Origin of the sequence: Streptomyces sp. NPDC052079 (assembly GCF_040680275.1) — a bacterium.
GTDB lineage: Bacteria > Actinomycetota > Actinomycetes > Streptomycetales > Streptomycetaceae > Streptomyces.
Genome location: NZ_JBFAWL010000004.1, coordinates 1 through 113,892, shown reverse-complemented (window position 1 = coordinate 113,892; position 113,892 = coordinate 1). Strand labels below are relative to the sequence as shown.

Sequence of the window (113,892 nt, the reverse complement as noted above, 5' to 3'; positions counted from 1 at the left end):
AGGTCGCGCAGCGCCTTCAGCTTCTCGATGTGCGCCTCGGCAGGGCCGAGCAGGCAGAAGCGGTCGACGATCTCGTCGGGCACGAAGTCGGTGGACGGGTTGCCGGCCCGTCCGTGGTGGCTGTAGTCGTAGCCGTGCCGTTCCTTGATGTACGCGGTCAGCGCCTCGGGGACCATGTCGGAGTGCTCGCCGTAGCGGGCGACCAGGTCGGCGACGTGGTTGCCCACCATCCCGCCGAACCATCGGCACTGCTCACGGGCGTGCGCCAGGTCGTCGCCGACGTACGCGGGGGCGGCGACGCAGATGGTGACGGCCGCCGGATCACGCCCGGCCTCCACGGCGGCGGCGCGCACCGCCTTCACCATCCACTCGGTGAGAAACGGGTCGGCGAGCTGCAGGATGAACCCGTCGGCCTTCCGCCCGGCGAGGGCGAGCGCCTTGGGCCCGTACGCCGCCATCCAGACGGGCAGCTTCCCCTCCCGCACCCACGGCAGCCGCAGCGGCTGTCCGTCGACCTCGGTCTCCCGCCCCTCGGCGAGATCGCGGATCACGCCCATGGCCTCGCTCAGACGCGCCAGGGTGTTGGGTTGGCGTCCCGCGACGCGCATCGCGGAGTCGCCGCGTCCGATGCCGCAGACGGTGCGGTTGCCGAACATGTCGTTGAGAGTGGCGAAGGTGGAGGCGGTGACCTCCCAGGTCCGGGTGCCCGGGTTGGTGACCATCGGGCCGACCTTGAGTTTCGTGGTGTTGGCCAGGATCTGGCTGTAGACGACGAAGGGTTCCTGCCACAGCACGGCGGAGTCGAAGGTCCAGCCGTGGGTGAAGCCGTTGCGCTCGGCGCGCTTCATCAGCCCGACCACCCGCGAGGCCGGCGGGTCGGTCTGCAGTACGAGTCCGAAGTCCATGGGCAGGGCTCCTAGTTGAGGTACTGACAGGTGGAACGCGGGGTGTACACGCCGTGCCCGGCGCGCCCGGTGTACTCCCGCTCGGTGATGACGGGGACTCCGCGCGAGAGGACGGTCTCGACGCGGCCGGTGATCCGCTTGCCCTCGTAGGCGGAGTAGTCGACGTTCATGTGGTGGGTCTCGGCGGAGATGACCTGCTCTGCGCCGGGGTCGTAGATCACGACGTCGGCGTCGGCGCCCGGCGCGATGGTGCCCTTCTTCGGGTACAGGCCGAACATGCGGGCCGGGGTGGCGCAGGCGATCTCGATCCAGCGCCGGCGGGAGATGTGTCCGTCGACGACGGCCTGGTGGAGCAGGTCCATGCGGTGCTCCACGCCCGGCAGACCGTTGGGGATCTTGGAGAAGTCGCCGCGGCCCAGTTCCTTCTGGCCGGTGAAGCAGAAGGGGCAGTGGTCGGTGGAGACCACCTGGAGGTCGTTGGTGCGCAGGCCCCGCCACAGCGCCGCCTGGTGCTCCTTGGGCCGCAGCGGGGTGCTGCACACGTACTTGGCGCCCTCGAAGTCCGGCTCGGCGAGGTTGTCGGTGGACAGGAACAGATACTGCGGGCAGGTCTCCCCGAAGACGTTCAGACCCTCGTCGCGGGCCCGGGCCAGCTCGGCCACCGCCTCGGTGGCGGAGACATGGACGACGTACAGCGGGGCGCCGGCGACCTGGGCGAGCCGGATGGCGCGGTGGGTGGCCTCGGCCTCGAGCAGGGCCTTGCGGACCTCCCCGTGGAAGCGGGGGTCGGTCTCGCCGCGGGCCAGGGCCTGCTCGACCAGGACGTCGATCGCGATGCCGTTCTCGGCGTGCATCATGATCAGCCCGCCGTTCTCGGCGGAGCGCTGCATGGCGCGCAGGATCTGGCCGTCGTCGGAGTAGAAGACCCCCGGGTACGCCATGAACTGCTTGAAGCTGGTCACGCCCTCCTCGACCAGCAGGTCCATCTCCTTCAGCGTCTCCTGGTTCACATCGGAGACGATCATGTGGAAGCCGTAGTCGATCGCGCAGTTTCCCTCCGCCTTGGCGTGCCAGGCGTCCAGCCCTTCCCGCAGGGGGCGTCCGACGCTCTGCACGGCGAAGTCGACGATCGTGGTGGTACCGCCCCAGGCGGCGGCGCGGGTGCCGGTCTCGAAGGTGTCGGAGGCGAAGGTGCCGCCGAACGGCAGCTCCATGTGGGTATGGGCGTCGACGCCGCCCGGAATGACGTACTTGCCGGTGGCGTCTATGGTGCGGTCGGCGGTCAGGACGCCCGCGGCACCTACGGCGGCGATGCGGCCGTCCTCGATCAGGACGTCGGCGTGGATCTCGTCGGAGGCGGTGATGACGAGGCCGCCGTGGATCAATGTGCGGCTCATTGGTCGCTCCTCGCGGTGGGTGGATGCCGGTGGTGCGGGTCCTTCAGGGGGCTGTCAGAGGGCCGTCAGGGAGCTGTCAGGGGGCCGTACGTTCCCGGGGCGCGGTCCCGGTAGAACTGCCAGCGGTCGCGGACCTCCCTGAGCTTGGCCATGTCCAGGTCGCGGACGACGAGTTCGGTCTCCTTGTCGCTCGCCGGCTCGCCGACGAACCGGGCCTCCGGGTCCACGAAGTAGCTGGTGCCGTAGAAGTCGTTGTCCCCGTACTCCTCGACGCCCACCCGGTTGATGGCGCCGACGAAGTACTCGTTGGCGACGGCCGCCGCCGGCTGTTCCAGCTGCCAGAGGTAGCCGGAGAGGCCGCGTGAGGTGGCCGAGGGGTTGAAGACGATCTCGGCGCCCGCGAGGCCCAGCGCGCGCCAGCCCTCGGGGAAGTGGCGGTCGTAGCAGATGTAGACGCCGACCTTGCCCACGGCGGTGTCGAAGACGGGCCAGCCGCTGTTGCCGGGACGGAAGTAGAACTTCTCCCAGAACCCCTTGACCTGGGGGATGTGCGTCTTGCGGTACTTGCCGAGGTAGGTGCCGTCCGCGTCGATCACGGCGGCCGTGTTGTAGAGGACTCCGGGCTGTTCCTCCTCGTACATCGGCAGGACCAGGACGATCCCCAACTCCCGGGCCAGGGACTGGAAGCGCTGAACGATCGGCCCGTCCGGGATGCGTTCGGCGTACTCGTAGAACGCCGGGTCCTGCACCTGGCAGAAATACGGCCCGTAGAACAGCTCCTGGAAGCAGAGCACTTGGGCGCCCTGGGCGGCGGCGTCGCGGGCGGCCTGCTCGTGGACCTGGATCATCGACTCCTTGTCGCCGGTCCAGGCGGTCTGGAAGACGGCGGCACGGATCATCGGACTCATCGAAACCTCCGGTCGCTCGGTGTGCGGCGAGCCTAGGGAGGGGACGAGCCTGCTTTGAGTTGCATCGTGTCACGTCTGCCGGGGTGTGGCGTGTCACCGTGTCACCCGTCGACGTCCCATGTGTCACCGCCGTTGTCGCAGGTGGGTCGCGTGTTTCAGCGCTGTTGCGCGTCGTGTGCGAGGAGCGCGATGTGGACCGAGGCGGCCTGTTCGAAGTCGTCGAGGTCCACGCCCAGGCGGGTCTGTATCGCCTCCAGCCGGCGGTAGAGCGCGGGCCGGGAGACATGGTGGAGCTGCGCGGTGCGGGATTTATTGCGGCCGGTGGCGAGGTAGGTGCGCAGCACGGACAGCAGGTCCTCGGCGGGGTCGCACAGCAGTCCGTCCAGCTCCCGCTCCGCGAAGGACTGCACCTGCGGATCGTCCCGCAACAGCCGGATCAGGCCCCGGAGATGGACGTCCCGGAGCCGGACCACGGGCGGCAGGTCCAGTGCGGCGGCGGAGTCCGCCACGGCGTCGGCCACATGCCGGGCCTCGCGCAGCCCGGCGGGCACGTCGTCGAAGTCGGTGCGGGCGCCGGCCGCCGCCACCACCGCTGGACCGGCCCCCGGCTCGGCGCGCAGCCGGGCGGCGAAGTGGCCGGTGAGGGCGTCGGCGTCCTGGTCGCGGGCGAGGCTCAGCAGCACGGCGGTCGCCGTGTCGGCGAGTTCGGCGGCGATGCCGGGCAGCCCCAGCAGACGCAGTACGCGGTCAAGCCGGGCGGCGTCCCGGCCCCGCACGACGAGCGGCACGAAGGTGCGCCGGTTCACCGGCAGCCCGGCCGCGCGCGCCCGGGGCAGCAGTTGCCTCGCCGGTACGACGCCGCTGACCAGGTCGGTCAGCAGGCTCTGCGCGGACTGTTCCTCCCAGGAGCAGGCGTTAGTGCCGCCGAGCATGCGGTGCAGCACCAGGGCCTCGGCGGCGCGGTCGGCGAGCAGCCGTCCGGTGGCGGTGTCGCCCCGGTAGCCGCACAGCACGATGCGGCCCCACCGCTCGCCCCGCCCGCCGAGTTCGGCGCGGATCCAGCCGTCGCCCTCGCCGCGGCCGGCCTGCCGGGCGATGCGTTCCCAGTCGCGCAGGACGTCGTCCACGGCGGGCCGCTCCCCCGCCGTGCCGAGGACGCGGTGGGCGAGGTTGGTGACGACGACGGGGCAGCCGCTGTGCCGGGCCACCTCGTCGAGCAGACGCTGCAGCGGGGCGCCGGTGGTGATCAGCGCGGTGAGTTCGGTGCGTACGGCCTCGGAGAGACTGACGGCGGCGAACTTGCGCCGTACCAGCCGGGACTGCACCTCCTCGGTCAACTGGGCGAAGGGGAAGGGCCGGTGGAGGACGACGAGGGGCATGCCGCACCGCTCCGCCACCCGCCGCATGGCCTCCGGCGGGGACGGGAAGGCGCGGCCGAGCCCGAGGACCACGGCGGACGCCTCGGCGCGGTGCATGGAGCGGACGTACTCGGCCTGCTTGTCCTCGTCACCGGCGAGCAGCACCCCGGTGGTGAGCACCATCTCGCCGCCGCTGAGCATCACCCCGACGTCCGCCGCCTCGGCGACGTGCACCCAGCGCACCGGCCGGTCCAGCCGCCCCGCGCCCGCCACCACCTCGGGCTCCCCGGCGAGCACCCGCTCCAGGGCGAGGACCTGCCGGACCGACAGGGCCGGTGCGGATGCCTCCCAGGTCGTCATGGCAGCGTCCTTCTGCTCGGTGTACCGCTCCTACTGGATGCTCCGCAGGGCGCGTTCGAGGATGTCCGCGCCCTCCTCGGCCTCCGCGACGTTGAGGGACAGCGGCGGGGCGATGCGCAGCGCGCTGGTGTTGTGTCCGCCGCCCTTGCCGATGAGCAGCCCGCCCTCGCGGGCCGCCTCCAGGACGGCGGACGCCGCCTCGGGGTCGGCCTCGTCGGTGCCGGGCCGGCTCAGCTCGATCCCGATCATCAGCCCGCGTCCGCGCACCTCCCGTACGGCGGGCACCTGGGCGGCGGGGGCCCGCAGCCGCTCGATGAGCAGACCGCCGACCCGGCGGGCGTTGCCCTGGAGGTCGTGCTCCAGGAGGTAGTTGAGGTTGGCCAGGCCCGCCGCCATGGTGATCTGGGTGCCGCCGAACGTCGAAATGCTGTTGGCGTCCAGGCAGTTCATGATCTCGGAGCGGGCGACGACCCCGCCGATGGACATGCCGTTGCCGATGCCCTTGGCGAAGGTGAGCATGTCGGGCGGCCCGCTGCGGCTGTGTGCCTGCCAGCCCCAGAAGTGCTCGCCGGTGCGGCCCCAGCCGGTCTGCACCTCGTCGGCGATCCACAGGATGCCCCGCTCGTGGAGCACCTCGCGGAAGGCCGCGTACAGCCCGTCGGGCGGGGAGGTGAAGCCGCCGACGCCCTGGATGGGTTCGGCGATCAGCGCGGCGGGCGGGCGGGTCTGGCCGAGGAGGTCCTTGAGGTCGTCGACGCAGGCCGCGACGAAGTCGTCGTCGTCGAGTGCGGCGAACGGGCCCCGGGTGCGCACGCCGCCGTGCACGTACAGCGTCTGGAGCGGGGAGAGCGAGGTCGGGGACCAGCCGCGGTTGCCGGTGATGCCGACCGAGCTGAAGGAGCGGCCGTGGTAGCTGTTGCGCATGGCCAGGACCGTGTTGCTGCGCCGGTAGGTGGTGGCGAGCAGCAGGGCGGTGTCGTTGGCCTCGGTGCCGGAGGTGGTGAAGAAGACCCGGGCGTCCGGGATTCCGCTCAGTTTGGCGATGCGCTCGGCGAGTTCCACCATCGGCCGGTTGAGGTAGAGGGTGGAGGAGTGGACGATCCGCCCGGCCTGTTCGCTCACCGCCTTGGTGATCTCGGGCAACGCGTGGGCGGTCATGGTGGTGAGGATGCCGCCGAAGAAGTCGAGGTAGCGGTTGCCCTCGGAGTCCCAGACGTGGCGTCCCTCGCCGTGGGTGATCTCGAGGGGCTTGTCGTAGTAGAGGGCGAGCCAGTCGGGGAGCACCGAGCGGTGGCGGCCCAGCAGGTTGTCCGTCACGGCCGCACCAGCCCCTCGTAGGCGTCGGGGCGGCGGTCGCGGTAGAAGGCCCACTGCTGCCGCACCTCTTCGATCAGGTCGAAGTCCAGGTCGCGTACCACGAGTTCCTCCTTGCTGTCGCTGGCGACGTCGCCGACGAACTGTCCGCGCGGGTCGACGAAGTACGAGGTTCCGTAGAAGTCGTTGTCCCCGTATTCCTCCACGCCCACGCGGTTGATCGCGGCCACGAAGTACTCGTTGGCGACGGCCGCGGCCGGCTGTTCCAGCCGCCAGAGGTAGGAGGACAGGCCCCGGTGGGTGGCGGACGGGTTGTAGACCAGCTGGGCGCCGTTGAGGCCGAGCTGCCGCCAGCCCTCGGGGAAGTGGCGGTCGTAGCAGATGTAGACGCCGACCTTGCCCACGGCGGTGTCGAAGACGGGCCAGCCGAGGTTGCCCGGCCGGAAGTAGAACTTCTCCCAGAAGCCCTTCACCTGCGGGATGTGGTGCTTGCGGTACTTGCCGAGGACGGTGCCGTCGGCGTCGATCACCGCCGCGGTGTTGTAGTAGTGGCCCGACTGCTCGATCTCGAACACCGGCACGACGACCACCATGCCGGTCTCCCGGGCCAGCGCCTGCATCCGGAGTGTGGTCGGGCCGTCCGGGACGGGTTCGGCCCAGCGGTAGTGCTCGGGGTCCTGGACCTGACAGAAGTAGGGCGCGTTGAACACCTCCTGGAACCCGATGACCTTCACGCCCCGCCGCGCCGCCTCGCGGGCGTGCTCCTCGTGTTTCGCCAGCATGGACTCGGTGTCGCCGGTCCAGGTCGCCTGGACCAGAGCGGCACGTACGACGTTGGTCATGAGCTGCTCCTTCGACGCGACGTCAGCGCCTCTACGCCCGTAGAAGCGGTCGTAGAGGGACGAACGTAAGCCGCTCGGACGGCCTTGCCAAGACCATCGTCGTCAAGCCCATGGAGTCGATCGCGTTTGACACCCCTGTGGGTGAGCCATCCCGGCCGCGTGCCGCGGCGCCCGGTTCGGGGCGCGGGTCACGCTCGGGGGGCGCCGCAGCGGCCACCCACCAGCGACAGCCCGGTCAGACGGCCAATCCCGCCACGCGGAGCGCGTGCAGCAGATCCTGGTGCCGCTCATCGGAAACGCCCTGTGCGGCGGTCAGCAGCAGCGGGACGAGACAGTCTGGGTCAGGGGCGGCCGTGCGGGCGGCGTCCTCCGGGGTGCGCGTCCGGACGCAGACGTCGAGCAGCGCCCGCGCCTCGCGGTGCCGCGTCTCGGCGGTCAGGGTGAGCACCGCCCGCCCGATCTCGTCGGCGGGCCGGACGACGCCCTGCCGCAGGATCTGCTCGGCGTCCTGCGCGCGGCCGGCCGCGGAGAGGGCACCGGCGACGGCGACCAGCCGCTCGATGGGCAGCGAGGCGCCGGCCTCCCACAGCAGCGCCGCCCACTCGGCGCCGACCCCCGCCCGCCGCATCTCGTCGGCGGGCCGGACGACGCCATGCCGCAGGATCTGCTCGGCATCCTGCGCGCGGCCGGCCGCGGAGAGGGCACCGGCGACGGCGACCAGCCGTTCGGTCGGCAGCGAGGCGGCGGCCTCCCACAGCAGCGTCGCCCAGTCGGCGCCGAGCCCGGCCCGCCGCATCTCGTCGGCGGACAGCGGGAAGCGCACGGCGGGCGCGTACGCGGTCTCGGTCAGCAGCGCGTGCGCCTCCCCGCCGCGCGCCTCGCGCAGGCGGGCGAGGGCCGCCACGACCCGGCCGACCTCCTGCCGGTCCACCGCGCCGGGGCACGGCTCGGGCCGGGGCGCTTCCACCCTCGGCGGCTCCGGGACCGTACGACGCGGCGAGGTCCTGGAGCAGGGACTCCAGCACGTCCCAGGGAGGCGGCTCACGCCCTTCGAGGCACGCCCGCATGCCGTCGGGGTCCCGCTGCCAGAACACCTGGCACCAGCCGCCGTACCGGTCGAGGCGTGCCGGCAGATCCCGCAGGTAGTCCGTGAACTCCCGGACCGCGTCCGGGAGTCGCTCCGCCGTCATAGTCAACTCCCGCCGGGTCCGGAGTACTCGGCTCCGTAGGCAACACCCGTCGTGTTACAGCGGCGCTACGGAGAGTTTTCCGGCGGGATGCGGGGTTCAGGCGGCGATCGGTGTGTCGGGCGCGCAGCGCTCCGCCAGCGCGTCCATCGAGAGCCCGAGCGCGCCGGCCAGCGCGGCCACGGTGAAGAACGCCGGGGTCGGCGCCCTCCCGGTCTCGATCTTCCGCAGGGTCTCCGGGGAGATCCCGGCGCGCGCCGCGACCTCCGCCATGCTGCGGTCGCCGCGCGTCTCGCGCAGCAGCCGGCCGAGCCGCTCGCCGCGTTCGCGCTCTTCGGGGGTCAAGGGGGTGCGCACCATGGGGACCATTCTAATACCGGTATAGTAATTGGCATGGTGGAACTCAAGACCGACACATCGATCGATGCCATGTATGAGGCGGGCCAGGTCGTCGCGAGCGCGCTGACGGCCGCACGAAAGGCCGCCGACGTGGGCGTCTCCCTGCTCGAGCTCGACGAGGTGGCGCGGGACGTGCTGCGCGCGGCGGGTGCGGCCTCGCCCTTCCTGGGCTACCGGCCGTCCTTCGCCCCGACCCCGTTCCCCGCGGTGATCTGCGCGTCCGTGAACGACGCGATCGTGCACGGCATCCCGGACGGGTACCGGCTGCGCGACGGAGATCTGGTCTCCATCGACTGCGGCGCCCAGCTGGACGGCTGGGCCGGGGACTCGGCCATCAGCTTCACCGTGGGCACCCCGCGCCCCGCCGACCTGCGCCTGATCGAGACCACGGAGCAGGCGCTCGCGGCAGGCATCGAGGCCGCCGTCGTCGGCAACCGCATCGGCGACATCGCCCACGCCATCGGCACGGTGTGCCGCGGCGCGGGCTACGGGATCATGGAGGACTACGGCGGCCACGGCATCGGACGCCGTATGCACGAGGACCCACCGGTGCCGAACGAGGGACGCCCGGGCAGGGGCATGCCCCTGCGGCACGGCATGTGCCTCGCGATCGAACCCATGCTGATCGGCGGCGGCACGGACACGTACCGCGCCGCGCCGGACGGCTGGACCCTGCGCACCGACGACGGCTCCCGCGCGGCGCACGCGGAACACACGGTGGCGATCACGGAGGCGGGCCCCCGCATCCTGACGGCCCGCGCGTAGCCGGAATCACCCGCGGATCCGTCCGCCCCCCCGAACTGGACATGCCTGCCCAAAAGGATCGTGTCATCGTGGGCATGAGCGAGCCCCGGCCGGGTTACCCGGCCCCGGCACGTCGACCCAGCGAAGGAACGGATGACGATGACGAATGGTTCCGTCGGCCCGGAGGGTGACCCGTTCGCAGAATTCCTCGCCCGCTTCTTCAGCGGACAGCGCCCCCGCCAGATAGACATCGGCAGGCTCCTCAGCGAGCCCGCCCGGGACATGGTGCGGGGCGCCGCCCAGTACGCCGCCGAGCACGGCAGCCGCGACCTGGACACCCAGCACCTCCTGCGCGCCGCCCTCGCCGCAGAGCCGACCCGGAGCCTGCTCAGCCGGGCGGGCGCGGATCCCGACTCGCTGGCGTCCCAGATCGACAACCGGGCGGGCCCGGCGCAGCACGGCCCGGGCGAAGCCCCGCCGCCGACCTCGATGTCCCTCACCCCCGCCGTGAAACGCGCCCTGCTGGACGCCCATGAGATGGCCCGGGCGAGCGGCGCCGGCTACATCGGCCCCGAACACGTGCTCGGCGCACTCGCCGCCAACCCCGACTCGGCCGCCGGGCACATCCTCAACGCCGCCCGGTACGCCCCCTCCGGCCCGCCGGAGGGATCCGAGGCCAAGCAGCCCCTCGCGGAACGCCCGCCGCGCCCCGCGACGAGCACCCCGACTCTGGACAAGTACAGCCGTGACCTCACCTCGCTGGCCCGGGAAGGCCGTATCGACCCGGTGATCGGGCGGGAGCAGGAGATCGAGCAGACGGTGGAGGTGCTCTCCCGGCGCGGCAAGAACAACCCGGTGCTGATCGGCGAGGCGGGTGTCGGCAAGACCGCCGTCGTGGAGGGGCTGGCCCAGCGGATCGCCGAGGGGGACGTGCCCGACATCCTCCTCGGACGGCGCGTGGTCGCCCTGGAACTGACGGCGGTCGTCGCCGGGACCCGCTACCGGGGCGACTTCGAGGAGCGGATGAACAAGATCGTGGACGAGATCCGCTCCCACTCGGACCAGCTGATCATCTTCATCGACGAGCTGCACACGGTCGTCGGCGCCGGCGGTGGGGGCGAGAGCGGCTCGATGGACGCGGGCAACATCCTCAAGCCGGCCCTGGCCCGCGGCGAGCTGCACATCGTCGGGGCGACCACCCTGGAGGAGTACCGCCGGATCGAGAAGGACGCCGCGCTGGCCCGCCGCTTCCAGCCGATCATGGTGCCGGAGCCCACCCCCGCGGACGCCATCGAGATCCTGCGCGGTCTGCGGGACCGGTACGAGGCCCACCACCAGGTCCGCTACACCGACGAGGCGCTGGTGGCCGCCGTGGAGCTGTCCGACCGGTATCTGACCGACCGCCGGCTGCCGGACAAGGCCATCGACCTCATCGACCAGGCGGGCGCCCGGGTGCGGCTGCGGTCGAGGACCAAGGGCACGGACCTACGGGCGATGGAGCGCGAGACCGAGCAGCTGACCCGCGACAAGGACCAGGCGGTCGCCGACGAGCAGTACGAGCGGGCCACCCAGCTGCGGGACCGGATCGTCGAGCTGAAGCAGCAGATCGCGCAGACCGGCGGCGGCGACGAGGTCGACGAGGGCCAGGGCCTGTCGGTGGACGCCGAGGCGATCGCCGAGGTCGTGGCCCGGCAGACGGGCATCCCGGTCAGCCGCCTCACCGAAGAGGAGAAGGACCGGCTGCTGGGCCTGGAGCAGCATCTGCACCAGCGGGTCGTCGGCCAGGAGGAGGCGGTGCGCGTCGTCTCGGACGCCGTGCTGCGCTCCCGCGCGGGGCTGGCCAGTCCCAACCGGCCGATCGGCAGCTTCCTCTTCCTCGGACCGACGGGCGTCGGCAAGACGGAACTGGCGCGGGCGCTGGCCGAGGCCCTGTTCGGCAGCGAGGACCGGATGGTCCGGCTCGACATGAGCGAGTACCAGGAGCGGCACACGGTCAGCCGTCTTGTGGGTGCCCCGCCCGGCTATGTCGGACACGAGGAGGCCGGGCAGCTGACCGAGGTGGTGCGCCGGAACCCGTATTCGCTGCTGCTGCTCGACGAGGTGGAGAAGGCCCATCCGGACGTCTTCAACATCCTGCTCCAGGTCCTGGACGACGGCCGGCTGACCGACTCGCAGGGCCGCACGGTGAACTTCAGCAACACGGTCATCGTGATGACCAGCAATCTCGGATCCGAGGTGATCACCCGGCGCGGCGCGACCCTGGGATTCGCGACCGGCGGCGCGGAGGCGGACGAGCAGGCACGGCGCGAGCAGATCCTGCGTCCGCTGCGGGAGCACTTCCGGCCCGAGTTCCTCAACCGGATCGACGAGATCGTGGTGTTCCGCCATCTGGTCGACGAGGAACTGCGGCAGATCACCAACCTGCTGCTGGAGGGCACGCGGCGCAAGCTCAAGGGCCAGGGCATCTCGGTCGACTTCACCGAAGCGGCGGTGGACTGGCTGGCCGAGCACGGCTACCAGCCCGAGTACGGCGCCCGGCCGCTGCGCCGCACCATCCAGCGCGAGGTGGACAACGAGCTCTCCCGGCTGCTCCTCGACGGCCGGGTCCGGGAGGGCGACCGGGTGACGGTGGACGTGCAGGACGGGCACCTGACGTTCCGTACGGAGGAGAAGCCGGCGCCCGAGCTGTGAGACGGGCGGACGGGCGCCCCTAACGAGCGGGACGGACCACCATCGCGGAGCCGCCGCCCCTGCGGACCTTCTCGGCCGCCGCCAGCCACGTGCCGCCGGGCAGCCGCTGGACGGCGGTGGCGGCCCCGATCTCCGGGTTCTCCCGGAAGGAGTGCCCGATGGCCTCCAGACGCGGGCGCACCTCACTGTCGTACAGGCCGGGTTCGAGGTCCGTCTGCGCCGTGTTGCGCTGGCTGGCGCGCGGCGCGGCGATCGCGTCGACCAGGGGCAGCCCGCGGTCCAGGAAGCCGGTGAGGGTCCCCAGCACGGTGGTGATGATGGTCGAGCCGCCGGGCGAGCCGAGCGCCACCACCGGCCGGTCATGGCCGTCCAGCACGATCGTCGGCGAGATCGACGACCGGGGCCGCTTGCCGGGGCCGGGCAGGTTCGGGTCGTGGACGGCCGGGTTCGCCGGCGCGAAGGAGAAGTCCGTCAGCTCGTTGTTGAGCAGGAACCCGCGCCCGGGGACGGTGATGCCGCTGCCGCCGGTCTGCTCGATGGTGAGGGTGTAGGCGACGACGTTGCCCCACCGGTCCGCGGTGGTCAGATGCGTGGTGTTCTCGCCCTCGTACGTGGCCGGCGCGGCCTCGCCGCCCGTCGCGCAGGGCCGCGGGTCGCGGGGGTCGCCGGGGGCGAGGGGGCTGGTGAGGACGGCGTCGTCCCTGATGAGGCACGCGCGGGAGTCGGCGAACCGCTGGGAGAGCAGTTCCTTCGTCGGTACGTCCTCGAAGGCGGGGTCGCCGACCCAGCGCCCCCGGTCCGCGAACGCGATGCGGCTCGCCTCGATGAGACGGTGCAGGTACTGGACGTCGCTCGCGTCGGAGAGGTCGGTGCGCTCCAGGATGTTGAGGGCCTCACCGACCGTGGTGCCGCCGGAGGAGGAGGGCGCGATGGAGTAGACGTCCAGGCCGCGGTACGAGCTCTTGGTGGGCGGCTGGAACTTGGCGCGGTAGGCGGCGAGATCGCGGGCGGACAGGTCGCCGGGGCGGGCGTTCCAGCCGGACTCCGGGTCCACGGGCGGCTTGTTGACCGTGCTCACGATGTCCCGGCCGATGTCGCCGCGGTACAGGGCGTCGACGCCCTTGCGGCGCAACTCCTGGTAGGTGCGGGCCAGATCGCGGTTCTTGAAGGTGGAGCCGACGACCGGGAGTTCCCCGCCGGGGAGGAACAACTCGGCCGTGTCGGGGAAGTGACGGAAGCGGGTCTCGTTGGCGGCGGTCTGCGAGCGGAAGGTGCCGTCGACGGTGAAGCCCTCGCGGGCGAGGCGTTCGGCGGGCTTGAGGACCGTGTCCAGGCCGCGTCTGCCCCAGGCGTCGAGCGCCCGCTGCCAGGTGGCGGGCGTGCCGGGGGTGCCGACCCCGAGTCCGCTGCTGACGGCCTCGGCGAACGGGACCGGCTGCCCGTTCTCCAGGAACAGTCCGGCGTCGGCGGTGAGCGGGGCGGTCTCGCGGCCGTCGAGGGTGTGGACCGTGCGGGAGCGGGCGTCGTAGTGGACGAAGTAGCCGCCTCCGCCGATGCCCGCCGAGTAGGGCTCGGTGACGCCGAGGGCGGCGGCCGTGGCGACGGCCGCGTCGACGGCGTTGCCGCCCTTCCTCAGGACCTCGATCCCGGCGGCGGAGGCGTCGGCGTCGACGCTGGCGACCGCACCGCCGTGGCCGACGGCCACCGGGACCTTGGGGGCGTGCGGGGTGTGCCCGTCGGGCGGCGCGGCCGCCACCACCGACACGACGGCGGCACCGACCGCCAGGACTGCGAGACTCCGTGCGACAGGGCGACGCATCCGCACCTCCGGTAAAGGGCCGTCCGGCGCAGCTTAGTTCGTCGCCATGCCCTCGTCAGCTCGCCGGGCGTGCCGCACCGGCGGTCTCGGCCCCTTGGCGTGGACCGTGACCACGATGGGCGGCCCATCGGTGGCCTGCCGCTCGGTCGCGGTGGGACGCGCCGGGACCGCCGCGCTGCCGCCGGTGCCGTTGCCCGAGGTGCAGCCCGCCGCCGCCAGCAGGGCGAGGATCCAGGCCCCTGTCCCCCGAAGGTGACGGTCGTCGAACACGGGTTTGCGTCGGCCCGCTAGCATGCGCGCCCATGACTGACGACGTACGCAATATCGTTCTGGGTGTGGTGGCCGCGGGCATCAGTGCCGCGCTGGGCTGGATCGCCCGTACCTATCTGTGGAAGCGGAAGCTCCGGCGCAAGCAGAACTTCTTCGGCCTGCCGGCGAACTCCGAGTCGCTGCTCGTCGTCAACCGCGATTCGGCGACGGCGGAACCGGCCGTGCACCGCTTCGACGTGTTCGCGCTATTGGAACTTTCCGCGCTGATCAAGGACTGCGGGGCGCACGCGCAGGTGGTCACCCAGGACGCGGCGCAGCAGGGCTTCGGGGAGCGGACCGAGTTCTGCGTCGGCGGTCCGGGGTCGAACCGCAGAATGGTCGCTCACATGGCGGCCATGCTGCCGGGGGTGCGGGTCAACGTCGATCCGGAGCCGGGACCGGACCGGGGGGCCTTCCAGATCGGCTCCGAGCGCTACCGCATGGACCCGGGCGTCACCGAGTACGTCCTGCTGGCCCGGCTGACCGCGGGTGAACGGCGCGAGACGCGGCCGGTGTTCCTTTTTTGCGGCCAGCGCGCGATCACCAACCAGGCCGCCACCCGCTATCTCGCCCGCAACCACGAGCGGCTGGCCCGCAAGCACGGGTCCCACTCCTTCGTCCTGCTGCTGAAGGTGATCAACTCGCAGGCCTACGGCCCCGATGTGGTCGAACTCGTGGCGGATGTGACCAAGGCGGCCCAGACCCCGCTGCCGGCCCCGGCTCCGGCGTCGCACAAGGCGAACCGGGCGGACTGACCGGCCCGGCACCACCCGTCCGGCGCGCAGCTGACCTTCTCCTCACCGGCGGACGACCCGTCGTACGGGTCGGTTCGCCGTGCGAGCAGTGATCTCCGGCTGCCGCCGGACGGGACTGGCCTCTGGGACCGACTCCGCCGCGGGCGGGTCCCCGGCGGATCCCTCCCGGCGGCGGTGTCCGCTCTCCTGGCGCGAAGTCCCCTCCCCCACCGGGATGGAGGGAACATCGTAGTCGAGGTCCGGACGGACGGGTCCGTGAATGTCACCCGCTCAGTGCTTGAGGATCTTCGAGAGGAATTCCCTGGCCCGGTCGCTGCTCGGGCTGCTGAAGAACACGTCGGGTGCGCGGTCCTCGAGGATCCGGCCGTCGGCCATGAAGACCACCCGGTTGGCGGCCGACCGGGCGAAGCCCATCTCGTGCGTGACCACGATCATGGTCATGCCGTCGTCGGCCAGTTGGCGCATGACCTCCAGGACCTCGCTGATCATCTCCGGGTCCAGCGCGGAGGTCGGCTCGTCGAAGAGCATCGCCTTGGGGTCCATGGCCAGCGCCCGCGCGATCGCCACGCGCTGCTGCTGGCCTCCCGAGAGCTGCGCGGGGTACTTGTCGGCCTGGTCGGCGACGCCGACACGGTCCAGGAGCGCCCGCGAGCGCCGGTCGGCGTCCTCCTTCTTGCGTCCGCGGACCTTGACCTGGCCCAGCGAGACGTTCTGCAGCACCGTCTTGTGGGCGAAGAGGTTGAACGACTGGAAGACCATGCCCACGTCGGCACGCACCCGCGCCAGCGCCTTGCCCTCGTGCGGCAGCGGCTGCCCGTCGACCAGGATCGTGCCGGACTGGACGGTCTCGAGCCGGTTGATGACCCGGCACAGGGTCGACTTCCCCGACCCCGAGGGGCCGATGACGACCACCACCTCCCCTCGGCCCACGGTGAGGTCGATGTCCCGCAGGACATGCAGGTCCCCGAAGTACTTGTTGACGCTGTGCAGTTCGATCAGCGGATCGACGGCCATACCCACCCCTGCTCGTTCTCCGTCGTGCGGTGGCCGCCGCAACGTATCCAGGCAAGATCGCCGGGAGCGTGCGACACGCACTTTCCGCTCATTAGCCGTATTTACGGCGGACGGTGGGGCGGGCCGGGGACGGACGGCCGGCCAGCCGGGGACGGACCGCGGGCCGGGCGTCAGGCCTCCGCGACCTCCCCGTACAGCTGCGACAGCTCGGGCACTCCGTTGGCCGCCCACTCGTGCCCCGAGTCCACGACGTCGAACTCCCGGCCGGAGGTGAGCCGTACGACCGGCTGCCCGTCGGAACGGATCTCCCAGGCGGCCCCCGGCACGGTGCGCACGATGACGGTGCCGAGATACAGCCCCGCGTCGTTGCCCAGCCAGTCCGACGTCTCCTCGTCGTCCCGCCAGCGCGGGACCAGCTGGTCCAGCGCCGCCAACGAGGCCGGGGAGTCGTCCAGTCGGACCCCCGCCCGGTATGCCTGGGAGCGCAACAGCTCACATTCGGCGAGCAGTTCGCCGATGCCCTCGGAGTCGGGGAACCCGATCTTCCGGCGCCGATTGCCCAGGAATGGGATGTTCATACGTCCAGCCTGTCATCCATACCACCCCGCGCACCACAGGGCGCGCGGGACGGTACGGCGGCCGGCTACACGTCCAGGTCCACCACGACCGGTGCATGGTCCGAGGCGCCCTTGCCCTTGCGCTCCTCGCGGTCGACGTAGGAGTCCGTGACCGCCTTCGCGAACGGCGCGTTGCCGTACACCAGGTCGATGCGCATCCCGCGGTTCTTGGGGAAGCAGAGCTGGCGGTAGTCCCAGTACGTGAAGGGCTGCTCGTACTTGAGGGGGCGCGGCACCACGTCGGTCAGGCCGGCCTGGCGCAGGGAGGCGAGGGCGGCGCGCTCGGCGGGGGTGACATGCGTGGAGCCCTCGAAGGCGGACCGGTCGTAGACGTCGTCGTCGGTCGGTGCCACGTTGTAGTCGCCCATGACCGCGAACGGGCGGCTGCCCGCCGCGTCGCCGGCCACGGCGGCCTTCAGGGCCTCGAACCACTGGAGCTTGTAGACGTAGTGGGGGTGCTCCACCTCGCGTCCGTTCGGCACGTACACCGACCAGACGCGGACCGGGCCGCAGGTCGCGGAGATGGCGCGAGGTTCGACGATGCCGTCGAAACCGGGGTCGCCCGGCAGCCCCTTGACGACGTCCTCCAGGCCCACCTTGGAGAGCACCGCCACGCCGTTCCACCGGCCGTTGACGTGCACCGCCGACTCGTAGCCCAGTTCGCGCAGCTGCTCCGCCGGGAACTGCTCCTCGGAGACCTTGGCCTCCTGGAGGCAGAGCACGTCCGTGCCGCTGCTCTCCAGCCAGGCCAGGAGCCTCGGCAGGCGGGCGGTGATCGAGTTCACGTTCCAGGTCGCGATGCGCATGCTCCACAACCTACCCGGCGGGTCTGACAACGCCCGCCGGCCGCCCGTCCGCCTACAGCTCGGCGGAGCCGCCCGGGGCGAGCCGCAGGTGCTCGGCGCCGCCGAGGGCGCCGATCTGGCGGTCGTAGATCGGGCGGGCGAGGTCGGTGAGCAAGGCGTCGTGGATGTCGTAGGCACGCGCCGGACGTACCTCGCGGACGTAGTCGATGACCTCCGAGATCTTGTTCCAGGGGGCCATGACGGGCAGCATCAGCGTCTCAACCGGGGTGTCGGGGACGGTGAACGCGTCACCGGGGTGGAAGATCTTCCCGCCGTCGACGAGGTAGCCGACGTTGGTGATGCGCGGGATGTCCGGGTGGATCACCGCGTGGAGTTCGCCGTGCACCCGGATGTCGAAACCGGCGGTGGTGAAGGTGTCGCCGTGGCCGACGGTGTGCACGCGTCCCGGGAACGCCGCCGAGATCTGGTCCGCGACGGATTTCAGGGTCCAGATCTCGGCTGCCGGATTCGCCTCCAGGGCGGCCCGCAGCCGCCCCTCGTCGAAGTGGTCGGCGTGCTCGTGCGTGACCAGGACGGCTTCCGCGCCGAGGGCGGCGTCCTCCTCGCTGAACCCTCCCGGGTCGATGACGAGCACCCGTCCGTCCTTCTCCAGCCGGACGCAGGCGTGCGACTTCTTCGTGAGCTTCATACGTCCATCCTGCCTCCGCTGCCGCCGCCGCGCGGCACGACCGGGCCGCTCACTCCTGGGGCGTGGTCTCCTCGCGGACGACCTGCTGCGCCACCCGGAAGGCGTTGTTCGCCGCCGGGACGCCGCAGTAGACGGCCGCCTGGAGCAGCACCTCCTTGATCTCGGCGGGGGTGAGCCCGTTGCGCAGGGCGGCCCGGGTATGGAGGGCGAGCTCCTCCAGATGACCGCCGGCGACGAGGGCGGTGAGGGTGACACAGCTGCGGGTGCGCCGGTCGAGTCCGGGGCGGTCCCAGACCTCGCCCCAGGCGTAGCGGGTCACGAGTTCCTGGAAGTCGCCGGAGAAGTCGTCGGTCGCCGCCAGCACCCGGTCGACGTGCGCGTCGCCGAGGACCTCGCGGCGCACCTTGATCCCGGCGTCGAGGGGGTCCGGTCTGCCCTGCGGCTCCTGCGGCACGGCCGCCGGGGCGATCTCGGCGACCGGGGCGCTCCGGGCGGGGACAACGACGGCCGGCCCCGGCTGTACCGGCGCCGCGGGCAGGGCGACCTGGCCGGTGGCGGACTCGAAGGCGGGCTGCCACGCGGTGGAGAAGTGCCGCACCAGCAGATCGGTGACGGCGGCCGGCTGCTCCACCGGCACCAGGTGGGAAGCACCGGGTACGACGGCGAGGCGGGCGTCCGGGACGCCTGCGACGAGGGTGCGGGCCTCGGCGGGGCCGGTGACCTGGTCCTCGGAGCCGACCAGCACCAGGGTCGGCACGCCGACGCTGCCGAGCTCCGCGCGCACGTCGAACGAGGCGAGTGCCTCGCAGGCGGCGATGTAGCAGCCGGGGTCGGTGGTGCGCACCATCTGCACGGCCCACTCGGTGATCGCGGGCTGCGCGGCGGCGAAACCGCCGGTGAACCAGCGTTCGGGCGCGGAGCGGGCCATGGGATCGAGCCCGTTCGTCCGCACGATCACCCCCCGCCGGCGGAACTCGTCCGCCGTGCCGAAGCGGGGCGAGGCGGCGATCAGCGCGAGGGACGCCAGGCGCTCGGGATGGCGCAGGGCCAGTTCGATCCCGACGGCGCCGCCGAGCGCACAGCCCGCGTATCCGAAGCGCTGCACGCCGAGGCCCTCGAGGGTGGTGAGCAGCCGCGCGGTGAGCTCGGCGACGGAGCCCGCGGGGTGCGCGGGGGCGCCTCCGTGTCCCGGCAGATCGAACCGGAACACACGCCACTGCTTCATCAGCTCGGGCACCTGCCGGTCCCACATGTGCCATGTGGTACCCAGTGAGGGACCCAAGATCAGGACCGGAGCGTCTTCTGGCCCGTCAAAGCGGTATTGCAGGGTGTTCGGTGGTGTCTCACTCACGCCCCCAGACCCTCTCACGTCTCACGAAATCTCACACAGCCCGGGGAAGCCGGGCGGCTCGATGCACTCGAGGATCGACTCGTCGGGCACTGCCGACGGCCTCGTCGATCGAGTCTGAGCCTTTCAGCGTGTACACGCGTCCCTGACGCAGCGTCACCTCCCGGCCGCACTCTCTCTCCTGGTCCTCGCGTCGACGCGCTGCCTCCTCCATCAGTACAGCTGCCAGCTGTTCCGAGTTTGCGGCAAAGCATGTGGTGCCGTCCCGAAGGACGGGACGACGTAGCGGGAGACCTTTCGGACCGCTCCGATCTCCACCTGAAAACCGCCCTTGGGAAACGCCGCCGAACTCACGCACGACCCTCCGCCTCACCGTGCAGGCCATCCCATGTGGTGGCGGCTTCGCGGAGGTCTTCCACGTCTGGCTTCACGTACCACTTCTTCGTGGTCTTCACGTTCGTGTGCCCGGCCCACCCGGCGAAGAAGTGATCCGGCACGCCGTGTTGGCAAGGAAAGTGAGGCAGGAGGCACGAGCATCGTAGAGACGTACTCTGCACAAGCCAAGGCCCTCCACACGCTGCTGCGCCGGATCCGGCGCTTTGGCTCCTCGATGGGCAGCCCCTTGTTCCCCGGACACTGTCCTCTGACACCACCTGATCGTATGCCAGGAAAGTTGGATAGCCACACGATGCCGGCCATTTTGATCTTGCGCCTGTACGGTTTGGGGGCAGGCTGAGAGATCTGGCCCTTGCGTCCGCGATGTTGCATCGTCGGCCTTTGAGCCTGCCTTCTTCGAGTCCAGGCAGCGACGGCTTCGGCCCTTGCATCATGCGTCGTCCGCGCTTATCACCGCCGCAAAGAGTCACCGGGCCAGGCCACGCCAGCCGATCGCACCATCGGCCGTGGGCACGCCCGGCAGCATTTCCTGTGCAGCGCTCAGCCTTCGATGTGGTAACGGCTCTGGGACACGACGGCTTGGCGGATCTTGGTGGTGAAGTCGGGGGTACGGGCGATCCGGTCTACGCCGCCGGCCTTGTTGCGGCGCAGAACGCTTTTGAAGCTCTGCTCCAGAGTGCCTGTCATGCGGAACATCAAGTCATCGTTGAGGTGCCCAGGGTCGATGTTGAGCAGGTCTCGCGGCGAAGGCTGCCGCAGCCGAGTGAGTGTGTAGGCGGACATGGCTGCCAGCGGGTAGAGCCAGTTCTCCAGCGAATCGCCCAGCAAGGGCCGGTCTTCGGCATAGCGGGCGAGGAACGCGCGCAGCCTGGTGTGCACATCGAGGCACAAGGGGTAGATGTCCAGGTCGTGCCGAGGGGAGAAGATCTGCGCGTAGTGCTGGTCGTCGAGCAGTAGCGCGTCAGAGTGCCGCAGCGCGGTATGTGGTTCGCGCAGAACGAAGGCGGTGAACTCCCGGGCAAGTCTGGCCATGCTGACGACCCGATCGAGGGGGAACCCAAGGTTGCGGTAGTAGCTGGCTCGGCGCTCGTAGTAGTAGCCGCCCGCCTGCCCGAGGCTCTCTTCGATGTCCTTCTGAATGGACTCGGTGGCTCTCAATGCGCCGGCGGGCAGCTGGGTCTGGCTGTTGGTCGCTCGGATGATGCGGTCGCGAGCCGTGCCGGATTCAGGCGCGACGACGATCTTGACGAGGAGGGACCGGTCGCGGTGCTGACCACCGTTTTGAATGTAGCTGTAGATCTCGTGGCTGGTCTGGAGCCCGTTGACGATCTGAGGCTCTTTGACCACGATCCTCTTGCCGGCGATCTGGGCAGCGTCCGCGACGACGGTGACACCGTTGTTGAACCACCAGAAGTCCTCGCCGGTCCCGGACTTCAGGGTTTCGCCGATGGCATTGTTCACGGCCGTAGACCCGGCGTAGTCGCGCACGTTGGACTCGAACAGCTCCAAGCGCAACGCCTCGTTATCGGACGTGATGAAGCGGTAATACTCGTCCAGCCGCGCCAGACAAACATATCCCTCGCCGAGCGATGTACTCATCGGCGTTTCGGTGAACACTAGCTGTGCGACAGCTTTGGCTCCGCGGGCAGTCCGCTCGCGCAGGTCAGCGGCGCTGAGATATTCAAGGTCGGCCCGCGTGTCGGAAGTGATCTTCGCCAGTTGGCGTCTGAGCCTGTCGCCCTTGGCCTTGACGTTGGGGTGCGGCGTCTCTGCCGACTTGTTGGCATAGATGACCTTGATGCGAACTTGCGGGAAGGACGATGCCAGTTCTTCGAGGATACGCAGAAAGCGACGCGTGCGTTCGAGCAGCTTGGCGTTGGTGTGGGCGACCAGGTCTTCCTCGTCCCGGCCCATGTCCAGCAGAGCAGGCAGATGAAAGTGTAGTTTTTCGATCACCGACTCCTGGTATCCCGAGGAGTTCTTCGCCTGCAAGATGACCAGCTCGATCTTGCCGGCACGCGACGGGAGAAACTGATGTGCATCAGCGGTGATGTAGCGCTCGTCCACGAACGTCCAAATGCCGTCGATGCCGCAATCATGCGCGCCGTCGACGATGCCGTCCGTGATCTCGTCGTTGTCCAGGTCCCAGTCCTGCAGAGCCTTGTCCGCGGCGAAGAACGTGAAGAAGTCGTCCCGGTTCTTGTCCGGCGCCAGCTTGCGATGCTGGTCCTCCAGGATGCGTTCCAACAACCGCTGATCATTGCTTTGCACCGACACCACGCAAGGCCCCCCAACGTCACCTGCCAGTGAGATATTGACAGGTCCGACCGGCTATGAACAGGTCGCGCACGGATTTCCGAGCACCCCTCCCCGAACCAGCCATGGACCAGGCTGCTCCGCGAGCCACCGGCGACTCTCACCCTCCCAGGTCCGATGTGGCTGGATGGTCGCGTGCACGCTCAGCCATCCGCGCGCCCTTGAAAGGACAGCCAGAGCCGGGACACCGAGGCTGAACTTTGCAGTAGCGGACAGTGTGCGCCGCAGTCGATCGCGCACAGTTCCCAGACCGCACGCTGCGGCTCAACCCTGGAGGCTTGTTGTCACAGCGTCCCCGCCTCCGTACTCGAAGAGGAAGAGTCCGAAGTGAAAGGACGCCCAAGACAGACGCAGAAAACCCACCCACTCAAGAGCCCTGCCGGACCACCTACGGAGCTTCTCGTCGAACGCCGCGATCACACGCGGGTCACCAAGTGCGTCGACGCCCCCAGATCAAAACGCTATGAGCTGGCCTTACACGGTCGCCCTGGACTGACGTGGACGCCGCGGGGCGCGGCACGCCCGGTATTGCCGAGACCCTCGTGGGTCCACGTACGAGTTCTTCGATGTGCACGCCTGACTGTGGGAACAGTGCGTCCTCCCGGCTCGCGCACCCTCCCAATCCCTGCGCCCCACAGCTTCCCACCCTCGGCACGGCTTCCAGAGGGTCTGGTGCGCAGCAAAGCGTGTAGTCCCGTCTCCAAGGATCGGCATGACGCACCTGAAACTTCCGGGATTCACCAGCGAACAGCCCGAACGCCAGACGGCGGGCAAGCTCTTCCTTCCCCCGCAGGAAGGGAGACGTTGGCCGTAGCCTGGCCGCCCCTCCGCCGTTGCCGTCCCTGGCACGCTTGCCCCTCCGTCGCAGCACCGTGCAGGGCATCCCTCCGGTGGCGCGGTCAGGACGCCGCAGCTTGCCGAACACGGTCCGGTCACTGACGCGGAGCCCATGGCGCCGATTTCCCGTCCCAACCGATCCGGCGGAATTGTCGTATTCGGTACGACATGCCGGCGCTCCTCTGGCAGCCTGTCGACGACGGCATGACGAGGAGAGCGGGGGGCAGGGATGGATGAGGTGGTCCTTGACGTGGCCCGGGCCATCCGGCCGTATCTTCCGGGCTTGGTAGGAGAGGACGCGCCGCGATGGGACCTGCGGATCGTCACGCTGCTCAACCAGGCACGGGACGGCGTGGACGTCGACGAGGCCGTCCTGGAACTGCTCGGCGAATCGCCGGCGACGCTGGCATGGGCGGCGTCCGTGCTGGAGGACGAGCGGCATCTGCCTCCGGACCTCCAGCCCATAGCCGTGCGCTCGGCGGACAAGACGGGATACTCCCCGCTGGCCAATCCGCACGGCGGCGATCCCGTGGACGCCCAGCGGTACCTCTGTCCCGAGGACGGCGCCTACGCGTGGTGGCGCACGTCGGTCGGGCAAGAGATACCCGAGTGTCCCGATCACCCGGATGTCAGGTTGGTCGCGAGTTGAAGGCGTACTGAGCATGGGGGCGTTCTGGTCGGGGGTGGGCGGCAAGCTCGCCGAGCGCTGGGCCGCGGTCGCGTTGCCCGCCCTGATGTTCTGGCTGGGTGGGCTGCTCGCCTGGACACTCGCCCGAGGCGGGCCCCACGCGTGGGAGGCACCCGCACACTGGCTCGGACGGCAACCCGCCGGTGGGCAGGCGGTCATACTGCTCGCGGTGCTCTGCGCCGTCGGCGCCAGCGGAGTCGTCGTCGACCGGTTGACCGGACCCGTCCTCACACTGCTGGAGGGCTATTGGCCCGCGCCGCTGCGGCCGGTCCGCCGACGGCTGGTCCGGCGGGCGTCGCGCAGGGCGCGCGCTGCCGAGGAGGAGTTCCAGGCACTCGCCGAGGCGATACACGATGGCAGCGCCACTCCCGAACAGCGCGAACGCTACACGTCCGTCGACCAACGCCTGCGGCGCCTGCCCACCCGGCCGCGCATGCTGCCCACGCAGGTCGGCAACGTTCTGCGGGCCGCGGAGACCCGCCCCATCGACAAGTACGGCCTGGACGCCGTGGTGGTCTGGCCCTGTCTGTGGCTGCTGCTCCCGGACACCGTACGGGCCGAACTGACCGGCGCTCGCCGGTCCTTGGACACCTCGGTCGGCGCCTGCGTGTGGGGACTGCTCTTCCTCGGCTTCACCCCCTGGACACCGTGGGCCCTGCCCGCCGGGCTCGCCGTCGCCCTCTCCGCGGCGTTCGTCTGGGTTCCGGCCAGGGCCGAGGTCTTCGCCGACCTGCTGGAAGCCTCCTTCGACCTGCACCGGAGCGCGCTGTACGCCCAGTTGCGCTGGCCGCTGCCGGCCAATCCCGCCGAGGAACGCGTCACGGGGCGCAGGATCACGACGTACCTCCTACGCGGACTCGATGGGACGAGTCCCACATTCACCAGTGCCGAGCCCCCGAATTCGCCGACGACACCTTAGAGGTCAGGAGGACCCACGAGGATGACGGAGAACGGCCCGGCCGACCTGCTCGCCGCGCTCATCGGCGCCGGCACTCTAGACGAGGCGGAGCAACTGGTACGGCTCCACGGCGAGTTGACCGACGACGCGAGCATGGACCTGCTGCGGGAATGGGAGGAGCGGGCGGTCGACGCCCAGGACCGGGAGACCGCTGATGTCCTCTCCTTCCACGCGCGGCTGCTGTACCGCTGCCGTGTCGTCGGCGTGGCCGAGACCTTCGGGGAAATCCGGGGACACCCTGTGGGAGTCACCGACACCTGGGAGACCGCCCTCGCCGCCACTGCCGCCGTTGAGGACGGGGACGGCGGTGGCGGGACCGAACAGGCCCTTGCCGAGGAGGCATGGCGGCGCGTCCTGGAGCTGGTGCCGTATGAAACCGACCGCGTCTCCCCGCAGGCGCGCACGGCTGCCCTGGACGGACTGGCCCGTCTGCTGTTCACCCGTCCGATGACGGACACCGAGCCGGACGGACCCACGCTCGACGAGGTGGTGGCGCTGTGGCGCCAGGCCGTCCGTGAGGCCGCCGATCCCGTGGAGGCCGCCGGTTACCGCACCAACCTGGGCGCGGCCCTGGCACGCCGCTACGAGCTGAACGGCGACCTCCAGGGCCTGGCGGAGGCGGTCGAGGCCTTCACCGCCGCCTCGCGGACCCCCTCTGCCGAGGCCCTCACCCGGGCCGGCGCGTTCACCGGGCTGGGAAACGTGCTGATCGCCCTGTTCGAGGCCAAGCAGACCGCTGCCGACGCGGACGCCGCGGTTCATGCCCTGCAACAGGCCGTGGACCTCGTTCCCGAGGGCGATCCGGCGCGGGCCGAGTTCGTCAACAACCTTGGCCTCGGCCTGCTCAACCGTTACGAGGCAGCCGGCGCGTTCGAGGACCTCGACCGCGCGGTGGCGGCCCTGGAGAGCGTGGTGGACGCCTTCGACGAGGACGCCCCGCAACGGCCCGGCGCCCTGGCCAACCTCGCCAACGCCCGCCTCCAGGGGTACGAGAGCGGCGCCGACGCGGCCGACCTGGAGCGCGCCGTCGACGCCGTGGAGCAGGCACTGGCCCACCGGGAACTCACCCCCGCCGAACGGCCGGGGTGTCTCAACACCTACGCGGGCTGCCTGTTGGCCCGGCACACCCGCAGCGGCGACCTCGACGACCTCGACCTGGCGATCGACGCCGGCGAACAGGCGGTCGAGGCCACCCCTGCCACCGCACCCGAGCGGGCCATCTACCTGGACACTCTGGCCTCGGCCCGACGGGAGCGTTTCCTGCGCACCGGCGACCCCACGGAACTGCGCCGTGCCATCGGGCACGCCGAGCAGGCGGTGGGAATGACCGGCGCCGACGCCACCGAACGAGCCCGCCGCCTGGCAACGCTCGCCGGCTGCCTGGCGACCACATACGACGGGGAACGCGTCCGACCGGAACTGCTGGACACCATCGTGGCCCGCTCCCAGGAGGCGTTCGACCTCACCCCGGACCACTCCCCGCAGTGGTGGCTCCACGCAAGCAACCTGGCCGCCGGTCTGCTCGACCGCTACGAGACGCGCAGGGACCCGGCGGATCTTGACCGCGCATGTCAGCACTACGAACGGGCGATCGCCGCGGTCCGGCCGCGCAGCCCCGAGCTGGCCGCCCTCTCGTACAACCTGGCGGTCGGCCTCCGGTTGCGCCACGACCGCGGCTCCCACATCCGGGACCTGCGCCGGGCCATGGAGGCGCTGCGCCGCGCCGCTAGGATCGGACTCGTCCACAGCCCCCAGGTCGCGCTGCTCGCCGCCCGTACCCTGGGGGACTGGACCGCCGAACGGCAGGCGTGGGACGAGTCCGCCTGCGCGTACGCCATCGGGCTGAAGGCCATGCACCAGCTGGTGCGCGCGCAGACCACCCGCGCCCAGCGCGAGACCTGGCTGCGCGAGGCACGGCGGCTTCCGGCCCGAGCGGCCTTCGCCATGGTCCGTGCCGGGCGGGTGCCCCAGGCCGCTGCCGGCTTCGAACACGGCCGGGCGCTGGTCCTCTCCGAAGTCCTGGAACGCGAACGCGTCGACCTGTCCCGTCTGCGCGCCCAGGGACACCAAGACCTCGCCGACCGCTACCAGTTGGCCGCGCAACGCGTCACCGCCCTGGAACGAGCCGCTCCCGGCGACTCGCGCCACCCGTTCACCGGGCCGGCAGCACCTCGCAGACGGGACGCCCATGACGCTGCGCGGAAGGAACTGGACCAGGCGATCACCGCGATCCGTGCGACCGGCGGCTTCTTCGGTTTTCTGCGGAATACGGACTCCCAGGACTCCCACCGTCCGGCCCGGCCCGCGGGCGGTCCGGCCGTGGTGTACCTGGTGACCGCACCGGCCGGCGGTCAGGCCGTCATCGTCGACGACGATCTCCGCACGGTCCCACTGCCGGAGCTCACGGAGGCCGCCGTCGCGTCCAGGGCCGGCGACTTCCTCGCCGCGCAGGCCACGCGCTCGGCGTCGGCCGCCGTGTGGGAGACCTGCCTGGACGACGTCACACGATGGCTCTGGGACGCGGCCATGGCACCCGTACTGACAGCGCTCGACGGGCACGAGCACGCCGTTCTCGTGGCCGCCGGCGAACTGAACCTGCTGCCGCTGCACGCCGCCTGGCGGCCCGCGTCCACGGCGAGCGGCCGCTGGTACGCCCTGGACCAGATGCTCCTCACCTACGCGCCCAACGCGCGAGCCCTCGACGTGGCCCGCCGACTCGCCGCCGAGGCCGATCCGACGAGCTTGCTGATGGTCGACGCCGTCGGGTCCCGGCCGACCGCGGATCTGCCCACGATCAGCCACGAGGTGAACGCGGCCCTAGGCTCCTTCGACCACCACCGGCGACTGACCGGCCCCGACTGCTCCGTGCCCGACGTCCTGGCCGCGATGAGGGAGCATCACGTCCTGCACTTCGCCTGCCACGGCCTCGCCCACCTCGATCATCCGCTCGACAGTGCCCTGCTCCTGGCACAGGGCGAACTGACCCTGCGTGACGTGCTGGAACAGCGCCTCACCTCAGTGAGGGTCGCCGTGCTGTCCGCCTGCGAGAGCGCGCTGTCGGGCACCGTCCTGCCTGACGAGGCCGTCGGACTGCCGACCGGCCTGAGCGAGGCCGGCGCAGCGGGGGTGGTCGGCAGCCTGTGGCGTGTACGCGATACCACCACCACCCTCCTCATCTCCTGCTTCTACCAGAGCTGGCGGCAGGAGGGACTGGAGCCCGCCCAGGCACTGCGCCGGGCCCAGATCTGGGTGCGCGACAGCACGAACGGCGAAAAGGCGCACCGCTTCCGGGATATTCCGGAGGTGACCAGGCCGGACATGCCCCCACTACACCGCCGCTTCTGGCAAAAGGCCCGCCCCCACACCGGCCCCGCCCACTGGGCCGCGTTCACCTACACCGGCATGTGAACGGCGCGCGCCTGGCGGCAGGGCTCACTCGCCTACGTACGCGAACGTGGCCAGCAGGACGGCGAACGGTGCGCCTGCGCCCACAGGGCTTGGCTCCGGCGGGGCCGGCACGGTCGCCGCTCAGTTCCCCGATGCCGGGGCACATGTCGCGCTTCGCGCCGTTCGGCGTGTCGGGGACCCATTACTGCGCCCGTCGCAACGCTTCCGGCGGATCCAGCCCGTCGGAGCGCCGCAAGGCGTAGAAGCGGGCCATCAGCACCATCGCGCTCAGGTGGGGAGACTGCCCACAGCGGCGTGTTCAGTCGTCGCTGCGGAAGAGCCTGCGGCCGCCGTGCTTCTTGTGCACGGCCTGCCTGCTCACGCCGAGGACCTCGGCGATCTGGGCCCAGCTCCGGCCCTGGGTGCGTGCCCGCCGAACCAGCACCGCCTCCTGGCGTTCCAGCACCTTCCGCAGTTCGGCGATCGCGGCAAGGGCCTCGATCGGGTCGCCGTCTCCGGTGCGCTGTGCTAGCCGGGTGAGCTGGGGGAGCTCGTCGCTGTCCATGGACGCAATTTTAGTTGACATACCCTGTCGGGCGTCAAACGTGGTTGACACCGGAGGGGAGGCGGCCATGTGACGAGGCCAGGGACTCCAACAGGTGGCCGTTGACCTGCCCGGACTGCTCCATGCAGCCGAGATGCCCGCAGCCGGCGTCCCGAGCCTGACCGAAGAGACGCAACCTTATCGAGCTCAGCTGGCTTGACGCCCCGATAAGCCGTCACGGCCACCTTCAGCGGATGTCAGCCGAACGGCAGCACTCAACGTAACCATCACGCTACGCTCAACTGGGGACACTTGAGCACGGGGGTGGGAGCATGACCGGCGCAACTCCAGGTGACCAGCCACGTGCTGGTGCAGGTACGCCCGCGCCGCCAAGTCCAGCTTCCGCCACGGGACAGAGCGGCCCGGCTGCGCGGGTCGCCATCGCGGCGGCATTCATCAACTCCGTTGGCGGTGGTGACCTCTGGTCGCCGACACAAAGCGACCGGGCCTCACCTAGCCCGACACCGTCGGACTCGCCCGATCTTGTAACCGGCTGTCGCCAAGGTGTGTTGGAGCAGGCCGGTGACGCTGCCCTTTGATCTGAACGTTGCCTCTTCGCCGCGACCGAAGGTGGCTTGGGAGCCTTCTCTATCGAGTCGGCCGGTGCCGACCCAGTGCTCCACCAAGTGGGTCACTTTTGATCCCCCGTCAGAGGGTCAGGGGCCAACCGTCGTCGAGAGTCCCGCCCGACAAGAAGGGACGTGCGCTGGCCGTGCTGCTGTCAGGCACGACGGTGGCCACGATCGCCGGTGGCCCTGGTGGGGCGGTACTCGGCACGTTGCTCGGCTGGCGGGCCACCTTCTGGGCCGTCGCCGCTCTCTGCCTGCCCGCAGCTCTCGGCATCCTGAAGGGGATCCCCATGGGACGGGTGAAGGCAGAGGCGACTGGCGGGCCGGCCCTGCGAGCAGAGCTCATCCGGCCGCGGTTGATCCTGGTGATGCTGCTCGGCGCGCTGGTGAACGCGGCGACGTTCGCAAGCTTCAGAGAGGCCTTCCCCACAGCCCACAGGAAGGACCGTCCCCATGAGCCACTCCCCCGCAGGCTGCATCAGACCCCACCTGGCCGTGCGCGGAAGTGATGGTCCGCCTGCCGCTCGGCGAGTGCCAACCAGCGCCTGAGCACGTTCCTGCCCTACGGTCACGCGGTGCAGTAACGGGAGAGCCGGGCCTCTCCCGCAGCGATGTGTCCCACCGCTTGGCATGACGGACTGCACCTTCCAGCAGGAGGCCCGCCTGGAGGCGGCTTCCACGAAACTGGAGTGGTTCGAGACTTCCGGCCTGCTGATGCGCGAGCACACGGTGATGAACTCCCCCGCCTTACGGGGTACCAGAGCTACCAGCCCGTCCGGCTCACCGGAGCGCACCGCGCGTCGGCACCTACGCCAAGGTGGTCCTTGCCGCGGACGGCCCACGTCCCCGGACGAGCTGCTGGCCGGAGTAGCAGGCGGGGCTGGGCTCGGCGGCTGAATGGGGGAAGGGAGCGGGCAGGGGGTGTCGGTACCTGGGCGGTGGAAGGGCACACCCCGACAACGGGACACCACCCTCGGGGTGGATCAGGTTCCATGGCTGCCGCGGAGGAGGCCGGATGTGCCCTGCCGCCTCCGCGGAGCATTGAAGTGAAGCGCGGGGTGGTGAGCGGGGGACCCTCAGCAGTTGTTCGACCAGCGGTGGCTGGAGATGTTGTTGTTCATCGTCTGTCCCTGGCCCGACTTGCCATCCCACAGGAAGTAGATTCCCGTGAGGTTGTCGAGGTAGCGGCCGTTCGGCAGGCAGTTCTTGGAGCCGCCGTAGCCCGTGGTCCAGAACAGGTCGACGTCTTCGTACGCACCGGCATAGCCGCGGTTCTCCAGCGAGCTCGCCCTGTTGCGCATGCTGATGCCGGAGCAGGTCGACCAGTCGGTGTCGTCGTTCAGCCAGCGGCACTGGGCTCCGCTGCGTCCGAAGCCGTCCCACGCATACAGGTATCCGTCGGCGGCTGCGACCGCCGGGGCGGAGGCCGTCGGAGTCGATGAGGACCGGGTGGGCTCTGCGGAGGCGGACGGGGTGGCCGCAGCCATGGCGGTGAGGGTGAGAGCGGTCAGGGCGATGCCGATCTTCTTCATGATGTCCTTTTCCGTGGTGGTCGGGTGTTCCGGTGGATGGTCACTGCGAGCGGACGATGGTGCGGGCGCGAGCAAGGGCTTCGTTCTCCAACGTGAGCCTGGTACGCACCTCCTCCTCGTACCGTTGGCGGAGCTGCTTGCCGTACCGCTCGCCGAGGCGGTGAGCTGTTCGGGACAGACCGGTACTTGCCGCGCAGCGTGCCTCGGTGACCGCTGTGCGGATCTCCCTTTCCCGGCTGATCCCGCGATCCGCGTTGAATGCGGCGCGGGTTTCCTGCGGGGTCGCGTAAGGGAATCCGCGGGCTCGCATGCATGTCGACCAGTCTTCGACCGACTTCGTGAACTCTGCGTCGCCGGCGGTCATGCGGCTTCGCAGTGCGGCGAGAGCATCGGTGACCGTAGTGACACGAAACCATGTCTCGAGGTCTCCGTAGAGCTCCCTCTGGGCTTGCGCCCTGCAGCCGTCGTCCACGCGGCCGACGGTCATTCCGGCGGGATCACGAGCCGTGATGTGCCTGGCTGATTTCCTGCCGTGAAGAGCATCCAGCGCGCGCTTTTGTTCCGACGACGTCAATCCGGCGAAATACCGCCGATTCGGGTCGGACGTGCGCAACTTTTCGCGTTGTGCGGAGAGGTCGCTACCGTATCCGTGTCTCGATGCCCACCGGAGATCGTCGACAACGTAGGGAAAGTCACGATCGTCGGGAAGAGGTCGCCGGGGCACCACCCACGTTTTGAAGCCGTGGCTCGCCATACAGGCACGGGTCAGTACCTCTTCGGCTTCGTGGAGCGTGTCCTTCTGCGCTTCGCCGAGAGCATGCGGCCGTGGAGTCGATGGTTCGGGCCTTGCATTCGCGAGGCCCACGGCTCCCACCACCGTCACGATGGCCGCCGCCGCGATGACGGCTCTGCGGTGACGTCGCACCGTTCCTCCCTGTGAAGCTCGTCTCCAGCTTGCTGTCAGGCACGTCGTGATCGAGCAGAAGCGGTGCGCTTCGACTCATCGGAGCTCCTCGTGTCGCCGCCGACCGAGCGTGTGCGGCCGGCCGGACGAGCAGAACGTAAGGGCGAAGTGATCGGGTGCGTCATCCGGAAGTTCGCGGAGTGACGTCCTGTGCCGCTGTGAGGTAGGGCCGAAGTAGCCGCTGTCACCGTGCGCGGGCTCCCATGTCCCGGACACCACACGCGCGCCGGAGCGCGACTACGCGATGAACCGGGACAGTGGACGCGCTCGGGACGGCCGTCTTTTCCCTCACCGGCGTCATCCAGCCGATGTGCGCAAGCGAGCCCGCACAGGCCAACTCCGCTGGCTATCATCCCTGGCGGCTGGGCACCGGCCGTGACGAGAGGGGAAACCGCCGATGAGCGGCATAGTGATTCATGTGCCGCCGGCGCATGGCGCGGAGCCCACAACCTTGCACCTGGGCCCGGGGGAGGCCGCGCGCTTCGGCCGGGGCACGACGGCGCATCCGGTCGAACTGCTGCTGCCCGACCCGGCCGTCTCCCGGTTCGCCGGCGAGATCCGGGTGACCGAGGACCACTGGCGGCTCAGCAACTACTCCACCACCCACAGCTATCTGGTCGAAAACCCGGAAGGGGCCGGAGAGTACCTTCGGATCGCACCGCGCCGGTCCGGGGCGCCCATCCCGTTCGAGTTCGCCCGGGTGGTGCTGCCCACCCAGGGCTCCACGGTGAGCTTCCAGGTCTTTGCGCCCGACCACGTCTACCTCGACCCGGACGTTCACGCCGGAGCCCGGGGCACCCGAACGCTCCCCGCCTACTCCCTGGACGAGACCGCCACGTACTTCCTCGTCCTGGTGGCGCTCTGCGAACCGCGGCTGCGCGACGCGTCGGCCGTGTCCGTGCCGACCACCCCGCAGGTTGTGGAACGCCTCCGCACCCACCCGGCGCTGACGCGGCTGACCGCGCGGGGGGTCAGCGCCCACATCGACTATCTGGCGGAGCAGAAGCTGCGGGTGCGCGGGCTGCGGGACAACGCCACCCCCAGCGGTGCGCGGCGCACCGGCAAGCGCGACGCGGTGGTCGGCGTCGCGCTGCGCTTCGGCCTGGTCCGTGAGGAACACCTGCCGCTCCTGCCGTCCCGCGTGCCTGGCCCCTCGCCGGCGAAACCGGTGCTGTCCGGGGACCACGCATGAGTCAGGCCACGGCAGGTCGTCGCCGGTAGTGCCGGCCCGTCGCACAAGGCGCCGTCCGCGAAGTCGATGCCGACCGAGTCGACGAGCGGCGGGCCGAACGTGTCCACCTCGCGCTCCACCAACAAGCGAGGGGATCCGCCTGCGGGTCACCATGGGCGCTGTCGTGAGCTGGAACCTGCGGTGCCCCCGGCCGACGCGCTCTATCCTCTTGTCCGTCTGTCACGCATGCCGTACGTTGCCGAAGCCTCAGTTTCCTGGCAGGAGCATGACTTTGCGCTTACACGAGGTCACCCCCATGACCGTGATTGCCGTCGCTGCCATGGATCGGGATGCCCCAGGTGCCGGTACGACGAGCTCCGGGCCGCGGGGCGACCTCAACCGCAACGGGCACAGCGAGCCGACCAGCGGCACGCCGGACCGTTCGGATGCCGTCGGGCTGGGTGAGAGGCGCGAGACGCCGGTGTCCACCGCGCCGCTCTTCGGGCTGGTCGCGCAGGATCGTCTGCAGTCGCTGCCCCGACGGAGCGATGCGGCGACGGCGCGGCAGGCAGGAGCGGGCGGGGGCGCGGCGACGAAGGCCGCCGCGTGACCGAGGGGCCGAGAGTCGAGGTGGGCGAAGACTGGGCGGTTCCGGTGCCAGCCGGATACAGGCTGGGACGTTGGGAAGTGGTCTCCCCTCTCGCGTCCGGCAATTGGGGCAGCGTCTACGCCGCACGCCGGGCCGCCGACGAGAATCCCGGCGGCGGGACTGCCGGTTCACCGCCGGAAGAGGTGGCTCTGAAATTCGTGATGACGAATGCCTTCGGGCCGCGCCGCTCCCGCGAATGGCGGGAACTGGCCGAGCGTGAGGTCCAATTCAGTCGGACCGCTGCCCACGACCGGCTCATCCAGGTCCTGGAGACCTTCGTGGCGACCGACGAGGAGCGGCCGGACCTGGACGGCGCCGTCGTCCTCGTCATGGAGCGCGCCTCCAGCAGTCTGCAGGACCGGTTCGACACGGCAACGGACGGTGAGCCGCTCGCGGACGCCGGTCGGGTGATCACCCAGATCTGCGAAGGGCTCGCCCACCTTCACGCGGAAGGCTGGGTCCACGGCGATCTCAAGCCCGCCAACGTGCTGATCATGCCGGACGGCTCGGTCCGGCTGGCCGACTTCGGCCTGGTCTCGCGGGTTGACGGCACCCACGGTTACGCGCCGCCCCTCGGATCGCCGGACTACCTGCCGCCGGAACGCTGGCGGGCGGAGATCAGTGAGCGCGGGGTCCCGGTACGCCCCACGGCCGATATCTGGGCCCTGGGCGTCACCGTGCACCAGATCCTCACTGGCGGATCCCTCCCGTTTCCCGGCGCCACCGCTGGAGCGCGGGCGGCAGCGGTCCAGGAGTACGCGTGCGGCAGAGCCCCGCTGCGCCTGCATCCCGCTCTCGACCCCACCGGACGGGACTTCGTCACCCGTTGCCTTGCCCGTGACCACGCGAGCCGCGCCCCGGCCACCGCCGACCGCATGCTGGCTTTGGCCCGTGAATCCTCCCACACGCTCACACGGCGTCGGCGCACCGCGGTCGGGCGTCTGGGCATCTCCGCGGCGACGGGAGCCGCTGTCCTGGCTGTCGCCGCAACCACCGGAGGCTGGTGGTGGTTGACGGGACAGGCCACAGATGACGGAGCGAAGGCAGGACCCACGGCGCGGATCATCGTGTACAACGTCGAGACGCCGTGCCGGAATCAGACCGAGCGGCTGCGCGGCTGCAGCATGGGCCTGGCCTTGAACCCGTACAAGAAGTACAAGTCGGGCAATGTCTCCGAGCATCGGATCTGGCACGGAGACGTGCTGGAAGCAGACTGCGTGCTATTCGAAGGAGACCGGGTGGCTGACGAGACCGGCGTCGGCACCACACGCTGGTACCGGGTGAAGGTCCCCGAGGAGCCATCCGGGCACGCCTGGTTCCCGGCCGTCCGTACCCGGCAAGAGCCCACCGCGTTGCCCACCTGCGGAAGCGACGGCAGGCCGGGTAGCTAGAGTCGGATGTCTGCGGCCCGCGCTGCCAGGGATTCCTTCGGATCCGCCGGGTCGCGCGTGAAGACGTCCACAACCGCCCGCTGGGCCTCCACCCAGGCGGCCGCGCCTGCGGGGGTAGCTCCAAAGGCAACTTCGGTTTCTGGAACAAGGTTGCGTCGTCCCCGCCACGGGGGAGCTCGGGGCCGCGTTGCAGTTCCAGGACGACCTTGCGTCGTCCCCCTACCTGTAGGGGGTAGCTCCCTACAGGTATGGGCCCCCTGCCACCAGGACAGCTCGTCTCCGCGCCTGCGGGGGTCGCCCGCCGGGTGGATCGCCTCGGCCGTGACCGAGCTTTCGCCGCGCCGGCGGGAGTTTGCGACCAGGTCGGAATCCTGGAGTGGCGTGGCGTAAGCCGCGGTCTCAGCGGCCCGTTTCCGCGGGAGCCGGGGAGGCGGGGGCGCGCTCGGTGGCGCAGACTGTGCCGCGGTCCTGGACGATGGCGCAGGCCTTGGCGTCCTCGGGAGCGTCGACGGCGAGCATGGAGGTGTGGGCGTCGCGCCCGTACTGCTGGCGGTATTCCTCGGAGGGGCCGTCTCGATGAGAGACGATGACCCGGTCACCGGCGAACGTCTTGCTCATTTTGGCCCAGACGGTTCCGCAGGCCTGGCTGTGACGCAGTTCGATCTTCGCCCCGTACTTCTCGGCGGTATAGACGGTGACGGCGTCGTCGGCGCAGTGGGTGTGGGCGGGATCCAGCGAGGCGCAGGTGTCGCCGTGGCAGGAGATGGTGGGTGAGGCCCGGACCGTCGGCGGTGCCGCCATCGTGGCGGGCGGCGCGGCGCGGCCGCCGGGCGCGTCACCGGCGTTCGCGGTGAGCGTCCACACCGTAATGCCCGCGCCGACGACAAGCACTCCGGCGGCCCCCAGCAGAACCGCCCCAAGGCGTGGACGACGGCCAGCCGGGATCAGGGAGTCAGCCGGAGCGGCCTCAGGAGAGGGTGGGGATGCCTCCGCAGGCGCCGACGCCGCCTCCTGCGCTGCCCGGGCGGCCTCCCACAGTTCCAGGAGTCGGTGCCGTCCGACGACTTCGGGGGCGGCCTTGGCGAAGCTGACCAAGGCATCACGACGTGGCAGCCGGGTCTGGGTGCACCAGCGGTTCCATGTGCTGGAGGAGGCGTCGGTTCGGCGACCCATGACGTTGTAGGACCAGCTGAGTTCCGTCATGCACCGGCGGATCGCTGAGATCAGCTCAACGAGCTCCGCCGACGGCTCGGCGGTGTCGCTGTCCGCGACCTCGTTCGCGTTCCCGTTCTCGTGCCGGGCTCCATCCCGGGCCGTCCCGCCCCGTTCCTCCGGTGTCCCGAACCGTCCCACAGCGCCCCCATCACGTCTGAAACTCGCTGGTCAGGGACTTGCATGTCCCAATATGACCCATCGTCAGGAGAACTGTAGCGCTGGGCCGACGGGACGGTCATCTTTCTCACTCGAGTCGCACAAAACCGTGCGACTCCAAGGTTCCGCCACCCGAGAGGAAGAGAACAGTGAACTGGAGGACCAGGAAGAAGGCCGCCGGCTGGACGGGGGCGATGCTCGCGAGCGGGGGAATGATCTTCGCGGGCATCACCGTGCTCCCCGCCGACGCGGCATCACCCTCCACGTACGCGGTCAAGGGCGTCGACACCAGCCACCACAACCACCGCGGCGGCAACCCCATCGACTGGAACGCGGTCCGCTCCTCCGGGCAGGACTTCGCCTTCGTCAAGGCAACCGAAGGCGCGGACTGGCAGGACCCGTGGTTCTCCCGCGATCTGCGCGGCGCACGGCAGGCAGCTCTGCCACACGGCCCCTACCACTTCTACGGCCGCACGCCCGCCGCGGACCAGGCCCGCAACTTCGTCGCCACTGTGAAGGCGGCCGGTTACACAGGCAAGGCTGCGGGCGAACTGCCGCCCGTGCTTGACCTGGAGCAGCACAAGGGCAGGTGCCCCGCCAACTTCAGCACCGCCGGCGTCCGCGCCTTCCTCACGTCCGTCACGTCCCAGCTGGGTGTGAAGCCGATCGTCTACACCACGAAGTCGTTCGTCGACGCCTGTATGGGCGGCGACGGCTCGGTGCTCGCCGGACATGTGATGTGGCAGCCCAGGTACGAGAGCGGGTCCAACGAGCCCGCGCCGGTGCCGGGCGCGGGGCAGGGCTGGAAGATCTGGCAGTACACGGAGACCGGGAGTGTGCCGGGCATTCCGTCCGCCGGCCGCGTCGACCTGAACGTCTTCCGCGGAACGCTCCCCGAACTACGCCGACTGGCGCACCTGGACGGGGCCGGAGGCCGGGACACCACCTCGCCGACCCCTCGACCGCCGGCCGAGCACTCCCACGCGCCGGTCACCGGAGCGCCGGTGCTGAGCGCGCAAAGCCGCGGCACCGATGTCGTCACCGCGCAGCACCTCCTGAACGCGGCCGGGGCTCGCCTGGACGCCGACGGCATCTATGGCCGCGACACGACTGCGGCGGTCAAGTCGTTCCAGACCGCCCGCAAGCTCGAGGCTGACGGGGTGGTCGGTCCGAAGACCTGGGGAGCCCTGATCGTGAGCCTCAAGGAGGGGGCGAAGGGATCGGCGGTGGTGGCCCTCCAGCACCAACTCAACGCCTCCGGCGCGCGCCTGCGTACCGACGGCGCCTTCGGGCCGGCCACCGCGGCCGCTGTCAAGTCTCTCCAGAGCGCGAAGGGCCTGCAGCCCGACGGCGTCGCCGGTCCCAGGACGTGGAGCGCCCTGCTCACCGACCGCAGTGGCGGTGGCTCCGACGCCCCGCCCACTACGGGTAGCGCCGTCGCCCTGGCCAAGCAGCTGGTGAAGACCCCGGGTATCACGTTCGCCCGCGTGCACTCTCAGACCCGGCACAGCGGCTCCACCGCCTACGCCAACATCACCGACATGGCTGCCGGCAAGGGCGCGCTCACCAGCCCGCAGAGCCACGTCGGCGCCAAGCGGGTCCAGCTCGACGCCCGTATGCTCCGCGGCCTCCTCAGCCTGCGCAACTCGCACGGGTTCCGCATGAACATCACCGAGTTCGTGGGCGGCGTCCACAGCAGCACCTCCCGCCACTACCGCGGTCTCAGCTTCGACGTCAACGAGATCAACGGAGTCCACGTCGGCAGCGGCGCCCAGCACCGCGCCTTCATGGCGGCCTGCCGCAGGCTCGGCGCGACCGAGGTGCTCGGCCCCGGTCACAAGGGCCACAGCACCCACGTCCACTGCGCCTGGAAGTGACCGGTCCCCCCTACTGACCGGGAGCGGGTGGGGCGCCACGAACACGGTGCCCCACCCCTGCCCCCTTACGGCGCCCACCTCACGGAGAATCCCGATGACCGGCAGCCCTCCCCCGACCGCACGACGTCCCGGCCCGACACGGCGTCTCGCCGACTGGCTCTGCAGCCGCCCTCTGGTACTGGCCGTCTTCGTTATCGCCGCCCTGACCATGGCCGCGTCCGCGTACCAGAACGCGCAAGGCCGCGCCGACAGCGCCCCGGCCCCGGCCCCGGCGGCCACTGCGCCCCTCGACGATTGCCTGACGCACGACGGGTGCGTGGCGGAGGCGCAGGATGGCCTTGGGGTCCCGGAGCCGGCCGAGAACACCGCGGCGAACTCACCAGCCACCCTCTCGCCTGACTCCTCCTCAGCTCCCAGCTCACCTGACGCAGCCACCCCACACGCGACGGGGTCTCCAAGGACCCCGGGCACCAGCTCCCGCACCTGGCCGCACGTCAAGTCCGGCGACCAGGGTGAGACCGTCGCCGCGATCCAGCTCCTCCTGACCTCCCACGGCTACCGCACCGCACCCGACGCGGTCTACGGCCCGGCGACCACCAGCCAGGTCACCGTCTACCAGCGCGACCGTTCCCTCGCCGACGACGGCATCACCGGCCCCGACACCTGGCACGCCCTGATTGTCACCGTCCGCGCCGGCGACCGGGGGCCGGCCGTAACAGCCGTCCAGCGCCTGCTCGCCGCCCACGGCCACCCCGTGTCGGCGAACGGCGTCTTCGACGAGGAGACCGCCGAGGCGGTCACTGCCTTCCAGACCGTCCGCTCTCTCGCACCCGATGGCGTCGTCGGCCCGGACACCTGGTCGGCGCTGGTGACCCTCGAGCAGTCATGAGCGGCAGTCACCGCTCACAGCACGAACATGACACGAAAGGACCACACGCCATGAACCGCACCTCCCGCTCCCTCTGGGCCGCCGTCACCACCGCCCTCACCGTCACGTCCCTCACCGCACTCGCCATGACGCAGGTACCCGCCGTCGCCAACGACGACCCGGCCGTCGGCGCCCGCCAGGCCGCCCCGCTCCGCCCCACCACGAACGACGTGGAGCGGCCCACTCTGCGCAACGGCAGCCGCGGTCCTGCCGTCACCGAACTCCAGCGCCGCCTCATCGCCCACGGCCACACTCTCACCGCCGACGGCATCTTCGGCCCGCGCACGGAAACCGCCGTAAAGACATTCCAGCAGGAGCACCGTCTGCAGGCCGACGGCATCGCGGGCCCCCGGACGTGGAACACCCTCCTCACGCCTCCGTCCACGCCCAACGCGCCGCGCCCCGCCTCGTACAGCCTGAAGTTCACCAAGAACTGGAACGACCCGCAGAACTCGAGGCTGGCTCTCCTCCGGGACGGCAAGGTGGTCGTCAGCTACCGCGCGGGCTCCGGCAAGGACTTCAGCAGAAACGAGTGCGCCAGCGGCTCGGGGTGGCTGCCCAGCGGGTCGTACCGGATCGCGGGGCACATGACCAACCGCGGCGCCGATGCCCTGCCATGGAACCGGCCTGCGGTGCAGGGCTACGTCATCGAGCTCGCCGACAAGGTATGCAAGCCCGTGGCCGGCCAGAAGGCAGTCAACCGCACCGACCTGTTCATCCACAGCGAGATGAAGGCCGACGGCACACAGGGCTTCAGCATCTTCGAGGAGGACAGCCTTCGGCGTTGGGAGGGTGACGCCGACTACAGGTCCTCTGGCTGCATCAAGCTCCGCCCGGACGACATCAAGGGGCTGTTCCGTCAGCTCGACCGGGTCGGCTGGCCGAAGAACCTGACTCTCCAGGTCAGCTGACATCTGAGTCCACGTCCCCTGACGCGGCGAGGGCCCGCGGCCACCTGGCTGCGGGCCCTTAGGGTCGCCGGTTGTGACGCATACTTCTGCAGGGATGCCGCCGCTGTGGCAGGACCGTCAGTTTGTCCTGCTCGCATCGGCGCGGATCATCTCGGTTCTGGGCAACGGTTTTGCGCGGGTGGCACTCGGGTTCGCCGTGCTCGGTCTACCTGGGGCTGGTCCGGGTCGGCTGTCGTTGGTGCTGGCCTGCCAGGCGTTGCCTCAACTGGTGTTCATCCTGGTGGGCGGGGTGATCGCAGACCGTATGTCCCGGGTCCGGCTGATGGCCCTTGCCGACTGGGTCGGGATGGCGGCCTATGGAGGTCTCGCGGCCATGGTCCTGACGGGTCGTGCTCCGCTGGTGGCGATGTGCGCGCTGGCTGTCGTCGCGGGCACGGCGACCGCCTTGTTCTCCCCCGCGATGGACGGTGTGCTGCCGCTGCTGGTGTCCAGCGAGCGGCTCCAGCAGGGCAATGCGCTGTTGCGGGTGGGCACCAACATGTCCCTGCTCCTCGGCCTCGCGTTGTCGGGTGTGACCGTGGCGCTGGTCGGAGCGGGCTGGGCGCTGGCGCTGAACGCGGTCTCCTTCGCGGTCAGCGCGGTCCTGGTACTGCGGCTGCGCGTGCCGGGGCGACCGCCGAAGACGTCGTCCGGCTGGACGGATCTGCGGGAGGGATGGCAGGAGTTCTCCTCCCGGCAGTGGCTGTGGTCCGTGGTCGCGCAGTACGCGATCGTGGTCGCCGCGTTGAACGCCAACGTCGGTGTCCTGGGCCCGCTGGTGGCCGAGGAGCACCTGGGCGGCGCACGTGCGTGGTCGGTCATCGTGACGGCCCAGGCTCTCGGCACCGTCGCGGGCGCGGGGCTGGCCGCACGGATCCGGGTGCGACGTCCGGTACTGGTGGCCGTCCTCTCCACGTTCCCGGCCGCCGTACCGATCGCCCTGCTGTCCGCACAGGCGCCGGTGTGGCTGATCGCCGCGGCCATGTTCTGCTCCGGCATCGCCTCGGACATCTTCGCCGTGCTCTGGACGACCACCATCCAGCGGGAGATCCCCGAGGAGGCCCTGTCCAGGGTCAGCTCCTACGAATGGTTCGGCTCGCTGGCCTTCGCGCCCCTTGGTCTCCTCGTCGCCGGTCCCGTTGCCGGCGCCGTCGGTGCCGAGAACGCCCTGGTCGGCTGCGCGCTCATGATCGTGCTGGCCACTGCCGCCGCACTGCTTTCCCCTTCGGTACGCCGTCTCCGGGCACCCGACAGCACCGAAGTCCGGACCGCGGACGGGTCACCGGCGGCTGTGGAGCAGGCCGGGTAGCGGACCAGCACGCTGATCAGCGCTCGCCGTCCCTCGACGGAACATCTGCGGTGGTCAGCGGGTGTACTCGCCGCCGCAGGGTGTGGGCCCCGGAACGGCGTTTCCAGTACGCGACGGTCAGCACGCCCAGCAGTGGCCCCCACAGGGTCAGGGGCGCGTAGCAGACGTAGAACCAGGCAGCTTCCCAGCCGTCGGCTTGACTGGGGTAGTCGGCCGGGAGGTCGCCACCTCGGATCGTCGTACCCCTGACCTGGGAGGCGATGAACAGAAGGGTGAACAGGAGGGTGAGGCTCGCGGCCCCGATGGTTGCCGGGAGGACGGCTGCCCTTCTCGGAACCCGGCGACCGCGAAGGAATGGGATCCAGCGCGGGAACACCTCACCCCAGCGGGCGATCAGACCGATCGCAGCGAACGCGAAGGCCTCGGACAGAACCGACAGGAAGACGATGTACATCCGTTCGGCGAGTCCGCGGCCGTCGCCGAACGCGGCCGGGAGCCGCCAGATACTGGAAGGAAGCACGACCAAGGGCACGGAGTAAGCCAGGAGTCGAATCCGTCGTGACACTCCGGCAACGGGTTCGTGGGCCGCTCGCCATGCGACGCGTAATCGTCCGGGGTGGACGGTAGTGGGTTCTTTGGTGTGCTGGACGAACTGCTGCATGGGCGGTCCTCGGCTTGGATGAACTGCGTTCGGTCCGTTCAGTAATGAAGGTCCCAGTCACCGGGGCTCCGAGCGTCACTCTGAGAGGTGATTCGGCTCCGTCTGACGGCCGACCAAGTGGTGCGACCGGAGGATGACCGCAGTGTGCGGCGGCGCGTCTGACGGCACGGACGGGTACGTGACCGTGGGCGCGGCGGCCGGACGGGGAGCCGCTCAGAAGGCGTCCGGTGAGTCCAGGCCGGTCAGGGCGCCGACGGGGTCGGGGTCGGGGGTGCCGCGGGGCCACCAGTCGTCGTGGCCGGGTTCGGACTCGTAGGCGTACCAGAGGTGGTCGCGCCCGAGGCGGAGCTGGACATGGCCCCGGGGGTGGGTGAGGTGGTTGCGCCAGGGGCGGAAGGCGGGGAGGTCGGCGGCGAGGAGGAGCGGGCGGGCGCGGTCGAAGCGGCCCGCCGGCGGGTCCCAGGGCTCCTCGAGGACGGCGAGGCCGGCCGGGCCGCCCTGGCGCCAGGCGGCTACCGCGCGGGCGAGTTCGGCGGGGGTGCGGCCGGCTGCCCGGGCGAGGGAGGAGTAGAGGGCGCGCGTCGCGGCGGTCAGGCCGGAGCCGGGGCGGGCGGCAGCGAGACGCACGGCGTCGTGCCACAGGGTGAGCCCGCCCACCGGGTCACGGCCGGTGGTGAGCAGGGCGTGCGCGCGGGCGGCGGCGTCGGTGGCCAACTGGTCCAGCGCGAACGGGTCCGGACCGCCGGGGGACGCGGGGTAGACGGGCGGCTGCTCCGGGTGCGGCGGTGGGGGCAACGGGGCTGGGAGCGGCGGGAGTTGGCCGCGTCGGGCGAAGGCGTCGGACGCCCGTACGCCGGGCAGGGGCTCCGGTTCCCTCTCCTGGGCGGCGCGGGCCGCGCGGGCCGCGCTCAGGCGGGACAGCGCGTCGATCACCTCGCGCTCACCGCGTCCGCGCAGCAGGAGCAGCACGAACGGGTCGGCGTCGAGCAGCCGCGCGGTCTGGTAGCAGAGGGCCGCCGCGTGCTTGCAGGGGTGGCCGGAGTCGGGGCAGCTGCATCGCGGGGCGAGGTCGCCGGGGGCGGGTAGCAGCGGGACTCCGCAGTCGGCGAGGGACCGGGGCATCTCCCCGTCGAGCAGGGCCGCGATGTGTCCGGGGCGGTCGGCGGCGGCGTCCAGGAACCGCTCCCAGTCGGCGTCCTCGAACGTCCGCAGCCGCACCTGCACGCGGTAGGGGCGTGGGCGGCTGCCCCGCACGTACGCCAGGACCAGTCCGGGCGTCACCGTGATGGCGTCGACATGTCCTTGCTCGGCGTATCCGCGTCCGCGTGCGAGCCGCGCGGGGTCCAGTGCGCCGCCTTCCAGCGCGGTGACCCACGCCCTCCCCCACCATGTCCCGGCAAAGTCCTCGCCCTCCGAGGCGCGGGGCGGGAACGCGGGGAAGGTGCGACGCAGGTCGCCGTCCCGGGCGGGGGCGGCCATGGACCGGGGTGCGGCGTGTGGGGTGTGCGACGCCGACGGCGGTACCCAACCGGCTGCGGTGCCCCGACCCCGCGCCGGGGCGCCGGACGGTGCGGCGGGGGCGTCTTGGCGGGGGCCCTCATCGGCGGGCAGCTCCCCATGGGGTCCGTCCGCGTCGGCGGGCGGCTCGCGACGGGGATCGTCCGCGTCGGCGGGCAGCTTGCGACGGGGATCGTCCGTACCGGCCGACGGCACCCGGCGAGGATCGACCGCGTGGGCGGGCGGCTCGCGATGGGGATCGTCTGTGTCGGCCGGCATCTGGAAGGCTTCGGTGAGCGCCGCGCGTACCTGGCGGGCCCGCTCGGCGGCGGCGCGGTCGCCGCGCGTGGTGCGGGGGACGCGGGGCGCGCCGCGGCGTCGCTCGGACCCGGTCTGCCCGTGCCGGTCGTCCTCGGCAGTGGTGCGGGCCCGTTCCGCTTCCGCACGGGCCGAGCGCAGAGCCTCCCGGGCTACGTCCCCGGGGCGGCGGGCCGTACCCGTGTCGTCGTCCGGGGCGGTGTCCGCCACGGGGGCAAGCCCGGCGGGGGGTTCGGTGCCCGGTGCCCCGCCGTGCGGCTCGTGCTGCTCTTCCTGGTGCGCCGACCCGGAAGGGGACTCTTCGTCGGTCCCCGCCACCTGCGGCACCGGTCGGTGGTCGGAGGGGCCGCTCAGGCCGTTCCGTGCGGCTGATGTGGGCTCCTCGCCGGGCGCCGCCGACGCTGCGCGGCGGGCGCGGACTGCGCGGCGGAGGGCCTCGCGGGCGGCGTCGCCCGGGCGGTGCGGATGATCGGCCGACTGCCGGTCGGCGGGGGCCGGGTGGTGCGGCTGATCGGCCGACTGCCGGTCGGCGGGGGCCGGGTGGTCCCGTGCCTCGCTGGTCGCCCGAGCGCGGGCGGCGCGCAGGGCCTCGCGTGCCTCGTCGGACGGGCGGGGTGTCATGCCGGCCTCCGCAGGGACACCAGGGCGGACAGGTCGCGGTCGGAGAGTTCGGTCAGGGCCGACTCGCCGGAGCCGAGGATGGCGTCGGCGAGGGCCCGCTTGGACTGCAGCATCTCGGCGATCCGGTCCTCGACCGTGCCCTCGGTGACGAGGCGGTGGACCTGGACGGGCTGGGTCTGGCCGATGCGGTAGGCGCGGTCGGTCGCCTGCTCCTCGACCGCCGGGTTCCACCAGCGGTCGAAGTGCACGACGTGGCCCGCGCGGGTGAGGTTCAGGCCGGTGCCGGCCGCCTTGAGGGAGAGCACCAGGACGGGGGTCGCGCCGCTCTGGAAGCGGTCCACCATGCGCTCCCGCTCCGGCACCGGCGTACCGCCGTGGAGGAGGTCGACCGGGACCGCGCGCCCGGCCAGGTGGGCGGTGATCAGGCGGGCCATCCCGACGTACTGCGTGAACACCAGGGCCGAGCCGTCCTCGGCGAGCAGGGTGTCGAGCAGTTCGTCCAGCAGGGCCAGCTTGCCCGAGCGGGCGGCGAGCCGGTCGCCTCCGGCCGGGGTGTGCTCCTCCTTCAGATACAGCGCCGGGTGGTCGCAGATCTGCTTGAGCGAGGTCAGCAGCTTCAGCACCAGTCCGCGGCGGCCCATGCCCTGCGCGGTCTCGATGGCGGTCATCGACTCGCGCACCACCGCCTCGTACAGCGCCGCCTGTTCGCGGGTGAGGGGAACGGGGTGGTCGGTCTCGGTCTTGGGCGGCAGTTCGGGGACGATGCCGGGGTCGGACTTCTTGCGCCGCAGGAGGAAGGGGCGGACCAGGCGGGCGAGGCGCTCGGCCGCCTCCTCGTCCTCGCCGGTCTCCACCGCGCGCGCGTGCCGGGCGCGGAAGGACTTCAGGGGGCCGAGGAGTCCCGGGGTCGTCCAGTCGAGCAGGGCCCACAGTTCGGAGAGGTTGTTCTCCACGGGTGTACCGGTGAGGGCCACGCGGGCGGGGGCCGGGATGGTACGCAGTGCCTTGGCCGTCGCGGAGTGGGGGTTCTTGACGTGCTGGGCCTCGTCGGCCACGACCATGCCCCACCGGTGTCCGGCGAGGTCCGGCGTGGCGGAGCGCATGGTGCCGTAGGTGGTGAGGACGAAGCCGCCGTCCAGGCCGTCCAGGGTGCGGTCGGGACCGTGGAAGCGGCGGACGGGGACGCCGGGTGCGAACCGGGTGATCTCGCGCTGCCAGTTGCCGAGCAGCGAGGCCGGGCAGACCACCAGGGTCGGTTCGCGGCGGGCCCGTTTCAGGTGCAGGGCGATGAGGGTGATCGTCTTGCCGAGGCCCATGTCGTCGGCGAGGCAGCCGCCGAGGCCCAGGGACGTCATGAGGTCGAGCCAGGCCAGGCCGCGGAGCTGGTAGTCGCGCAGGGTGGCGTCCAGGCCGGGTGGTGGTGCGGCAGGCCGCACGCCGGCGGTCAGGCGGTCGCGGAGGGCGGCCAGGGCTCCGGCTGGGACCGCCTCGACGGTCTCTCCGTCGACCTCCGCATGGCCGGTGAGGGCGACGGACAGCGCGTCGACCGGGTCGAGCAGTCCCAGGTCGCGCTTGCGGGCCTTGCGGACGAGGGCCGGGTCGACCAGCACCCACTGGTCGCGCAGGCGGACGACGGGGCGGTGGGCCTCGGCCAGGGCGTCCATCTCCGCCTCGGTGAGCGGATCGCCGCCGAGGGCGAGCTGCCAGCCGAACCGCAACAGGTCCTCGGTCTCGAAGAAGCCCGTGCCGTCGGTGGCCGAGCCGGGGGCCGGGCGGACCACCGCGGTGGCGGTCAGGTCCTGGGCGAGGTCCCGGGGCCAGTGCACGGCGACGCCGGCCGCGGCGAGCCGGGTGGCCGCCACGCCGAGCAGATCGCCCAGTTCGTCCTCGGACAGGGCCAGCACATCGGGTACGTCCTGGTCGGAGAGCCGGTCGAGCGGCGCCCAGACGCGCGCCGCGCGGCGTACGGCGAGGGCGGCGTCCACCCGCGCGCGGGGGCCGAAGGCGCTGTCCGCCTCGCCTGCCCACAGGGCGGCCGCGTCGGCCACCAGGGTCGGGTCGGCGAGGCTGTGCACCTGCACGATCGCCGCGCCCGCGCTCCGCGCACCGCCCCCGTCCCGGCCACCGTCCGCGCCTGAGCCCGCGCCCGGGTCGAAGAGATCGTAGGCGGACAGGTCCAGGCGGAGGGAGATCCGTACCCCGGCGTCCATGCCGGCGGCGACCTCGGCGGCCCAGTCGTGGGCGTCGGGCAGCCGCTGGGCCCGGCGGGCGGCGAACGGCGGTCCCGCGGCGTACGGCGCGGCCGGTGTTCGGGGCAGGGTGTCGGCGACCGCGTCGAGGAAGGCGCGCACGAGGGCCTCGGGCCGGGGCAGCCGGAGCGGGCCGGTGCCGGAGAGGGGCACGGCGTGGCCTTCGGGGGGCAGGGCGGCGGCCACCGCGCGCAGATGCGCCACGTCGTCCGGTTCGAGCGGGCCGGCGCGCCAGGCGTCGTGGCCGGCCGCGGTCAGTCCGGGGAGCAGCCGGCCGCGGGCGGTGAGTCGCAGCGCGTGCAGGGCGGCGGCGCCCCAGCAGGCGGTGGCGGGGTGGGCGGCGGGGTCGTGCCGGGCGCGGACCAGCAGCGGCAGGGCTTCGTCGACGGGGAGGGTGAGGGCGGGGACCGTCCGCCGCCGTACCCCGGTGCCGTGCGGGCGGACGACGGTGAGGTCGGTACGTCGCGCGGGTTCGGGGGCGTCGGGCCTCTCGTCGGGGTCAGGGGCGTCGGGCCCGTCGGGGCCGCCCTCGGGGTCGTAGAAGGCGATGCGTCCGTCGCGCGGGAGGGGTGCGGGCAGGAAGACGGCCGCGAACCGCGCGGGGAGGTCGGCGGGCGCCCGGCCGGGCTCGGGCGTGTCCCGCCCGGCCGTCATGGCGTGCTCACTCATACGCCTTGTCACCTCCTCCCCCGCGTGCCGGATCAGTCGTCTCCGACTCTACGGGCGGGGTCCGACAATCGGCCCTGGGCCGCCGGGCGTGAGGGCCGGGGCCCGGAGGTCAGGGCACGGTGCGGGAGACGACGTACACCCTCGGGTATCCCGGCTTGTCGTGGTTGACGACGACCTCGCGCGTGGGCGCCGGGTCCTTCTGCACGTGGACCAGGCCCGACCAGGTGCCGGGTCCGTCGAAGGTCCAGCCGGTGATCTCCCGGTCGCGGTCGTTGATGGGGAGGTCGTCCCGCTTCAGCTCGCTCTCCTGTACGCCCATGCCGGCGAGGAAGGCGCTCAGTCCCGCGTCGGTGGTCTCGAACTCGACGTACAAACGGCTGGTCTTCCAGTTGTTGGTCTCGTACGAGGCCACCCACCAGGCCGGGTGCGGGAGGGGCACCTGGTAGAGGCGGCGCTGGAGCCTCGACGGCCAGCCCTCGGTGAGGCCGGTCGCGGAGTACCTGGCCTCCTTGTCCTTGCCGCTGGCCCGGCTCTGCGCCGCCGAGATCATCAGGTAGCCGGCGGGGACGCCGATGAGCAGCACGATGATCAGCAGGGTGAGTGCCCTGCGGCGGACCATGTGGCGCCGGTCCTCGGCCGGGTGGGGCTCGCCCGGGACGTTCGACTGCTGGGGCAACTCCGCGGTCACAGGGACTCCCGGGTGGTACGGAGGCTCTCCGCGTACCGCTCGTAGCGCTCGTACCGCTCGACCCGGCGGCGCTTGGCCCGGCGGAAGCGGCGGGCGACGAGACGGGCGAGGTCGGCGGCACCGACCATGCCGGCCTCGGGGCCGAGCTGGGCGCGGACGATCCGGGCCTCGGGGCGGTAGCCGCGGCCGGTGAGGTGGCGCTTGAACGCGTCCCGCGCGGGGCCGATCAGCAGATCGTCGGCGGCGGAGACGCCCCCGCCTACGACGAAGCAGGAGGGGTCGAGGGCGGCGGCGAGGTTGGCGATTCCCACGCCGAGCCACTGGCCGATGTCCTGGAGCAGCTCGATGCACATGGCGTCGCCGTCACGGGCCAGCTCGGTGATCATCGGGCCGCTGATGTCCGCGATGTTGCCCTTGACGTGCTCGATGATGCCGTAGGCGACCGGCGAGTCGGCGGCGGCCAGCTCGCGCGCCTCGCGGACCAGCGCGTTGCCGGAGCTGTACTGCTCCCAGCAGCCGCGGTTGCCGCAGGGGCAGCGGTGGCCGCCCGGGACGACCTGCATATGGCCGAACTCGCCGGCCACTCCGTACTTGCCGCGCTTGACCTGCCCGTCCTCCAGGATCGCGCCGCCGATGCCGGTGCCCAGGGTGATCATCACCAGGTGGTCCTCGCCGCGTCCGGCGCCGAAGCGCCACTCGGCCCAGGCGGCGGAGTTGGCGTCGTTGTCGACGAGGACCGGGACGGCGAGGCGGTCGGCGAGGCGGTCCCGCAGCGGCTCGTTGCGCCAGGACAGGTGGGGGGCGAACAGCACGCGGTTGCGGTCGGCGTCGACCCAGCCGGCGGCGCCGATGCCGACGGCGTGCACGTCGTGCCGGTCGGAGAGGTCCAGCACCAGCTCGACGATCGTGTCCTCGACGACTTTCGGGCTCTTGGACTTGTCCGGGGTCTCCGTGCGGAGCCGCTCCAGGATGTTGCCGTCGGCGTCCACGACGCCCGCCATGACCTTGGTGCCGCCGATGTCGATGCCCACCGTGGGGACGCGGGGCGCCGTCAGGAGGGAGCGGCGCTCCCGGGTGCCGACGGTTCTCAGGACCGGGGCGCGGCGGGAGCCGATGGGGGCGGTGAAGTCGCGGTAGGTGCTCATCGTGTGCGATTCTGCCGCACCGGTGCGCCGATTGCGGTATGGGGCAGGTGGGGGACGGGGAGCGGCCGCTCCACCTCCGGTCACCGGTCGCATTGTCCGGACATTGCGACGTGCGTGGGGCTACGGCCGTACGAGCAGCTGGAACTCGAAGGAGTAGCGCGAGGGCCGGTAGGTGTGGGTGCCGAACTCCACCGCGCGGCCCGTGTCGTCGAACGTGACGCGCTGCATGGTGAGCAGCGGGGCGCCGGTCTGCTCCCCCAGCCGCTCGGCCTCGGCGGCGGTGGCGGCCCGGGCGCCGATGGTCTGCCGGGCGCTGTGCAGGGTGATCCCGGCGGCCCGCATCAGCCGGTACAGGCCGGTGGCCTCGAGCTGTGCGGTGTCCAGGTCGAGCAGTCCGGTCGGCAGGTAGTTGCACAGGTACGCCATCGGCTCCCCGTGGGCGAGCCGCAGCCGTTCGATGCGGTGCGCCTCACTGTCCTCGGGCACGCCGAGCGCCGCCGCCACCTCGGCGGACGCGGCGACGACGGTGTTGACCAGCACCTTGGTGGTGGGGCGCTGGCCGGCCGACTCCAGGTCGTCGTAGAGGCTGCTGAGTTCCAGCGGGCGCTTGACCTGGCTGTGCACCACCTGGGTACCGACCCCTCGCCGCCGCACCAGCAGGCCCTTGTCGACGAGCGACTGAATGGCCTGGCGGACGGTGGGCCGGGACAGACCGAGCCGCGCGGCGAGCTCGATCTCGTTGCCCAGCAGGGTGCCGGGGGTCAGCGCGCCGTGCTCGATCGCGGACTCCAGCTGCTGGGACAGCTGGAAGTACAACGGCACGGGGGAGCCGCGGTCGACGCTCAACTCCAGTTGTACGGTCGGGTCCACTTCTGGTTTCGGCACGGCCCGAGCGTAGTCCCGTGGGCTGTTGACGGGAAGTTGTGTAGTTCGGTTGTCCGGACATGCGCATTGACAGGGAGCGATGCGGGGCCCACTTTGTTTCCATGCGCATCGGGGTCATCGGTACGGGCCGTCTCGGCACCATTCACGCTCACACACTCAGCAAGCACCGGGACGTCGGTTCCCTGATCCTCACGGACGTGGATCCGGCGCGGGCGCAGGCCCTCGCCCACCGGCTCGGGGAGACGGCGGCACCGGGGGTGGACGAGATCTACACCTGGGGAGTCGACGCCGTGGTGATCACGGCGGCCACGTCCGCCCACGCCGATCTGATCGGCCGGGCGGCACGCGCGGGGCTGCCGGTGTTCTGCGAGAAGCCCATCGCCCTGGACCTGGCCGGCACGTTACAGGCGATCACGGAGGTCGAGACCGCCGGGACCGTGCTGCAGATGGGCTTCCAGCGCCGCTTCGACGCCGGTTACACGGGTGCGCGGGAGGCGGTGCGCTCGGGCCGGCTGGGGCGGCTGCACACCGTACGGACGATGGCCGGCGACGCGGAGCCGCCGCCCGCCGGGTATCTGCCGCAGTCCGGCGGTCTGTACCGGGACACCCTGATCCACGACTTCGACATCCTGCGCTGGGTGACCGGCCGGGAGATCACGGAGGTCTACGCGGCCGGGTCCGACGCCGGCCCCGCCATGTTCCGCGAGGCGGGCGACGTCGACACCGGTGCGGCGCTGCTCACCCTCGACGACGGCACGCTCGCCGCGGTCACCGCGACCCGGCTGAACGGCGCCGGCTACGACGTGCGCATGGAGCTCGCCGGGGAGCGGGACCAGATCGTCGTCGGCCTGGACGACCGCACGCCGATCGCGTCCACCGAGCCGACCGGGCCACCGGCCGCCGACAAGCCGTGGACGGGGTTCCTGGAGCGGTTCGGGCCCGCGTACGAGGCGGAGCTGATCGCGTTCGTCGAGGTGGTCCTGGGCGAACGGGCCAATCCATGTGACGGGCGGGAGGCGCTCCAGGCGCTGCTGGTCGCGGAGGCGTGCGAGCTGTCGCGGCGGGAGCACAGACCGGTCCGCCCGAGCGAACTGCTGAGCGGGTCGGCGGCGGCGTTGGCCTGACGAGGCGGGCGGGCGGGGCGACGCCTGACGTGCGGGCCGGGCGGGGCGGCCGGGTCAGGGCGACGGGACCGGCGCGACCGTGCCCTGCGCGACCGCGCACAGCATCGCCACGCGGACCACGGCATCGCGCCGGCCGGCGTGCGCGACCTCCGCGCGGGCGCGCAGGGTGCGGCCGTCCCTCACCTTCGCCGCCGGCGCCGTTCTCGGCACGGACGTGCTGACCGGAGGCTTCTCCGTCCAGTACCTGCGCCACGGAGGTGTGGCGCAGTGAGCAGCGCTTCCTTCTGAGAGCGACGCTCGCTTCCTAGAGTCGTGCTTCTCTTCGCGAGCGGTGCTCTTCTCTGAGGTTGGCGCTCTTCTTTGGGATTGGCGCTCACCTTCGAGAGCGGTGCTCCCTTCGAGAGCGGCGCTTTCGCCCGCTGCGGCCCCAGGAGTCTGCTGAGAGCTGGCTCTCCACGGCCTACCTGCCGGTGTCGAGTGCGGGGGCCGGGGGCGGGGACGGGGACATGGAACGTGGCTCCTCAGGGGCGGACGGGTGACCGGTCGGGGGTTAGGGCCGGTCGGTCTCCTCCAGCACGCCGGCGCCGTGGGCGACCGGTCGGAGATCAGGGCCCGTCGGTCACCTCCAACAGGCCCGCGTCGTAGGCGACCGGTCGCGGATCAAGGCCCCTCGGACTCCCCAGCAGGCCCGCGTCCTGGGCGACCGGTCGCGGATCAAGCCCCCTCGGACTCCCCAGCAGGCCCGCGTCGTAGGCGACCGGTCGCGGATCAAGCCCCCTCGGACTCCCCAGCAGGCCCGCGTCGTAGGCGACCGGTCACGGATCAGGGCCCCTCGGACTCCTCCAGCAAGCCTGCGTCGTGGGCGAGGAGGGCGATCTGTACGCGGTTGTTCAGGGCGAGCTTGGCCAGGATTCGGGAGACGTGGCTCTTCACCGTGGCCACGCTCATGTAGAGCTCCGCGGCGATCTCGGCGTTGGCCAGGCCCCGGCCGACGGCGACGGCGACCTCGCGTTCGCGGTCGTTGAGGTCCTCGATGCGCGCACGCGCGCGGGTGCGCCGCAGGTCGGTTCCGGTGCCGGCGGCGTGGGCCATCAGCTGCCGGGTGACCGTGGGCGACAGCACCGGGTCACCGGCCGCGACCCGGCGCACCGCGGCGAGGATCTCGGCGGGCGGGGTGTCCTTGAGCACGAAGCCGGCGGCGCCCGCGCGGAGCGCCCGCAGCACCTGCTCGTCCGCGTGGAAGGTGGTGAGCAGCACGACCTGCGGGGCGTCCTCGCGCCGGCGCAGCGCCTCCGTCGCGGTGAGACCGTCCACTGTCGGCATCCGGATGTCCATGAGGACGACGTCCGGGCGGGTCCGGTCGACGAGTGTCTCGACCTCGCCGCCGTCGGCCGCCTCGCCGACGATCTCGATGTCGTCGGCGCCGCCCATCATGAAGGACAGCCCGGCCCGTACCAGCGGGTCGTCGTCGACGAGGAGCAGTCTGATGGCAGTCATGTGCGGTACGTAATCACGGCCGGGCGGGGCGGCGACACACGGACGGTGCGATCCACCGGGACCTGTTCACGCCCACGGCAGCCTCGCCCGTACCTCGAACCCGCCGTCGGGGGTGGGTCCGTGCCGCAGGGTACCGCCGGCCAGGGTGGCGCGCTCGGTGAGCCCGATCAGGCCCTGCCCGGCGCCGGGAACGTGCGGTACGCCGCCCTCCGGGGCGGGATTGCGGACGGTCACGGCGAGGCCGCCCCCCGGCCCGCCGGTGACCGTCACGGTGACCTCCGTGCCGGGTGCGTGCTTACGGGCGTTGGTCAGGCACTCCTGGGCGATCCGGTAGGCGGTGCGGCCTACGGAGGCCGGGACGGCGGCCGGTTCGGTGACCCGCTGGTCGAGGATGACCTTCATGCCGGCCCCCCGGGACTCGGCGACCAGGGTGTCGAGGGCCGCGAGCGTCGGCTGCGGCCGGCCCGCGTCGTCGGAGTCGCCGGCCCGCAGCACCCCGATGATCTCCCGCAGGTCCTGCAGCACCTCGTGCGCGCTCTCCCGGATCACCCCCGCCGCCCGTGCGATCTGCTCACGCGGTGCGTCGGGCCGGAACTCCAGCGCGCCCGCGTGCACGCTCAGCAGCGTCAGCCGGTGCGCGAGCACGTCGTGCATCTCCCGCGCGATGGCCTCCCGCGCCAGCCGCTGCGCCTGTTCGGCACGCAGCCGTGCCTCCGTCTCGGCCCGCCGGGCCCGGTCCCTGAGGCTCAGCATGAGCTGCCGTTTGGACCGGACGAACATGCCCCAGCCGACGACGGCGGCCGTCAGCACCACGAACAGAATGAGCGCGGCGAGGTACGGCAGGTCCGGGTCGGGACGCCACCAGAGGTAGAGCGGCACCAGCACCATGTGGGCACCGGCCACCCAGGCCACGTACCGGAAGGGCCGGTGCACGGCGAGCGTGAACAGGGCGATCATGGCGACTCCGCCGGAGGTCTCCGAGACGAAGCTGACCGGAACCATGCCCGCGGCCAGACCGAACGGCCACCGCCGGCGCAGCCAGACCGCGGCGCAGGCGAGCGCCCCGATCACCTGGTCGGTCAGGGCCAGCGGCTCCGGGACGGAGGCGTTGCCGGCGAGGGTTTCGGCACCCGCCAGACCCACCAGGGCGGCCAGCACGAAGCAGGCGAAGTCGACGACCCAGTCGCGCGCGGTACGGCGGGGACGCCGGCCGGAGCGGTGCGCGTCGGGGTCGAGTTGGTGGATGACGGCGGACGGGAAGAACCATCGGGGCCCCGTGAACACCGGGGCGGTCTGCGCCGCCTTGTCACCAGTCACGGTCGACAAATCTACGCAGGGGTCGGCTGGCGCAGCGCGTCGCGGGACGGATGGGATACCTAAGTCGCGGCACCGCAGACTTTTGGCGCTTCGGCCGGCCGGGATTACGGTCCTCCGTCGGGCCGGGCTGCGCCCCTCGGCCGATGCGGGCGAACGGTGTGCGGGGCGAGAGTCGGTGGCATGAAGCAGACGCTGGAAGTGCTGGGGTTCCTCGCCGGGGTGCAGGGTGTGGCGGGTCTGGTGAGTGAGTTCGCCGGCTGGGACTGGGGGCTCGTCCACCGGTTCGGGTTCCTCGACGGTTACGAGCTTTTCGCGAGCATCGCCCTGCTGGTGCTGTGCGGCGCCCTGTTCGCGGCGGCGGAGAGCCGGAACGCCGGCTGACGACCCGGGGTCGCCGGGGGTGTGCGGGCGTGTGCGGGCGATGAGGGCCGTACGACGCCCCCCGTCCCGCTCCCCTCAGTACCGCTCCCCGGCTCCCCGCACCACCGCGACCGGGCAGTGCGCGTGGTGCAGCAGGGCCTGACTGACCGAGCCCAGGAGGAGCCCGGCGAAGCCGCCCCGTCCCCGGGCGCCGACGACGACGAGCTGGGCGGACCGGCTCGCCTCGATCAGTACCTCGCGCGCGCCGCCTCGCACCGTCCGCTGCTCGACCACCACGTCCGGGTGGCGGTCCCGGTGGCCGGCCAGGGCCTCGGAGAGCAGACGCTGCTCCTCCTCGGCGAGGGCTCCCGGCTCGTACGCGTACGGCTCCGACGGGTCCTGCGGCGGGGGCAGCGGCGCGTTCCACGGGGTCCAGGTGTGCAGTGCCACCAGCGGCGCCTTGCGCAGGGCGGCCTCGGCGAAGGCGAACTCCACGGCCTTGCGTCCGGCGGCCGAGCCGTCGACGCCCAGCACGATCGGGCCCTCGGTCGCCGGCTGCTCGCGCACCACCAGGACGGGACAGCGGCCGTGGGCCACCAGATGCACCGCCGTCGACCCCACCAGCAGGCCGACGAACCCGCCCATGCCCCGGGAGCCGACCACCACCAGGTCGGCGCCGCGCGACTGCGCCTCCAGAACGGTCAGCGGCTCACCGGTCAGCACGACCTGGTCGATCTTCACCTCGGGGGCCGCCGCTCGGGCCCGCTCGACCGCCTCGCTCATGAAGCGGTCGACGAGGTTGCGCAGCCCGCTTTCCGGCGGGCCGATCGTCGACGGGGCCATGGGCACGTGCATGGCGGGCCAGAGGAATGCGTGCACCACGCGCAGGCCCGCTCCCCGCAATGCCGCCTCCCGCGCGGCGGCCTCCGCTGCGGTGAGCCCTGACGCCGAACCGTCTACGCCCACGACCACGAGACCGTTCACCATACCTCCTCATGCGCTGGGGTCCGGTTTCTTACGTTCAGGATCCCCCGGACGCGCTTGCCTGTCCTGGGCCCGTCGGGCCGTGGTGAGGGGCCGAACGGGCCGGTCCGCGAGGCGGGATGGGTGACAGGTGCCCCCCGTGTACCGCGGCTGGCGTTGTGGCCGCCGTACGAGGTTGCTCTGCCGGCGTTGCCGGGTGCCGCTGCGCCCACCCGTGCCGCCCCAGCGGCACGACTGCCCGCAGCTGCGGCGGCGTGGGCTGCTCGCATCTGCGGCGGCACGAACTGCTCACAGCTGCGGTGGCAGGGGCTGCACGCAGCTGCGGCGGCACGACTGCACGCAGCTGCGGCGGCACGGCGGCACGGCGGCGCGATCGCTCGCGTTTACTGCTCGTCCGTCAGGGAGCCGTGGAGTCTTAGGCGGGAGATGCCGCCGTCTGGGTAGATGTCGATGCGGGCGTGGGTGGCGAGGGCGGGGGTGGGGAGGATGAAGCGGTGGTTGGTGTCGGGTTGGAGGGGGGTGCGGGGGAGGATTTCGCGCCAGTCGGCGTTGTCTCCGTCCTTCACCGACACCGATGCCCAGCCGGCGCTGTTGCCCTTCAGGTATGCCGTGTCGATCTCCACGGCGCGGATCCGCGCCCGCCCCACCAGCCGGTAGCGGATCCAGTCGTGGCCGCGGTCGCGGCGGCGCCGGGTCTCCCAGCCGTCGTCCATCTTGCGGGAGCGGCCCGGCGCGATGGTGTTGGTGGCCGGTGAGTAGAAGCGGTCGGAGGCGTCCTCCACCCGGCCACCGTTCTCCAGGGCGACGACGTCGAAGGTGCCGAGCGCGGCCAGCCACGCCGGGTCCGGGACGACCTCGCCGTACACGCGCAGCCGGGCGATACCGCCGTCGGGGTGCTGCTTGAGGCGCAGATGGGTGAAGCGCTCGTCGGACGTCACGGCGAAACCGTTGGCCGCGTGGCCGCCGACCGGGGTGCGCGGCACCAGCGTCGTCCACTTCACGTCGTCCGCGAGCAGCTCCTCCGGTGACGGGGCGCCCTCCACACAGGTGCCCTCGACGGACACGGCCTGCGGGTAGTTGCCGCGGAAGTGGGCGGTGTCGACGACGATGCCGCGGACGATGCCGGGCGCGCCGAGCCGGATCAGCGCCCAGTCGTGGTCCTCGGCCGTCGGCCAGGGGTCCCCGGCGGAGGCGCCGCGGCGCCGCCGGGTCTCCCAGCCGTCCATGATCTTGCCCTTGTGCCCGAAGTGCTCGGGGTCGAACTCGGCGCGCCCGGGCAGCAGGAGGTTCTCACGCTGGGCGAAGAACTCGTCGTTGGCGGCGATGACACCGGCACCGAGCCGGCGGTCGGCGAGGTCGGCGTGGTGGGTGAAGGGGAAGTCGGCGGTGCGGTAGTCCGCGTACGGGTCGCCTCCGCTGTAGGGGTGTGCGTCGCCGGTGAAGCGCTCGATCGCCGTCACGGTGATCCGGTCCTGCCTTTCGGGTGTCAGTGGGTACGGGTGAGCAGTCGGCCCTTCGGTTCGGTGAACTCGCCGTCGGCCATGATGCGCCGGCCGCGCAGCCAGGTGGACCGGACGACGCCGTGAAGGGTGCGGCCCGCGTACGCCGTCACGCGGTTGCGGTGCTGGAGCGCCGCCGGGTCGACGGTGAAGGTCTCGTCGGGGGCGAGGACGGCGAAGTCGGCGTCGCGGCCGGGCGCGATGGCGCCCTTGCGCGCGTCGAGACCGGCCAGCCGGGCCGTTCGCGTCGACATCCAGCGCACCACGTCGTCCAGGCCGTGGCCGCGTCTGCGGGCCTCGGTCCAGACGGCCGGGAGGCTGAGCTGGAGGCCGGAGATGCCGCCCCAGGCGGTGGAGAAGTCGTCCGTCTTGAGGTCGGCGGTGGACGGGGAGTGGTCGGTGACGACGCAGTCGATGGTGCCGTCCGCCAGGGCCTGCCAGAGCAGGTCCTGGTTGGCGGCCTCGCGGATGGGCGGGCAGCACTTGAACTCGCTGGCGCCGTCCGGGACTTCTTCCGCGGTGAGGGTGAGGTAGTGGGGGCAGGTCTCGACCGTGACCCGGACGCCGTCGGCCTTGGCCGCGGCGATCACGGGCAGCGCGTCGCTGGAGGAGAGGTGCAGGACGTGCACCCGCGCGCCCAGTCGTTTCGCCTGGTCGACGAGGTGGGCGATCGCGGTGTCCTCGGCGTCGCGGGGCCTGGAGGCGAGGAAGTCGGCGTATCGGGGGCCGCCGTGCTGCGGGGCGGCGGCGAGGTGGTGCGGGTCCTCGGCGTGCACGATCAGCAGGCCGTCGAAGGCGGCGATCTCCGCGAGGGAGCGGGCCAGTTGTTCCTGGCCGAGGTGCGGGAACTCGTCCACGCCGGAGGGCGACAGGAAGGCCTTGAAGCCGAAGACACCGGCCTCGTGCAGCGGACGCAGGTCCTTGACGTTGTCCGGCAGGGCACCGCCCCAGAAGCCGACGTCGATATGGGCCTGGTCGGCGGCGACGCGCTGTTTGGTGCGCAGGTGGCCGACGGTGGTGGTCGGCGGGAGGGAGTTGAGCGGCATGTCGATCAGGGTGGTGATGCCGCCGGCCGCCGCCGCGCGGGTGGCGGTCCAGAAGCCCTCCCACTCGGTGCGCCCGGGGTCGTTGACATGCACGTGGGTGTCGACGAGGCCGGGCAGCAGGACGTCGTCGCCGAGGTCTTCGAGGCGGGCGCCGCCGGGGACGGGTGCCTCGTACGGCTGTACGGCCGTGATGGTGCCGTCGGTGACCGCGACGGACGCGGCGCGCGTTCCCTCGGGAGTGATGACGCGCGTCGAGCGCAGCACCAGTTCGGCGTCGGACACCCGGGGTCCTCCTGACTTCCACCTGACGGAATTCAACGTTCTGTTGAAGGAGTCTTCCCTTCGGTCTCCGCCCCGTCAAGGGCACATATCGAGGGCACACTTCCCGCACGGCAGGGTCGACGGCCCACCCTGGACGATTCCACTAAGCGGAATTAGACTTTCGGTAAGCAGAACGTAGTTACGCACAAGCGGGGAGTCAACCGGCCGCCGGGTAGGCTGCTCCCCTTGCCGCCCGCCTCAATCTGCCTTTCCTGCCGCCTCGAAAGGAACGCGCTCGTGCCGACGTCCAGCGCCAGCACCACCGACTCCGCCCGGCCCGCCGCCAGTGGCGGTGTGCAGTCCCTCGAGCGCGCCTTCGACCTGCTCGAACGGATGGCGGACGCGGGCGGCGAGGTCGGCCTGAGCGAGCTGTCCGCGAGCAGCGGTCTGCCGCTGCCGACGATCCACCGCCTGATGCGCACGCTGGTCGCGTGCGGCTATGTGCGCCAGCAGCCCAACCGCCGGTACGCGCTCGGCCCCCGGCTGATCCGGCTCGGCGAGTCCGCCTCCCGGCTGCTGGGCACCTGGGCCCGGCCCTATCTGGCGCGCCTGGTGGAGGAGACCGGCGAGACGGCGAACATGGCGCTGCTCGACGGGGACGAGATCGTGTACGTGGCACAGGTGCCCTCGAAGCACTCCATGCGGATGTTCACCGAGGTCGGGCGGCGCGTCCTGCCGCACTCCACCGGCGTGGGCAAGGCCCTGCTGTCCGGCTTCCCGCCGGAGGAGGTACGGGCGCTGCTGGGCCGCACGGGCATGCCGGCCGCGACGGACAAGACCATCACCACCCCGGAGGGCTTCCTCGCGGCGCTGGAGGACGTGCGCCGCCAGGGCTACGCGGTCGACGACAACGAGCAGGAGATCGGCGTCCGCTGTCTCGCGGTCCCGGTGCCGGACTCCCCCACGGCGGCGGCGATCTCGATCTCGGGCCCCGCGGGCCGGGTCACGGAGTCGGCGACGGAGAGGATCGTCCCGGTCCTCCAGCAGATCGCGGTGGAACTCTCCCAGGCGCTCACCACCCCCGGAACCGCCCCCGGAACCACCCCCGGCGCCTGACCGCCCGGCGCCTCGTCCGTACGGACGTGCGTCAACCGCGTGGTGACGGGCCGAGCAGGTCCACCGCCTCGCGGAGTTCGCGTACGCCCGGCCCCAGCGCGCTGACCGAGCCGATGGCACCCGCGACCAGCAGCAGGGAGCGGCGCAGCCGGGGGATCTCGGGATCGTCGGCCGCGGCCAGTGCGGCCAGCGCGGCGAGTTCCTCCTCCGCGATGCTCCGGTCCCGGAACTCCGCGGGATGGGCGGCCAGTTGGCGGCGTAACCGGGACACGGCGGAGCGCAGCTCCGCCACCCGCGGGTCCACCTGACCGCCCGGCACCCGCCTCTGCTCCACGCTCCGCAACACAGTCCTCCCCCTGGCACGTCGATGTGCGCCGCCACGGCCGGCCCTCAGTACCCCGCCGGCCGGTGCGCGCCAGTAAACGCCACCCCGGGGCCTTTGCGCCAGTCCGCTGCGTCATCGACTTGTTTCGCAGCGTGACATGGTGGCCCGGGGCACCCATTCCGGCCACCGTCCCCGCACCGCGCGGCGGGTGCGATATGCAGGACGCATGACGGACGACGAAGCTCAGGTCGCGGGAGTGCTGCTGGCGGCAGGCGGCGGGCGGCGCCTCGGCGGGCGGCCGAAGGCCCTGCTCACCCACCGGGGGCGCCCCCTTGTGGAGCACGCGGCGGCGATGCTCCGCGCGGGCGGCTGCGCGCGTGTGCACGTGGTGCTCGGCGCGCGGGCGGACGAGGTGCGCGCCCGCGCCGCCCTGCCGGACTGCGTGCTCGTCGACAATCCGGCGTGGGAGCAGGGCATGGGCGCCTCGCTGCGGGCGGGTCTGGACTCCCTGACCGGCACGGGGGCGCGGGCGGCGCTGGTCTGCCTGGTCGACCAGCCGGGAATCGGTCCGGAGGCGGTCGCCCGGGTGCTCGGCGCGTACGAGTCCCCCCGGTCCCTGATCTCGGCCGCCTACGACGGCGTGCGCGGTCATCCCGTGCTGTTCGGCGCCGACCACTGGCCGGGGATCGCCGCTAGTGCGACCGGCGACCGAGGGGCACGCGCCTATCTCAAGGAGCACGCGGACCGGGTGACCCTGGTCGAGTGCGGTGACGTGGCGGAGGCGTACGACATCGACACCGAAGCCGATCTGGCGCACCTTGAATGAGCCGGGATGGCACCGGGCGCCAGGTTCGTTCGACCCGGAGAATCTCGACATCAACAAAACATTGAACTTCCACTATGAGGAAACTAGTCTCCACTGATCAGAAGCGCCCGACGTCCGTACGGGCGTCCGCAGCCCTATCCGGGCCGACCGGCACCCGGTGCCATGCACGCCGAAGGAAGTGACAGCTGATGTCCGCACCAGCGCCGTCCCCGCTGGCCATCGTCGACGCCGAGCCCCTGCCCCGGCAGGAGGAGGTCCTGACCGAGCCGGCGCTCGCCTTCGTCGCCGCGCTGCACCGGCGGTTCACGCCCCGGCGCGACGAGCTCCTCGCCCGCCGCGCGGAGCGCCGTGCCGAGATCGCCCGCACCTCGACGCTCGACTTCCTCCCGGAGACGGCCGCGGTGCGCGCGGACGACTCCTGGAGGGTGGCGCCCGCGCCCGCGGCCCTCGAAGACCGGCGGGTCGAGATCACCGGCCCCACCGACCGCAAGATGACCATCAACGCCCTCAACTCCGGCGCCCGGGTCTGGCTCGCGGACTTCGAGGACGCCTCGGCGCCCACCTGGGAGAACGTGGTCACCGGCCAGCTCAACCTCATCGACGCCTACACGCGGAACATCGACTTCACCGACCCGCGGTCCGGCAAGTCCTACGCCCTGCGCCCGAACGAGGAGCTGGCGACGGTCGTCATGCGCCCGCGCGGCTGGCATCTGAACGAGCGTCACCTCACCGACGCCGACGGCACGCCGGTCCCCGGCGCGCTCGTCGACTTCGGTCTGTACTTCTTCCACAACGCCAAGCGGCTGATCGACCTCGGCAAGGGGCCGTACTTCTACCTCCCGAAGACCGAGTCCCACCTGGAGGCCCGGCTGTGGAACGAGGTGTTCGTCTTCGCGCAGGACTACCTGGGCGTGCCCCAGGGCACCGTGCGCGCCACCGTCCTGATCGAGACGATCACCGCCGCGTACGAGATGGAGGAGATCCTCTACGAACTGCGCGACCACGCCTCCGGTCTGAACGCCGGCCGCTGGGACTACCTCTTCTCCATCGTCAAGAACTTCCGTGACGGCGGGCCGAAGTTCGTGCTGCCGGACCGCAACGCGGTCACCATGACCGCCCCGTTCATGCGCGCCTACACCGAACTCCTCGTGCGCACCTGTCACAAGCGTGGCGCGCACGCGATCGGCGGCATGGCGGCGTTCATCCCGTCCCGCCGGGACGCGGAGGTCAACAAGGTGGCCTTCGAGAAGGTCCGCGCCGACAAGGACCGGGAGGCGAACGACGGCTTCGACGGCTCCTGGGTCGCCCACCCCGACCTGGTCCCGATCGCCATGGAGTCCTTCGACCGGGTGCTCGGCGACCGGCCCCACCAGAAGGACCGCCTCCGCGAGGACGTCGACGTCAAGGCCGAGGACCTCATCGCCGTCGACTCCCTGGACGCCAAGCCGACCTACGCGGGCCTGGTCAACGCGGTGCAGGTCGGGATCCGCTACATCGAGGCCTGGCTGCGCGGACTCGGCGCGGTCGCCATCTTCAACCTGATGGAGGACGCGGCCACCGCCGAGATCTCCCGCTCCCAGATCTGGCAGTGGATCAACGCCGAGGTCGTCCTCGACAACGGCGAGCAGGTCACCGCCGAGCTGGCCCGCAAGGTCGCCGCCGACGAACTGGCGGCCATCCGCGCGGAGCTCGGCGAGGAGGCGTTCGCGGCGGGCAACTGGCAGCAGGCCCACGACCTGTTGCTGAAGGTCTCCCTCGACGAGGACTACGCCGACTTCCTCACGCTGCCGGCGTACGAGCAGCTCAAGGGGTGAGCGGGAGGTGCACGGCCGTGCGGCCCTTAAGGGTGCCGCCCGGCCGTCACCCTGGAAACGCCGACCAGTCCCTTTCCGCCGCCGGTTTGCCGTGCAGGTCGGGAACGTGCTTCAGCCAGTCCGGACGCCCGCGCCGCGTCCGGGCCGCCCGCCGGGCGTTCTCCTCGGCGAGTGCCTCCGCGGAGGGGAAGTCGGTGGGCAGCCAGGTCCCCGACGACCGCACGCGCGCGTACAGGTACGCCACATAGGCCTCCCGGACCTCGTCGGGCGTGGCGAACCCGGAGTCGACCGCCAGCCAATCGTCCGGAACCTCCGCGGCGATGGACCGCAACAGCTCCTCGGTCACCTTCGGCGCCAGTTCGGCGTCCGCGGCCCGCACGTCGGGCCCGTAGTGCCCGAGGGCGTGGTGGCGGAAGTCGTAGGCCTTGGCCGGGTCGGAGCCCTCCCAGCGGTGGTGGAAGACGAGCGCCGCCCCGTGGTCGATGAGCCACAGACGCGGCGGTGCGACGCCGCGCGTCGGCCAGATCACCAGATTGGAACTGTGGACCGTCCGGTCCACGTTCACCGTCAGCGCGTCGAGCCAGACGATCCGCCCGGCCTCCAGCGGATCGACGTGGAAGTCCTGGGCGACCTCCGGGGTGAAGTCCCGGGCGCCCGGCAGATGGTCCATGCCGAGATTGACCCCGGCGCTGGCGGCGTACTGCTCCCGCACCTCCTGGTGCGGCTCGTCGGCCGCCACCGCCGGATCGAAGTGGACCAGCGCCAGCTCCGGGAACCGCAGCCCCAGCGCCCGCGCCAGCTCCCCCACGATCACCTCGGCGACCAGCGCTTTGCGCCCCTGCGCGGACCCGGTGAACTTGACGACATAGGTCCCGAGGTCGTCGGCCTCGACGACGGCCGGGACGGAGCCGCCCGACGTCAGGGGTGCGACATAACGGGCCGCGGTGACCTCTTTCAGCATCCTGCGTGCGCCCCCTGCTTCCGGCCGTCGGCATGAAACCCGAAAGGGGCATCGTAACCCGGGGCAACAACCGGAAAGAGTGCCGGCCAGCCCCGCGGAAATGCAGGGCGGGCGCATTCTCCAAAATTCGGTGACGGCCGGGAGGGTTCCGGCCGGTCCACTACTCGATCGAGCAAACAACTCCGCCGACAACGTATTTTCCAACAACTATTTGCAGCACAGAAAACACAGCAGCACACGGCACGCGAGGACGATGCCGCCGCGTCCGAGGGCCCGGCCCCCGCCCGGGTGCCGATCGCCTCACTGCTTTCCGCCGATTCCCCCCGGCTCACGGGGAGAACCCCGAGCATGTGGAATTGCCGGCCGTGCGTGCGGGGATCTGCCGCCGATTCTCGTCCAGCGCGGCACGATGCTGCGTACGCGGTGGGGGCCCGAACGCGCGCTTTGCCGTAGCCGGTCACGGGCGGACGTGTATACGACGCCGCCCGCGCCGGCAGTATGATCGCGGGCATGAGCGCAGCAGACCCGTCCTCGCGCGACCGTGGCCCGATCAAGGTTCTGCTCGCCGACGACGAGCGTCTGGTGCGGTCCGGATTCAAGGTCCTGATCGATGTCGAGGACGACATCGAGGTGGTCGGGGAGGCCACCAACGGTGCCGAGGCCGTCGAACAGGCCCGTGCGACCCGTCCGGACGTCGTGCTCATGGACATCCGGATGCCGAAGCTGGACGGGATCCAGGCCACCGAACAGATCATCAAGACGCATGGGCTTCAGCATGTGCGGGTCCTGATCCTCACCACGTACGAGACCGACGCGTATGTCTTCGAGGCGCTGCAGGCCGGCGCCAGCGGCTTCATGCTCAAGGACGCCGGACCGGCCGAACTGCTCCATGCCATCCGGGTCGTGGCCGCCGGGGACGCGCTGCTCGCGCCCCGGATCACCCGGCGTCTGATCGGCCAGTTCACCTCGCAGCGGATCGCTGCGCAGGCCGCCGAGGACCGGCTGTCGGTGCTGACCCAGCGCGAACGCGAGGTGCTCGCTCTGGTGGGCCAGGGGCTGAGCAACGACGAGATCGGCTCCGATCTGTGCCTGAGCCCGGCCACCGCGCGCACCCACGTGAGCCACGCGATGGCGAAACTGGGTGCCCGGGACCGCGCCCAACTGGTCGTCATCGCCTATCGCACGGGGCTGGTCACCCCCTAAGGCCCGGCCCCCCGTGGGGAGTCCGGCGGCGAACCGCCGGACTTTCCATGGTGGCTCATATCTCGACCGGGCTCCCGCGGTCCTGCCCACCCGCGCCGCCGGTGGTGGTGACCGGGGACTGTCGGGCCGACGAGGTCCTGCCGGTAGAAGCCCGGCGCGAAGGCGGCGAGCAGGATGACGAGGAACCACCACCCGTAGAAGATGCCGCTCACCCATGCGGTGAAGGTTTGCGATTGACGCCGCAGCTCCCTGAATTCAGGACTGTTTGTGCAGCGAGACGTAGCGGTCAGCGTCCGCTGTCTGGTCGAACGTGCCCATGACACCTCCGCGATCGAGAACGCCGTAGTGACGACGACGTCTTGTGTGCGCGGTAGAGATGCTCGGGCCTCGGCGGCCGGGGGCGCATGGCCCATTCACGGGATTCCCGCGTGCCGCGACCGAATGGCGCGCCGCCGCACGGGGTGGGCGGGGCCTATGCTCTGGCCGTCAAGGTGCCCGCGGCGGGCGGGTGTTCCCGCCGGCCGCGCACTCCGCCGACAGCCGCCGCAAGGAGATGGCGCATGACCCGTAACGAGAGCGAGGGCGCCCTGGCGAGCGTCCGCTACATCGTCGACGACGTCCAGGCGGCGATCGATTTCTACACCACTCATCTCGGCTTCACGGTGCTCACCGCGTTCCCGCCCGCGTTCGCCGACGTCGTACGCGGCCCGCTGCGGCTGCTGCTGTCCGGCCCGACCAGCTCGGGAGCGCGCGCCACGCCCGCGGACGCGGCCGGCTGCGGGCGCAATCGCATCCACCTGGTCGTCGACGACGTCGAGGCCGAGCGGGAACGGCTGCGGCAGGCGGGCGTAGGGTTCCGCAGCGACATCGTCTCCGGACCCGGCGGACGCCAGGTACTGGTGGCCGACCCCGCGGGCAACCTCGTCGAGCTGTTCACTCCGGCGGACCGCCGCTGAGCGGTCCGAGGGATCCGGCCGTACGACGCCGCCCCGGCCGCCATATGGGTGGCGACCGGGGCGGGACGAGAGGACCGGGCTCCGGCCGGTCAGGCGGTGCGGCGTGAACGGGCCAGCGCCAGCCCGCCGATGGCCATGCCGACCACCGCGAGCACCACGGCGACCATGGCCCCGCCCTGTCCGTTGCCGGTGCCGACGTCCGCGTCGGAGCCGGCCAGCGCGACGCCCGCGACGACGGCGCCGACCAGGCCGAGACCCAGGGCGGCGAAGGCCGTGCCCGGCCCCTTCCGGCCGTCGGCACGACCGGCCGGGCGCAGCGCCAGCACGCCGGCGACCACGCCGGCCAGGGCCAGCAGCAGGGCCACGATGGACACGCCCCGGCCGCCGCCGCTCTCGTCCTGGGCGAGGGAGACCTGCGCGGCCGCTGCCGGTGCGGCGAGTGCCGGCAGGGCGAGCAGGGCTGCCGGTGCGGCGATGAACAAGCGACGGAGGGACATCGGACTTCCTTTCGACGTGCTGGGGTGGTGCCGGCGACTGCGCGGCGCGTGCGCGGTGCCGGTCCGGATCCAACGGGGTGAGGGATCCGGACCGGCGGGGATCACACCTTGACCCCCTCGTCGACCTCGGCGGGGGATTCCGAGGCCGTCTTCGGTGCCCGGCGTCCGGGCATCCACCAGTTGGCCTTGCCGCACAGCTCCATCACCGCCGGGACGAACACCATCCGGACGATGGTGGCGTCGATGAGCACGGCGACCGCCATGCCCAGGCCTCCTTGCTTGACGGCGACGTCGTGACCGAGCAACGAGGTGGTGAAGACGGCGATCATGATGGCGGCGGCGGCCGTGATCACCTTGGCGGTCCGTGCCAGCCCGCGGGCGACGGCCTCACGGGTGTCACCGGTCTGCTCGTACTCCTCACGGACCCGCGAGATCAGGAACACCTGGTAGTCCATGGACAGGCCGAACAGCACCGGGAACATCATCATGGGAACCCAGGTCGTGACCGGCATGGCGGTGGGGAACCCGAGGGCCGGCCCGAGCCAGCCCCACTGCACCACCGCGACCACGACGCCGTAGGCGGCACCGATCGACAGCAGGTTCATCAGGGCGGCCTGCAGGGCGATGGTGACCGACCGCACCAGCGCGATGAGCAGCACCATGGACAGAGCGATGACGACGGCGATCATCAAGGGCAGCCGCGAGGCGGCGTCGTCGGCGACGTCGATCGTGCCGGCGTTCGGTCCGCCGACGAGGACCTGTTCGCCCCCCGGTGTCCTGGGCAGCACGTCGTCGCGCAGCTCGTGCACCAGGTTCGCGGTGGCCTCGTCCTGATACCCGGTCGTGGGGAAAGCCGTGAAGGTGGCGGCCTTCCCGTCCTCACTGACCCGGGGCGGCGTGGCGTAGGCGATGCCCTCCGTCTCGCCGACCGCGCGGACGACGGGACCCAGATCGGCGTTCTGCGAGTCGACCTCGGTGGCGAAGACGAGGGGGGCACCATAGCCCGGACCGAAGCCGTCGGCCAGGATCTCGTACGAGATGTAGCTGCTCCGGTCGTGGGGCTGCACGCTGGCGTCGGGCTGGCTCAGCCGCATCGACAGCATGGGGATGGCCAGCACCAGCAGGCTCGCGCCGGCCAGGAGCGCGGCGATCAGCGGCCTGCGCTGCACCACACCGGCCCAGCGCTCGGCGAACGTGGCGCGCGCTTCGGACGCCGCACCGGCCTCCTGCTGGCGCCGGGAGGCGCGACGGGGCAGGCGCAGGGAGTTGATCTTGTAGCCGGTGAAGCCCAGCAGCGCGGGCAGCAGCGTCACGGCGCCGATCATCGTGATCAGCACCGCGATCGAGGTGGCGACGGCCACGCCGGTCATCAGCCGTTGTCCCATGACGACCAGGCCCATCAGCGCGATGACGACGGTCGTACCGGCGAACAGCACCGCGTGACCGGCGGTAGTGATGGCCTTGACCGTGGCCTCCTCGGGGTCGTCGCCGTCCCGGAGGGCGTCCTTGTAGCGGGTCACGATGAACAGGGCGTAGTCGATGCCGACACCGAGCCCGATCATCGCGCCGAAGGCCAGGGTGAAGTCCGGCGCGGGGACCAGGTGCCCCACCAGCTTGATCAGCGCGAGTCCGCCCAGGATGGCGAGCAGCGCGGTCGCGATCGGCAGCCCCATGGCCACCAGCGATCCGAACGCGATGAACAGGATCACCGCCGCCGCCAGGATGCCCACGCTTTCGGCGGGGCCCTGCGGAGGTGTTTCGGCCTTCTCCGCCATGTAGCCGCCCAGCGCGAGCGTGACGCTGTCGTCAGAGGCGTCCTTGACCAGGTCGACCAAGGGCTTGACCTCGGACTTCTCCACCTCCTTGTCGCTCAGCGGGATGATCGTGCGGGCGATGCGGCGATCCTCCGTCACCAGCTTGTCGTCCTGGTACGGCGAGGTCACCGGCCCCGTGACGGGTGAGTCGGCGAGCTCGGCGATGGTCTTCTCGATCTTCTGCCGGGCGGCGGGGTCATCGATGCCCTTGTCGGTCCTGATCGCGAGGGTCAGCCGGTCGCCCTGCTCCTGCGGGAAGTGCTGCGCCATCAGCTTCTGCGCCCTGGCCGACTGCGAGTCCCCGCCGGAGAAGTCGTTGTCGGGGGCGGCGCCGTAGCCGAAGCCGACGAACGCCACGGCGATCACACCGACGATCCACGTCAGGAGGACCAGGCGGCGGCGACGGAAGCAGAAACGCCCCAGTCCCGCCAGGGCTCCGTCCGTGCGTGGGGACCCGGTTGTCGTCATCATCTGCTCCTCAGTCGTCGAGCCTCGGAGTAGGGCTCGCCTCTCGGCATGGGTCGAAGGGGTTGGTCACAACCGTGATCGTGCCCTGCGCGGGCCTGCCCCGGCCTCTGACGACGGATGGTGGCGTCTACGCAATCGGGCGTAAGCGGCCGCGCGGCGCCGCGCCTTTCGACGTAGCAGGTCGCGCGTCCGAGCGGTGCGGCCCGCGGGGACCCGGACAGTACGATCGCGATATGCATCTCCGCCCCGGGTCGTTCTCCCTGCGGGTGCCGGCCCAGGACCTGCTGCTCGCACTCTTCGTCACCGTGATGCAGGTGCAGGGCACGGCAGCCCTGGCCGCCGCTCGGGGGACCGAACAGCGTCCGCTCTCCGACCTCGGTCACCTCGGCTTCGCGCTGCTGGTGCTGGGGGGCCTGGTCGTGGCCGTCCGGCGGCTGTGGCCGGTCGCGGCCTTCCTGACCGCCGCGGTCGCCAGCCTGGTGTACTACGGCCTCGAGTTCCCGGACGGGTACGGCTGGCTCGGTCTCCTGGTCAGCCTGTACAGCCTCGCCACCTACGGTGACGGGCGCCGGTCACTGGCCGTCGCCGGCGTGGGCACCGCGGTCCTGGCGGTCGGGTGGCTGTACGCGGCGTCCGACGTGGAGCCGCGCGAGGCCATCGGCTGGGTGTTCTTCCGCATCGGTGTGTCGGTCATGAGCATCGCTCTCGGCGAGTCCGTGCGGTCCCGGCGGGTCATCGCGGCCGACGCGCAACTGCGCGCGGAACTGGCGGAGCGGACCCGCGAGGAGGAGGCACGCGCGCGGGTCGACGCCGAGCGGCTGCGGATCGCACGCGAGGTCCACGACACCGTCGCCCACGCCATCGCGATCATCAATGTGCAGTCCGGGGTCACCGCGCATGTGCTCGACAAGCGTCCGGAACAGGCACGCGAGGCGCTGCGGACCATCGAGGAGACGAGTTCCCGGACGCTGCGGGAGATGCGCGCCATCCTCGGCGTGCTCCGGGGCGACGACAACGACCCCGTGCCGCACGCGGGTCTGGAACAGATCGACGACCTCACCACCGAGGCGCGCGCCGCCGGCCTGGATCTCACGCTGGAAGTGGACCCGCCCGAGGAGCCGTTGCCGAGCGCGGTGGACAGCGCTGCCTACCGCATCCTCCAGGAGTCGATCACCAACATCATCCGGCACACCGGTCCCACCCGGGTGACGGTCGCGGTGAACCCGGGGATCGACCATCTGGAGATCCGCGTCACCGACCAGGGCCGCCCGGCTCTGCAGGGCGCCGCCCTCTCCCGGCCCTCCCCCAACGGCGGAAGCAAACAGGCCCGGAGCGGCCGCGGGATCCTGGGCATGCGCGAGCGCTGTCAGCTGCTCGGCGGGGACTTCAACGCCGAGCCGACACCCGGCGGAGGGTTCGAGGTGACCGCACGGCTGCCCCTCGCACCGACCGAGTCGCGCCTTTGACCTCACCCTTCCGCGCCGTTTGGCAGGCCATTTCGCGGACGGAATTTCTCCCTGCGTCATTTCCGCCGAAGAGTACCCCGATGTGCCGCACCCGTCCCCGCTCCCACGTGGGTAGTGTCAACTACCAGGACGGGCAGTGGTCATGCCGAAACGTAGCAAGTAAGGACCGGAGAACCTGTGGTTTGCAAAGCCCACTCCATTACTTTTTCGGCGATGCCGCACGGGGTATGACGTGTCATAAAGAGACCCAATTGCGGTGACCTGCCGCAGTGGTGGGGCAACCGTGGCCGGAGCTCACCCTCCGGACACCAGCGGGCTGCGCAGGGGGAGATAGCGGGCGTCGGCGCCGTTCGCCGCCGTCCAGCGCAGGAGGAGGTTGGTCTTGGCCGGGAGGGTCGGGGCCGTGAGGAGGGCGGGGATCTCGGGGAGGTCGTGGCGGGCCAGTTCCCGGCGCACGGCGGGCCAGGGGTCGAGGCCGGGGTGGTGGTCGGCCAGGGCGGCGGCGATCTCCATGAGGTGGTTGACGACCAGGCAGTACACCAGACGTTCCCAGCCCGCCTCCCGGGACACCGTGGGCACGGATGCCGCGCCCACCGCGTCCCGGAGGAGTTTGACGCCCTCGGCGTCCCGGAACAGGGCCTGCACGGGCATGCCGTCGGGGCCCACCGCGATCAGCGTGTTCTGCAGATGCGCCTCCAGGACGACCCCGTGCCCGGCGAACGCCATCAGTACCGGGGGCACCACGCGGGACAGATACGCCTCCCACCAGGCGTCCGGCCGTGCGGTGCCGGCGAGCGGGTCCCCGGCGAAGCCCTCGGCCAGCGCGGCCGCCAGATAGCACGTCGCACCGGGCGCCAGATGCCCGCGCAGGCCGTCGCGCACGACGACGGCGAGCTGTTCGAAGGCGAAGTCCGCGGTGCGGTGGCCCCGGTCGCTCAGCCAGGCCGGGGCCGCGGGACCGTCGTGCCGGGCGAAGGCGGAGCGCACGGCCCGGTCCCTCGCGCGCAGCCTCAGCAGATCGTGGCGCCACAGCCGGCGGATGTCGTTGGTGATGCGGACATCCAGGCTGAACTTCAGGAACAGGTCGTCCCCGGGGGCGTACACGGTACGGACCGCCGCGGTGGGCCACACCGGGAAGCCGGTCGCGCCCAGCCTGATGAGCCGGCCGTCGGCGAAGGCCGGGGCGAGGTCACGGGCGACCAGGTCCAGTTGCCACGGGTGCGCGGGCAGCAGCCGGTAGCCGGGCGGGGCGGCGCCCAGGCGGTCGAGCGCCGCGGTGTCGCCCTCCTCCACCACCGCGTCCTCGCGCACGGCCAGCAGGGTCAGCGGGAAGCGGGCGTACGCCTCCGGGGCGTACGGCAGCCAGCCGGCCGCGGGGCCGCCGCCCCTCGCCTTGGGGGCGGGGTGGTGGGTGTGGCCGGTGATCAGTGACTGCTCGGAGCGCAGATAGGCGTCGTCCGGCGGGGCGGCCCGGGCGCGGGCGTCGAGCAGGGCGGCCACGGCGTCCCGGCTGTCGAGCATCTCTGCGGGCAGTTCGTGATTGGACAGGCCGGTGTGCCGGCGCAGCTCCTCGGCGGCGAGTTTCACCAGCTCCGTATGGCCGACGCGGTGCCAGGCGCCCGCCGTGCGCACCTCGGGATCGGCGGGGCGGCGGGTGCCGCGCACCCGCAGCAGCCGGTCCACACCGGGGAGGCGGTAGATCCGGTAACCGTCGGGGGCCGGCCCGTGGTCCGCATCGGGCAGCGGCCGGGCCACCTCGCGCAGCAAGCAGTTCAGCAGCGGTACCGCAGCGTAGGCGTCGGCGCGCCCGGCGAGGGAGGCGCGGCTCGCCGCCGCGTCGTCGTCTGCGGGCGAGGGGGTGAGGTCCACGCGTTCTGGTTCCCTACGGTCTGTCCGGCGGAGACGATCAGTATGTCTGTCATCGTCCCCCCATACGTTCATCGTCCCCTCATACGTCTCATTCCCTGGGTACCCCGAGGAGTCCGCCCGTGCACCGTTCCGCCACCGCAGAGGCCGAGATCGCCGCCGAGCTGACCGACGTACGGCCCGGCCTCGTGCCCGGGTACACGCGGGAGCTGCCCGGCGCCCGCGCGGCCGTGCTGACCCGGCTGTGGCGCGGTCTGGCGTGTGAGCCGCTGCCGTGGATCGGGCGTCGTGAACCGGTGGACGGCGGGCTCACGCTGCGGCTGGCGGACGGGCGGCGGCTGCGGGGGCCGCGGGCGGACCCGTATGAGACCGGCGCGTATGTCACTCAGGTGCGGCTGGGCGGGACAGCGTACGACGATCCGGTGCGGCTGATGACGGATCTCGCCGTGCCGCACTCGGCGGGCTTCGCGGCCGAACTGGGGCACAGTGTCGCGTCGTTGGCGCTGTCGCGGGCGGCGCGACGCGTTCACCCTGAGGAGTGGCCGCGGCGGGACTGGGAGTGGGAGCAGCGGGTGGTGGACGGGCATCCGTTCCACCCCAACTGCCGGGCGCGGCCGGGCTTTTCGGTGGCCGAGCAGCTTGCCTACGGACCCGAGCACGCCTCCCTCGTGGAGCTGGGGCTGGTGCCGGTGCCGGCCGGGGAGTGCCTGGTGACGGGGGTGTGGCCGCAGTGGCTGCGGGAGGCGGGACGGGTGCTGGTCCCGGTGCATCCCTGGCAGGCGGCGCATGTGCTGAAGCGGACGGGTGAGCAACGGGTCGCGGCGCATCCGCTGATGGCGCTGCGCACGCTCGCGCTGCCGGACGGACCGCACGTCAAGACGGCACTGAGCGCCCGGCTGACGTCCTCGGTGCGGGACATCTCGCGCGGGTCGGTCGCCGCGTCCGCCGTACTGTCGGACTTGGGCGAGGCGGTGGCGGCGCGGACGGACGGGCTGCTGCACATCACCCGCGCGGTGGGGGCGGTGTACGCCGGGTTGCCCGATCTCGCGGCGGTGCTGCGTGAGTCACCGGAGGAGTACGCCCGCAGCGGGGAGCGGGTGGTGCCGGTGGCGGCGCTGGCGACGACGGAACTTCCGCGCTCCCCGGGCTGGTTGAACCGGTTCACCCGGCTCGCGCTGACCGTCGGGCTGCGGCTGCTGGAGCTGGGGGTGGCGCTGGAGGCGCACGGCCAGAATCTGCTCGTGGTGCTGTCGCCGGACGGGGATCCGGTGCGGCTGGTGTACCGCGATCTGGCCGATCTGCGGATCGGGCCGGCTCGGCTGGCCCGGCACGGCCTGCCGCTGCCCGAGCTGCCCGCGCGCATGGTCACGGACGACGAACGCACCCTGCGGCGCAAGCTGTTCGGCTCGCTCGTCGCGGGGGCGCTGGCGGGTACGGCGGGTTCGGGGCCGGTGCTGCGCTCGGCTCTGGAAAGCGCCGTACCGGATCTGGTCCGTACCCCTGACATGCTCGCGTTGCGCGACGAGCCGTTGCCGGCGAAGGCGCTGACGCTGATGCGGCTGTCGCCCCGGACGGCCGGGGACCAATGGACGGAACTGCCCAATCCGCTGCACGACACCCTGCTTTGACACCCTGTCTTGACACCCCGTTTTGAAGCGCGGCACTCCTCATCAATAGGATCCGCCGATGATCAGAAGAAAATGGCCGGTGGCAGGCGTGTGCGCCCTGCTCGCCGCACTGACGGCCGGGCTCGCCCTCCCGGCCGGGGCGGCCGCCGACGAACCCACGGGCCAGGACGCGCCCAAGGTGAACCTCGTCCTCGATGTGAGCGGCTCGATGCGGGCCAAGGACATCGACGGACAGTCCCGGATGGCGGCGGCGAAGCAGGCCTTCAACGAGGTGCTGGATGCCACGCCGGAGGAGGTCGAACTGGGCATCCGGACGCTCGGCGCCGACTACGCCGGCGACGACCGCAAGGAGGGCTGCAAGGACACCGCGCAGCTCTACCCGGTCGGCCCGCTGGACCGGACGGAGGCCAAGACGGCGGTGGCCACGCTGGTGCCGACCGGCTGGACCCCGATCGGCCCGGCCCTGCTGAAGGCGGCGGACGACCTCGAGGGCGGCGACGGCTCGAAGCGCATCGTCCTGATCAGCGACGGCGAGGACACCTGCGCCCCGCTCGACCCGTGCGAGGTGGCCCGGGAGATAGCGGCCAAGGGCATCGGCCTGACCATCGACACCCTGGGCCTGGTGCCGAACGCCAAGCTCAGCCGGCAGCTCAGCTGCATCGCCGAGGCGACCGGCGGTACGTACACCTCGGTCGAGCACCAGGACGAGCTCACCGACCGGGTGAACGAGTTGGTGGACCGCGCGGCCGAGCCGGTGGTGACACCGGTGGCGACGCAGGGCGCGGACTCCTGCGCCAAGGCCCCGACGCTGACGTCCGGTCTCTACACGGACCGTGAGGAGTTCAGCCAACAGCGCTGGTACCGCGTGGAGGTGCCGTCGGGGCAGGAACTGCGTGCCTCGGTGAGCGTGGCGGCGGACCGGGCCGTGCGGCCCGATCACGGCGTGTTGCTGCGGGCGGTGACGGTGAAGGGCCGCGAGATCGTGCGCGGCGAGGCGGCGGGCAACGGCCGTACGGACATGCTCTCCACCGGCCTGCGTTACCCGAAGCCCGAACAGGACGACGACAGTGACAAGCCGGCGGCCGAGGTCGTCTGCCTGGCGGTCACCCACTCCTTCTCGGCGGACTCCGGGGTGCAGACCACGCCGGGCCTCCCGCTGGAGCTGACCGTCGACGTCGTGGACGGTCCGGACGGCGCGGACGACGTGGCCTCCTTCGGTCTGGGCCGGAGCTGGTGGCTGCTCGGCGTGCTGATCCTCGCCGGTTTCGCCGCCGGTCTGCTCTGGGGCTGGCTGTCCCGCTGGCGGTTCGCTGTCTGGAGGACCAACTGATGCGTGCCGTACGAGTATTGAGTGCCGCCCTGCTCACCCTCGGACTGGCCGCGGCCCCCGCCGCGGCCGACTCCCCCTCCCCGGCCGCGTCGAAGGACGACGGGGCGCCCACCCGCGCGGGCACCTCGTTCCGTACCGCGACGGAGGTCGAGCAGGGGCAGATCGCCACCGCGCGTGCCTCCACGGGCGACTACCTGTACTGGTCGTTCCCGGCGGACGCCGGGCAGCGCCCTACGGTGCGGGCTACGGTGATGCTGCCGGACCGCCACGCGGCCGAGACCTGGCAGATCGACGTGTACGACGGTCTGCGTCGCCGCCAGGCCTGCCAGTACGGCGCGCAGACCCGCACGGCAGGGACGGACGCGCCCTCGGTGGAGCTGGAGTGCGTGCTGCGCACGGTCCGTGCCTGGTCGGAGCCGTGGGCCGACGATCCGCTGCCGGGCACGTACTACGTCCGTCTCACGGCACTGCGGCTGTCCACGGCCGACCTGGGCCAGCCGGTGCGGGCCGAACTGCGGGTCGATTCGAAGAACATGGGCGGCGCCGCGGCAGTGGACGGCGCGTTGTCCGAGCCGCTGGTGCCGGGCATCGCCTCACGGCCGGAAGCGGAGGCCGACGACGACTCGGCCGTGCTGGCCGGCCTGGAGCCGGAGGACGGCTGGACGTCGGGCTGGTGGTCCGACCGCTGGATCTGGACCGCCGCGGGCGGCACCCTGGCCGCCCTCGCGGGCGTAGGCGGCTACCGCCTGACCCGCGGCTCCGGACGCCCGCCCGGACTACCGCCGACCGCGTGACGCACGCCAGGAAGGCCCGCCCAGTGCGGGCCTTCCCCCGTTTACGGGTCAGGCCTCCCGGAGTGCCTTGGCAAGCGGGCCCTCGCCCGTCACCTCGACGTCCCCCGCCCGGATCGCGGCGGTGAGGGTGAGCGCGCCACGGCTGACGGCCGTGCAGGTGGCGGTGTCGAGGGTGAGTACGGCGTCCGGGTCGCGGGGGGCCGGGCCGTCACCGTAGACGGGGCCGTCGTCCGCACCGGCGCGAAGGTGGAAGCGGCCCTCGTCCAGCCGTACGTCGACGAGCCCGTCGCCCTACGTCGGATCGGGCGCTTCCTGAGCGGCTATCGCCATTGACATCCTCCCCCTCCTGAAGGAGGGGGATTCCTAGCTCAGGCTGCCTCCGGGAGCAGCGCTCCCGGAGGTCTTACGCCCTCAACACTAGCCGGGATGAGACCAGCCCGGACCAGCATCACGCGGGCGGAGTTCTTGTCCCTGGGGGATACGACTCCGCACGCGGTGCAGGTGTATATACGTTCTGAAAGAGGCAGTGCATGCTTGGCTCTCGTCATGCAGTGCGCGCAATCCATCGTGGTGTGCGCGGGATGCACCAGGCGGATGTCCCGCCCATGCTTGCGGCCCATCTCGATCAAGGCTGTCTTGGTGGCGCCGATCGCGGCGTCTGCGGCCTTGCGGGCCATGGTGGTCTTCGCGAGAAACTTCGGCCGGAAGTCCTCGACGGCGAGCGCGTCATGGTCGCGGACCACGCGCTTGGCCCACTTGCGGGCGGTGTCCTGCCGCTGCCGGGTCACCTTCTTGTGCAGCTTCGCGGCCTGCGCCTGCGCCTGCCGGTACCCCTTCGACGCAGCCTGCCCGCGCGCAGGCTTACGGCGCGCCATCATCCGCTGGTAGCGGGCGAGTTTCTGCGCCGCAGTCTTCCCGTACTGGGCGTGCGGCAGGTCATGCGCGTCGCTTGTGGTGGTGGCGGTTTCTTTGACACCCCAGTCCACGCCGAGCACACGACCGGTGGCCGGGAGCGGCTGCACTTCGGTGGCGACGACGAACGACGCGTACCAGTGGCCGAGGCTGTCTCGGTAGACGCGCACCGAGGACGGCGCGGCAAGCAGGTCTCGCGACCACACCACCGTCAGCACGATGCCGCCCGCGAGGTGCAGACGGCCGTCCTTCAAGCGGAAGCCTCGGGTGGTGTAGTTCAGCGTGGGCAGAGCCTCGCGCTTCTTCTTCACCCTGGGCATACCCGCGCGTTGCCGGATCGGCAGCCGCTTCTCGATGTCCTTCAGTGCCCTGGAACGGGCCGTGCCGAAGTCCCGGATGGTCTGCTGCTGCGGAACCGACGCACCGTCGCGGAGCCACGGCAGCTTGGCGCGGGCCTCGGTCAGCATCTTGTCGAGCTGCGCCGGGCCGCACGTCAGCTTGTCGTCCGGGTGCGCGCGGTTGTGGGCGTGTATCTGCCGGGACTTGGCGACGCATTCGTTCCAGATCCATCGGCAGCGGTCCCACTCGGCGATCAGTGCGGTGCGGGCCGTGGACGACACCCGAAGCCGGTAGGCGTACCGGGCGTGCCCCGTAGCCTCCGCCGCCTTCTGTCGTGTCGTCATGACACTACTGTACCACTACACTTGGGGTATGAATCATGAGGAAGTACGCATCACGCTCCGCTTGCCCGCCGACCTTCACGCGCGGCTGGTCGCCGAGGCAAAGCGCGCCCGTAGGTCCCTCAACTCCGAGATCCTTCACCGGCTTGAGGTCGGGCCCGGCGACGTCTCCGCAGACGACCAATCGCCCTGACGGCGATTGCTCTTTCCTTGCCCTGCTCCGCGGGAGTCCGATTCCTCCCCGGCCTGAAGGCCGGGGCATCCTCGGAGGTATCAGGTGAGGACCGGGAACCGCCGGACGGACACCCGCGTCGATCACGGCATGCGAGAAGAGAGACTGGGCTGCGCGGGCATCCTCCTGGCGGCCGCGGGCGCCGTGGTGGCGGTGCTCGCCTGGGCGCCGAAGGCGCGCGTCAACGTCCACGGCGGTTTCGAGGGCATGCACCGCGACCTGAGCGTCCTCTACATCGACCTCCCCCTCATCGCCGCCGGCGGCGCACTCATCCCACTCGCCGCCTGGCTGCTCGCCCTGCGTGTACTGCGCCGCCCCTGGCTCGCGGCGATGATCGCGTCGGGCGCCCTCGCGCTGGGCGTCTGGGGCCTGCTCGCCTGGTGGACGCCCTATCAGCGGCCGGAGGTCATGTACTAGCGCCGGCACGGCCGTGGCGGGGCCGTCGGCTCCTCAGGACTTCAGGGTGTAGAAGCGCATCGGGGAGTTCGGCCGGAAGCCGATGCGGGGGTACACCGGTGCCCCGGCGGCGGTCGCGTGCAGGGTGGCCCGGGTCGCCCCCGTGGCCCGGGCGCCCTCGTGCAGTGCCTTGCGTGTCACCGCCTCTCCGTAGCCGCGATGCTGCCACGCCGGGTCGGTGGCGACGAGCAGGACGAAGAGGCGGCCCCGCGCCTCCACCGTGGCGGCGCAGGCCACCGGGGTCCCGTCCCGTAAGCCCAGGTAGGCGTGCACCCCGTCCTTCCACAGGGCGGAGCGGGCGAGACCGTCACGGCCGTCCTCCAACGGGAACCCGTAGGCACGCGCGTTGATGTCCCCGTAGGCCCGCAGGTGCTCGTCGGTGGTCACGCGCACGAACGTCAGGTCGGGGTGGTCCGGTTCGGGGAGGGGCAGCAGGTCTCCCGCCATGCCCGTGCCGGGGAAGGCGTAGGCGAGGCCCGCCCGCTCGGCGGCCGTCCCCAGCGCCGCGCGCGCCCCGTCGTCGAGGAGATCCTCGAAGACCCACAGGAAACCCGGACGGCTCTTCGACCGCATGATCTCCGCCGCCTCGTCCAGGCGCCGCTCCATGAGCCCGGCGTCCGTGCCGATGCCGGTCAGCGTGACGCAGTTCCAGAAGGCGAACCGGCACCCGGCCCACCGGACGGCGATGCCCGGGAGGTCACGGACGTCCGCGTCCGGGTCCCGGTCGAGCACCATGATCCGCCAGACGGCGGCGAGCTGTTCCATCGATTCGACCGAGTCCGCGAGATCGTGCACGGGTGGTCCCTCTCCAGTCGCCGGGTGTACGGAAGCCCTCCGGGCAGTACGGTAGTACGCGTAGCCCTCCGCGGGCCCGTTCGACTGCCGGTCGCAGGAGGGGAGTTCAGGCACCCCTGCCGCGATCCCGGGCCGGTGATGAGGGCCTGGTGCGTTGGATGCCGCGGATCCAGCACCGGGCGGCTGAGGGGTACGCCGGCGCAGCTCGCCGCGCTGGTGAAGCGCGGGCGGCATCCGAGGCCGCCGCACGGTCACTTCCTGACCCCTGCGGGGCATCGGGTGCGGGAGGAGACCCAGGAGGACGACGCGGCGTCCGAAAAAGCACCGGCCGCGGCCGGGGTGTTCGCCGCGCGGGTCGCGACTTGACGGGAACTTTCTGAAAGCGTTATGCAAAAAAATCTTCGAGAATTGATCGGTGAGCATTTGAACCGGCTTGCCGAAGGGGAAGTCGCGCCTGACGAGGCTGCCGATTGGGCGCTGAGCGTCATGGAGCAGGAAAGCACCGAAGATATTGATCCGAAGCTGTGGCGTGCTTTGGATCAACTGGCGGGTGCTGACCTACTCGAAGCTCCTGGTGCGTACCTTCATGGTCGCGAAGATTTCGCCTGCTGGCGGGCCGAATTTGAGGCTGAACGGAGGTGACAACGGCGGCTGCAGCGGTGACGGCGAGAGACACGGTTTTGCTCAGTCGCATGAACACGGGAGCCTCCCACGGGCGTACGGGGTCCGGCGCCGCCGCGCTGGGGTCGTGGGTCGTTCGGGGGCGGAGGTACATCCGGTCGGGGTAGCGCCGAACCTGCGGCGCGTACGACAACGACATCAGGGCCTCCCGGCGTCGCTCGGTCGGATTCGCATCCCCGAGCTGCCGAGAGGCCCTGTCTTCATGCGCTTGTACGGCGACAGCCGTCAGCCGGTGGGCTCGGCCCCGTGGGGGTCCCCAACACCGGCAGCCGACGGCCGTGGTGCGCGGCGTGGTCGCACAGGCTGTGGTGACTGGTCCTGGCGGCTCACCACGCGGCTGCGCCGCAGTTGCCTCCCTGCAGGCAGGCCCGGAAGTTCAGGTTCTTGAGCTTGCTGTAGTCACCCCTGAAGCTCTCGCCGTTCGCGGCGGTGCGGATCGTCGTCCAGCCCTTGCCCTGCCACTTGGCCTGGAGCAGGACGTACTTACCGTCGATCTTGTGGTCGTAGAACTTCCCCGCGAAGCTGCCGTAGTAGGTCTTGCCGTCCGCGCTTGAGTGCCAGGTCCACTTGATCTTGATCGAGCCGGCGCGGTTGCTGGTCCACAACACCCGGTTGGCGCTGCCCGACGCGGCGGCTTCGACGTCACCGCTGCCGGCCGCCGCCTGGACGGGGGTGTGGGTGGACGCCGGTGCGGCGGTCGCGGGGGCGGCGCTCAGTATGCCTGTCGCGCCCAGCGCGACGCTGCTGAGGACAAGAGCCGACTTGGTGCGGATGTTCATGAATTTCTCCGTTGGGTCGAGAGAATTCGGGAAGCGGTGCTTTTTGACCGCGACTTCGACAGTAGGCGTCCGGCTTCCCGCGGGATTCAGGGCAGGCCCTGAATTCCGTGCGCGGCGGTACGACCGGCTTCATGACTGGAGGTAAGCCAGCACGGCCAGCACCCGCCGGTGGTCTTCCAGCGCCGGCTCCAGGCCCAGCTTGGTGAACACATTGCGGACGTGCGTCTCGACGGTCTTGCCGCTGACGTACAAGCGCCGGCTGATCGCCTCGTTGGAGCGGCCTTCCGCCATCAGCGCCAGCACGTCCCGCTCGCGCCGGGTGAGCGTGTCCAGGGCGGAGGTGACGCGTCGGCGGCTCAGCAGCCGCGCGACCACCTCAGCGTCCATCACCGGCTCACCGGCACCCACCCGCTTGATGGCATCGGCGAGTTCGCCGACGTCCGCGATCCGGTCCTTGAGCAGGTAGCCGAACCCCCCGGGTTGTCGCGTCATCACCTCGACCGCGCTCCCGGTCTCCACGTACTGGGACAGCAGCAGCACCCCTACGGCCGGGAAGCGCTCCCGTATCCGGTGCGCGGCGCGCACCCCCTCGTCGGCATACGTGGGGGGCATACGGATGTCCACCAGGGCCACATCGGGACGCCGGTCGTCGACGAGGGCGAGCAGCCTTTCCGCGTTGCCGGCCTGGCCGACCACCGTGACGACGCCCGACTCCTCCAGGAGCCGCACGAGCCCCTCCCGCAGGAGCAGGGAATCGTCGGCGACGATCACTCGCACGGCAGCTCCACCCGTGCGCGCGTTCCGCCGCCGGGAGGGCTCGTCACGCGCAGAGTGCCACCGGTGGCGGCCACCCGATCGGCGAGCCCGCGCAAACCCGTACCGTTCTCCTCATCCGCCCCGCCGACTCCGTCGTCGGTGATCTCGATCACCAGCCGGTCGCCGTCGCGCCATCCGCTGACGCTCACCACCTCGGCCCCCGAGTACTTCGCGGCGTTGGACAGCGCCTCGCAGACCGCGAAGTACGCCGTCGACTCCGTCAGCGGCGCGAAGCGGCCGGGTTCGACCATGACGAGGACCGGGATCTCCGCCTGTTCGGCGAGGGCGGTGATCGCCGGTGCGAGGCCCTCGCGGGTTAGAACGGCGGGGTGGATTCCGCGAGCGAGGTCGCGGAGTTCGTCCAGCGCCTGGCGGAGCGCCCGGTCGGCCTCCGCCACCGTGTGGCGCAGGTCCGGGCTGGGTCGGGGGACGTGGGACGACAGTCCGGCGTCGAGTCGGCGCAGTTTCATCAGGGCGAAGACCAGCCGGGTCTGGGCGCCGTCGTGCAGATCACGTTCGAGCCGTTGCCGTTCCTCGTCCACGGCCCGCAGGAGCCGGGCGTGGAAGGCTTTTGCCTCCTGCGAACGCGTGACCGCCTCCGAGCGCAGCCGGGTGTTGCGCAGGCACAGCCGCACGGAGCCGCTGACGGCGGACATCAGCTCCTGGTCCTCGTCGAGCGCGGCATCGTGCACCAGTACCACCTGCTCTTCCACGGGGGTGGCGCTCAGTCCGCTGCCCGGGGCAGGCAGCCGAAGGGGCTTCCCGTCCGGATCGACGTACGCGCCGAGTTCCCCTGTCGGCGACGGCAGACCGAGGCGCAGGGAGGGGTCACCGAGCACGCGTACCAGTACGTCCTGCATGTGACGCGGCGTCGGGTCCGCGCCGACCTCGATGACGAGGTTGCCCACGGCGGCGCGCCGGAGCCGCATGCGCAGGAGAGTGGCCAGGAAGGCGATCGGTACGGCGATCTGACTGGCGTCCGACGGCCAGATCAGCACGGCGTTGGCCGCGCCGAGAGCGTCCGGAGCCAGGACGTACAGCACCTCCCACCCCACGAAAGCCACGGCGACGGCGATCGCCACCCCGGCGGGCAGGAGTATGCGCCGCCGTGCCGGGACGCTCACGCGCCAGCGGCGTACGAGCGCCACCAGGCATACGACGGTGAGCAGGGCCCCCGACCACCGGTAGACGAGGTCGATCGCCTCGAACAGCTGCTGGCCGGAGTGGAGCAGCAAGGCATTCGGCCCACAGTCGCGGCAGGAGAGGTAGGTGGCCGCTCCGTCGGCCGCGGGGTCGTAGACGGTCACGCGCACCAGTCCGCCGATGGCCACCAGGCCGTAGCCGCCCGCCACCACGCGCCGGTCCCAGGCGGTGGCGAGCCGCCCGTCGGGGAAGGCGAGCAGCAGGTGCGCCAGCACGGCCAGGTTCAGCGCCTCTCCCCAGGCGCCGAGGGCGAACAGCAGGGGTACGGCGGTGCCTTGCAGATTGCCGAGGAACCAGGTGAGCCCTTCGGCGAGCATGAGCCGCCCGGTGCGGTTGGTGGGCCGCCGCCACCAGGCGATGAGCCCGGCGCCCGCGTAGGACCAGCCCACCGCCAGGTCGCGGACGAGATCCATGTGTGATGCCCCGGCCCGGCTGTAGGCCCCCGCCCCGCAGATCCCGGCCGAGAGCGCGAGCACCGCCCAGAACAGCAAGAGCCGGATGTCCGGTTCACGACTCAGGGTCTGCCCTGATGGCGGCCGGCCGGGTGACGCGTACGTTGGGCTCGTCGCGGTGACCTGGGGCAGTTGCTGGGCCTGCGGGGGGTCCAGGGGGCGACCGGGCTTTCGTAACACCACAGGAGTGATTCTCCAGATACGCTGCGCGCCGGACCATGCCCAATCGCGCCGAATCACGCCCTCTCACCGGGCAAGGCTTCGGCGTAGCCGCGTGACGCGCAGTTCGTGACGTTCTGTCAGCTCGGCAGCGTTCGGCCCCGTGCACCGCGCCCGGGTCATGGATGACGAGTACTGACATGTCACACAGCTGACCCTCGGCGGTACGACGGTCCGCGCGGGGCACGGCGCGATCCTCACCGACCTCGAATGGGCGTTCCGTGTCCTCACCCCGGTCGACGAACTGGCCGCCCGTGCTCTGAGCCAGGGCGACCCGGACCATGTCGACTGGTCGTCCGTGCGGTGGGCGCTGAGCCAACGCGAAAGCAAGCAGACATGGTCGGCCGTATCCGCCTACCGCCATGCCCGGGGTTCGCTGTCGCGCCTGTTCGCCCTCGACGTCCTCCTGGCCTATGTGCTGGGCCGGTGGACCTGGCACGAGGAGACGGCGGACCTGCTCGTCACCTGGGCCTTGGAGGGCGAGGAGGACCCCGAGGTGCTCGCCGAGCTGCTGCGCGTCCTGGGCGAGACGGAGCACGCGGAGTTCGTCACCGTCGGGCTGCGGTACGCCGGGCATCCGGACCCGCGCGTCCGTGCCAAGGTCCCGGATCTCCTCGCGGAATGCGGCGACACCCCTGCGTCCCTGACGGCGGAGACCCGAGCCGCCCTGTTCCGATTCGACCAGCAACCCGCTCCCGTCTTGGGAGTTGTCCAGGAAGAGGTGACGCTGCGCCGCCCGCTCGGGGGCAGAATGGTGATGCGGAAGCAGCTCGAACGCTTGTTGGAGGTCGGTCAGCGGCGCAACGTGGAGATCCAGGTGCTGCCCACGGACCGTGAAGACCACGCGGGGCTCGCGGGGGCGCTTCAACTGCTGCGGGGTCACCGTGGGCCACATCGAAATGCAGCTGATCAGTCGACCGCTCTCCGACCCCAAGGACATCCAGATCCTCGAGATCCGCTATGGCATCATCCGAGCCCAAGCTCTCACGCCCCGTGAGTCGCTGGCCCTCATCGAGAAACTGCTGGGAGAGACGTGATGACCAACCGCCCGACCGGGAACGGTCCCGCCCTGGAGTGGTTCAAGAGCAGCTACAGCACGAACGACGGCCCGGAATGCGTCGAGATCGCCTTCGCCCCCGGAATCATCCATGTCCGCGACTCGAAGCACATACACGGCCCCCGCCTGACCTTCGCCCCCCAGCGGTGGGCCGCCTTCCTGCCGTACGCCTCCGGACGCCGATGACCCGACCGCTCACCGCCGCGCAGCGCCGCATCGTCGATGCCGCCGATCCCGATACCGGGCGGCTGAGGGGTACGCCGGCACAGCTCGCCGCGCTGGTGAAGCGCGGGCTCGCCTTCCGGCATCCGAGGCCGCCGCACGATCACTTCCTGACCCCGGCGGGACATCGGGTGCGGGAGGAGACACAGGAGGACGCGGCGTCCGAGCCGGTCAAAGCACCGGCCTCGGCCGGGGTGTTCGCCGCGCGGGTCGGCGGTGAGCCCTCCGCGCCGGCGTCGGGGCCCGCCCGGCTGCGAGAGGTGCGCGGGGCCTGGCAGGGCATGCTGGAGCTGCGCCGGATGAGCAATCCCGACGGTGCCACCGACCGGCCGTGCGGCTGGGAGCGTGCGCATCTGGTGCAGGCCGCCGCGCTCGCCCTGGAGGCGGCCGGGCACACCCCCGCCGGACCGGGCACCGAGGGCGGCTACCGCGTGCGGGAGACCCCGCAGCCGGAGGCGGTCGCCGTGTACGAGCCGGACGGCGAGGCGCTGCGGGCCTGCGCGGCCACGCTGGAGGGGGCAGGCTGGCAGGTCGGGGAGTACACGGAGCCGAGGAGCCGGGCGCGCTATCTGCTGGCCTCCCCTCGGCGGGTATGACGGGGCATGTCAGGATCGGCGGGTCGGGCAGCGACACCGAGCAGGCGTGAAGGGGACAGACCCAGTGAGTGAGCCGTTTTCCGTCCGGGTGACCGTGCGTGGGTACGAGACCGATGTGCAGGGCCATCTCAACCAGGCCGTGTATCTCAACTACGCGGAGCACGCGCGCTGGTCGCTGCTCCAGGCGGCCGGGATCACCCAGTCCGGTCTGATCGCCCAGGGTGCGGGACCGGTCGCCCTGGAGACCACCATCCGCTACCGGCGTGAACTGCTCGCCGGGGACGAGGCCGATGTGACCTGTGCCTTCACCTGGAGCGGCGGCAAGACCTTCACCATCGAGCAGACGATTACGAAGGCCGACGGCACCGTGGCGGCCGAGATCACGGCGGTCGGCGGGCTGCTGGACCTCACGCAGCGCAGGCTCGTGCCGAGTCCGCAGGATGTCTTCCGGGATCTGGCGAAGGATCCCGGGCTGTTCGGACTGTGACGGGCTTTCACTTTCTGAAAGTTTCCTCCGCCGGGTTGCCAAGTTTCCAGGCCATCCGCTCCTACAGTGGACCAGACCACCAGCAAAGAACGAAGGCTCTTTACAGCCCCGGAATCTACGTGCGTAACTAATGACGCGCGCACGTCAATCAGCACCACGTAACACGGAACTGCCCAGGTGGCAGCGGCCGACGTCACCTCCTTCGCTCATCCCCACATGTGTCAGGAGGAAGTCCCCCCATGTTCTCTCTCCCCAGACCCTCAGCCGGCCCCCGCAGGCGGACCGCCACGGCGCTCGGCGTCCTCGGCGCCGCCCTCGCCCTCACGGTCACGACCGTCGGCGGAGCGTCCGCCGCTCCGGACCCCGGCCGGGACCGGACCGACGTCAAGCCCGGCGAGGCGTACATGGGTGTGGGCACCCGCATCCACGAGGGCGTTCCCGCCGGAGAGCCGTCGCTGGGCGTGATGGCCCCGACCGACGGCGTCCAGGGCATCGACGTATCGCACTGGCAGGGCGCCATCAACTGGACCTCGGTGCGCAACTCCGGGATCCAGTTCGCCTGGATCAAGGCGACCGAGGGCACCACCTACAAGGACGACCGGTTCAACACCAACTACCCCGCCGCCCACGGCGCCGGCGTGATCCGCGGGGCGTACCACTTCGCCCGCCCCAATCTTTCCAGCGGCGCCACTCAGGCGAACTACTTCGTCAACAACGGCGGCGCCTGGTCGCGCGACAACCTGACCCTGCCCGGCGTCCTGGACATCGAGCACAACCCGTACGGGGCCATGTGCTACGGACTGACCACCACGCAGATGCGCACCTGGATCAACGACTTCTACACCACCTACAAGTCACGCACGAGCCGTGATGTCGTCATCTACACGACGGCGAGCTGGTGGAACACCTGCACCGGCAACTGGACCGGCATGTCCAGCAAGAGCCCGCTGTGGGTGGCGCACTGGACCTCCGCCGCGTCCCCGACCCTCCCCAGCGGCTTCCCCACCTGGACGGTGTGGCAGTACACCGCCACCGGTTCGGTCTCCGGTGTCGCGGGCAACGTGGACCGCAACAAGTTCAACGGCTCCCGCGACCGGTTGCTGGCGCTCGCCAACAACACGTGACGGGGTAGGCCCCGGCACGTACGCGATCACGCGGTGGAACCGGCGGCGACCGCCCGCCGGTTCCGCCGCCTTCCCTTCCCGGTTCCACCGCCTTCCCCCACACCCCCTCCCCTCACGAGGAGTGATCGTGCACCCCGAGAACGCCCTCCGGCGTCGACTCCTGATCGCCGGTGCGGCCGGTCTGGCCGCCGCCACCGCCGCGCCGGGCACCGCGCACGCGCGGGGCGCCGGCGTGGTCGAGCCGGACATCGACGGCACCGCTGCCTGGGGCGCCCGTTCCCCGCGGGGCACCATCAGCGTCCTGCGGTACCGGCCGAGCAGGATCGTGATCCACCACACGGTGAGCACCAACTCCACCGACTTCTCCCGCGCCCAGGCGCACGCCCACGCCCACTGGGTCCAGGATCTGCATCTGGACAAGAACGGCTGGGTGGACACCGGCTACCACTTCCTGGTCAGCCGGGGCGGCTGGATCACCGAGGGGCGGCACGGCAGTCTCCAGACCCTCACCGGCGGGACGACCTTCGTGCTGGGCTCCCACACCTCCGGGCAGAACGACCAGGCCATCGGCATCGCGTGCGAGGGCGCCTACCACGCGGGCGCGGTGCCGCCGGCCGCCCAGTGGGAGGTACTGGTGACCCTGTGCGCCTACACCTGTGCGCAGTACGGCATCCCTTCGGCGCGGATCTACGGCCACAAGGACTACAGCTCGACGCTCTGCCCGGGCGTGTACCACGACATGCTGCCGCGACTGCGGGACGAGGTGGCGGCGGCCCGGTCGGCGTAACACCGCCCGCCCGGGGCGGAATTCGGGTGCGGGAAGGCGCCCCGGGCTGCGATCCTTCCGTGTCATGGCCCCACGACGCGTCAAACCCAGCCTGTACATCTCCGTCGACATCGAGGCCGACGGGCCCATTCCCGGGCCGTACTCCATGCTGAGCCTGGGCGCCTCGGTGGCTGGTGTGCAGGACGCCGAGGGCTTCCGGGCGGCCGATCCCGAGGAGCGTACGTTCTACCGGGAACTGAAACCGATCAGTGCCGAGTTCGTGCCAGAGGCACTCGCCGTGAGCGGACTGGACCGGGACCGGCTGGGCACCGAGGGCGCCGAGCCGGTCCAGGCCATGCGGAAGTTCACCGACTGGGTGGGCGAGGTGCGCGCGGGCGCCCAGCCGGTGATGTGCGGCTACCCGGCGTCGTACGACTGGACGTTCCTGTACTGGTACCTGATCCGCTTCACCGGTTCCAGTCCCTTCGGGCACTCGGGCTGTCTGGACATGAAGACCCTGTACGCCACCAAGGCGGGGCTGCCGCTGCGGGCGGTGGTGAAGGGCACCATGCCGCGTGAGCTGCTGTCGCGGCGCCGGCACACCCACCACGCGCTGGACGACGCGATCGAGCAGGCCGAGCTGTTCGCCAACCTCATGGCGTGGCCGGGTCCTTCGAGCCCGTGAGCCCCTCTGCCGGTTCCATCGGGTGGGTGACGTCGGCGGCCTCGCGGCGGCCGTCGCCGAGATGGTTGAAGACGAAGTTCAGCAGGACCGCCACCACACAGCCCGTGGAGATGCCGGAGTCCAGGACGATGCGGGCCGTCTCCGGGAACGAGTGGTAGAACTCGGGCGCGCTGATCGGGATGATGCCGACGGCCAGTGACACGGCGACGATCAGGACGTTGTTGTCCTTGTCCAGGCCCGCCTTGACCAGGGTCTGGATGCCGCTGGCCGCGACCGAGCCGAAGAGGACCACGCCCGCGCCGCCGAGCACCGGGCGCGGTACGACGGCGATCAGTGAGGCGGCCATCGGGCACAGCCCCATCAGCACCAGGAAGGCGCCGCCGGTGGCGACGACGTACCGGCTGCGGATTTTCGTCATCGCGACCAGGCCGATGTTCTGGGCGAAGGCGCTGCACATGAAGCCGTTGAACAGCGGGCTGACCGCGGAGCCGAGGGTGTCGGCGCGCAGGCCGGCCGCGATGGTCCGCTCGTCCGCCGGGCGGTCGACGATCTCGCCCAGCGCCAGCATGTCGGCGGTGGACTCGGTCATGGAGACCACCATCACCACGCACAGCGAGAGGATCGCGGCGAGCTGGAACTGCGGTGCGCCGAAGTGGAACGGGGTGGGGAAGCCGACGATGTCCGCCTCGGCCACCGGGGAGAAGTCGGTGACGCCGAACGGGAGGGCGAGGAGGGTGCCGGCCACCATGCCGAGCAGGACGGCGATCTGCTTGACGAAGCCGCGGGTGAAGCGGCGCAGCAGCAGGACGATGACGAGGGTGGCACCGGCGAGGCTCAGGTTGGTCGCCGAACCGAAGTCGGGGGCCGAGGGACTGCCCCCTTGCGCCCAGCCGAAGGCGACCGGCAGCAGCGAGACGCCTATGAGCGTGATGACGGTGCCCGTGACGACCGGTGGGAAGAAGCGGACCGCCTTGCTGAAGAAGGGCGCCGCGAGGAAGCCGAGCAGTCCGGCGACGATCACCGCGCCGAAGATGATCGGCAGGGCGTCGTTCTTGTCGTCGGTGGAGGCGACGATCGCGGTCATCGGGGCGACACCGGCGAAGGTGACGCCGTTGACGAAGGGCAGCCGGGCTCCGATGTTCCAGATGCCCAGCGTCTGCAGGAGGGTGGCGAGGCCCGCGGTGAACAGGCACGCACCGGTGAGGAAGGTGAGTTCGGTGCCGGTGAGGCCGATGGCCGCGCCGACGATCAGGGGTGGGGCGACGACACCCGCGTACATGGCGGCCACGTGTTGCAGGCCGGTCGTCGCCATCTTGAGCGCGGGAAGTTTCTCGTCAACGGGGTGGTCGGCCACTGCGGCTCTCCTCCGGTCGGGTACACGGACGCGTCGGGGCGGCCGTGGGTTTCAAGGAGGTGGTGCGGGTGGGGATGGTGGTACGTCCCGCTCGAGCGACGTCGAGAGTGGGGGAGGGACCGGGGGACGGGTGTGGGGGACCGTCCCGGGGCGCGCGTGCACGCGCGCCCCGGAGACGGTTTCCGCGGGCCCCGGAAACGGGGTCCGCGATCACCGGCCGGGAGCCGTCCCTCCCGGCCGGAGACATCTGCGGGACTCAGTTCTGCGCGGCGATCCGTGCCAGCCGCTGCGCCTCGGCGCGGGTGGAACGGGCGATGTCGTCCTCGTCGGCCGTGAGCAGCCGCCCGTTCTCCACGATCTGCCGGCCGTTCACGAAGGAGGCGGTGACCGGGGCCGCCGCGCCGAAGACCAGCGCGGTCACCGGGTCGGCGATGGAGGCGTGGGCGAGGGTGTCCATCCGCCACAGCACCAGGTCGGCGAGCTTGCCCGGCTCCAGCGAACCGATCTCGCCCGCCCGGCCGAGGACCTGGGCGCCGCCGTGGGTGCCGAGCCGCAGCGCCTGCCGGGCGTTCAGCGCGGCCTCCCGGTGGGCGCCGAGACGGTTGATGAGCAGCGCGTTGCGCAGTTCGGTGTGGAGTTCGCCGGACTCGTTGGACGCGGTCCCGTCCACGCCGAGGCCGACCGGCACGCCGGCCGCGAGCATGTCGGGGACGCGGGCGATGCCGGCGGCCAGCCGGGCGTTGGAGGACGGGCAGTGGGCGACGCCGGTCCTCGTACGGGCGAAGGCGGCGATGTCGGAGTCGTTCATGTGGACGCAGTGCGCCATCCACACGTCCTCGCCGAGCCAGCCGGTGGACTCGAAGTAGTCGGTCGGGCCCATGCCGAACAGCTCGTGGCAGAACTTCTCCTCCTCCACGGTCTCCGAACCGTGGGTGTGCAGCCGTACGCCGAGCCGGCGGGCCAACTCGGCTCCCTGGCGCAGCAGTTCGGTGGAGACGGAGAACGGCGAGCAGGGAGCGACGGCGACCCGCGTCATGGCGTCGAAGGAGGGGTCGTGGTGCCGGCGTACCGTCTCCTCGGTGGCGGCGAGCGCGTCGTCGAGGGTCTCGACCGCGAAGTCCGGGGGCAGTCCGCCGTCCTTCTCGCTGCGGTCCATGGAGCCGCGGGCGAGGGTGAAGCGCACGCCCATGTCCCGGGCGGCGCCGATGATGGCGCCGGACAGGTCGCCGGAGCCCTGCGGGAAGACGTAGTGGTGGTCCATGGCGGTGGTGACGCCGCCGCGGGCCATCATCGCCAGTGAGCCCCGCGCCGCCGCGCGCACCATCGGCTCGTCGATGCGCGCCCAGGTCGGATAGAGGGCGACGAGCCAGTCGAACAGGTTGTGGTCGGTGGCCAGGCCCCGGGTGATCCACTGGTAGAAGTGGTGATGCGTGTTGACCAGGCCGGGGGTCACCAGGTGCCCGGTCGCGTCGATCCGGCGTTCGACGTTCTCCAGGCCCTCGGGGGCCGGGCCCGGGCCGAGCGCCTCGATGCGGTTGCCGGCGAGGACGAGGTGTCCGGAGGCGTACTCGGTGTCCTTCGCGTCGACGGTCGCGATCGCGCAGTTCTCGATGACGATGCGCCGGTCTGCTGCCATGGTTCGTCCTTTTCGCGTACGTGGAGTGGGCACGGCAGGACCCTGGGAGGTTTGAGTGCCGTGGCCGGGGTGCTGGGTCGGGTGCTGGTCCGCATCCCTGCGTTCCCCGGCCACGGGTGCCGAAGTGTGGTGCGGTGCGGTCAGAGGTTGGTGAGGTCCACGGGGATCCGCGCCTCGCAGCCGTCGCGCAGCACGGTGCCCTCGATCAGGCCGTAGGGGCGGTCGGCGGCGAAGTACACCGCTCCGTCGGCGGTGTCGTTCTTCAGCCCGAACGGCTCCATGTCCACCAGGAAATGGTGGCTGTTCGGGAGGGAGAAGCGGATCTCGTCGATCTCGCCGCGGTTGTCGATGACCCGCGCGCCCATCTGGTACAGCGTCTGCTGCAGGGAGAGCGAGTAGGTCTCGGCGAAGGCCTGGAGCATGTGCTTCCTGACCTGCTCGTAGGACTCCTCCCAGTTCGGCATCTGCTGCTCGTCGTCGGTCCAGTTGAACCGCCAGCGGCCGGAGACCGAGGTGGCGAGGATCCGGTCGTACGCCTCCTTGAGCGTCGTGTACTTGTCCTTGACGTAGCCCCAGAACTCCGAGTTGGTGGAGTTGAGCACCGTGAGGTCCTTGAGCCCGGAGATGACCTCCCACCGCTCGCCGTCGTAGGTGATCTGCGTCAGCCGGGTCTCCTGGCCCTTGCGGACGAAGGAGTGCTTGGGCTCGTCGGCGGCGCTGGACTCCGAGCCGGCGTCGGAGGTCGCGATGCGCTCCCAGGCGTACTCCTCGATGCGGATGCGCGCCCGGTGGATGGGCTCCTGCGAGGTGACGAAGTGGCGGGCGAGGTGGATGCCGAACTGTTCGGCCGACTCGATGCCGTGCTCCTTGGCGAAGGCGAACACCGTGTTCTTGGTGGTGTCGGTCGGCAGGACGTTCGCGTTCGAGCCGGAGTAGTGGACGTCCTCCATGTCGCCGGAGAGGGCGACGGAGACGTTCAGGTCCTTGATGTGATGGGTGGCGCCGTCCCGCGTGATCTTTACGACTCGGTTCTCGGCCTTGCCGTACTGGTTCTGTCCCAGGATCGTGGGCATGGTGTGCTAGCTCCCTCGGTAAACGGAGTAGCCGAACGGGTTGAGCAGCAGCGGCACGTGGTAGTGCTCGCCCGGGACGACGGCGAACGTGATCGCCACCTCCGGGAAGAACACTCCGGCGCCGCTGTCCCGATTCGCGGGGGCGTCCTGCTGCGCATCGGCTTGCTGGTTCGCGTCTTTCTTCTGGAAGTACGGCTCCACGGCGAAGTCGAGCCGTACATGGGTGGTTCCTTCCGGCAGGGCCGGCAGGTCCTTGCACCGCCCGTCCGCGTCGGTCGCGGAGCCGCCGAGTGCCCGCCAGTCCGCGTCCCGGCCCGCGCGGGCGGAGAGGCGGACGGCGACGCCCTCGGCGGGGCGGCCGGCGCTGGTGTCCAGGATGTGCGTGGACACGGAGGCGGTGGTGTCGGTGCTCATGTGCGTCAGTCCTCTTCGGCGTCGACGAGACGGGCCAGGCGGATGCGGTTGATCTTCCCCAGTTCGGTGCGGACGATCTCGCGCTCCTGCTCCGGCGCGTTGCCGAGGCGTTCCTTGACGGCGTCGCGCATCTGCTCGCCGGTCCGGCCGGTGGCGCAGATGAGGAACACATGGCCGAACTTCTGCTGGTACGCCAGGTTCAGTTCGAGCATTTCGGCCTTGAGTCCGTCCGGGGCGCCGGTCATGCCGCTCTGCTCCCGGGCGGAGGTCGGGTCACCCGGTGAGGGTCGGCCGATCGGCGGGTGTCCGGCCATCGCCTCTTCCAGGTCGGCCGGGGTCAGCTCCGCCATGGCGGCGTCACTGGCGGCGTACAGGTCGTCGGCGGTGACGAAGGGGCGGGCGGCGAGCAGTTGCCGTGCCCAGGCGGTGGAGGCGCAGGCTTCGTGGAGCGCGGCGAGCGCCTTCTGCTCCTCCAGGGCGTTGAAACGGGCCAGGCCCGGGGGCGTGGAAGTCGACGTCACGGGAGCCTCCGTGGCCGCGAGGGCCGTACGAACGGGCGTGTGCTGCGAACGGGCGTGGCGACAGTGAACGCGGTCGCGGACCGGACGTCAACGGTTTGTTGAAAATTCGGGCGTACTTAGGGGAGGCCACCGGGGCGAGGGTCAGGTGCCCTTTTCGCGGTTCAGGTAGTTGTAGACCGTGAAACGGCTGACTCCGAGCGCGCTCGCCACCGTCTCCACGCCGTGCCGTACGGCGAAGGCGCCGCGCGCCTCCAGACTGCGGACGATCTCCTGCTTCGCCTTCCGGTCCAGGTCGGCGAGCGGCATGCCGTTGCGGCGCTCCAGGGCCGCGAGGATGTGGTCGAGCGAGTCCGCGAGCTGCGGCAGGCGTACGGCGACGGCTGCGGCGCCCTCCCAGGAGAGCACGACGTCGTCGGTGCCGGCCTCGTCCGGCGGGACCATCTCGCCGCCCATGGCGTCGACGAGCGGTTTTACCGCCGCAATGAAGGCGTCCTCGCCGGTGGCGCTCACCGGTCGTTCTCCTCGATCACGTTGATCTGGAGGGAGACACGGGTGGCGCCGGCGGCGAGGCTTCGGCGCAGCAGGGTGTCGACGGCGGTGAGCACGGGGTCGGCGGGTCCCTCGGCGGTGTTGCCGAACGGGCCGACGTCGACCGCGTCCAGGTCCGCTGCCTCGATGACCTCGCGGGCGACCACGGCGTGTGCGGGTGGCTCGTCGAGGTCGAAAGGTTCGGTTGTGAACTCCAGTCTCAGGCGCACTGTGCCCCCATGGCATCGGCGGTGCGGGCGTAGCCGTGTCGGCTGCGATGACCTTAACGGACTGCCTCGCTGGGATCGGCGGGGATGCGTGGGGTGCGGGGCCGTCCTACGTGGCTTTTCCTCGCCCCCGCCGCCCCTTCCCGTTCCCGTCCCCCGGGGGCGCTGCCCCCGGACCCCCGCTCCTCAAACGCCGGAGGGGCTGAAACTCGGATCCCCGCTCCTCAAACGCCGGAGGGGCTGAAATGGGTCGTCGTCCTCTTGACAGTCGCTCTCCGTCGCGGGCAATCTTCCAGTACGTAGAAACCGACTTCCGCTATACGGAATTGAGGAGCGGCGAGCCCGATGGGATTTGCAGAGCAGCGCTTCAACGTCAACCTGTCGATCCTCTTTACGGAACTCCCGCTTCTTCAGCGGCCCGCGGCCGCCGCTGCGGCCGGGTTCAGCGCCGTCGAGCTGTGGTGGCCGTGGACCGACTCCCCCGTGCCCGAGCGGTCCGAGCTGGATGCGCTGCGGAAGGCGATTCAGGACGCGGGCGTGCGGCTCACCGGGCTGAACTTCTACGCCGGACGGCTGCCGGGTCCCGACCGGGGCGCCCTGTCCGTCCCCGGCGAGGAGTCGGAGCGGTTCCGCGCCAATGTGGACGTGGCCGCCTCGTTCGCCGAGTCGCTCGGCTGTACGGCCCTCAACGCGCTGTACGGCAACCGGGTCGACGGCGTGGACCCGGCCGAGCAGGACGCGCTCGCGCTGGAGAACCTCGCCCTCGCGGCCCGGGCCGCCGACCGGATCGGCGCCGTCCTGCTGGTCGAGGCGCTGAACAGGCCCGAGTCGCCGCTGTACCCGCTGGTCTCGGCACCGGCCGCGGTGGGCGTCGTGGACCAGGTGAACGCGGCCACCGGACTGGACAACGCCCGGTTCCTGATGGACCTGTACCACCTGGCGATGAACGGCGAGGACCTGCCCGCGGTGATCGACCGGTATGCCGAGAAGACCGGCCATGTGCAGATCGCCGACAGCCCCGGCCGCGGCGCGCCCGGCACCGGTTCGCTGCCCCTGGAGGACCTGCTGGACCGGCTGCGCAAGGCCGGTTACGACGGCTGGGTCGGCCTGGAGTACAAGCCCGGCGACCGCCCGAGCGCCGAGGCCTTCGACTGGCTGCCCCGCGAGGCCCGCTGACCACACCCCCGTTTACCGAGAGGCACCCTCATGAGCACCCTTCCCAAGGTTTCCTGGATCGGCCTCGGCATCATGGGCTCCCCCATGTCCGAGAACCTGATCAAGGCGGGCTACGACGTCACCGGCTTCACCCTGGAGCAGGAGAAGCTGGACCGGCTGGCCGCCGCCGGTGGCACCGCGGCCGGTTCGATCGCCGAGGCGGTACGGGACGCCGACGTGATCATCACGATGGTTCCGGCCTCCCCGCAGGTCGAGGCGATCGCCTACGGCCCCGACGGCATCCTGGAGAACGCGCGGTCCGGCGCCCTGCTGATCGACATGTCCTCGATCACCCCGCAGACCTCGGTCGACCTGGCCGCGGCCGCGAAGGACAAGGGGATCCGGGTGCTGGACGCCCCCGTGTCCGGCGGCGAGGCCGGCGCGATCGAGGCCGTGCTGTCCATCATGGTGGGCGGCGAGCGCGCCGACTTCGACGAGGCGAAGCCCCTCTTCGAGGCCCTGGGGAAGACGATCGTGCTGTGCGGCCCGCACGGCTCCGGGCAGACCGTGAAGGCCGCCAACCAGCTGATCGTCGCCGTGAACATCCAGGCCTGCGCCGAGGCCGTGGTCTTCCTGGAGAAGTCCGGCGTGGACCTGACGGCGGCACTGGAGGTCCTGGGCGGCGGACTGGCCGGCTCCACCGTGCTGGCCCGCAAGAAGGACAACTTCCTGAAGCGGGACTTCAAGCCTGGCTTCCGCATCGACCTGCACCACAAGGACATGGGCATCGTCACGGACGCCGCCCGCGCCGTCGGTGCGGCGCTGCCCGTCGGCGCGGTGGTCGCCCAGCTGGTGGCCAGCCTGCGCAGCCAGGGTGACGGCGGCCTGGACCACTCCGCGCTGCTGCGCGCCGTCGAGCGGCTGTCCGGCGCGCAGGTCTGAGCCAGCACCCCTCCAGTCCTCCGGGCGGCGCCGGCGCCGACACCTGTCCTGTCGCGCCCAAGGCGTCGGCGCCGCCCGGAACCCACCCTGCACACCAGTGAGGACTGAGCGAGAACGACTCGCGCACGGCCCCTGACGGGAGGTCGAGGCCGTGCGCGCAGGCCGCGGCGGCGTGCGAGCCAGTGCGGTGGTGAAAGCGGCGGGACTCCTTCTTCGACCTGAGGGGAGGGGCTCCGCGGCCGTCGCCGCCGCCGCGGCCCCCGGCCGACAGGGCAGCGCCCCTGCCTTTCCGGCGCCCGGATGCGGACGGTCCCGCATCCGGGCGCCTTCCGGTGCGCGGGGGTGCGGATCCGCCCCGCGCGCAGCAGCCTGGGGGCATGGCACATCCAACGGAGCATCCGCACATCGTGGTGCACCCGCCGGCGCTGGACGGCTCCCGGCGGGTGACCTGGGACGACGAGACACTGGGCCTCGCCACGCACGTCGACGACGTGGGCGAGATCCTGCGGCTGGCCGACCTGTACGTCACGGACGTGGAGGACACCGACCTCATCGAGTGGCAGGGCGGCGGTCCCGACGACTGGCCGGGGCTGTCCGAGCACCACGAGTACTGAGCGCGGGTACGGCAACGGCCGTAGGGCGGCTACGGCACCCTCAAATGTAGCTCTGAAGGCGGCCCCGGGAGGCTTCGGCCGGTGCCGTGGGCGGGCACACTCCTCGCACACGGGGCCCGCCGGCACGGGGGCGGCGGGCCCCTCTCGAGGGGGTGCCGTCATGGCCGACACCGAGGGCGTCCGGGGGACGCCGCACGAACTCGCCCTGCTGGCCGGAGGCCCGCGCGCCGCGGTCGTCGTCGCGGTGGTCTCGCTGCATCTGCGCGGCGCCGTCGAGGCGGGCGCGCCGGGCACCCTCCTGGCGGTCGACGGGGACGCGGGGCGTGCCCTGCCGCCGCTCCCGCCGTTCGAACGGCTGGAGCAGGAGGGCGTACCGGACGAGATGCGGGCGCCGTACCTGGAGAGCGCGGTGTACCACTGCCTGGACGAGCCCTCCGACCTGCGCTATCTGCTGCGGCACGTCGATGTCCGCTGGGCGCTGGCGGAGCTCCGCGTCGGGCTCGCGGATGCGGGGATGCTGCGGTATCCGCTGCTGCTCGGCCCGACCACGGCCGCCCGCAGACGGCTGGGGACACTGCGCAAGGCGTTCCCGCTTCCGGCCAGCCGGCACGGTCTGCCGGACGAGCGGAAGCTCATCGCCGTCGCCCTGCACGGCGAGCCCGCGCTGCGCACGCTCGTCCCCCGCTTCGCCCTCCGGGCGGGGCTGACCGAGCGGGTGAGCCTGAGGCAGAAGAGCCTGCTCCGCCACTCACCGCGCAGCGGCGCCTCCGGCGGCGCCGGCCACGTCTACTGCGGGGGCGGCGGTGGCGGCAGCTGCGGAGGAGGAGGCGGCGGCGGCGGCTGCGGGGGCGGCTCGAACTGAGTCCGCCGCCCGCCCGCCGGCCTGGGGGAAGGTGTCGCACTTCGGCGGATCAGGCCCTCAACGGCCTCACCGACGTCGGGGCGTGGCCCGGTTCCGTCGCGAGGGGCTCGAACTCGACGACGTTCCCTATGTCGTTGGTGGTCGACATGGAGATGTTGGTGACGCGTTCGAGGATCGCCTCGACGACGACCGGGACGCGGAACTCGGCCGCGAGTTTCCTGGCCTGCTCCAGCGCAGCGCCCAGTTCGTTCGGGTCGGTGACCCGGATCGCCTTGCAGCCCAGCCCCTCGGCGACCTTGACGTGGTCGACACCGTAGACCCCCAGCTCCGGGGCGTTGACGTTCTCGAACTCCAGCTTGACCTGGAAGTCGATGTCGAACGCCCGCTGCGCCTGCCGGATCAGGCCCAAGTAGGCGTTGTTGACCAGGACATGGACGTACGGGATCCGGTGCTGCGCCCCGACCGCCAGTTCCTCGATCATGAACTGGAAGTCGTAGTCGCCGGAGAGGGCGACGACCTGCGCCCCGGGGTCGGCCTTCGCCACGCCGAGCGCGGCGGGGACGGTCCAGCCGAGCGGGCCCGCCTGACCGCAGTTGATCCAGTGCCGCGGCCGGTACACGTGCAGCAGCTGCGCGCCGGCGATCTGGGAGAGGCCGATGGTGGAGACGTACCGGGTCTCGGGGCCGAAGGCCTTGTTCATTTCCTCGTAGACCCGCTGCGGCTTGATGGGGATGTCGTCGAAGTGCGTACGGCGCTGGAGGGTGGCCCGCTTCTCCTGTGCGGCGGCCGCCCAGGCGGAGCGGTCGGGCAGGGCGCCCGCGGCCTTCTGCTCCTCGGCCACCTCGACGAACAGCTCCAGGGCGGCGCGCGCGTCGGAGGCGATGCCGTAATCCGGGGCGAAGATCCTGCCGATCTGGGTGGGTTCGATGTCGACGTGTACGAAGGTGCGGCCGGCCGTGTAGACGTCGAGCCTCCCGGTGTGGCGGTTGGCCCAGCGGTTGCCGATGCCGAGGACGAAGTCGGACTCCAGGAAGGTCGCGTTGCCGTAGCGGTGCGAGGTCTGCAGGCCGACCATGCCGGCGTTGAGTTCGTGGTCGTCCGGGATGACGCCCCAGCCCATGAGGGTCGGCACGACCGGGGTGCCGGTCAACTCGGCGAACCGGACGAGCAGTTCGGCCGCGTCCGCGTTGATGACGCCGCCGCCGGCGACGATCAGCGGGCGTTCGGCGGCGTTGAGCATGCCGAGCGCCTTCTCGATCTGGGTGCGGGAGGCGGCGGGCTTGTAGACCGGGAGCGGCTCGTAGGTGTCCGGGTCGAACTCGATCTCCGTCAGCTGCACGTCGATCGGCAGGTCGATGAGGACCGGTCCGGGGCGGCCCGAGCGCATGAGGTGGAAGGCCTGCTGGAAGACGCCGGGGACCTGAGCGGCCTCGAGGACGGTCACCGCCATCTTGGTGACCGGCTTGGCGATGGAGGCGATGTCGACGGCCTGGAAGTCCTCCTTGTGGATCACCGCGGTCGGCGCCTGGCCGGTGATGCACAGGATCGGGATGGAGTCGCCGATGGCGGAGTACAGGCCGGTGATCATGTCGGTGCCGGCCGGCCCTGACGTGCCGATGCAGACGCCGATGTTGCCGGGGTGGGCACGGGTGTAGCCCTCGGCCATGTGCGAGGCGCCCTCGACATGGCGGGCGAGGGTGTGGGTGATGCCGCCGGACGCCTTGAGGGCCGCGTAGAAGGGGTTGATCGCCGCGCCGGGGACACCGAACGCGTCAACGATGCCCTCACGCTTGAGGATCTCAACTGCCGCGCGGGCAGCGGTCATTCGAGCCATCGAGTACTCCTGCTCCGACTGTCGGATTCGCACTCCCGTCGCGCCCCGCGGGTGAGTCTCTTCCGTATTATGGAATCGAGTTTCTACTTAGTGGAATGAATGTAGGCCGGGTCGCCGAAGCGCGTCAAGAGAAGGGCAAGTGCCGGACACGGGCCCTCCGGTGGAGGACGATGGCGGCGCCTCGAGAACACGGGAGTGGGGTCATGTCCCAGAGCGTGCCGGTGCGCTGTCCCGCCTGTCGGCGCTCGCACCGCTTCACGGCACCGTCGTACCCCTGCGCCTGCGGCGCGCCCGTCACCCCGCCGCTGGACCTGGACCAGGTGCCCGGCACCGTCGACCACCGTGCCTGGCGGGAGGAGTGGGTGACGCTGCGCTGCGGGGACTGCGGGCTGCGCGGCGAGTGGCCCCGGCCCGAACTGGGCTGCCCGTGCGGGACGGTGCTGCGGATCCCGGTGGCGGGCGAGGAGGCCGCCGTCCCGGCCGGCCGGCCCGGGCGTCCCGCTTTCCGCCCGGTGCCGATCCGCACGGCGCGGGACGCGGTCACGGCGGCCGTGCTGTATCTGCGCCGGCTCGGCTACGAGGACATCCGGCGCGCGGACCAGCGGCCCCCGTCCGGCATCGGCCTGGCCGGGCGGGGCGTACTGGCGCACGTCAACCCGTCGGCGTGGCCGGCCACCTCGCGGGACGTGGAGTGCCTGTGGCTGACGGCGATGACGGAGTCCGCGAGCTGTCTGTACTTCTCCCTCGCCGGGTTCGCCGAGGAGGCCCGGGACCGCGCCGACACGCTGGGCGTACCGCTGTTCCTGCTCGACCTCACCGGCACCCCGCAGCCCCTGAACGGCCCCGCCGACACGCTGGACGCCGACGGGTCCTGATATCCCGGCGACGCGGGCGCCGGAGGGGTCCGATACTCGTCGGATGCGCATCCGTCCCGCCGCCCCCGGCGAACTGCCCGCCCTCCAGGACATCGAACGGGCGGCCGGCGCCCCGTTCCGCGATGTCGGCATGCCGGACATCGCCGACGACGAACCTCCCGCCCTGGAGGTGCTGGAGCGCTACCGGCGGGCGGGCCGCTGCTGGGTCGCGGCCGACGAGGAGGACGACCGGCCGGTCGCGTATCTGATCGCCGAACCGGTGGACGGCGCGCTCCATGTGGAGCAGCTATCCGTCCACCCGGACGCGGCCCGCCGGGGCGTGGGCCGGGCGCTGCTCGCGCACGCCGCGGGCCGGGCCCGGGAGGAGGGCCTGACCGGGCTGACGCTGACCACCTTCGCCGACGTCCCGTGGAACGCCCCGTACTACGCGCGCCTCGGCTTCCGGACGCTGGGCGAGCCCGAACTCACCCCGGGGCTGCGCCGGATCCGCGCCGAGGAGAGCGCCCACGGCCTCGACCACTGGCCCCGGGTCTGCATGCGCCTCGAACTGCCGGACGCCGACGAGACGTCGGCGCCCGTGAGCTGAGACCGCTCAGCCCGTCGCGTACCGCTCGCGGAGCTCGATCTTGCGGACCTTGCCCGAGACCGTCATCGGGAAGGTCTCCAGGAGTTCCAGGCGGCTCGGCACCTTGTAGTGGGCCAGGCGGCCGTCGCAGTACGTCCGCAGTTCCTCCAGGGTGAGCGGGTCGGCCGGGTCGCGCGGGATGACGCAGGCGAGCACCTCCTCGCCGTAGCGCTCGTGCGCCACCCCGACGACCTGGACGTCCGCGATCTTCGGGTGGGCGTAGAGGAACTCCTCGATCTCGCGCGGGTAGATGTTCTCGCCGCCCCTGATGATCATGTCCTTGATGCGGCCGACGATCTCCACATAGCCGTCGTCCCGCATGACCGCCAGGTCCCCGGTGTGCATCCAGCGCGCCGCGTCGACGGCTTCGGCAGTTTTCGCGGGCTCGTTCCAGTAGCCGAGCATCACGCTGTAGCCCCGGGTGCAGAGTTCGCCGGAGGTGCCGCGCGGCACGGTGACGCCGGTGGCCGGGTCGACGACCTTGACCTCGATGTGCGGCAGGACGCGGCCGACGGTGCCGGTGCGGTGCTCCAGGTCGTCCTCCATGCGGGTCTGGAGGGACACCGGGGAGGTCTCCGTCATGCCGTAGCAGATGGAGACCTGCTCCATGTGCATCTCGGCGACCACGCGCTTCATCACCTCCACCGGGCAGGGCGAGCCCGCCATGATGCCGGTGCGCAGGGAGGACAGGTCGTACTCCGCGAAGTCGGGCAGGTTCAGCTCGGCGATGAACATCGTCGGTACGCCGTACAGCGAGGTGCAGCGCTCCTGCTGGACCGCGCGCAGGGTGGCCGCCGGGTCGAAGGAGGCGGCGGGGATGACCATGCAGGCGCCGTGCGAGGTGGCCGCGAGGTTGCCCATGAGCATGCCGAAGCAGTGGTAGAGGGGCACCGGGATGCAGACCCGGTCCTGCTCGCTGTAGGCGATCAACTCCCCCACGAAGTAGCCGTTGTTGAGGATGTTGTGGTGGGAGAGGGTGGCGCCCTTGGGGAAGCCGGTGGTGCCCGAGGTGTACTGGATGTTGATGGGGTCGTCGCAGGACAGCTCGGGGTGGGCCGGGTCCGGGGTGGCGCGGGCGACCAGGGCCTCCCAGCTCGGGTCACCGATGTGGACGACCTCCCGCAGCTCGGGGCACCTCCCGCGCACCTCCTCCGCCATGGCCCGGTAGTCGCTCGTCTTGTGGCTGAGGGAGGCGATCAGCAGCCGGATGCCGGACTGCCTGAGGACGTACTCCACCTCGTGCGTGCGGTACGCCGGGTTGATGTTCACCATGATCGCGCCGATGCGGGCGGTGGCGTACTGCGTGAACACCCACTCGGGGCAGTTGACCGCCCAGATGCCGACCCGGTCGCCCTTGCTGATCCCGGAGTTGAGCAGCGCGGACGCCAACTCGTCGACCCGCTCAGCGAATTCGGCGTACGTCCAGCGTCTGCCCGACGGCACGTCGACCAGCGCCTCCCGGTCGGGCCAGGCGGCGACGGCGCGGTCCAGGTTGGCGCCGATGGTGTCGCCGAGCAGGGCCGTGGCGCCGGTGCCGTGGCTGTAGGAGAGTTCGGTCACCGGAAGTCCTCCTCGCGGTACTCGGCGGTCGAGCCGGCCGCCGTCGCCTCGCGCAGTTCGATGCGGCGGATCTTGCCGGAGACGGTCTTGGGCAGCTCGCCGAACTCCAGCCGGCGGATCCGCTTGTACGGGGCGAGCGCCTCGCGCGCGTACTCGAAGAGCACCTTCGCGGTGTACGGGCCGGGCTCCCAGCCCTCCGCGAGCACGATGTACGCCTTCGGCACGGCCAGCCGCAGCTCGTCCGGCGCGGGCACCACGGCCGCCTCGGCGACCGCCTCGTGCTCCAGCAGGACGCTCTCCAACTCGAACGGGCTGATCTTGTAGTCGGAGGCCTTGAACACGTCGTCCGCGCGCCCGACGTAGGTGATGTAGCCGTCCTCGTCGCGGGAGCCGATGTCGCCGGTGCGGTAGTAGCCGCCGGCCATCGCCTCCGCCGTGCGGTCGGGGTCGCCGTGGTAGCCCGTCATCAGGCCGACGGGCCTCTCGGACAGGTCGAGCGCGATCTCGCCCTCGGCGGCCCCGGGCGCACCGGTGATCGGGTCGAGGAGTTCGACGCGGTAGCCGGGGCTGGGGCGGCCCATGGAGCCGGTCTTGAGGACCTGACCGGGGCTGTTGGAGACCTGGACGGCGGTCTCGGTCTGCCCGAAGCCGTCCCGGACGGTGACGTTCCAGGCGCGCCGGACCTGCTCGATGACCTCGGGGTTGAGGGGTTCGCCCGCGGCGACGACCTCGCGCGGCGGGGTGCTCAGCCGGGTGAGGTCGGACTGGATGAGCATGCGCCACACGGTCGGCGGGGCGCAGAAGGTGGTGACGCCGGCCCTGTCCATCTCGGTCATCAGGCGGGGCGCGTCGAAGCGCGTGTAGTTGTGCAGGAAGACGGTCGCCTCGGCGTTCCACGGCGCGAAGAGGTTGGACCAGGCGTGCTTGGCCCAGCCGGGCGAGGAGATGTTGAGGTGCACGTCGCCGGGCTTCAGGCCGATCCAGTACATCGTCGCAAGATGGCCGATCGGGTACGACACATGGGTGTGTTCGACGAGTTTCGGCCGTGCGGTGGTGCCCGAGGTGAAGTACAGCATCAGCGGGTCGTCGGCGAGGGTGGGCCCGTCGGGCGCGAACCCGTCGGCCGCCCCGTAGGCGTCGGCGTACGGCAGCCAGCCGCCGCCCGGCTCCTCCCCCACCGCGATCCGCGTGTAGTCGCCGGGCACCTCGTCGAACTTCGCGGTGTCGGCCGAGCGCACGATCACATGCCGGACGCGTCCGCGGTCGACGCGGTCGCGCAGATCGGCCGGACCGAGCAGCGGGGTGGCCGGGATGACGACGGCGCGCAGTTTCATCGCGGCGAGGGCGGTCTCCCACAGCTCTGCCTGGTTGCCCAGCATGACCAGCACCCGGTCCTCGGCGGCCACGCCCCGCTGCCGCAGCCAGTTGGCGACCTGGTCGGAGCGGCGGGCGAGCTCGGCGAAGGACAGCCGGGTCTCGTCGCCGTTCTCCTCCACGAGGTGCAGGGCCGTGCGGTCGTTGCCGTCGGCGATCGCGTCGAACCAGTCGAGCGCCCAGTTGAACCGCTCGGGCCGGGGCCAGGCGAAGTCCCGGTAGGCGGTGGCGTAGTCCTCGCGGTGTTCCAGCAGGAAGTCCCGGGCCCTGCGGAACTGCTCCGTCGCCGTCGTCATCTGTCCTCCTCGGTGCCGGACCTTGCCGGGCGGCTGCACGTCATCGTGTAATCCGTGATGCAGGTCTCACTACCCCCGAACGGGGGTGTGCGTCCGCACAGGAGCCGCGGTGAAGGGGCGAACAGGTGACAGCTGACCCGATGAGGGCGGACGGCACGGCGGAGATCCGCGGGGCGCTGGTCCGGCTGCGGCGCGCGACCGGCCTGCCCGTGGCCTTCGGCGGGCTGGTGGAGCCCGGGCGCCGGCAGGTGCGTATCAGCGAGCTGAGCGGCACCGCGACGCCCGCGCTCAGCGCGCTCGCGGTGACGCGGGGCAACGGTCTGGGCGGCAAGGCGGTGGCGCTCGCCCGGCCGTGCGCGGTGACGGACTACTCGGTCTCGCGGCACATCAGCCATGAGTACGACATACCGGTCGCCGCCGAGGGCCTGCGCGCCGTCGTCGCCGTACCCGTGGTGGTACGGCGACGGGTACGGGCGGTGCTGTACGGGGCTCTGCGCGCCGCCCAGCCTCCCCCACTGCCCGAAAGGGCGTGGGGGGACCCCCATGGCGACCGTACGCTCGGCGAGGCGGTGCAGACCGCGCGGGACGTGGAGCAGGCGCTGGTGGTCCGGGAGGAGGCGGCGGAACTGCTGGCGGCGGCCCGTCCGCTGCCGGAGCCGGAGCGGGCCTGCGGGGCGGCCCGGGAGCAGGTGCGTGAGGCGCACGCGGCACTGCGGGCGCTCGCCCCGCGCATCGCGGATCCCGCGCTGCGGGCCGAGCTGCTCGCGGCGTGTGCCCTGCTGACCGCCGAGAGCGCTGCGCCCACGGCGGTGCGGCTCGCTCCCCGGGAGGTGGACGTGCTCGCCTGTGTGGCGGCCGGGGCGACCAATGGGGCGGCCGCCGAGCGGCTGGGGGTGACGGCGGAGACGGTCAAGGCGTATCTGCGGTCCGCGATGCGGAAGCTGGGGGTGCGGACCCGGGGGCAGGCGGTGGTCGCGGCCCGCCGGGCGGGGTGGTTGCCATAGATTTGTGACGGTTTTCCGTGCGGGGCATTACTCCCGGTACTCCTTTGGTTTTACCGTTGCCGCGCTCGCTGTAATTTGCCTCACTACACCGTCCGTCCGGAATTGAGGAGCCTGTTGCCTAATATTGGCCAGGACACGCCACACGGAAGGGAGCGGTGACCGTGCGACGGGACTTCAAGGAGCCTGCCAGATACCGCCCCGACCAGGTCATAGGCCGGGAGGAGCTGTTCTCCGACGCGCGGGAGCAGCTCGCTCGAGGGGGCAGCGTGCTGCTGCACGGGCCCGCCGGAATAGGAAAATCGACCGTGCTGCGGGCACTTGCGGCCGAAAACGCCGGTGCGGCGCGGACGGTGTTGCGCTGCTCGGCCACGGAGTCCGAATCCCATCTGCCGTTCCTGGCGCTGGCGGACCTGTTCGGTCTGGTCGTCGACGAGGTGGCGGCCCGGCTGCCCGGCGCCCAGCGCACCGCGCTGGAGTCGGCGCTCACCGGGCGCGGCGAGTCCACGCTCCAGCGGGACGGGCTGGCGCTGCGTCTCGCGGTGCTGTCCACGCTGCGCGCGCTGGCCGCCGAGGGCCCGGTCCTCGTCGTCGCCGACGACCTGCAGTGGCTGGACCCGGCCAGCGCCGAACTCCTCGGCTTCGCCGCCCGGCGGCTCGGCGACAGCCCGGTGCGGATGCTGTGCGCGGTGCGCACGGACGGTGAGGAGTACGGCCACGACCGTCACCTGCGCGCCTGCCCGCCCGACACGCTGGCGGTGCGCCTGGGTCCGTTCTCCCGCACCCAGGTGTCGGCGCTGCTCGACCACCGCGGCTACACGGGCCTGTCCCGCTCCACGGTCCGTGACATACACCGCACCAGCGACGGCAACCCGCTGTTCGCGCTGGAGCTCGGCCGCGCCCTCGCGGAGAGCCCCGCCCGGCCCCGCCCCGGCGAGCCGCTGCCGGTGCCGACGTCGCTGCGGGCCCTGGTCCTCAGCCGCCTGGAGATGTTGTCGGACGAGGCGCGCCGCACCCTGCTGGTGGCCAGCGCGGGCGCCCGTCCCACCCTGGCGCTGCTGCACGCGGCCGGCCGGGACAACGCCGAGGCCGAGACGGCCCAGGCCGCCGCCCTGGGGCTGCTGGCGACCGACCCGGAGGAGCCGGCTCTGCGCTTCGCGCATCCGCTGATCTCGGCCGCCCTCTACGCGGAGGCGCCGGCGCGGGAGCGCCGGGCCGTGCACACGGCGCTGTCCACGGCCGCCTCCGACCCCATCGAGCGGGCCCGCCATCTGGCGCTCGCCGCCACCGGCGCCGACCCGGAGGTGGCGGCCCGGCTCGCCGAGGCCGCGGCGCTGGCCCGCGACCGGGGGGCGCCGTCGGTCGCCGCCTCGCTCGGTCTGCTGGCCGCCCGGCACACCCCGGCCGACGGCGAGCCGGGCCCGGACGAGCGGCGGCTCCAGGCAGCCGAGGACGCCATCACGGCGGGCGAGGTCGATCTGGCCCGGGACATAGCCCGGGAGGTGCTGACGCGGGCGACGGTGCCCGCGCAGCGGGTGCGGGCGTGGATGGTGGTCATCGAGGCGGCCGGGCAGGCGCTCGGCGAGGTCGACGCGGTCTTCCCGCAGGTGCTGGCCGACGCCGGTGACGACCCCCGGCTGCTCGCCCTGGTCCACTACCAGCTGGCCTGGCGCGAGGTGGTGGTGGACGGCGACTTCGCCAAGTCCCGCCAGGAGGCCGCCCACGCGGCGGAGCTGGCCGCCCGGGGCGGGGACCGGCGCACCGAGCTGATGGCACTCGCCTTCCAGTCGTCCACCGAGACGTTGATGGGCCACCCGGACGCCCCCGCCACGATCCAGCGGGCGCTCCAGGAGCCGCAGGACCCCGATGTGGCCTGCCACCACAACGGCGCCGCCATGGCGAGATTCCGCTGGCTGTTCATGAGCGACCAGTTGCCGGAGGCCCGTACGGCCATCACCGCGCTGCTGCGGGAGGCGCGGCGGCGCGGCATGGTCGAGAGCGAGGTGCACTTCTCGCGTCTGCTCGCCGACACCGAACTGCGCTTCGGACACTGCGGCCGGGCCCTGGACCTGGCCGGCGAGAGCCTGCGGCTGGCCCGGGACTCCGGGATCGGCGAGAGCGCCTCCGCCATGCTCGCCTCGCTCGCGGAGGCGTCCGGCGGGGACGTGGAACGGGCGGTGGCGCTGGCCCGGGAGTCCGCGGACCACGCCGAGGTCGACGGCGACCAGCTGTATCTGTCCCTGGCCCTCGCGGCCCTCGGCTACGCCCAGTTGGTGGCCGGGGACGCGCAGGCTGCGGTCCGTTCGCTGCGCCGGGTGCGGGACCTGGAGCACGGCATGGGCATCAACGACCCCGCGCGCGGCCGCTGGCAGGGCGACCTCGCCGAGGCGCTGGTGCGGATCGGTGAGCCCGGGGAGGCGCAGGAGCTGATCAATGTCACCCGGGTGCATGCGCTGCGGCTGAACCGGGCGAGTGTGCTGGCGGTGCTGGACCGGGCGGAGGCGCTGGTGCGGGCGGCCCGTGGGGAACACCAGGTCGCTTTGGCGCAGTTGACGTCGGCTCAGGAGCGGCTTCGAAGGCTGGGGTTCGGTTTGGAGGAGGCGCGGGCGGCGTTCGCGCTGGCGCGGCTGCGGTCCCGGGGCGGCCAGGGGGCGAGCGGGTACGAGGAGGCGGGTCGGCTGTTTCGGCGTTGCCGGGCGCTGCCGTGGTTGCGGCAGGTGGAGCAGGCGGTGGCGGCGGGGCCTGCGGAGGCGGATCCGGTGCCTGCGGCTCCGCCGGCGGTGCTGGATGGGCTGGCGTCGATGGAGCGTCAGGTGGCTGCGCTGGTGATGGAGGGTGCGACCAATCGGGAGATTGCCGGGCGGCTGTTCATCAGCGTGAAGACCGTCGAGGCGACGCTGACGCGGGTGTACCGCAAGCTGGGCATCCGCTCACGCGTCGACATCGTCCGGCTTGCTGCGGGCCGCAGGGCGCCGTAACCCGGGTTTCCTTCGCCCCCGCCGCCCCTTCCCGTCCCGACCCCGGGGGCGCTGCCCCCGGACCCCCGCTCCTCAAACGCCGGAGGGGCTGGATTGTGTCGGACGGGCTGAGAAATTCAGCCCGTCCGGCGTTTGAGGACGAGGCCCGAAGGGCCGAAAGGGGGTCTGGGGGCGCAGCCCCCAGGGACGGGACGGGAAGGGGCGGCGGGGGCGAGGAAACGTCGTCCGCCTCGCGCGGACCGAGGGTTATCCCTGTCCCAACTCCCTTAGGGGGTTCCCTCATTGGGAGCCGAGGCTACCGGTCGTAGCGTAAACCCGTGCCGCTCGCCGGACACACGCGAGACCCCCCACCGGCCACCCCGAGGAGACCCATGTCCGGGCTCACCCGCGCAAGACAGACCGCCGCCGCCCTCGCAGCCGCCGCAGCCGCGCTGATCGCCGCCCCCTCCGCCGTCGCCGCACCCCAGCCGATCGTCGGCGGCACGACGACCACGACGTCGTCGTACCCGTTCATGATGCAGATCACCGACGCCTCGCAGGACCAGTTCTGCGGCGGCACCCTGGTCTCCCCCACCAAGGTGGTCACGGCCGCACACTGCATGGTCGGCGAGACCACCAGCAGTGTCCGCGTCGTCGGCGGGCGCACCTACCTCAACGGCAGCGACGGCACGGTCGCCGACGTGAGCAAGATATGGATCCACCCGGACTACCGGAGGGTCACCCGCGGCGACGACGTGGCCGTACTGACCCTGTCGACACCCATGCCGTACGCCACCGCGCCGTACGTCTCCGCCTCCGACACCTCGGTGTACGCGGCCGGCACCACCGCCCGCATCCTCGGCTGGGGCACCACCTCGTCCGGCGGCACCTCATCCAACCAGCTGCGCACCGCCACCGTCCCGACCGTGTCCGACTCCAGCTGCGCCGCCTCGTACCGCAACCGGTTCGTGCAGAGCGACATGGTGTGCGCCGGGTACTCCGCCGGCGGCGTCGACACCTGCCAGGGCGACAGCGGCGGGCCGCTGCTGATCGGCGGCCGGCTGGCGGGCATCACCTCCTGGGGCGACGGCTGCGCGGCGGCCGGCTACCCGGGCGTCTACACCCGTCTGACCACGTTCTCCGACGAGGTGAGGGCCCAGGTCGGCGGCTGAGATGGCCCCATGAGTTCCTGAGCTGACCCCTCAGGCACTGAACCAGGGGGCGTTGCGGACTTCCACGAGCAGCCCGCAACGCCCCCTCTCCATGCCCGGGTTCATCCGCGCACCGTCCCGAAGCGGATGTCGTACGCCGTCTGAGGGTGCATCACCTTGAGCATCCGCTCCCCCTCCGCGGCGACCTCCTCCCGCTGTCCGCTGCCGAGCCGGCCGAACGGCTCGATGACGAGGGCATCCTCGTCCAGCCGCCACAGGCCGGCCAGGAATCCGTCGACGAGGAGGGTCCGGTAGGCGGTGTTGCCCTGCCAGCCACGGCCCCGGAACTCGGGCGGTACGACACGGGTGCGGTCGGCGTGGGACAGGAGCAGGTTGTCGTACTCGGGCAGGAAGCGGGGCGGGGCCGGGGTGCCCGGGTGAGGGCGGGGTGCGTCCGGGAGGTCGAAGAGCTCGGTGCCGGACTCGTCCCGGAAGGTGAGAAGCCGGGGGCGCAGACGCTCGAAAGCCTCCCGCAGCCGGGTCAGTCCGGCCCAGGTCTGCATGTCCTTGACGGAGGCGGGGCCGAAGGCGGCGAGGTAGCGCAGTACGGTTTCGTCCGGTGTCGTCGGGGACGGCTCGGCGGGGCGTCCCAGCCAGTGCTCGGCGGTGGTGAGCGTGACCTGTCCGCTGCGGCCCCACAGCCCGCGAGGGGGGATCTGCACGAGGGGCAGCTTGCAGCGGGCGGCGACGGCGAGGGCCCCCGGGTCGGCGTCCGGCCACTCCTTCAGCAGCTCCTGGCGCAGCTGCTTCATCGTGCGCGGCTCGGCCTCGACGAGGTCACGGGCGAGTGCGGCGAGCCGGTCCAGGTCGACGCCGGTGAGCCCCTGGCGGAACTGGGTCAGCTCCCGGTCCCGGGCGGGCTGCACCAGGGGCCGCAGGGTGAGGGCGTCCTGGGCGGTGTGGGTGTGGATGGTCGAGCGCATGGTGACGATGCGGACGACCTCACGGTCGGCCATCGGCCGGGACAGCGCCTCGGGGGTGAAGCCGTCGAGGCGGGCGGCGAGCGCGTAGTACGGCGGCTTGACGTTCTGCGCCTGGAGCCCGAGCAGGTGCCCGACCGCGTCCACCGCGGACATCGGTGAGCGGCGCAACAGGAGCTGCCGTTCGAGCGTGGCCCGGTTGAGGGCCCGGGTGCCGAGCACGGCGGCCGGGTTGGAGGTGGTGGCGCTCCGCTTCCTCGTCATACCCGCACGCTAGCGGCCGTTGCGGTCAGGTTCCGTCCGCGATGTTCGGCCTGTCGCGGGGAAGCACCCGCCCGTTCCAAAAGGCTTCCGAGCCGCCTTCCGATAGGCAGGAAAAGAATGCCGCGGCCACCCATGTGAGCACCTTCCCGAATACCTGCGCATATTCGGGACATCCCTCGGGGGCGTGTAACACCGGGGCGGCCGGACAGCGCTGAGTTCTATGAGCGGCCCACCCGGCGGCCCGCATACGCGACGACAGAGGGAATTCCATGAGTCATATCGACCCGACGCCCGGGCAGTACGCACCCGAGCCGCACGCACACGCCCCCTACCAGCAGGAGCGCCGCCGGACGGATGGTGCCCGCAAGGCCGCTCTCACCATCCAGACCGTCGCCGACATCGCGGCCGGTTTCCTGGTTCTGTGGATTCTTCTCCATCTCCTGGATGCCAACGAGGGGAACGTCTTCGTCGAATTCGTGCGCGGTTCGGCGGAATTGCTGTCCTGGTGGTCACAGGATATTTTCACCATGGACACGGAAGGCCTCCGGGTTCTCCTCAATCATGGTCTTCCGGCCGTCGTCTACCTGGCCATCGGCCATGGCCTCGCCGCGCGGCTGAACCGCGCATGACCGGCGAAGGAGCTGCCCTCATGACGTCCTCTCCCTCCGCCGGCGATCACCTGCCGGTCTACGACGGCCTGGTACGCGAACGCGGTGACATCGTGGCCGAGGCACGCGAGGTGGCCGAGCACGCTCAGCACCAGGCACGACAGGCGCTGGCCGGCCACTCCGGTGTGCGGCGGGAGCCTCCGGCGCGGCCCCGCACGCACTGACGTACCGGGCCGATTGCCTTCCGCCGAGGCGGGGCACCCGGTGGCACCGTGTACGAACGAGAGAGCCGGGGACCGCGAAGGGTTCTGTTGACCGGGTGGTTCAGCTTCCGCGACGGGGAGGCGACCGCCGGGGATGTGCTGGCGCTGCGCCGGGTGGAGGAGGTGCTGCGGGCGTCCGGGACGCCGTACGACGTCGTATGGAGCCCCGGCTTCCTGCCGGACGCCCTGCACCTGGACAGCGTGCGGCCCGGCGACTACACCCATCTGGTGTTCGTGTGCGGGCCGCTGCACGGGCCGCAGTTCGAGGAGCTGCACCGGCGCTTCGCGCACTGTGTGCGGATCGCCGTGGGAACGTCGGTGATCGACCCCGACGACGCCGCCGCGACGGGTTTCCACGTCGTACTGGCACGGGACGCGCCGGGCAGCGAGCCATCCGAGGACCTGGCGGCCCGCGCCCCGGCGCTGCCGGCGCGGCCCGTGGTCGGGGTGATCCTCACCCAGGGGCAGGAGGAGTACGGGGAGCAGCGGCGGCACGGTCGGGTCGCGGACCGGGTGACGCGCTGGCTGGCCGGCAAGGACTGTGCCCGGCTGGAGCTGGAGACCCGGCTGGACACCCGCGACTGGCATCTGAGCGCGACGCCGGAGCAGGTGCAGTCGGTGCTGGCCCGCCTCGACCTCGTCGTCACCGACCGGCTGCACGGGCTGGTGCTCGCCTTGCGGGTGGGCACGCCGGTGCTGGCGGTGGACCCGGTGGCGGGCGGCGCGAAGGTGAGTGCCCAGGCCCGCGCCTGCGGCTGGCCCGCGCTGCTGTCCGCCGAGCAGCTGGACGAGCGCCGGCTGGAACGGTGGTGGGACTGGTGTCTGACCTCCGGCCGGGTGGCCGCGCGGCAGGTCCGTGACGCGTTCCGGAACGGCAGGGTGCCGGACGGCGCGGACCGGCTGATGGAGGTGCTCGCGCCCCGCGCCACCGCGGGTTAACCGGGGAGCCGTTCGGGCACCCGGGAGTCCTCGCGCGGTCGTCTTTGGAGGAGATACGTGTCCATCGGTCGGCTCCCCGAACACGAGCAGCAGATTCTCGACGAGATCGAGCGGTCCCTGCGCCGCGACCGCCGGCTGGACCGGCGGCTGCGCACGCTGAAGGTCCGCCGGGGCCCCGACCTCACGCGTCTGCTGACGCGTCTCGCGGCCTGCCGCCCGCGCGGGTGGACGGTGGCCGCGCTCCTCGCGGTGTCGGTCACGCTCATGGTCACCGGCATCGTCACCTCGGGACCGTGGGCGATCTGGGCGTTCGCCGCGGTGTGGCCGGTCACGTTGTTCGCGGCGTTCCGGCTGCTGTGCCGGTGGTCCGGCGGCTGAGCGGGCGCCCCGCGAGGGCGCTCAGCACGCGTTCGGGGTCTCAGCCGGTGTAGTGGCGCGCCGTGGACGCGCGCTGGGCGGGTTCCAGCAGACGCAGCCGGGATTCCACCTCGTCGGGCAGGACACGGCGTTCCCGCAGGATCCACGGCAGGGCGGCCGCCGCTTCGGCGAAGGCGCGCAGGGAGGCGGTGTCGCGCGGGACGGTGCGGGCGAGGTTCAGGGTGCGGCGCAGGGCGGTGCCGGCCGGGCGGCGCAGCCAGGTGAACCACAGGGTGTTGCGGATGCCGTGCCTGCGGCGCAGCGTCGAGTCCCGGGTCGGGGACGCCTGGTGGTGGATCGTCAGGTGGTCGGCGTAGATGAGCCACCAGCCGTCGGCTGCCAGGTCGGCGGCGAGCAGTTCCTCCTCGCCGCCCAGCCAGAGCCGGGGGTGGAAGCCGCCCGCCCTGCGGAAGGCGTCGGTGCGCAGGACGGTCGCTGCGGCCAGGAACGAGCCGAGGGCCGGTCCGGGCAGCCAGGACGGGCCGGGCAGCGGGGAGTCGCGCAGCTCGCGGACGATCGGGTCCTCGGTGCCGTCCGGTTCGACGATGGTCCGCGCGGTGACCGAGCCGAGCGCCGGGTGCCGGTCGAGCAGGTCCGCGGCGCCGGCCACGGAGCCGGGCGACCACCAGGAGTCGTCGTCGCAGAACGCGACGTACGGCGTACGGACCTCGCGTACGGCCAGATTGCGGCCGACGGCGCCGAGGTTGCGGCCGGGGCGCAGCAGCCGGACGTCGGGATGGTGGCGGGCGACGGCGTCCGCGGTGCCGTCGGTGGAGGCGTTGTCGGTGACGATCACCCTCGGTCGCTCCGGGAGTTCGGCGAGGCGGTTGAGGGTGCGCAGAAGTTCGTGGCGCCGGTTGTGGGTGATGACCACGACGGTGGTACGGGGGTCGGTCATGCGGGGGTCCGGTCCAGCAGCTGGGCGGCCCTCTCGACCTGGGGTGGCAGGGGCCTGCGGTGGTACAGGGCGGCCGGTAGCCGGAGGAGGGCCTCGCGCAGGGCGCGCCGCGCGTGGCGGTCGGCGCGGGCCTCGGCGGCCAGGGCCCGGGTGCGGGCGAGGGCGTAGGGGACGGGGCGGCGCAGCCACGCGGTCAGCAGGGCGTTGCGGCGCTGGAGGATCGAGTGGCCGGTGCGGGGTGCGGGGGCGGGGTGGTGGTGGGCGACCACGTCGGGGCAGTGGGTGACACCCCAGCCGCGCGCGGCGAGGTCGTAGGCGAGCAGGGTCTCCTCGGCGCCGAAGAACAGCAGTCGGTGGAAGCCGCCGACGTCTAGGTAGGCGGTGCGGCGGACGACTGCTCCGCAGGCGAGGAAGCCGAGGACCTGGGTGCCGGGGAGGTCGGGGGCCGGGCCTAGCGGGGAGCGGGCGAGGATGTCGTTGAGGGGGTCGGGGTCCGCGGTCGGGCCGACGAGGGTGCGGGCTGCGATCAAAGCGAGGCGGGGATGGGTGTCGAGCAGTTCGGCCGCTCGGGCGAGGGCGCCGGGGGACCACCAGGAGTCGTCGTCGCTGAACGCCACGTAGGGGGTGGTGAGGGCTTGGGCTCCGTGGTTACGGGCTAGGGCGCCGTGGTTGGTGGGGAGCGGTAGCAGCCGGACCTGGGGGAAGTCGCGGGCGAGCATGGCTCGGGTGCCGTCTGTGGAGGCGTTGTCGGCGACGAGGATTTCCGGGCGTTCGGGGAGGGCCAGCAGGTGGCGAAGGGTGACGGGGAGGCGCTCGCAGCGGTTCCGCGTGGCGATGACGACGCCGATGGGACGGTGTCCTGGGGACGGAAGGCTCATTGCTCGCTCACCTCCGCCGGCCACGGGCCAGTCAGTCGCCCCCGCCGCCCCTTCCCGTTCCCGTCCCCCGGGGGCGCCGCCCCCGGACCCCCGCTCCTCAAACGCCGGAGGGGCTGGATGTGCTGGACGGGCGGAGAAAACAGGTCGTTCGTCATCGCCCGCTCACCCCCGACGCCGGTCGTGGGCCCGTCCCCCGGGGGCGCCGCCCCCGGACCCCCGCTCCTCAAACGCCGGAGGGGCT

102 protein-coding genes and 4 pseudogenes (1 of these 106 only partly in view) are annotated in these 113,892 nt (G+C 71.5%); 49 read left to right on the top strand and 57 right to left on the bottom strand.

Going from position 1 to position 113,892, the window contains the following annotated elements; all coding sequences use genetic code 11:
• The 8 genes from AB0L56_RS09765 to AB0L56_RS09730 all read right to left on the bottom strand — a co-directional run.
• A protein-coding gene (locus AB0L56_RS09765; protein WP_365420968.1) for a TIGR03842 family LLM class F420-dependent oxidoreductase crosses the window boundary here: on the bottom strand, positions 1-905 show its 5' portion. 97 nt of this gene lie to the left of the window's left edge; 905 of the gene's 1,002 nt are visible here — the first part of the coding sequence; the start codon lies at positions 903-905; the stop codon falls past the left edge of the window.
• An 11-nt stretch (positions 906-916) separates the two neighbouring features.
• Entirely contained in the window at positions 917-2,302 is a 1,386-nt protein-coding gene (gene hydA, locus AB0L56_RS09760) for a dihydropyrimidinase (protein WP_365420965.1), read from the bottom strand.
• A gap of 65 nt (positions 2,303-2,367) precedes the next feature.
• A complete protein-coding gene (locus tag AB0L56_RS09755) occupies positions 2,368-3,210 on the bottom strand; it encodes a nitrilase-related carbon-nitrogen hydrolase (protein ID WP_365420962.1) in 843 nt (280 codons plus the stop codon).
• Between the two features lie 155 nt (positions 3,211-3,365).
• Positions 3,366-4,928: a PucR family transcriptional regulator gene (locus tag AB0L56_RS09750; protein WP_365420959.1), complete on the bottom strand. Its 1,563-nt coding sequence runs from the start codon at positions 4,926-4,928 to the stop codon at positions 3,366-3,368.
• Between the two features lie 30 nt (positions 4,929-4,958).
• Complete coding sequence (locus AB0L56_RS09745) at positions 4,959-6,245, bottom strand: aspartate aminotransferase family protein (protein WP_365420956.1); 1,287 nt, start codon at positions 6,243-6,245, stop codon at positions 4,959-4,961.
• Positions 6,242-7,084, bottom strand: a complete 843-nt coding sequence (locus AB0L56_RS09740) for a nitrilase-related carbon-nitrogen hydrolase (protein ID WP_365420954.1) — start codon at positions 7,082-7,084, stop codon at positions 6,242-6,244. Before AB0L56_RS09740 ends, AB0L56_RS09745 begins: the two co-directional genes overlap by 4 nt.
• Positions 7,085-7,319: 235 nt before the next feature.
• Positions 7,320-8,051, bottom strand: coding sequence for a hypothetical protein (locus tag AB0L56_RS09735; RefSeq protein ID WP_365420951.1), 732 nt, complete (start codon positions 8,049-8,051; stop codon positions 7,320-7,322).
• Between the two features lie 319 nt (positions 8,052-8,370).
• Complete coding sequence (locus AB0L56_RS09730) at positions 8,371-8,631, bottom strand: helix-turn-helix transcriptional regulator (RefSeq protein ID WP_190163791.1); 261 nt, start codon at positions 8,629-8,631, stop codon at positions 8,371-8,373.
• A 33-nt stretch (positions 8,632-8,664) separates the two neighbouring features.
• On the opposite strand from AB0L56_RS09730, the gene map reads away from it, so the two are divergent.
• A complete protein-coding gene (gene map / locus AB0L56_RS09725) occupies positions 8,665-9,435 on the top strand; it encodes a type I methionyl aminopeptidase (RefSeq protein ID WP_365420946.1) in 771 nt (256 codons plus the stop codon).
• A gap of 138 nt (positions 9,436-9,573) precedes the next feature.
• Positions 9,574-12,105, top strand: a complete 2,532-nt coding sequence (locus AB0L56_RS09720; protein WP_365420943.1) for an ATP-dependent Clp protease ATP-binding subunit — start codon at positions 9,574-9,576, stop codon at positions 12,103-12,105.
• Between the two features lie 19 nt (positions 12,106-12,124).
• On the opposite strand, the gene ggt is transcribed toward AB0L56_RS09720, so the two are convergent.
• Positions 12,125-13,924 carry a gamma-glutamyltransferase gene (gene ggt, locus AB0L56_RS09715; protein WP_365420940.1) on the bottom strand — a complete coding sequence of 600 codons (1,800 nt, stop codon included), beginning with the start codon at positions 13,922-13,924 and terminating at the stop codon, positions 12,125-12,127.
• Positions 13,925-13,957: 33 nt separating this feature from the next.
• A complete protein-coding gene (locus AB0L56_RS09710) occupies positions 13,958-14,218 on the bottom strand; it encodes a hypothetical protein (protein ID WP_365420937.1) in 261 nt (86 codons plus the stop codon).
• Between the two features lie 8 nt (positions 14,219-14,226).
• Here AB0L56_RS09710 and AB0L56_RS09705 point away from each other — a divergent pair, with 8 nt between their 5' ends.
• A complete protein-coding gene (locus tag AB0L56_RS09705; protein WP_365420935.1) occupies positions 14,227-14,988 on the top strand; it encodes a hypothetical protein in 762 nt (253 codons plus the stop codon).
• A 270-nt stretch (positions 14,989-15,258) separates the two neighbouring features.
• Here the strand turns inward: AB0L56_RS09705 and AB0L56_RS09700 are convergent, their stop codons facing one another.
• The 6 genes from AB0L56_RS09700 to AB0L56_RS09675 form a co-directional block, all read right to left on the bottom strand.
• Positions 15,259-16,002 carry an amino acid ABC transporter ATP-binding protein gene (locus AB0L56_RS09700; RefSeq protein WP_365420932.1) on the bottom strand — a complete coding sequence of 248 codons (744 nt, stop codon included), beginning with the start codon at positions 16,000-16,002 and terminating at the stop codon, positions 15,259-15,261.
• Between the two features lie 170 nt (positions 16,003-16,172).
• The gene (locus AB0L56_RS09695; protein ID WP_365420929.1) at positions 16,173-16,580 is read right to left on the bottom strand and encodes a DUF6278 family protein; all 408 of its coding nucleotides are present in this window, start codon (positions 16,578-16,580) and stop codon (positions 16,173-16,175) included.
• A 65-nt stretch (positions 16,581-16,645) separates the two neighbouring features.
• Positions 16,646-17,425, bottom strand: coding sequence for an exodeoxyribonuclease III (locus tag AB0L56_RS09690; RefSeq protein ID WP_365420926.1), 780 nt, complete (start codon positions 17,423-17,425; stop codon positions 16,646-16,648).
• Between the two features lie 52 nt (positions 17,426-17,477).
• Entirely contained in the window at positions 17,478-18,113 is a 636-nt protein-coding gene (locus AB0L56_RS09685; protein WP_365420923.1) for an MBL fold metallo-hydrolase, read from the bottom strand.
• 49 nt (positions 18,114-18,162) lie between these two features.
• Positions 18,163-19,464: a 4-carboxymuconolactone decarboxylase gene (gene pcaC, locus AB0L56_RS09680; protein WP_365420920.1), complete on the bottom strand. Its 1,302-nt coding sequence runs from the start codon at positions 19,462-19,464 to the stop codon at positions 18,163-18,165.
• Positions 19,465-20,397: 933 nt separating this feature from the next.
• Entirely contained in the window at positions 20,398-22,137 is a 1,740-nt protein-coding gene (locus AB0L56_RS09675) for an AIPR family protein (RefSeq protein ID WP_361037821.1), read from the bottom strand.
• Between the two features lie 1,156 nt (positions 22,138-23,293).
• Here AB0L56_RS09675 and AB0L56_RS09670 point away from each other — a divergent pair.
• From AB0L56_RS09670 to AB0L56_RS09660, 3 genes are read left to right on the top strand one after another with little or no spacing between them, the layout of a single operon-like run.
• Positions 23,294-23,659 (top strand): hypothetical protein, encoded by a 366-nt coding sequence (locus AB0L56_RS09670; RefSeq protein WP_365420917.1) that lies wholly within the window; start codon positions 23,294-23,296, stop codon positions 23,657-23,659.
• 13 nt (positions 23,660-23,672) lie between these two features.
• Positions 23,673-24,617: a hypothetical protein gene (locus tag AB0L56_RS09665; RefSeq protein WP_365420914.1), complete on the top strand. Its 945-nt coding sequence runs from the start codon at positions 23,673-23,675 to the stop codon at positions 24,615-24,617.
• 21 nt (positions 24,618-24,638) lie between these two features.
• Positions 24,639-28,064 (top strand): CHAT domain-containing protein, encoded by a 3,426-nt coding sequence (locus AB0L56_RS09660; protein ID WP_365420912.1) that lies wholly within the window; start codon positions 24,639-24,641, stop codon positions 28,062-28,064.
• A 298-nt stretch (positions 28,065-28,362) separates the two neighbouring features.
• Here the strand turns inward: AB0L56_RS09660 and AB0L56_RS09655 are convergent, their stop codons facing one another.
• On the bottom strand, positions 28,363-28,608 hold the full coding sequence (locus AB0L56_RS09655) for a hypothetical protein (RefSeq protein ID WP_365420909.1): 246 nt from the start codon (positions 28,606-28,608) through the stop codon (positions 28,363-28,365).
• Between the two features lie 709 nt (positions 28,609-29,317).
• Here AB0L56_RS09655 and AB0L56_RS09650 point away from each other — a divergent pair.
• Positions 29,318-29,629: pseudogene (locus AB0L56_RS09650) on the top strand (MFS transporter); the annotation flags it as partial.
• 663 nt (positions 29,630-30,292) lie between these two features.
• Here the strand turns inward: AB0L56_RS09650 and AB0L56_RS09645 are convergent.
• Positions 30,293-30,748, bottom strand: a complete 456-nt coding sequence (locus tag AB0L56_RS09645; protein WP_365420906.1) for a hypothetical protein — start codon at positions 30,746-30,748, stop codon at positions 30,293-30,295.
• A 40-nt stretch (positions 30,749-30,788) separates the two neighbouring features.
• Entirely contained in the window at positions 30,789-31,673 is an 885-nt protein-coding gene (locus AB0L56_RS09640; RefSeq protein ID WP_365420903.1) for a hypothetical protein, read from the bottom strand.
• A gap of 436 nt (positions 31,674-32,109) precedes the next feature.
• On the opposite strand from AB0L56_RS09640, the gene AB0L56_RS09635 reads away from it, so the two are divergent.
• From AB0L56_RS09635 to AB0L56_RS09625, 3 genes are all read left to right on the top strand, one after another.
• Complete coding sequence (locus tag AB0L56_RS09635; protein WP_361037814.1) at positions 32,110-32,904, top strand: serine/threonine protein kinase; 795 nt, start codon at positions 32,110-32,112, stop codon at positions 32,902-32,904.
• A gap of 295 nt (positions 32,905-33,199) precedes the next feature.
• Entirely contained in the window at positions 33,200-33,493 is a 294-nt protein-coding gene (locus tag AB0L56_RS09630; protein ID WP_365420900.1) for a hypothetical protein, read from the top strand.
• Positions 33,490-34,923, top strand: a complete 1,434-nt coding sequence (locus AB0L56_RS09625) for a serine/threonine-protein kinase (protein ID WP_365420897.1) — start codon at positions 33,490-33,492, stop codon at positions 34,921-34,923. The genes AB0L56_RS09630 and AB0L56_RS09625 overlap by 4 nt, the downstream gene beginning before the upstream one ends.
• Before the next feature lie 399 nt (positions 34,924-35,322).
• On the opposite strand, the gene AB0L56_RS09620 is transcribed toward AB0L56_RS09625, so the two are convergent.
• Positions 35,323-36,276: a DUF2690 domain-containing protein gene (locus AB0L56_RS09620; RefSeq protein WP_365420894.1), complete on the bottom strand. Its 954-nt coding sequence runs from the start codon at positions 36,274-36,276 to the stop codon at positions 35,323-35,325.
• Between the two features lie 167 nt (positions 36,277-36,443).
• Here AB0L56_RS09620 and AB0L56_RS09615 point away from each other — a divergent pair, with 167 nt between their 5' ends.
• The 4 genes from AB0L56_RS09615 to AB0L56_RS09600 all read left to right on the top strand — a co-directional run bounded on the left by AB0L56_RS09615 (position 36,444) and on the right by AB0L56_RS09600 (position 41,358).
• Positions 36,444-38,171, top strand: a complete 1,728-nt coding sequence (locus AB0L56_RS09615) for a GH25 family lysozyme (protein ID WP_365420891.1) — start codon at positions 36,444-36,446, stop codon at positions 38,169-38,171.
• Positions 38,172-38,265: 94 nt separating this feature from the next.
• Positions 38,266-39,060 (top strand): peptidoglycan-binding domain-containing protein, encoded by a 795-nt coding sequence (locus AB0L56_RS09610; protein WP_365420888.1) that lies wholly within the window; start codon positions 38,266-38,268, stop codon positions 39,058-39,060.
• Positions 39,061-39,110: 50 nt separating this feature from the next.
• Positions 39,111-40,010, top strand: a complete 900-nt coding sequence (locus AB0L56_RS09605; RefSeq protein ID WP_365420885.1) for a murein L,D-transpeptidase — start codon at positions 39,111-39,113, stop codon at positions 40,008-40,010.
• Between the two features lie 73 nt (positions 40,011-40,083).
• On the top strand, positions 40,084-41,358 hold the full coding sequence (locus AB0L56_RS09600) for an MFS transporter (protein ID WP_365420882.1): 1,275 nt from the start codon (positions 40,084-40,086) through the stop codon (positions 41,356-41,358).
• A gap of 16 nt (positions 41,359-41,374) precedes the next feature.
• Here the strand turns inward: AB0L56_RS09600 and AB0L56_RS09595 are convergent, their stop codons facing one another.
• From AB0L56_RS09595 to AB0L56_RS09570, 6 genes are all read right to left on the bottom strand, one after another.
• Complete coding sequence (locus AB0L56_RS09595; protein WP_365420879.1) at positions 41,375-42,019, bottom strand: hypothetical protein; 645 nt, start codon at positions 42,017-42,019, stop codon at positions 41,375-41,377.
• 213 nt (positions 42,020-42,232) lie between these two features.
• Positions 42,233-44,455 (bottom strand): SWIM zinc finger family protein, encoded by a 2,223-nt coding sequence (locus AB0L56_RS09590; RefSeq protein WP_365420876.1) that lies wholly within the window; start codon positions 44,453-44,455, stop codon positions 42,233-42,235.
• A complete protein-coding gene (locus AB0L56_RS09585; protein WP_365420873.1) occupies positions 44,452-47,373 on the bottom strand; it encodes a DEAD/DEAH box helicase in 2,922 nt (973 codons plus the stop codon). Before AB0L56_RS09585 ends, AB0L56_RS09590 begins: the two co-directional genes overlap by 4 nt.
• 109 nt (positions 47,374-47,482) lie before the next feature.
• Positions 47,483-48,061, bottom strand: a complete 579-nt coding sequence (locus tag AB0L56_RS09580) for a sugar kinase (RefSeq protein ID WP_365420871.1) — start codon at positions 48,059-48,061, stop codon at positions 47,483-47,485.
• Positions 48,058-49,206 carry an ROK family glucokinase gene (locus AB0L56_RS09575; RefSeq protein ID WP_361036725.1) on the bottom strand — a complete coding sequence of 383 codons (1,149 nt, stop codon included), beginning with the start codon at positions 49,204-49,206 and terminating at the stop codon, positions 48,058-48,060. Before AB0L56_RS09575 ends, AB0L56_RS09580 begins: the two co-directional genes overlap by 4 nt.
• Before the next feature lie 120 nt (positions 49,207-49,326).
• Positions 49,327-50,076 carry a GntR family transcriptional regulator gene (locus AB0L56_RS09570; RefSeq protein WP_361036739.1) on the bottom strand — a complete coding sequence of 250 codons (750 nt, stop codon included), beginning with the start codon at positions 50,074-50,076 and terminating at the stop codon, positions 49,327-49,329.
• Between the two features lie 116 nt (positions 50,077-50,192).
• On the opposite strand from AB0L56_RS09570, the gene AB0L56_RS09565 reads away from it, so the two are divergent.
• Positions 50,193-51,215, top strand: coding sequence for a Gfo/Idh/MocA family oxidoreductase (locus tag AB0L56_RS09565; protein ID WP_365420867.1), 1,023 nt, complete (start codon positions 50,193-50,195; stop codon positions 51,213-51,215).
• 54 nt (positions 51,216-51,269) lie between these two features.
• On the opposite strand, the gene AB0L56_RS09560 is transcribed toward AB0L56_RS09565, so the two are convergent.
• The 3 genes from AB0L56_RS09560 to AB0L56_RS09550 form a co-directional block, all read right to left on the bottom strand.
• Entirely contained in the window at positions 51,270-51,425 is a 156-nt protein-coding gene (locus AB0L56_RS09560; RefSeq protein ID WP_365420864.1) for a hypothetical protein, read from the bottom strand.
• A 612-nt stretch (positions 51,426-52,037) separates the two neighbouring features.
• Positions 52,038-52,712 carry a response regulator transcription factor gene (locus tag AB0L56_RS09555; RefSeq protein ID WP_365420861.1) on the bottom strand — a complete coding sequence of 225 codons (675 nt, stop codon included), beginning with the start codon at positions 52,710-52,712 and terminating at the stop codon, positions 52,038-52,040.
• A gap of 66 nt (positions 52,713-52,778) precedes the next feature.
• Complete coding sequence (locus tag AB0L56_RS09550; RefSeq protein ID WP_365420858.1) at positions 52,779-54,029, bottom strand: histidine kinase; 1,251 nt, start codon at positions 54,027-54,029, stop codon at positions 52,779-52,781.
• Positions 54,030-54,209: 180 nt separating this feature from the next.
• Between AB0L56_RS09550 and AB0L56_RS09545 the strand changes: the two genes are divergently transcribed.
• Positions 54,210-54,410, top strand: a complete 201-nt coding sequence (locus AB0L56_RS09545; protein ID WP_361036721.1) for a hypothetical protein — start codon at positions 54,210-54,212, stop codon at positions 54,408-54,410.
• 75 nt (positions 54,411-54,485) lie between these two features.
• Here AB0L56_RS09545 and AB0L56_RS09540 read toward each other — a convergent pair whose 3' ends face one another.
• The 3 genes from AB0L56_RS09540 to allB all read right to left on the bottom strand — a co-directional run bounded on the left by AB0L56_RS09540 (position 54,486) and on the right by allB (position 58,200).
• Positions 54,486-55,373: a universal stress protein gene (locus AB0L56_RS09540; protein WP_365421399.1), complete on the bottom strand. Its 888-nt coding sequence runs from the start codon at positions 55,371-55,373 to the stop codon at positions 54,486-54,488.
• Between the two features lie 383 nt (positions 55,374-55,756).
• A complete protein-coding gene (gene alc / locus AB0L56_RS09535) occupies positions 55,757-56,833 on the bottom strand; it encodes an allantoicase (RefSeq protein ID WP_365420855.1) in 1,077 nt (358 codons plus the stop codon).
• A gap of 26 nt (positions 56,834-56,859) precedes the next feature.
• Positions 56,860-58,200 (bottom strand): allantoinase AllB, encoded by a 1,341-nt coding sequence (gene allB / locus AB0L56_RS09530; RefSeq protein WP_365420852.1) that lies wholly within the window; start codon positions 58,198-58,200, stop codon positions 56,860-56,862.
• A 276-nt stretch (positions 58,201-58,476) separates the two neighbouring features.
• On the opposite strand from allB, the gene AB0L56_RS09525 reads away from it, so the two are divergent.
• On the top strand, positions 58,477-59,295 hold the full coding sequence (locus AB0L56_RS09525; protein ID WP_365420849.1) for an IclR family transcriptional regulator: 819 nt from the start codon (positions 58,477-58,479) through the stop codon (positions 59,293-59,295).
• Between the two features lie 31 nt (positions 59,296-59,326).
• On the opposite strand, the gene AB0L56_RS09520 is transcribed toward AB0L56_RS09525, so the two are convergent.
• Positions 59,327-59,641, bottom strand: coding sequence for a DUF5955 family protein (locus AB0L56_RS09520; RefSeq protein WP_365420846.1), 315 nt, complete (start codon positions 59,639-59,641; stop codon positions 59,327-59,329).
• A 205-nt stretch (positions 59,642-59,846) separates the two neighbouring features.
• On the opposite strand from AB0L56_RS09520, the gene AB0L56_RS09515 reads away from it, so the two are divergent.
• On the top strand, positions 59,847-60,446 hold the full coding sequence (locus tag AB0L56_RS09515) for a nucleotidyltransferase family protein (protein ID WP_365420843.1): 600 nt from the start codon (positions 59,847-59,849) through the stop codon (positions 60,444-60,446).
• A gap of 188 nt (positions 60,447-60,634) precedes the next feature.
• Entirely contained in the window at positions 60,635-62,260 is a 1,626-nt protein-coding gene (aceB, locus tag AB0L56_RS09510) for a malate synthase A (protein ID WP_365420840.1), read from the top strand.
• Between the two features lie 46 nt (positions 62,261-62,306).
• Here aceB and AB0L56_RS09505 read toward each other — a convergent pair whose 3' ends face one another.
• Positions 62,307-63,221, bottom strand: a complete 915-nt coding sequence (locus tag AB0L56_RS09505) for a HipA family kinase (RefSeq protein ID WP_361036707.1) — start codon at positions 63,219-63,221, stop codon at positions 62,307-62,309.
• A 510-nt stretch (positions 63,222-63,731) separates the two neighbouring features.
• Between AB0L56_RS09505 and AB0L56_RS09500 the strand changes: the two genes are divergently transcribed.
• Positions 63,732-64,424 carry a response regulator transcription factor gene (locus tag AB0L56_RS09500; protein WP_365420837.1) on the top strand — a complete coding sequence of 231 codons (693 nt, stop codon included), beginning with the start codon at positions 63,732-63,734 and terminating at the stop codon, positions 64,422-64,424.
• Here AB0L56_RS09500 and AB0L56_RS09495 read toward each other — a convergent pair.
• Positions 64,421-64,837, bottom strand: coding sequence for a DUF485 domain-containing protein (locus tag AB0L56_RS09495; RefSeq protein ID WP_365420834.1), 417 nt, complete (start codon positions 64,835-64,837; stop codon positions 64,421-64,423). The genes AB0L56_RS09500 and AB0L56_RS09495 overlap by 4 nt on opposite strands.
• Positions 64,838-64,984: 147 nt before the next feature.
• Between AB0L56_RS09495 and AB0L56_RS09490 the strand changes: the two genes are divergently transcribed.
• Positions 64,985-65,380, top strand: a complete 396-nt coding sequence (locus tag AB0L56_RS09490) for a VOC family protein (protein WP_365420831.1) — start codon at positions 64,985-64,987, stop codon at positions 65,378-65,380.
• A gap of 89 nt (positions 65,381-65,469) precedes the next feature.
• On the opposite strand, the gene AB0L56_RS09485 is transcribed toward AB0L56_RS09490, so the two are convergent.
• Together AB0L56_RS09485 and AB0L56_RS09480 are read right to left on the bottom strand one after the other, a co-directional pair.
• Complete coding sequence (locus tag AB0L56_RS09485; RefSeq protein ID WP_365420828.1) at positions 65,470-65,877, bottom strand: DUF6223 family protein; 408 nt, start codon at positions 65,875-65,877, stop codon at positions 65,470-65,472.
• 101 nt (positions 65,878-65,978) lie between these two features.
• Positions 65,979-68,162 carry an MMPL family transporter gene (locus AB0L56_RS09480; RefSeq protein ID WP_365420825.1) on the bottom strand — a complete coding sequence of 728 codons (2,184 nt, stop codon included), beginning with the start codon at positions 68,160-68,162 and terminating at the stop codon, positions 65,979-65,981.
• A gap of 230 nt (positions 68,163-68,392) precedes the next feature.
• On the opposite strand from AB0L56_RS09480, the gene AB0L56_RS09475 reads away from it, so the two are divergent.
• Positions 68,393-69,625 carry a sensor histidine kinase gene (locus tag AB0L56_RS09475; RefSeq protein ID WP_365420822.1) on the top strand — a complete coding sequence of 411 codons (1,233 nt, stop codon included), beginning with the start codon at positions 68,393-68,395 and terminating at the stop codon, positions 69,623-69,625.
• Positions 69,626-69,919: 294 nt separating this feature from the next.
• Here AB0L56_RS09475 and AB0L56_RS09470 read toward each other — a convergent pair whose 3' ends face one another.
• Positions 69,920-71,494 (bottom strand): IucA/IucC family protein, encoded by a 1,575-nt coding sequence (locus tag AB0L56_RS09470; RefSeq protein ID WP_365420819.1) that lies wholly within the window; start codon positions 71,492-71,494, stop codon positions 69,920-69,922.
• 119 nt (positions 71,495-71,613) lie between these two features.
• Here AB0L56_RS09470 and AB0L56_RS09465 point away from each other — a divergent pair, with 119 nt between their 5' ends.
• Genes AB0L56_RS09465 through AB0L56_RS09455 form a run of 3 tightly spaced genes read left to right on the top strand, consistent with a single transcriptional unit; the run spans position 71,614 to position 75,243 of the window.
• The gene (locus AB0L56_RS09465; RefSeq protein WP_365420816.1) at positions 71,614-73,119 is read left to right on the top strand and encodes an IucA/IucC family protein; all 1,506 of its coding nucleotides are present in this window, start codon (positions 71,614-71,616) and stop codon (positions 73,117-73,119) included.
• A gap of 58 nt (positions 73,120-73,177) precedes the next feature.
• Positions 73,178-74,449: a VWA domain-containing protein gene (locus AB0L56_RS09460; protein ID WP_365420813.1), complete on the top strand. Its 1,272-nt coding sequence runs from the start codon at positions 73,178-73,180 to the stop codon at positions 74,447-74,449.
• A complete protein-coding gene (locus tag AB0L56_RS09455) occupies positions 74,449-75,243 on the top strand; it encodes a hypothetical protein (RefSeq protein ID WP_365420810.1) in 795 nt (264 codons plus the stop codon). The genes AB0L56_RS09460 and AB0L56_RS09455 overlap by 1 nt, the downstream gene beginning before the upstream one ends.
• A gap of 48 nt (positions 75,244-75,291) precedes the next feature.
• On the opposite strand, the pseudogene AB0L56_RS09450 reads toward AB0L56_RS09455, so the two are convergent.
• Both AB0L56_RS09450 and AB0L56_RS09445 read right to left on the bottom strand, forming a co-directional pair.
• Positions 75,292-75,534, bottom strand: a pseudogene (locus AB0L56_RS09450) (SCP2 sterol-binding domain-containing protein); the annotation flags it as partial.
• Between the two features lie 77 nt (positions 75,535-75,611).
• Positions 75,612-76,838: a transposase gene (locus AB0L56_RS09445; RefSeq protein ID WP_365420807.1), complete on the bottom strand. Its 1,227-nt coding sequence runs from the start codon at positions 76,836-76,838 to the stop codon at positions 75,612-75,614.
• Positions 76,839-76,866: 28 nt separating this feature from the next.
• On the opposite strand from AB0L56_RS09445, the gene AB0L56_RS09440 reads away from it, so the two are divergent.
• Together AB0L56_RS09440 and AB0L56_RS09435 are read left to right on the top strand one after the other, a co-directional pair.
• Complete coding sequence (locus AB0L56_RS09440) at positions 76,867-77,028, top strand: toxin-antitoxin system HicB family antitoxin (RefSeq protein WP_365420804.1); 162 nt, start codon at positions 76,867-76,869, stop codon at positions 77,026-77,028.
• A 129-nt stretch (positions 77,029-77,157) separates the two neighbouring features.
• Positions 77,158-77,484, top strand: coding sequence for a hypothetical protein (locus AB0L56_RS09435; protein WP_365420801.1), 327 nt, complete (start codon positions 77,158-77,160; stop codon positions 77,482-77,484).
• 33 nt (positions 77,485-77,517) lie between these two features.
• On the opposite strand, the gene AB0L56_RS09430 is transcribed toward AB0L56_RS09435, so the two are convergent.
• Positions 77,518-78,318 carry a GNAT family N-acetyltransferase gene (locus AB0L56_RS09430; protein WP_365420798.1) on the bottom strand — a complete coding sequence of 267 codons (801 nt, stop codon included), beginning with the start codon at positions 78,316-78,318 and terminating at the stop codon, positions 77,518-77,520.
• 138 nt (positions 78,319-78,456) lie between these two features.
• On the opposite strand from AB0L56_RS09430, the pseudogene AB0L56_RS09425 reads away from it, so the two are divergent.
• Positions 78,457-78,675 (top strand): annotated as a pseudogene (locus AB0L56_RS09425) (hypothetical protein); the annotation flags it as partial.
• Between the two features lie 30 nt (positions 78,676-78,705).
• On the top strand, positions 78,706-78,960 hold the full coding sequence (locus tag AB0L56_RS09420; protein ID WP_365420795.1) for a DNA-binding protein: 255 nt from the start codon (positions 78,706-78,708) through the stop codon (positions 78,958-78,960).
• A 365-nt stretch (positions 78,961-79,325) separates the two neighbouring features.
• Here AB0L56_RS09420 and AB0L56_RS09415 read toward each other — a convergent pair whose 3' ends face one another.
• The 3 genes from AB0L56_RS09415 to AB0L56_RS09405 all read right to left on the bottom strand — a co-directional run bounded on the left by AB0L56_RS09415 (position 79,326) and on the right by AB0L56_RS09405 (position 82,210).
• Entirely contained in the window at positions 79,326-79,778 is a 453-nt protein-coding gene (locus AB0L56_RS09415) for a hypothetical protein (RefSeq protein ID WP_365420793.1), read from the bottom strand.
• Between the two features lie 129 nt (positions 79,779-79,907).
• The gene (locus AB0L56_RS09410; RefSeq protein ID WP_365421396.1) at positions 79,908-80,549 is read right to left on the bottom strand and encodes a response regulator transcription factor; all 642 of its coding nucleotides are present in this window, start codon (positions 80,547-80,549) and stop codon (positions 79,908-79,910) included.
• Positions 80,546-82,210, bottom strand: coding sequence for an ATP-binding protein (locus tag AB0L56_RS09405; protein ID WP_365420790.1), 1,665 nt, complete (start codon positions 82,208-82,210; stop codon positions 80,546-80,548). The genes AB0L56_RS09410 and AB0L56_RS09405 overlap by 4 nt, the downstream gene beginning before the upstream one ends.
• Before the next feature lie 778 nt (positions 82,211-82,988).
• On the opposite strand from AB0L56_RS09405, the pseudogene AB0L56_RS09400 reads away from it, so the two are divergent.
• The 7 genes and pseudogenes from AB0L56_RS09400 (at position 82,989) to AB0L56_RS09370 (ending at position 87,405) form a co-directional block, all read left to right on the top strand.
• Positions 82,989-83,505: pseudogene (locus AB0L56_RS09400) on the top strand (Scr1 family TA system antitoxin-like transcriptional regulator).
• A complete protein-coding gene (locus AB0L56_RS09395; RefSeq protein WP_365420787.1) occupies positions 83,505-83,711 on the top strand; it encodes a DUF397 domain-containing protein in 207 nt (68 codons plus the stop codon). The pseudogene AB0L56_RS09400 and the gene AB0L56_RS09395 overlap by 1 nt, the downstream one beginning before the upstream one ends.
• Positions 83,708-84,343, top strand: coding sequence for a hypothetical protein (locus AB0L56_RS09390; protein ID WP_365420784.1), 636 nt, complete (start codon positions 83,708-83,710; stop codon positions 84,341-84,343). The genes AB0L56_RS09395 and AB0L56_RS09390 overlap by 4 nt, the downstream gene beginning before the upstream one ends.
• A gap of 64 nt (positions 84,344-84,407) precedes the next feature.
• Positions 84,408-84,830, top strand: a complete 423-nt coding sequence (locus AB0L56_RS09385) for an acyl-CoA thioesterase (RefSeq protein ID WP_365420781.1) — start codon at positions 84,408-84,410, stop codon at positions 84,828-84,830.
• A gap of 239 nt (positions 84,831-85,069) precedes the next feature.
• On the top strand, positions 85,070-85,954 hold the full coding sequence (locus AB0L56_RS09380) for a lysozyme (RefSeq protein WP_365420778.1): 885 nt from the start codon (positions 85,070-85,072) through the stop codon (positions 85,952-85,954).
• Between the two features lie 127 nt (positions 85,955-86,081).
• Positions 86,082-86,741, top strand: coding sequence for a peptidoglycan recognition family protein (locus tag AB0L56_RS09375; protein ID WP_361036601.1), 660 nt, complete (start codon positions 86,082-86,084; stop codon positions 86,739-86,741).
• A gap of 64 nt (positions 86,742-86,805) precedes the next feature.
• Positions 86,806-87,405 (top strand): 3'-5' exoribonuclease, encoded by a 600-nt coding sequence (locus tag AB0L56_RS09370; RefSeq protein ID WP_365420775.1) that lies wholly within the window; start codon positions 86,806-86,808, stop codon positions 87,403-87,405.
• Here the strand turns inward: AB0L56_RS09370 and AB0L56_RS09365 are convergent.
• From AB0L56_RS09365 to AB0L56_RS09335, 7 genes are all read right to left on the bottom strand, one after another.
• Positions 87,374-88,759: a nucleobase:cation symporter-2 family protein gene (locus AB0L56_RS09365; RefSeq protein ID WP_365420771.1), complete on the bottom strand. Its 1,386-nt coding sequence runs from the start codon at positions 88,757-88,759 to the stop codon at positions 87,374-87,376. The two genes, AB0L56_RS09370 and AB0L56_RS09365, sit on opposite strands and share 32 nt — an antisense overlap.
• 256 nt (positions 88,760-89,015) lie before the next feature.
• Entirely contained in the window at positions 89,016-90,395 is a 1,380-nt protein-coding gene (locus tag AB0L56_RS09360; RefSeq protein ID WP_365420768.1) for an 8-oxoguanine deaminase, read from the bottom strand.
• A 140-nt stretch (positions 90,396-90,535) separates the two neighbouring features.
• Complete coding sequence (pucL, locus tag AB0L56_RS09355) at positions 90,536-91,468, bottom strand: factor-independent urate hydroxylase (protein ID WP_361038159.1); 933 nt, start codon at positions 91,466-91,468, stop codon at positions 90,536-90,538.
• Between the two features lie 6 nt (positions 91,469-91,474).
• Entirely contained in the window at positions 91,475-91,882 is a 408-nt protein-coding gene (gene uraH / locus AB0L56_RS09350; RefSeq protein WP_361038157.1) for a hydroxyisourate hydrolase, read from the bottom strand.
• 5 nt (positions 91,883-91,887) lie between these two features.
• Entirely contained in the window at positions 91,888-92,403 is a 516-nt protein-coding gene (gene uraD, locus AB0L56_RS09345; RefSeq protein WP_365420763.1) for a 2-oxo-4-hydroxy-4-carboxy-5-ureidoimidazoline decarboxylase, read from the bottom strand.
• A 141-nt stretch (positions 92,404-92,544) separates the two neighbouring features.
• Entirely contained in the window at positions 92,545-92,913 is a 369-nt protein-coding gene (locus AB0L56_RS09340; RefSeq protein ID WP_365420760.1) for a helix-turn-helix domain-containing protein, read from the bottom strand.
• On the bottom strand, positions 92,910-93,161 hold the full coding sequence (locus tag AB0L56_RS09335) for a hypothetical protein (RefSeq protein WP_365420757.1): 252 nt from the start codon (positions 93,159-93,161) through the stop codon (positions 92,910-92,912). Before AB0L56_RS09335 ends, AB0L56_RS09340 begins: the two co-directional genes overlap by 4 nt.
• 342 nt (positions 93,162-93,503) lie before the next feature.
• Here AB0L56_RS09335 and AB0L56_RS09330 point away from each other — a divergent pair, with 342 nt between their 5' ends.
• The 4 genes from AB0L56_RS09330 (at position 93,504) to AB0L56_RS09315 (ending at position 96,731) form a co-directional block, all read left to right on the top strand.
• A complete protein-coding gene (locus tag AB0L56_RS09330) occupies positions 93,504-94,334 on the top strand; it encodes a TIM barrel protein (protein WP_365420755.1) in 831 nt (276 codons plus the stop codon).
• A 30-nt stretch (positions 94,335-94,364) separates the two neighbouring features.
• Positions 94,365-95,255 carry a 2-hydroxy-3-oxopropionate reductase gene (locus AB0L56_RS09325; protein WP_365420752.1) on the top strand — a complete coding sequence of 297 codons (891 nt, stop codon included), beginning with the start codon at positions 94,365-94,367 and terminating at the stop codon, positions 95,253-95,255.
• A 377-nt stretch (positions 95,256-95,632) separates the two neighbouring features.
• The gene (locus AB0L56_RS09320) at positions 95,633-95,869 is read left to right on the top strand and encodes a hypothetical protein (protein WP_361038042.1); all 237 of its coding nucleotides are present in this window, start codon (positions 95,633-95,635) and stop codon (positions 95,867-95,869) included.
• Between the two features lie 160 nt (positions 95,870-96,029).
• Entirely contained in the window at positions 96,030-96,731 is a 702-nt protein-coding gene (locus tag AB0L56_RS09315; protein WP_365420748.1) for a TIGR04222 domain-containing membrane protein, read from the top strand.
• Between the two features lie 49 nt (positions 96,732-96,780).
• Here AB0L56_RS09315 and gcl read toward each other — a convergent pair whose 3' ends face one another.
• Positions 96,781-98,565, bottom strand: coding sequence for a glyoxylate carboligase (gcl, locus tag AB0L56_RS09310; RefSeq protein WP_365420745.1), 1,785 nt, complete (start codon positions 98,563-98,565; stop codon positions 96,781-96,783).
• A gap of 203 nt (positions 98,566-98,768) precedes the next feature.
• Here gcl and AB0L56_RS09305 point away from each other — a divergent pair, with 203 nt between their 5' ends.
• Positions 98,769-99,440 (top strand): hypothetical protein, encoded by a 672-nt coding sequence (locus AB0L56_RS09305; protein WP_365420742.1) that lies wholly within the window; start codon positions 98,769-98,771, stop codon positions 99,438-99,440.
• A gap of 43 nt (positions 99,441-99,483) precedes the next feature.
• Positions 99,484-100,026 (top strand): GNAT family N-acetyltransferase, encoded by a 543-nt coding sequence (locus AB0L56_RS09300; protein ID WP_365420739.1) that lies wholly within the window; start codon positions 99,484-99,486, stop codon positions 100,024-100,026.
• Positions 100,027-100,032: 6 nt separating this feature from the next.
• On the opposite strand, the gene AB0L56_RS09295 is transcribed toward AB0L56_RS09300, so the two are convergent.
• Together AB0L56_RS09295 and AB0L56_RS09290 are read right to left on the bottom strand one after the other, a co-directional pair.
• Positions 100,033-101,625, bottom strand: a complete 1,593-nt coding sequence (locus tag AB0L56_RS09295) for an AMP-binding protein (protein ID WP_365420736.1) — start codon at positions 101,623-101,625, stop codon at positions 100,033-100,035.
• On the bottom strand, positions 101,622-103,295 hold the full coding sequence (locus tag AB0L56_RS09290) for an AMP-binding protein (protein WP_365420733.1): 1,674 nt from the start codon (positions 103,293-103,295) through the stop codon (positions 101,622-101,624). The genes AB0L56_RS09295 and AB0L56_RS09290 overlap by 4 nt, the downstream gene beginning before the upstream one ends.
• 140 nt (positions 103,296-103,435) lie before the next feature.
• On the opposite strand from AB0L56_RS09290, the gene AB0L56_RS09285 reads away from it, so the two are divergent.
• The 3 genes from AB0L56_RS09285 (at position 103,436) to AB0L56_RS09275 (ending at position 108,425) form a co-directional block, all read left to right on the top strand.
• The gene (locus AB0L56_RS09285) at positions 103,436-104,299 is read left to right on the top strand and encodes a helix-turn-helix transcriptional regulator (RefSeq protein WP_365421393.1); all 864 of its coding nucleotides are present in this window, start codon (positions 103,436-103,438) and stop codon (positions 104,297-104,299) included.
• Positions 104,300-104,454: 155 nt separating this feature from the next.
• Entirely contained in the window at positions 104,455-107,274 is a 2,820-nt protein-coding gene (locus AB0L56_RS09280) for an AAA family ATPase (protein ID WP_365420730.1), read from the top strand.
• Between the two features lie 371 nt (positions 107,275-107,645).
• Positions 107,646-108,425, top strand: coding sequence for a serine protease (locus AB0L56_RS09275; protein ID WP_365420726.1), 780 nt, complete (start codon positions 107,646-107,648; stop codon positions 108,423-108,425).
• Positions 108,426-108,526: 101 nt separating this feature from the next.
• On the opposite strand, the gene AB0L56_RS09270 is transcribed toward AB0L56_RS09275, so the two are convergent.
• A complete protein-coding gene (locus AB0L56_RS09270; protein ID WP_365420723.1) occupies positions 108,527-109,648 on the bottom strand; it encodes a winged helix DNA-binding domain-containing protein in 1,122 nt (373 codons plus the stop codon).
• 269 nt (positions 109,649-109,917) lie between these two features.
• On the opposite strand from AB0L56_RS09270, the gene AB0L56_RS09265 reads away from it, so the two are divergent.
• From AB0L56_RS09265 to AB0L56_RS09250, 4 genes are all read left to right on the top strand, one after another.
• Positions 109,918-110,277 carry a hypothetical protein gene (locus AB0L56_RS09265; protein ID WP_365420720.1) on the top strand — a complete coding sequence of 120 codons (360 nt, stop codon included), beginning with the start codon at positions 109,918-109,920 and terminating at the stop codon, positions 110,275-110,277.
• Between the two features lie 20 nt (positions 110,278-110,297).
• Positions 110,298-110,480 (top strand): hypothetical protein, encoded by a 183-nt coding sequence (locus AB0L56_RS09260; RefSeq protein WP_365420717.1) that lies wholly within the window; start codon positions 110,298-110,300, stop codon positions 110,478-110,480.
• 87 nt (positions 110,481-110,567) lie between these two features.
• Positions 110,568-111,458, top strand: coding sequence for a polysaccharide pyruvyl transferase family protein (locus AB0L56_RS09255; protein WP_361036750.1), 891 nt, complete (start codon positions 110,568-110,570; stop codon positions 111,456-111,458).
• Between the two features lie 57 nt (positions 111,459-111,515).
• Positions 111,516-111,836 carry a DUF3040 domain-containing protein gene (locus AB0L56_RS09250; RefSeq protein WP_365420714.1) on the top strand — a complete coding sequence of 107 codons (321 nt, stop codon included), beginning with the start codon at positions 111,516-111,518 and terminating at the stop codon, positions 111,834-111,836.
• 40 nt (positions 111,837-111,876) lie between these two features.
• Here the strand turns inward: AB0L56_RS09250 and AB0L56_RS09245 are convergent, their stop codons facing one another.
• Both AB0L56_RS09245 and AB0L56_RS09240 read right to left on the bottom strand, forming a co-directional pair.
• Entirely contained in the window at positions 111,877-112,773 is an 897-nt protein-coding gene (locus AB0L56_RS09245; RefSeq protein ID WP_365420711.1) for a glycosyltransferase, read from the bottom strand.
• Complete coding sequence (locus AB0L56_RS09240; RefSeq protein ID WP_365420709.1) at positions 112,770-113,651, bottom strand: glycosyltransferase; 882 nt, start codon at positions 113,649-113,651, stop codon at positions 112,770-112,772. Before AB0L56_RS09240 ends, AB0L56_RS09245 begins: the two co-directional genes overlap by 4 nt.
• Between the last annotated feature and the right edge of the window lie 241 nt (positions 113,652-113,892).

Coding starts and splice junctions, on each gene's coding strand:
- AB0L56_RS09700 (WP_365420932.1), bottom strand. CDS start 16,002: ATGGCCGTCGATCCGCTGATCGAACTGCACAGCGTCAACAAGTACTTC.
- AB0L56_RS09260 (WP_365420717.1), top strand. CDS start 110,298: ATGACGTCCTCTCCCTCCGCCGGCGATCACCTGCCGGTCTACGACGGC.
- ggt (WP_365420940.1), bottom strand. CDS start 13,924: ATGCGTCGCCCTGTCGCACGGAGTCTCGCAGTCCTGGCGGTCGGTGCC.
- AB0L56_RS09285 (WP_365421393.1), top strand. CDS start 103,436: ATGAGGGCGGACGGCACGGCGGAGATCCGCGGGGCGCTGGTCCGGCTG.
- AB0L56_RS09685 (WP_365420923.1), bottom strand. CDS start 18,113: ATGAAGCTCACGAAGAAGTCGCACGCCTGCGTCCGGCTGGAGAAGGAC.
- AB0L56_RS09445 (WP_365420807.1), bottom strand. CDS start 76,838: ATGACGACACGACAGAAGGCGGCGGAGGCTACGGGGCACGCCCGGTAC.
- AB0L56_RS09300 (WP_365420739.1), top strand. CDS start 99,484: ATGCGCATCCGTCCCGCCGCCCCCGGCGAACTGCCCGCCCTCCAGGAC.
- AB0L56_RS09505 (WP_361036707.1), bottom strand. CDS start 63,221: ATGCTGAAAGAGGTCACCGCGGCCCGTTATGTCGCACCCCTGACGTCG.
- AB0L56_RS09720 (WP_365420943.1), top strand. CDS start 9,574: ATGACGAATGGTTCCGTCGGCCCGGAGGGTGACCCGTTCGCAGAATTC.
- AB0L56_RS09305 (WP_365420742.1), top strand. CDS start 98,769: ATGTCCCAGAGCGTGCCGGTGCGCTGTCCCGCCTGTCGGCGCTCGCAC.
- AB0L56_RS09610 (WP_365420888.1), top strand. CDS start 38,266: ATGACCGGCAGCCCTCCCCCGACCGCACGACGTCCCGGCCCGACACGG.
- AB0L56_RS09595 (WP_365420879.1), bottom strand. CDS start 42,019: ATGCAGCAGTTCGTCCAGCACACCAAAGAACCCACTACCGTCCACCCC.
- AB0L56_RS09330 (WP_365420755.1), top strand. CDS start 93,504: ATGGGATTTGCAGAGCAGCGCTTCAACGTCAACCTGTCGATCCTCTTT.
- map (WP_365420946.1), top strand. CDS start 8,665: ATGGTGGAACTCAAGACCGACACATCGATCGATGCCATGTATGAGGCG.
- AB0L56_RS09490 (WP_365420831.1), top strand. CDS start 64,985: ATGACCCGTAACGAGAGCGAGGGCGCCCTGGCGAGCGTCCGCTACATC.
- AB0L56_RS09390 (WP_365420784.1), top strand. CDS start 83,708: ATGACCCGACCGCTCACCGCCGCGCAGCGCCGCATCGTCGATGCCGCC.
- AB0L56_RS09740 (WP_365420954.1), bottom strand. CDS start 7,084: ATGACCAACGTCGTACGTGCCGCTCTGGTCCAGGCGACCTGGACCGGC.
- AB0L56_RS09455 (WP_365420810.1), top strand. CDS start 74,449: ATGCGTGCCGTACGAGTATTGAGTGCCGCCCTGCTCACCCTCGGACTG.
- AB0L56_RS09605 (WP_365420885.1), top strand. CDS start 39,111: ATGAACCGCACCTCCCGCTCCCTCTGGGCCGCCGTCACCACCGCCCTC.
- AB0L56_RS09695 (WP_365420929.1), bottom strand. CDS start 16,580: ATGAACATCCCATTCCTGGGCAATCGGCGCCGGAAGATCGGGTTCCCC.
- AB0L56_RS09420 (WP_365420795.1), top strand. CDS start 78,706: ATGCAAAAAAATCTTCGAGAATTGATCGGTGAGCATTTGAACCGGCTT.
- aceB (WP_365420840.1), top strand. CDS start 60,635: ATGTCCGCACCAGCGCCGTCCCCGCTGGCCATCGTCGACGCCGAGCCC.
- AB0L56_RS09660 (WP_365420912.1), top strand. CDS start 24,639: ATGACGGAGAACGGCCCGGCCGACCTGCTCGCCGCGCTCATCGGCGCC.
- AB0L56_RS09565 (WP_365420867.1), top strand. CDS start 50,193: ATGCGCATCGGGGTCATCGGTACGGGCCGTCTCGGCACCATTCACGCT.
- AB0L56_RS09275 (WP_365420726.1), top strand. CDS start 107,646: ATGTCCGGGCTCACCCGCGCAAGACAGACCGCCGCCGCCCTCGCAGCC.
- AB0L56_RS09395 (WP_365420787.1), top strand. CDS start 83,505: ATGACCAACCGCCCGACCGGGAACGGTCCCGCCCTGGAGTGGTTCAAG.
- pucL (WP_361038159.1), bottom strand. CDS start 91,468: ATGCCCACGATCCTGGGACAGAACCAGTACGGCAAGGCCGAGAACCGA.
- AB0L56_RS09315 (WP_365420748.1), top strand. CDS start 96,030: ATGGCCGACACCGAGGGCGTCCGGGGGACGCCGCACGAACTCGCCCTG.
- AB0L56_RS09290 (WP_365420733.1), bottom strand. CDS start 103,295: ATGACGACGGCGACGGAGCAGTTCCGCAGGGCCCGGGACTTCCTGCTG.
- AB0L56_RS09265 (WP_365420720.1), top strand. CDS start 109,918: ATGAGTCATATCGACCCGACGCCCGGGCAGTACGCACCCGAGCCGCAC.
- AB0L56_RS09320 (WP_361038042.1), top strand. CDS start 95,633: ATGGCACATCCAACGGAGCATCCGCACATCGTGGTGCACCCGCCGGCG.
- AB0L56_RS09545 (WP_361036721.1), top strand. CDS start 54,210: ATGAAGCAGACGCTGGAAGTGCTGGGGTTCCTCGCCGGGGTGCAGGGT.
- AB0L56_RS09645 (WP_365420906.1), bottom strand. CDS start 30,748: ATGAAGAAGATCGGCATCGCCCTGACCGCTCTCACCCTCACCGCCATG.
- AB0L56_RS09500 (WP_365420837.1), top strand. CDS start 63,732: ATGAGCGCAGCAGACCCGTCCTCGCGCGACCGTGGCCCGATCAAGGTT.
- AB0L56_RS09360 (WP_365420768.1), bottom strand. CDS start 90,395: ATGGCAGCAGACCGGCGCATCGTCATCGAGAACTGCGCGATCGCGACC.
- AB0L56_RS09690 (WP_365420926.1), bottom strand. CDS start 17,425: ATGCGCATCGCGACCTGGAACGTGAACTCGATCACCGCCCGCCTGCCG.
- AB0L56_RS09590 (WP_365420876.1), bottom strand. CDS start 44,455: ATGACACCCCGCCCGTCCGACGAGGCACGCGAGGCCCTGCGCGCCGCC.
- AB0L56_RS09630 (WP_365420900.1), top strand. CDS start 33,200: ATGACCGTGATTGCCGTCGCTGCCATGGATCGGGATGCCCCAGGTGCC.
- AB0L56_RS09665 (WP_365420914.1), top strand. CDS start 23,673: ATGGGGGCGTTCTGGTCGGGGGTGGGCGGCAAGCTCGCCGAGCGCTGG.
- AB0L56_RS09585 (WP_365420873.1), bottom strand. CDS start 47,373: ATGAGTGAGCACGCCATGACGGCCGGGCGGGACACGCCCGAGCCCGGC.
- AB0L56_RS09575 (WP_361036725.1), bottom strand. CDS start 49,206: ATGAGCACCTACCGCGACTTCACCGCCCCCATCGGCTCCCGCCGCGCC.
- AB0L56_RS09245 (WP_365420711.1), bottom strand. CDS start 112,773: ATGACCGACCCCCGTACCACCGTCGTGGTCATCACCCACAACCGGCGC.
- AB0L56_RS09380 (WP_365420778.1), top strand. CDS start 85,070: ATGTTCTCTCTCCCCAGACCCTCAGCCGGCCCCCGCAGGCGGACCGCC.
- AB0L56_RS09710 (WP_365420937.1), bottom strand. CDS start 14,218: ATGCTAGCGGGCCGACGCAAACCCGTGTTCGACGACCGTCACCTTCGG.
- gcl (WP_365420745.1), bottom strand. CDS start 98,565: ATGGCTCGAATGACCGCTGCCCGCGCGGCAGTTGAGATCCTCAAGCGT.
- AB0L56_RS09555 (WP_365420861.1), bottom strand. CDS start 52,712: ATGACTGCCATCAGACTGCTCCTCGTCGACGACGACCCGCTGGTACGG.
- AB0L56_RS09415 (WP_365420793.1), bottom strand. CDS start 79,778: ATGAACATCCGCACCAAGTCGGCTCTTGTCCTCAGCAGCGTCGCGCTG.
- hydA (WP_365420965.1), bottom strand. CDS start 2,302: ATGAGCCGCACATTGATCCACGGCGGCCTCGTCATCACCGCCTCCGAC.
- AB0L56_RS09435 (WP_365420801.1), top strand. CDS start 77,158: ATGCGAGAAGAGAGACTGGGCTGCGCGGGCATCCTCCTGGCGGCCGCG.
- uraH (WP_361038157.1), bottom strand. CDS start 91,882: ATGAGCACCGACACCACCGCCTCCGTGTCCACGCACATCCTGGACACC.
- AB0L56_RS09495 (WP_365420834.1), bottom strand. CDS start 64,837: ATGGGCCATGCGCCCCCGGCCGCCGAGGCCCGAGCATCTCTACCGCGC.
- AB0L56_RS09480 (WP_365420825.1), bottom strand. CDS start 68,162: ATGATGACGACAACCGGGTCCCCACGCACGGACGGAGCCCTGGCGGGA.
- AB0L56_RS09485 (WP_365420828.1), bottom strand. CDS start 65,877: ATGTCCCTCCGTCGCTTGTTCATCGCCGCACCGGCAGCCCTGCTCGCC.
- AB0L56_RS09270 (WP_365420723.1), bottom strand. CDS start 109,648: ATGACGAGGAAGCGGAGCGCCACCACCTCCAACCCGGCCGCCGTGCTC.
- AB0L56_RS09440 (WP_365420804.1), top strand. CDS start 76,867: ATGAATCATGAGGAAGTACGCATCACGCTCCGCTTGCCCGCCGACCTT.
- AB0L56_RS09405 (WP_365420790.1), bottom strand. CDS start 82,210: ATGGATCTCGTCCGCGACCTGGCGGTGGGCTGGTCCTACGCGGGCGCC.
- AB0L56_RS09635 (WP_361037814.1), top strand. CDS start 32,110: ATGAGCGGCATAGTGATTCATGTGCCGCCGGCGCATGGCGCGGAGCCC.
- AB0L56_RS09515 (WP_365420843.1), top strand. CDS start 59,847: ATGACGGACGACGAAGCTCAGGTCGCGGGAGTGCTGCTGGCGGCAGGC.
- AB0L56_RS09750 (WP_365420959.1), bottom strand. CDS start 4,928: ATGACGACCTGGGAGGCATCCGCACCGGCCCTGTCGGTCCGGCAGGTC.
- AB0L56_RS09755 (WP_365420962.1), bottom strand. CDS start 3,210: ATGAGTCCGATGATCCGTGCCGCCGTCTTCCAGACCGCCTGGACCGGC.
- AB0L56_RS09475 (WP_365420822.1), top strand. CDS start 68,393: ATGCATCTCCGCCCCGGGTCGTTCTCCCTGCGGGTGCCGGCCCAGGAC.
- AB0L56_RS09240 (WP_365420709.1), bottom strand. CDS start 113,651: ATGAGCCTTCCGTCCCCAGGACACCGTCCCATCGGCGTCGTCATCGCC.
- AB0L56_RS09705 (WP_365420935.1), top strand. CDS start 14,227: ATGACTGACGACGTACGCAATATCGTTCTGGGTGTGGTGGCCGCGGGC.
- AB0L56_RS09730 (WP_190163791.1), bottom strand. CDS start 8,631: ATGGTGCGCACCCCCTTGACCCCCGAAGAGCGCGAACGCGGCGAGCGG.
- AB0L56_RS09370 (WP_365420775.1), top strand. CDS start 86,806: ATGGCCCCACGACGCGTCAAACCCAGCCTGTACATCTCCGTCGACATC.
- AB0L56_RS09460 (WP_365420813.1), top strand. CDS start 73,178: ATGATCAGAAGAAAATGGCCGGTGGCAGGCGTGTGCGCCCTGCTCGCC.
- AB0L56_RS09655 (WP_365420909.1), bottom strand. CDS start 28,608: ATGGACAGCGACGAGCTCCCCCAGCTCACCCGGCTAGCACAGCGCACC.
- AB0L56_RS09325 (WP_365420752.1), top strand. CDS start 94,365: ATGAGCACCCTTCCCAAGGTTTCCTGGATCGGCCTCGGCATCATGGGC.